At 59.0% G+C, this 115,343-nt stretch carries 92 protein-coding genes and 9 pseudogenes (1 of these 101 cut by a window edge); 44 read left to right on the forward strand and 57 right to left on the reverse strand.

Annotation, left to right across the window (positions count from 1 at the left end; all coding sequences use genetic code 11):
* Both ACN6KF_RS33580 and ACN6KF_RS33585 read left to right on the forward strand, forming a co-directional pair.
* Positions 1-612: the 3' portion of an ABC transporter permease gene (locus ACN6KF_RS33580; RefSeq protein WP_434961206.1), read on the forward strand. It extends 282 nt beyond the left edge of the window; only the last 612 of its 894 coding nucleotides appear in the window; the start codon falls outside the window, past its left edge; its stop codon occupies positions 610-612.
* Between the two features lie 3 nt (positions 613-615).
* A complete protein-coding gene (locus ACN6KF_RS33585; RefSeq protein ID WP_434961207.1) occupies positions 616-2,604 on the forward strand; it encodes a dipeptide ABC transporter ATP-binding protein in 1,989 nt (662 codons plus the stop codon).
* 159 nt (positions 2,605-2,763) lie between these two features.
* Here the strand turns inward: ACN6KF_RS33585 and ACN6KF_RS33590 are convergent, their stop codons facing one another.
* Entirely contained in the window at positions 2,764-3,561 is a 798-nt protein-coding gene (locus tag ACN6KF_RS33590) for an SDR family NAD(P)-dependent oxidoreductase (RefSeq protein ID WP_434961208.1), read from the reverse strand.
* Positions 3,562-3,889: 328 nt separating this feature from the next.
* Between ACN6KF_RS33590 and ACN6KF_RS33595 the strand changes: the two genes are divergently transcribed.
* The 3 genes from ACN6KF_RS33595 to ACN6KF_RS33605 all read left to right on the forward strand — a co-directional run bounded on the left by ACN6KF_RS33595 (position 3,890) and on the right by ACN6KF_RS33605 (position 6,942).
* Positions 3,890-4,804, forward strand: a complete 915-nt coding sequence (locus ACN6KF_RS33595; RefSeq protein ID WP_434961209.1) for a LysR family transcriptional regulator — start codon at positions 3,890-3,892, stop codon at positions 4,802-4,804.
* A gap of 167 nt (positions 4,805-4,971) precedes the next feature.
* Entirely contained in the window at positions 4,972-5,394 is a 423-nt protein-coding gene (locus ACN6KF_RS33600) for an organic hydroperoxide resistance protein (protein WP_434961210.1), read from the forward strand.
* Between the two features lie 213 nt (positions 5,395-5,607).
* Positions 5,608-6,942 (forward strand): epoxide hydrolase family protein, encoded by a 1,335-nt coding sequence (locus ACN6KF_RS33605; protein ID WP_434961211.1) that lies wholly within the window; start codon positions 5,608-5,610, stop codon positions 6,940-6,942.
* Between the two features lie 56 nt (positions 6,943-6,998).
* On the opposite strand, the gene ACN6KF_RS33610 is transcribed toward ACN6KF_RS33605, so the two are convergent.
* Positions 6,999-7,655, reverse strand: coding sequence for a TetR/AcrR family transcriptional regulator (locus tag ACN6KF_RS33610; RefSeq protein ID WP_434961212.1), 657 nt, complete (start codon positions 7,653-7,655; stop codon positions 6,999-7,001).
* A gap of 117 nt (positions 7,656-7,772) precedes the next feature.
* Here ACN6KF_RS33610 and ACN6KF_RS33615 point away from each other — a divergent pair, with 117 nt between their 5' ends.
* From ACN6KF_RS33615 to ACN6KF_RS33625, 3 genes are all read left to right on the forward strand, one after another.
* Complete coding sequence (locus ACN6KF_RS33615) at positions 7,773-8,963, forward strand: HlyD family secretion protein (protein ID WP_434961213.1); 1,191 nt, start codon at positions 7,773-7,775, stop codon at positions 8,961-8,963.
* 36 nt (positions 8,964-8,999) lie between these two features.
* Positions 9,000-10,616, forward strand: coding sequence for a DHA2 family efflux MFS transporter permease subunit (locus tag ACN6KF_RS33620; RefSeq protein ID WP_434961214.1), 1,617 nt, complete (start codon positions 9,000-9,002; stop codon positions 10,614-10,616).
* A 281-nt stretch (positions 10,617-10,897) separates the two neighbouring features.
* Positions 10,898-11,218: a hypothetical protein gene (locus ACN6KF_RS33625; protein ID WP_434961215.1), complete on the forward strand. Its 321-nt coding sequence runs from the start codon at positions 10,898-10,900 to the stop codon at positions 11,216-11,218.
* Between the two features lie 31 nt (positions 11,219-11,249).
* Here the strand turns inward: ACN6KF_RS33625 and ACN6KF_RS33630 are convergent, their stop codons facing one another.
* Positions 11,250-11,693 carry a MarR family winged helix-turn-helix transcriptional regulator gene (locus ACN6KF_RS33630; RefSeq protein ID WP_434961216.1) on the reverse strand — a complete coding sequence of 148 codons (444 nt, stop codon included), beginning with the start codon at positions 11,691-11,693 and terminating at the stop codon, positions 11,250-11,252.
* A 147-nt stretch (positions 11,694-11,840) separates the two neighbouring features.
* On the opposite strand from ACN6KF_RS33630, the gene ACN6KF_RS33635 reads away from it, so the two are divergent.
* Positions 11,841-12,599, forward strand: coding sequence for an alpha/beta fold hydrolase (locus ACN6KF_RS33635; protein WP_434961217.1), 759 nt, complete (start codon positions 11,841-11,843; stop codon positions 12,597-12,599).
* A 126-nt stretch (positions 12,600-12,725) separates the two neighbouring features.
* On the opposite strand, the gene ACN6KF_RS33640 is transcribed toward ACN6KF_RS33635, so the two are convergent.
* A complete protein-coding gene (locus ACN6KF_RS33640) occupies positions 12,726-12,911 on the reverse strand; it encodes a type 2 periplasmic-binding domain-containing protein (protein ID WP_434961218.1) in 186 nt (61 codons plus the stop codon).
* 1 nt (position 12,912) lies between these two features.
* On the opposite strand from ACN6KF_RS33640, the gene ACN6KF_RS33645 reads away from it, so the two are divergent.
* Complete coding sequence (locus ACN6KF_RS33645) at positions 12,913-13,182, forward strand: NmrA family NAD(P)-binding protein (protein ID WP_434961219.1); 270 nt, start codon at positions 12,913-12,915, stop codon at positions 13,180-13,182.
* Between the two features lie 160 nt (positions 13,183-13,342).
* Here ACN6KF_RS33645 and ACN6KF_RS33650 read toward each other — a convergent pair whose 3' ends face one another.
* From ACN6KF_RS33650 to ACN6KF_RS33660, 3 genes are all read right to left on the reverse strand, one after another.
* Complete coding sequence (locus ACN6KF_RS33650) at positions 13,343-14,473, reverse strand: NAD(P)/FAD-dependent oxidoreductase (protein ID WP_434961220.1); 1,131 nt, start codon at positions 14,471-14,473, stop codon at positions 13,343-13,345.
* Positions 14,474-14,632: 159 nt separating this feature from the next.
* A complete protein-coding gene (locus tag ACN6KF_RS33655; protein WP_434961221.1) occupies positions 14,633-16,144 on the reverse strand; it encodes an amino acid ABC transporter permease/ATP-binding protein in 1,512 nt (503 codons plus the stop codon).
* 60 nt (positions 16,145-16,204) lie between these two features.
* Positions 16,205-16,957 carry an ABC transporter substrate-binding protein gene (locus ACN6KF_RS33660; protein WP_434961373.1) on the reverse strand — a complete coding sequence of 251 codons (753 nt, stop codon included), beginning with the start codon at positions 16,955-16,957 and terminating at the stop codon, positions 16,205-16,207.
* Between the two features lie 313 nt (positions 16,958-17,270).
* Here ACN6KF_RS33660 and ACN6KF_RS33665 point away from each other — a divergent pair, with 313 nt between their 5' ends.
* A complete protein-coding gene (locus ACN6KF_RS33665; protein ID WP_434961222.1) occupies positions 17,271-18,341 on the forward strand; it encodes a LacI family DNA-binding transcriptional regulator in 1,071 nt (356 codons plus the stop codon).
* 1,408 nt (positions 18,342-19,749) lie between these two features.
* Positions 19,750-19,935 (forward strand): MFS transporter small subunit, encoded by a 186-nt coding sequence (locus tag ACN6KF_RS33670; RefSeq protein WP_434961223.1) that lies wholly within the window; start codon positions 19,750-19,752, stop codon positions 19,933-19,935.
* A gap of 389 nt (positions 19,936-20,324) precedes the next feature.
* Here the strand turns inward: ACN6KF_RS33670 and ACN6KF_RS33675 are convergent, their stop codons facing one another.
* The 5 genes from ACN6KF_RS33675 to ACN6KF_RS33695 all read right to left on the reverse strand — a co-directional run bounded on the left by ACN6KF_RS33675 (position 20,325) and on the right by ACN6KF_RS33695 (position 25,878).
* Positions 20,325-21,191 carry a D-psicose 3-epimerase gene (locus tag ACN6KF_RS33675; protein ID WP_434961224.1) on the reverse strand — a complete coding sequence of 289 codons (867 nt, stop codon included), beginning with the start codon at positions 21,189-21,191 and terminating at the stop codon, positions 20,325-20,327.
* 112 nt (positions 21,192-21,303) lie between these two features.
* Positions 21,304-22,308: an ABC transporter permease gene (locus ACN6KF_RS33680; RefSeq protein WP_434961225.1), complete on the reverse strand. Its 1,005-nt coding sequence runs from the start codon at positions 22,306-22,308 to the stop codon at positions 21,304-21,306.
* Complete coding sequence (locus tag ACN6KF_RS33685) at positions 22,305-23,309, reverse strand: ABC transporter permease (RefSeq protein ID WP_434961226.1); 1,005 nt, start codon at positions 23,307-23,309, stop codon at positions 22,305-22,307. The genes ACN6KF_RS33680 and ACN6KF_RS33685 overlap by 4 nt, the downstream gene beginning before the upstream one ends.
* Positions 23,302-24,837, reverse strand: coding sequence for a sugar ABC transporter ATP-binding protein (locus ACN6KF_RS33690; protein ID WP_434961374.1), 1,536 nt, complete (start codon positions 24,835-24,837; stop codon positions 23,302-23,304). The genes ACN6KF_RS33685 and ACN6KF_RS33690 overlap by 8 nt, the downstream gene beginning before the upstream one ends.
* Positions 24,838-24,924: 87 nt before the next feature.
* Positions 24,925-25,878, reverse strand: coding sequence for a substrate-binding domain-containing protein (locus tag ACN6KF_RS33695; protein WP_434961375.1), 954 nt, complete (start codon positions 25,876-25,878; stop codon positions 24,925-24,927).
* 192 nt (positions 25,879-26,070) lie between these two features.
* Between ACN6KF_RS33695 and ACN6KF_RS33700 the strand changes: the two genes are divergently transcribed.
* The gene (locus tag ACN6KF_RS33700) at positions 26,071-27,162 is read left to right on the forward strand and encodes a LacI family DNA-binding transcriptional regulator (protein WP_434961227.1); all 1,092 of its coding nucleotides are present in this window, start codon (positions 26,071-26,073) and stop codon (positions 27,160-27,162) included.
* A 67-nt stretch (positions 27,163-27,229) separates the two neighbouring features.
* Here ACN6KF_RS33700 and ACN6KF_RS33705 read toward each other — a convergent pair.
* Positions 27,230-27,481 (reverse strand): annotated as a pseudogene (locus ACN6KF_RS33705) (hypothetical protein); the annotation flags it as partial.
* Between the two features lie 51 nt (positions 27,482-27,532).
* Between ACN6KF_RS33705 and ACN6KF_RS33710 the strand changes: the two are divergent.
* Entirely contained in the window at positions 27,533-28,024 is a 492-nt protein-coding gene (locus tag ACN6KF_RS33710; RefSeq protein ID WP_434961376.1) for a hypothetical protein, read from the forward strand.
* Positions 28,025-28,172: 148 nt separating this feature from the next.
* On the opposite strand, the gene ACN6KF_RS33715 is transcribed toward ACN6KF_RS33710, so the two are convergent.
* Positions 28,173-29,588, reverse strand: a complete 1,416-nt coding sequence (locus tag ACN6KF_RS33715; protein ID WP_434961228.1) for an aldehyde dehydrogenase family protein — start codon at positions 29,586-29,588, stop codon at positions 28,173-28,175.
* Between the two features lie 104 nt (positions 29,589-29,692).
* Here ACN6KF_RS33715 and ACN6KF_RS33720 point away from each other — a divergent pair, with 104 nt between their 5' ends.
* Together ACN6KF_RS33720 and ACN6KF_RS33725 are read left to right on the forward strand one after the other, a co-directional pair.
* Positions 29,693-30,640, forward strand: coding sequence for a LysR family transcriptional regulator (locus ACN6KF_RS33720; RefSeq protein WP_434961229.1), 948 nt, complete (start codon positions 29,693-29,695; stop codon positions 30,638-30,640).
* Positions 30,641-31,134: 494 nt separating this feature from the next.
* A complete protein-coding gene (locus tag ACN6KF_RS33725; RefSeq protein ID WP_434961377.1) occupies positions 31,135-32,148 on the forward strand; it encodes a methyltransferase in 1,014 nt (337 codons plus the stop codon).
* A 262-nt stretch (positions 32,149-32,410) separates the two neighbouring features.
* Here ACN6KF_RS33725 and ACN6KF_RS33730 read toward each other — a convergent pair.
* The 7 genes and pseudogenes from ACN6KF_RS33730 to derI form a co-directional block, all read right to left on the reverse strand.
* Positions 32,411-33,096 (reverse strand): annotated as a pseudogene (locus ACN6KF_RS33730) (COG4280 domain-containing protein); the annotation flags it as partial.
* An 871-nt stretch (positions 33,097-33,967) separates the two neighbouring features.
* Entirely contained in the window at positions 33,968-34,912 is a 945-nt protein-coding gene (locus ACN6KF_RS33735; protein WP_434961230.1) for a carbohydrate kinase family protein, read from the reverse strand.
* Positions 34,913-34,961: 49 nt separating this feature from the next.
* The gene (locus ACN6KF_RS33740) at positions 34,962-35,993 is read right to left on the reverse strand and encodes an ABC transporter permease (RefSeq protein ID WP_434961231.1); all 1,032 of its coding nucleotides are present in this window, start codon (positions 35,991-35,993) and stop codon (positions 34,962-34,964) included.
* Complete coding sequence (locus tag ACN6KF_RS33745) at positions 35,990-37,558, reverse strand: sugar ABC transporter ATP-binding protein (RefSeq protein ID WP_434961232.1); 1,569 nt, start codon at positions 37,556-37,558, stop codon at positions 35,990-35,992. The genes ACN6KF_RS33740 and ACN6KF_RS33745 overlap by 4 nt, the downstream gene beginning before the upstream one ends.
* Before the next feature lie 84 nt (positions 37,559-37,642).
* Positions 37,643-38,641, reverse strand: coding sequence for an autoinducer 2 ABC transporter substrate-binding protein (locus tag ACN6KF_RS33750; RefSeq protein ID WP_434961233.1), 999 nt, complete (start codon positions 38,639-38,641; stop codon positions 37,643-37,645).
* Positions 38,642-38,732: 91 nt separating this feature from the next.
* The gene (locus ACN6KF_RS33755) at positions 38,733-39,722 is read right to left on the reverse strand and encodes an ABC transporter permease (RefSeq protein WP_434961234.1); all 990 of its coding nucleotides are present in this window, start codon (positions 39,720-39,722) and stop codon (positions 38,733-38,735) included.
* A gap of 161 nt (positions 39,723-39,883) precedes the next feature.
* A complete protein-coding gene (derI, locus tag ACN6KF_RS33760; RefSeq protein ID WP_434961235.1) occupies positions 39,884-40,339 on the reverse strand; it encodes a D-erythrulose-4-phosphate isomerase in 456 nt (151 codons plus the stop codon).
* A gap of 179 nt (positions 40,340-40,518) precedes the next feature.
* On the opposite strand from derI, the gene ACN6KF_RS33765 reads away from it, so the two are divergent.
* The 8 genes from ACN6KF_RS33765 (at position 40,519) to dhaL (ACN6KF_RS33800) (ending at position 49,564) form a co-directional block, all read left to right on the forward strand.
* Complete coding sequence (locus ACN6KF_RS33765; RefSeq protein ID WP_434961236.1) at positions 40,519-41,997, forward strand: sugar ABC transporter ATP-binding protein; 1,479 nt, start codon at positions 40,519-40,521, stop codon at positions 41,995-41,997.
* A gap of 44 nt (positions 41,998-42,041) precedes the next feature.
* Entirely contained in the window at positions 42,042-43,046 is a 1,005-nt protein-coding gene (locus tag ACN6KF_RS33770) for an ABC transporter permease (RefSeq protein ID WP_434961237.1), read from the forward strand.
* Between the two features lie 82 nt (positions 43,047-43,128).
* Complete coding sequence (locus ACN6KF_RS33775; RefSeq protein WP_434961238.1) at positions 43,129-44,121, forward strand: substrate-binding domain-containing protein; 993 nt, start codon at positions 43,129-43,131, stop codon at positions 44,119-44,121.
* A 57-nt stretch (positions 44,122-44,178) separates the two neighbouring features.
* On the forward strand, positions 44,179-44,952 hold the full coding sequence (locus ACN6KF_RS33780) for a GolD/DthD family dehydrogenase (protein WP_434961239.1): 774 nt from the start codon (positions 44,179-44,181) through the stop codon (positions 44,950-44,952).
* Between the two features lie 33 nt (positions 44,953-44,985).
* Complete coding sequence (locus ACN6KF_RS33785) at positions 44,986-45,978, forward strand: dihydroxyacetone kinase subunit DhaK (RefSeq protein WP_434961240.1); 993 nt, start codon at positions 44,986-44,988, stop codon at positions 45,976-45,978.
* A 12-nt stretch (positions 45,979-45,990) separates the two neighbouring features.
* Complete coding sequence (gene dhaL, locus ACN6KF_RS33790) at positions 45,991-46,632, forward strand: dihydroxyacetone kinase subunit DhaL (protein WP_434961241.1); 642 nt, start codon at positions 45,991-45,993, stop codon at positions 46,630-46,632.
* Between the two features lie 142 nt (positions 46,633-46,774).
* Positions 46,775-48,886, forward strand: coding sequence for a bifunctional sugar-binding transcriptional regulator/dihydroxyacetone kinase subunit DhaK (locus ACN6KF_RS33795; RefSeq protein WP_434961242.1), 2,112 nt, complete (start codon positions 46,775-46,777; stop codon positions 48,884-48,886).
* A 30-nt stretch (positions 48,887-48,916) separates the two neighbouring features.
* Positions 48,917-49,564: a dihydroxyacetone kinase subunit DhaL gene (dhaL, locus tag ACN6KF_RS33800; RefSeq protein WP_434961243.1), complete on the forward strand. Its 648-nt coding sequence runs from the start codon at positions 48,917-48,919 to the stop codon at positions 49,562-49,564.
* A gap of 543 nt (positions 49,565-50,107) precedes the next feature.
* On the opposite strand, the pseudogene ACN6KF_RS33805 reads toward dhaL (ACN6KF_RS33800), so the two are convergent.
* From ACN6KF_RS33805 to oiaX, 3 genes and pseudogenes are all read right to left on the reverse strand, one after another.
* Positions 50,108-50,428 (reverse strand): annotated as a pseudogene (locus ACN6KF_RS33805) (IS3 family transposase); the annotation flags it as partial.
* A gap of 203 nt (positions 50,429-50,631) precedes the next feature.
* On the reverse strand, positions 50,632-52,002 hold the full coding sequence (locus tag ACN6KF_RS33810) for a four-carbon acid sugar kinase family protein (RefSeq protein WP_434961244.1): 1,371 nt from the start codon (positions 52,000-52,002) through the stop codon (positions 50,632-50,634).
* 19 nt (positions 52,003-52,021) lie between these two features.
* Positions 52,022-53,290 carry a 3-oxo-isoapionate-4-phosphate decarboxylase OiaX gene (gene oiaX / locus ACN6KF_RS33815; protein WP_434961245.1) on the reverse strand — a complete coding sequence of 423 codons (1,269 nt, stop codon included), beginning with the start codon at positions 53,288-53,290 and terminating at the stop codon, positions 52,022-52,024.
* 206 nt (positions 53,291-53,496) lie between these two features.
* Between oiaX and ACN6KF_RS33820 the strand changes: the two genes are divergently transcribed.
* Positions 53,497-54,219, forward strand: coding sequence for a transcriptional regulator NanR (locus ACN6KF_RS33820; protein WP_434961246.1), 723 nt, complete (start codon positions 53,497-53,499; stop codon positions 54,217-54,219).
* A gap of 57 nt (positions 54,220-54,276) precedes the next feature.
* Here ACN6KF_RS33820 and ACN6KF_RS33825 read toward each other — a convergent pair whose 3' ends face one another.
* From ACN6KF_RS33825 to ACN6KF_RS33870, 10 genes and pseudogenes are all read right to left on the reverse strand, one after another.
* Complete coding sequence (locus ACN6KF_RS33825; RefSeq protein ID WP_434961247.1) at positions 54,277-55,305, reverse strand: Gfo/Idh/MocA family protein; 1,029 nt, start codon at positions 55,303-55,305, stop codon at positions 54,277-54,279.
* Entirely contained in the window at positions 55,305-56,369 is a 1,065-nt protein-coding gene (locus ACN6KF_RS33830; protein WP_434961248.1) for an ABC transporter permease, read from the reverse strand. Before ACN6KF_RS33830 ends, ACN6KF_RS33825 begins: the two co-directional genes overlap by 1 nt.
* Positions 56,366-57,946: a sugar ABC transporter ATP-binding protein gene (locus ACN6KF_RS33835; RefSeq protein ID WP_434961249.1), complete on the reverse strand. Its 1,581-nt coding sequence runs from the start codon at positions 57,944-57,946 to the stop codon at positions 56,366-56,368. The genes ACN6KF_RS33830 and ACN6KF_RS33835 overlap by 4 nt, the downstream gene beginning before the upstream one ends.
* The gene (locus ACN6KF_RS33840) at positions 57,943-58,602 is read right to left on the reverse strand and encodes a DUF2291 family protein (RefSeq protein WP_434961250.1); all 660 of its coding nucleotides are present in this window, start codon (positions 58,600-58,602) and stop codon (positions 57,943-57,945) included. The genes ACN6KF_RS33835 and ACN6KF_RS33840 overlap by 4 nt, the downstream gene beginning before the upstream one ends.
* Before the next feature lie 89 nt (positions 58,603-58,691).
* On the reverse strand, positions 58,692-59,633 hold the full coding sequence (locus ACN6KF_RS33845; protein WP_434961251.1) for a D-ribose ABC transporter substrate-binding protein: 942 nt from the start codon (positions 59,631-59,633) through the stop codon (positions 58,692-58,694).
* Between the two features lie 93 nt (positions 59,634-59,726).
* Complete coding sequence (locus ACN6KF_RS33850) at positions 59,727-61,076, reverse strand: MFS transporter (RefSeq protein WP_434961252.1); 1,350 nt, start codon at positions 61,074-61,076, stop codon at positions 59,727-59,729.
* Between the two features lie 143 nt (positions 61,077-61,219).
* Entirely contained in the window at positions 61,220-62,047 is an 828-nt protein-coding gene (locus ACN6KF_RS33855; RefSeq protein ID WP_434961253.1) for a phosphogluconate dehydrogenase C-terminal domain-containing protein, read from the reverse strand.
* Positions 62,048-62,421: 374 nt separating this feature from the next.
* Positions 62,422-63,179: pseudogene (locus ACN6KF_RS33860) on the reverse strand (SDR family oxidoreductase).
* Complete coding sequence (locus ACN6KF_RS33865) at positions 63,163-63,429, reverse strand: DDE-type integrase/transposase/recombinase (protein WP_434961254.1); 267 nt, start codon at positions 63,427-63,429, stop codon at positions 63,163-63,165. Before ACN6KF_RS33865 ends, ACN6KF_RS33860 begins: the two are co-directional and overlap by 17 nt.
* Entirely contained in the window at positions 63,386-63,706 is a 321-nt protein-coding gene (locus tag ACN6KF_RS33870) for a hypothetical protein (RefSeq protein WP_434961386.1), read from the reverse strand. Before ACN6KF_RS33870 ends, ACN6KF_RS33865 begins: the two co-directional genes overlap by 44 nt.
* Before the next feature lie 510 nt (positions 63,707-64,216).
* On the opposite strand from ACN6KF_RS33870, the gene ACN6KF_RS33875 reads away from it, so the two are divergent.
* From ACN6KF_RS33875 to ACN6KF_RS33890, 4 genes are all read left to right on the forward strand, one after another.
* Positions 64,217-64,636, forward strand: a complete 420-nt coding sequence (locus tag ACN6KF_RS33875) for a hypothetical protein (RefSeq protein WP_434961255.1) — start codon at positions 64,217-64,219, stop codon at positions 64,634-64,636.
* A gap of 126 nt (positions 64,637-64,762) precedes the next feature.
* On the forward strand, positions 64,763-65,041 hold the full coding sequence (locus tag ACN6KF_RS33880) for a PqqD family protein (RefSeq protein WP_434961256.1): 279 nt from the start codon (positions 64,763-64,765) through the stop codon (positions 65,039-65,041).
* A gap of 500 nt (positions 65,042-65,541) precedes the next feature.
* The gene (locus ACN6KF_RS33885; RefSeq protein WP_434961257.1) at positions 65,542-66,381 is read left to right on the forward strand and encodes a glycosyltransferase family protein; all 840 of its coding nucleotides are present in this window, start codon (positions 65,542-65,544) and stop codon (positions 66,379-66,381) included.
* 101 nt (positions 66,382-66,482) lie between these two features.
* Positions 66,483-67,253: a sulfotransferase family protein gene (locus ACN6KF_RS33890; RefSeq protein ID WP_434961258.1), complete on the forward strand. Its 771-nt coding sequence runs from the start codon at positions 66,483-66,485 to the stop codon at positions 67,251-67,253.
* An 83-nt stretch (positions 67,254-67,336) separates the two neighbouring features.
* On the opposite strand, the pseudogene ACN6KF_RS33895 reads toward ACN6KF_RS33890, so the two are convergent.
* Positions 67,337-67,491 (reverse strand): annotated as a pseudogene (locus ACN6KF_RS33895) (IS6 family transposase); the annotation flags it as partial.
* Between the two features lie 305 nt (positions 67,492-67,796).
* On the opposite strand from ACN6KF_RS33895, the gene ACN6KF_RS33900 reads away from it, so the two are divergent.
* From ACN6KF_RS33900 to ACN6KF_RS33910, 3 genes are all read left to right on the forward strand, one after another.
* Positions 67,797-68,204 (forward strand): hypothetical protein, encoded by a 408-nt coding sequence (locus ACN6KF_RS33900; RefSeq protein WP_434961259.1) that lies wholly within the window; start codon positions 67,797-67,799, stop codon positions 68,202-68,204.
* A 28-nt stretch (positions 68,205-68,232) separates the two neighbouring features.
* Complete coding sequence (locus ACN6KF_RS33905) at positions 68,233-70,035, forward strand: mechanosensitive ion channel family protein (protein ID WP_434961260.1); 1,803 nt, start codon at positions 68,233-68,235, stop codon at positions 70,033-70,035.
* 271 nt (positions 70,036-70,306) lie between these two features.
* Positions 70,307-71,005: a DDE-type integrase/transposase/recombinase gene (locus tag ACN6KF_RS33910; RefSeq protein WP_434961378.1), complete on the forward strand. Its 699-nt coding sequence runs from the start codon at positions 70,307-70,309 to the stop codon at positions 71,003-71,005.
* A 43-nt stretch (positions 71,006-71,048) separates the two neighbouring features.
* Here ACN6KF_RS33910 and ACN6KF_RS33915 read toward each other — a convergent pair whose 3' ends face one another.
* The 3 genes from ACN6KF_RS33915 to ACN6KF_RS33925 form a co-directional block, all read right to left on the reverse strand.
* Positions 71,049-71,696 (reverse strand): LuxR C-terminal-related transcriptional regulator, encoded by a 648-nt coding sequence (locus ACN6KF_RS33915; protein ID WP_434961261.1) that lies wholly within the window; start codon positions 71,694-71,696, stop codon positions 71,049-71,051.
* A 133-nt stretch (positions 71,697-71,829) separates the two neighbouring features.
* The gene (locus tag ACN6KF_RS33920) at positions 71,830-72,258 is read right to left on the reverse strand and encodes an SLOG family protein (protein ID WP_434961262.1); all 429 of its coding nucleotides are present in this window, start codon (positions 72,256-72,258) and stop codon (positions 71,830-71,832) included.
* A 371-nt stretch (positions 72,259-72,629) separates the two neighbouring features.
* Positions 72,630-73,346, reverse strand: a complete 717-nt coding sequence (locus tag ACN6KF_RS33925) for a response regulator transcription factor (RefSeq protein ID WP_434961263.1) — start codon at positions 73,344-73,346, stop codon at positions 72,630-72,632.
* 1,002 nt (positions 73,347-74,348) lie between these two features.
* Here ACN6KF_RS33925 and ACN6KF_RS33930 point away from each other — a divergent pair.
* A complete protein-coding gene (locus ACN6KF_RS33930; RefSeq protein WP_434961264.1) occupies positions 74,349-74,975 on the forward strand; it encodes a L,D-transpeptidase in 627 nt (208 codons plus the stop codon).
* A gap of 248 nt (positions 74,976-75,223) precedes the next feature.
* On the opposite strand, the gene ACN6KF_RS33935 is transcribed toward ACN6KF_RS33930, so the two are convergent.
* From ACN6KF_RS33935 to ACN6KF_RS33955, 5 genes are all read right to left on the reverse strand, one after another.
* On the reverse strand, positions 75,224-76,264 hold the full coding sequence (locus ACN6KF_RS33935) for a DUF6065 family protein (RefSeq protein WP_434961265.1): 1,041 nt from the start codon (positions 76,262-76,264) through the stop codon (positions 75,224-75,226).
* A 9-nt stretch (positions 76,265-76,273) separates the two neighbouring features.
* Positions 76,274-77,044, reverse strand: a complete 771-nt coding sequence (locus ACN6KF_RS33940; RefSeq protein WP_434961266.1) for a DUF6065 family protein — start codon at positions 77,042-77,044, stop codon at positions 76,274-76,276.
* A 493-nt stretch (positions 77,045-77,537) separates the two neighbouring features.
* Complete coding sequence (locus ACN6KF_RS33945; RefSeq protein ID WP_434961267.1) at positions 77,538-78,941, reverse strand: collagen-like domain-containing protein; 1,404 nt, start codon at positions 78,939-78,941, stop codon at positions 77,538-77,540.
* 580 nt (positions 78,942-79,521) lie between these two features.
* The gene (locus tag ACN6KF_RS33950) at positions 79,522-83,040 is read right to left on the reverse strand and encodes an autotransporter outer membrane beta-barrel domain-containing protein (RefSeq protein ID WP_434961268.1); all 3,519 of its coding nucleotides are present in this window, start codon (positions 83,038-83,040) and stop codon (positions 79,522-79,524) included.
* 181 nt (positions 83,041-83,221) lie between these two features.
* Positions 83,222-83,968 carry a response regulator transcription factor gene (locus ACN6KF_RS33955; protein WP_434961269.1) on the reverse strand — a complete coding sequence of 249 codons (747 nt, stop codon included), beginning with the start codon at positions 83,966-83,968 and terminating at the stop codon, positions 83,222-83,224.
* Here ACN6KF_RS33955 and ACN6KF_RS33960 point away from each other — a divergent pair.
* On the forward strand, positions 83,954-86,032 hold the full coding sequence (locus tag ACN6KF_RS33960; RefSeq protein WP_434961270.1) for a sensor histidine kinase: 2,079 nt from the start codon (positions 83,954-83,956) through the stop codon (positions 86,030-86,032). The genes ACN6KF_RS33955 and ACN6KF_RS33960 overlap by 15 nt on opposite strands.
* A gap of 9 nt (positions 86,033-86,041) precedes the next feature.
* On the opposite strand, the gene ACN6KF_RS33965 is transcribed toward ACN6KF_RS33960, so the two are convergent.
* A complete protein-coding gene (locus tag ACN6KF_RS33965; RefSeq protein WP_434961271.1) occupies positions 86,042-86,458 on the reverse strand; it encodes a hypothetical protein in 417 nt (138 codons plus the stop codon).
* Between the two features lie 457 nt (positions 86,459-86,915).
* Here ACN6KF_RS33965 and ACN6KF_RS33970 point away from each other — a divergent pair, with 457 nt between their 5' ends.
* The 4 genes from ACN6KF_RS33970 to ACN6KF_RS33985 all read left to right on the forward strand — a co-directional run bounded on the left by ACN6KF_RS33970 (position 86,916) and on the right by ACN6KF_RS33985 (position 91,725).
* Positions 86,916-87,689 carry an SDR family oxidoreductase gene (locus tag ACN6KF_RS33970; RefSeq protein ID WP_149252703.1) on the forward strand — a complete coding sequence of 258 codons (774 nt, stop codon included), beginning with the start codon at positions 86,916-86,918 and terminating at the stop codon, positions 87,687-87,689.
* 165 nt (positions 87,690-87,854) lie between these two features.
* The gene (locus tag ACN6KF_RS33975; protein ID WP_434961272.1) at positions 87,855-89,054 is read left to right on the forward strand and encodes a low temperature requirement protein A; all 1,200 of its coding nucleotides are present in this window, start codon (positions 87,855-87,857) and stop codon (positions 89,052-89,054) included.
* Between the two features lie 710 nt (positions 89,055-89,764).
* Positions 89,765-90,649 carry a hypothetical protein gene (locus tag ACN6KF_RS33980; RefSeq protein WP_434961273.1) on the forward strand — a complete coding sequence of 295 codons (885 nt, stop codon included), beginning with the start codon at positions 89,765-89,767 and terminating at the stop codon, positions 90,647-90,649.
* A 467-nt stretch (positions 90,650-91,116) separates the two neighbouring features.
* Entirely contained in the window at positions 91,117-91,725 is a 609-nt protein-coding gene (locus ACN6KF_RS33985) for a L,D-transpeptidase (protein WP_434961274.1), read from the forward strand.
* A gap of 208 nt (positions 91,726-91,933) precedes the next feature.
* On the opposite strand, the gene ACN6KF_RS33990 is transcribed toward ACN6KF_RS33985, so the two are convergent.
* From ACN6KF_RS33990 to ACN6KF_RS34005, 4 genes and pseudogenes are all read right to left on the reverse strand, one after another.
* Positions 91,934-95,482: an autotransporter outer membrane beta-barrel domain-containing protein gene (locus tag ACN6KF_RS33990; protein WP_434961275.1), complete on the reverse strand. Its 3,549-nt coding sequence runs from the start codon at positions 95,480-95,482 to the stop codon at positions 91,934-91,936.
* A gap of 926 nt (positions 95,483-96,408) precedes the next feature.
* Positions 96,409-96,629: pseudogene (locus tag ACN6KF_RS33995) on the reverse strand (IS5/IS1182 family transposase); the annotation flags it as partial.
* A 185-nt stretch (positions 96,630-96,814) separates the two neighbouring features.
* Complete coding sequence (locus ACN6KF_RS34000) at positions 96,815-97,768, reverse strand: outer membrane protein (protein WP_434961276.1); 954 nt, start codon at positions 97,766-97,768, stop codon at positions 96,815-96,817.
* A 448-nt stretch (positions 97,769-98,216) separates the two neighbouring features.
* A complete protein-coding gene (locus ACN6KF_RS34005; protein WP_434961277.1) occupies positions 98,217-98,933 on the reverse strand; it encodes a response regulator transcription factor in 717 nt (238 codons plus the stop codon).
* A gap of 249 nt (positions 98,934-99,182) precedes the next feature.
* On the opposite strand from ACN6KF_RS34005, the gene ACN6KF_RS34010 reads away from it, so the two are divergent.
* Complete coding sequence (locus tag ACN6KF_RS34010) at positions 99,183-100,370, forward strand: helix-turn-helix transcriptional regulator (protein ID WP_434961278.1); 1,188 nt, start codon at positions 99,183-99,185, stop codon at positions 100,368-100,370.
* Positions 100,371-100,409: 39 nt separating this feature from the next.
* Here the strand turns inward: ACN6KF_RS34010 and ACN6KF_RS34015 are convergent, their stop codons facing one another.
* On the reverse strand, positions 100,410-100,664 hold the full coding sequence (locus ACN6KF_RS34015) for a type II secretion system protein GspG (protein ID WP_434961279.1): 255 nt from the start codon (positions 100,662-100,664) through the stop codon (positions 100,410-100,412).
* Positions 100,665-100,923: 259 nt separating this feature from the next.
* Here ACN6KF_RS34015 and ACN6KF_RS34020 point away from each other — a divergent pair, with 259 nt between their 5' ends.
* On the forward strand, positions 100,924-101,196 hold the full coding sequence (locus ACN6KF_RS34020) for a hypothetical protein (protein ID WP_434961280.1): 273 nt from the start codon (positions 100,924-100,926) through the stop codon (positions 101,194-101,196).
* A gap of 805 nt (positions 101,197-102,001) precedes the next feature.
* Here the strand turns inward: ACN6KF_RS34020 and ACN6KF_RS34025 are convergent.
* A pseudogene (locus ACN6KF_RS34025) lies at positions 102,002-102,301 on the reverse strand (Ros/MucR family transcriptional regulator); the annotation flags it as partial.
* Here ACN6KF_RS34025 and ACN6KF_RS34030 point away from each other — a divergent pair.
* Positions 102,300-102,794, forward strand: a pseudogene (locus ACN6KF_RS34030) (IS3 family transposase); the annotation flags it as partial. The pseudogenes ACN6KF_RS34025 and ACN6KF_RS34030 overlap by 2 nt on opposite strands.
* A 36-nt stretch (positions 102,795-102,830) precedes the next feature.
* Here ACN6KF_RS34030 and ACN6KF_RS34035 read toward each other — a convergent pair.
* Positions 102,831-103,373 (reverse strand): class I SAM-dependent methyltransferase, encoded by a 543-nt coding sequence (locus tag ACN6KF_RS34035; RefSeq protein ID WP_475422029.1) that lies wholly within the window; start codon positions 103,371-103,373, stop codon positions 102,831-102,833.
* Between the two features lie 725 nt (positions 103,374-104,098).
* On the opposite strand from ACN6KF_RS34035, the gene ACN6KF_RS34040 reads away from it, so the two are divergent.
* Positions 104,099-105,364, forward strand: a complete 1,266-nt coding sequence (locus tag ACN6KF_RS34040) for an MFS transporter (protein WP_434961282.1) — start codon at positions 104,099-104,101, stop codon at positions 105,362-105,364.
* Here ACN6KF_RS34040 and ACN6KF_RS34045 read toward each other — a convergent pair.
* The 5 genes from ACN6KF_RS34045 to ACN6KF_RS34065 all read right to left on the reverse strand — a co-directional run bounded on the left by ACN6KF_RS34045 (position 105,361) and on the right by ACN6KF_RS34065 (position 111,886).
* The gene (locus ACN6KF_RS34045) at positions 105,361-106,254 is read right to left on the reverse strand and encodes a helix-turn-helix domain-containing protein (protein ID WP_434961283.1); all 894 of its coding nucleotides are present in this window, start codon (positions 106,252-106,254) and stop codon (positions 105,361-105,363) included. The genes ACN6KF_RS34040 and ACN6KF_RS34045 overlap by 4 nt on opposite strands.
* 506 nt (positions 106,255-106,760) lie before the next feature.
* The gene (locus ACN6KF_RS34050) at positions 106,761-107,759 is read right to left on the reverse strand and encodes a helix-turn-helix transcriptional regulator (RefSeq protein ID WP_434961284.1); all 999 of its coding nucleotides are present in this window, start codon (positions 107,757-107,759) and stop codon (positions 106,761-106,763) included.
* A 332-nt stretch (positions 107,760-108,091) separates the two neighbouring features.
* Positions 108,092-108,523, reverse strand: coding sequence for a hypothetical protein (locus ACN6KF_RS34055; protein ID WP_434961285.1), 432 nt, complete (start codon positions 108,521-108,523; stop codon positions 108,092-108,094).
* A gap of 293 nt (positions 108,524-108,816) precedes the next feature.
* Positions 108,817-109,998 (reverse strand): MFS transporter, encoded by a 1,182-nt coding sequence (locus ACN6KF_RS34060; protein WP_434961286.1) that lies wholly within the window; start codon positions 109,996-109,998, stop codon positions 108,817-108,819.
* A 46-nt stretch (positions 109,999-110,044) separates the two neighbouring features.
* The gene (locus ACN6KF_RS34065) at positions 110,045-111,886 is read right to left on the reverse strand and encodes a M60 family metallopeptidase (protein ID WP_434961379.1); all 1,842 of its coding nucleotides are present in this window, start codon (positions 111,884-111,886) and stop codon (positions 110,045-110,047) included.
* A gap of 960 nt (positions 111,887-112,846) precedes the next feature.
* Here ACN6KF_RS34065 and ACN6KF_RS34070 point away from each other — a divergent pair.
* Positions 112,847-114,139, forward strand: a complete 1,293-nt coding sequence (locus ACN6KF_RS34070) for an HdeD family acid-resistance protein (RefSeq protein WP_434961287.1) — start codon at positions 112,847-112,849, stop codon at positions 114,137-114,139.
* 133 nt (positions 114,140-114,272) lie between these two features.
* On the forward strand, positions 114,273-114,869 hold the full coding sequence (locus tag ACN6KF_RS34075) for a hypothetical protein (protein ID WP_434961288.1): 597 nt from the start codon (positions 114,273-114,275) through the stop codon (positions 114,867-114,869).
* A 185-nt stretch (positions 114,870-115,054) separates the two neighbouring features.
* Here the strand turns inward: ACN6KF_RS34075 and ACN6KF_RS34080 are convergent.
* Positions 115,055-115,327: pseudogene (locus ACN6KF_RS34080) on the reverse strand (DDE-type integrase/transposase/recombinase); the annotation flags it as partial.
* Between the last annotated feature and the right edge of the window lie 16 nt (positions 115,328-115,343).

Raw genomic sequence — 115,343 nt, forward strand, 5'->3', positions numbered from 1 at the left:
CTGGCCTGCGGCGGCACCATACTGGGCATGACGGCAGGAACGATCCTGGGGCTGATTTCGGGCTATGTCGGAGGCTGGTTCGACGAGATTTCCCAACGCCTGGTCGAGGCGATGATCAGCATCCCGTTCCTGGCCCTGGCCCTGGTCGTCATCATTGCGGCAGGCCCGGCACTGGCGGGAAATCCGCTGTTGATCGTCTTCGTGGTCGGCCTGGTCTACGCACCCCGCATTGCCCGTATCGCCAGGGCGGCGGCGATGGAAATCGCCACGCGCGAATATGTCGCCGTTGCTCAGCTTCGCGGCGAGGGACTGTGGTCGATCGTGCTGCGCGAAATCCTGCCCAACGCTGCCAACATCCTCCTGGTCGAGTTTTCGTTGCGCCTGAGCTATGCGCCCATCCTCATCGGCGCGCTGGGCTTTCTCGGCTTCGGCATCCGGCCGCCGACCCCGGAATGGGGCCTGATGATCAGCGAAAACCGCAATCTCCTGATTGCTTCGCCCGCGACAGTATTCGGCCCCGGGCTCGGCCTCGCCTCTCTGGTGATCGGCCTCAACCTGTTCACCGATGGCCTGTCGCGCATGCTCGGCCAGCGGCCGGCGATGGGAGCCTGAACCATGACGAAGCTGATTGCCGTCAACAATCTTTCCATCGCCTATGCGGGACCGGCCGGGTGGACGAATATCGTCGAAGGGGTCTCGTTCGACATCGCACGTGGAGAAGCCTTCGGCCTGGTCGGTGAATCGGGCTGCGGAAAATCGACGGTGGCCTATCGGCTGCTCGGCTACCAGGCGCCCAACAGCAGGGTCCAGACAGGCCAGGTCCTTTTCGAGGGAACCGACTTGCTGCAACTCGACGCGCCTTCGCTGGCCGCGCTGCGCGGGCGAAAGATTGCCTTCGTCCCCCAGAACCCGACGACGGCCTTGAGCCCGGGCATGCGCGTCGGGTCGCAGATCCGCGAGATGATCTCGACCCATCGAGCCCTTGCGGACAATGTCTCGATGGATGACAGGTTGCGGGAGCTGTTTGCGTTGGTGGGCCTTGGCGACGTCCGCCGGCGCTACCCGCACGAACTCTCCGGCGGGCAGCAGCAGCGCGTCACCATCGCGATGGCGGTTGCCTGCAATCCCGATCTTCTCGTCCTGGATGAACCGACGACCGGCCTCGACGTCACGACCCAGCGCCAGATCATCCGCCTGCTGTCGGAGCTCAGAAGCCGGATCGGCATGGCAATGCTCTATGTCACCCATGATCTTGCCCTGCTAGCCCAGATCGCCGACCGGGTCGGCGTCATGTATGCCGGCCAATTGGTCGAGACCGCCGACAGCGAAACCTTGCTGCCCCGGCCACTCCATCCCTATTCACGCGGTCTGATCGCCTCCATTCCGACAATCCAGCACGCCACCCTGGGGGCCAGGGGCCTGACGGGCGTCCTGAGGCGGGATCAAATGCCCGGCGGCTGCAAATTCCAGCCGCGCTGCGATGCCGCCAGTGAGGCTTGCCGCTCGACCCCACAATCCCTCGACAAGGTTGACGCCAGCCATGCCGTGGCCTGCATGCGCTGGAGAGAACTTGCGCCGCCCGCGACGCCGCCGGTGCTCGACAAGACACCCATCGGCAACACCGATGCCACTGGCAATTTGCTTTCACTGCAAAATCTGACGCTCTCCTACACTCAATCCGGCTGGCTGAGGACCTTGCTCGGCCAGGAGGGGAAGGTCACGGCACGCGAGATCGAGATCGAACTGAACGCCGGTGAGATCGTGGCGCTGGTCGGTGAATCCGGCAGTGGCAAGTCGACGATCGCGCGCGCCATCAGTGGCCGTCTGGCGCCCCGGTCGGGATCCATCAGCCTGGGCGGCGAACGGCTGGAACCGCGGCTTTCCCAGCGCTCACGCCAGCAATTGCGGCAGATCCAGTATATTTTCCAAAATCCGGATGCCTCCCTCAACCCGCGCCGCAAGGTCCGGGCCATTCTCGAACGCCCTTTAGATCATTTCGGCATCGAATTCGAGACGGCAACGCTTGAAAATATCCTGGAAAGCGTCGGCCTTCATGCCGACTACCTCGAGCGCTTTCCCGAGCAATTGTCCGGCGGCGAGCGCCAGCGCGTGGCGATCGCTCGGGCCCTGCTCGTCAAGCCGCAGCTTTTGATCTGCGACGAGATCCTGTCTGCCCTCGACGTCTCCGTTCAAGCCAAGATCGTCGAACTGCTGGCCTCCTTGAAGGCGCAGCATGCCGTGGCCATGCTGTTCATCTCGCATGACCTGGCCGTGGTACGCCAGTTGGCCGACCGGGTGGCTGTCCTCTATCTCGGCGAGCTCATGCAGGTCAGCCGGACCAAGGCCCTCTTTAGCTCGCCCCGGCACCCCTATACGGAAATGCTGCTGCGCGCCGCGCCCGACCTGCACAAGGACGATTATAAGCCGATGCCGCCGGCGATGCCGCAATCCGTCCCCGTACAAGGAGAAGGATGCCCATTGGCGGGCCGCTGCCCGCGCCAGATCGACTCTCGATGCGTGCAAAGCCGTCCGCCCCTTCAACGCACGGCTGATGGTTTCATACGTTGCCACATTCCCGTCGGGCAATTGGCGGTCCCCGCCTGAGCGGATGCGTTTCACTCAGGCAGACTGTGGCATGATGCAGGGGTCGTTTCGCCTTCGCTCTAGCCCCGAACATCAAAGAACAATTCGATGCGATCGCCGCCTGCACAAAGGCAGAGTTAGGTCGACATCCTCAGGCCACTGAAGATTTGCGACAAAGCCCTAACCCACGTCGCGGTAGCGGGGCGCCGGGGTAGCCGTGGAAAGCTTGCCGATCATCGCCCGTCGAGCGGCCTCGTAGGCGTCGAAGAGTTCACCATCCTGAAGAGAGGGGATGGTGGCAAACTCGCCCCGGTCAAGTCCGATGAGCGCCGCCTCGACGAGATCCTCGCTACGCATGACCATCGCGGCCGGCATCTGCTCAAGCGGGCGGCCGGCGATCGCCCAGAAGTCAGTCGCGGTAGCGCCCGGAAGCACAACCTGCACGGTGACGCCGGTGCCAGCGAGCTCGTGCTGAAGGTTCTGGCTGAAGGCGAGGACGAACGCCTTGCTGCCACCGTAGACGCCGTTCAGCGCCTCCGGATTGATGGCAACGATCGAAGCGATATTGATGATCGTACCGGTGCCGCGCGCGATGAATTGCGGGACGACCGCATAGGTCAAGCGGGTGAGCGCCGTGACGTTGAGCGAAATCAGCGAAGTCATCTGGTCGACGTCGGAGTTGACCAGCTTCAGCGCCCCGCCAAGACCCGCATTGTTGACGAGCAAGGTAATGTCCGGGGTATCCCTGAGAAAGGCCTCGACCTGAGCGAGGTCCGCGGCATCCGCAAGGTCGGCCGACATGACGTCCACTTTGCTGCTGGTCTTGGCACGGATCCGTTCGGCGACATGTGCGAGCTTGTCCGCGTTGCGCGCGATCAGGACGAGGTCGTACCCCCGTTCGGCAAGGCGGTCGGCATAGACCGCGCCGATTCCACTCGATGCGCCGGTGACGACGGCGGTCCCCATTGTCTCTGACATTCTCGTATCTCCTCAGCTATCCACGGGCATCAGCTCCTGCGATGCCTGGCGATCGAAGGAAAACTAGTGGTTCTGGATGTCGCGCGGCAGCTATCAAGAATGAAAACCAGCCTCTCGAAAAAGCGAAAGGCCCGGCATATCGTTCAACCGACCTCAACGGCAATGTGAGGCTTCTCGGCCTTGTCCTGTCCCGGATCGGGTATCTTTTAGCTCGCGTGATCGCTCGCCGCGCATCTACGCGCGATGCCGAACAAGCAATGTGTCTATACAATGCCCTATCAGCACTACGGATCAGAGCTGAATCCGGTAATGTGGGGGGTATGGCCTTATGGACCGTCTCGACGCAATGCAGGTTTTGCTGGCGGTCGTCGACGCCGGCAGTTTGTCGGCCGGAAGTCGCAAGCTGAATGCACCGCTGCCGAGCGTCAGCCGGAAGGTCGCGGACCTCGAACGCCATCTCGGCACGCGCCTTTTGGTTCGGACCAGCCGGAACGTCCAGCTCACCGATACGGGCCGCGACTATGTCGATGCAGCCCGCCAGATCATCGCGCAAATCGAGGATGCCGAACTGCGGGCATCAGGTGAGTATGAAACGCCCAGGGGCGTTTTGACGATCACCGTGCCGATCGCGTTCGGTCATGACCATGTGCTGCCCTTCGCCTATGACTTCATGTGCGAACACCCCGAGATCACGCTGAACATTCTCTCTCTCGATCGTGTCGTGAACCTTGTCGATGAGCATGTCGATGTTGGCGTTCGCCTGGGTGAACTTGCCGACAGTTCGTTCTATGCGGTCAAGGTCGGCGATTTCGACTTCGTGACCTGCGCCAGCCCGAAATATCTGGCGCGCAAGGGGCGCCCCTTGAGCCCGGAAGACCTCGCCGGCCACGAAGGCGCCGTCTTCGGCCACATCACCGAACCAGGTTGGCTCTATCAGCGCGAAGGCCGCAGGCTGGAAGGCAAGCCCAACGTCCGCATTCGCGCCAATACCGCGACGGCTACCCTGACCGCGGCCTTGCGTGGAGTCGGCATCGTCCGCCTCCCCCGCTACCAGGTCGCTGGCGATCTGCAATCGGGCGCATTGGTCGCGATACTCGACGACTATGAGAGCCCGTCATTTCCCGTGCACCTGGTTTATGTTCGCCAAGGGCTGCTGCCCTTGAAAGTACGAGTCTTCATCGATTGGATAGCGCCACGCCTGAAGCGTAAGCTGAAAGATCTCGGCGCGTTCAAACCAACCTGAGTTCAATCGAGAGGCGAGGTGGTGACGTCATGGCACGTCGCGACAATCGACCTGGGGTTTTCCATATCAGCGCCTGAGAGGCTGCCTATCGTTTTGGCCGTCTGCTGTCGGTCTTAAGTCTCCTCCAAGTATCGGTCATCACCGAATACAACGACAGGAGACTTCCCATGACTGCCAAGACTCTCTTCACCGCACATGTCCACACCGTCGGCGGCCGCGAAGGCTGGGCAAAAAGTTCGGACGGCCAGCTCGACGTCAAGCTGTCGGTGCCCGGCTCGAACCGTCCCGGCACCAATCCCGAACAGCTTTTCGCGGCAGGCTGGTCCGCCTGCTTCGAGGGCGCGCTCGGACACGCTGCCAGGGAACAGGGCATCAGGCTTCCGGCCGAGACTGCGGTCGACGCCGAGGTGAACCTGTCGTTTGATGAAGCGGAGGGGTATTTCCTGACCGCCCGCCTGAACGTCAGCATCCCCGGCATCGCCGATGATGTCGCACAGCGGCTGGTCGAGCGCGCTCACGCGACCTGCCCCTATTCGAAGATGACCCGTAGCGGCATCACCGCCAGCGTCGCGTTCGCCGTTTCTGCGTAGTCCAAACCCGCTGACTCTGGACTCACGGCTCCCACGCACGCGGAGCCAAGGACGCGGCGTGGCCTTCTCATCGATCCTGCCGCGTCTTCGCTCAAGCACCCCCGGGAAAAGTGCAAATTCCCCAAATCGCACTTTCCCTCTAACTCTTTGTTTTCACGCATTTTTCATCAAGAAGCCCATCGGCTTCCCAAGAACTTCTTCAGGAGAACTGCCATGCCTGCCTCCCACCCCTTGATTGGCCGCAGGAACTTCGTCGCATCGGCCGTCGCCGGAACGATCGGTGTGATGCTTCCTGCCTTGATATCCACCGCAACAGCATCCCCTTCGAGCACCGGCAACCCGTCGTCCGACGCTGCCGCTGTCGGCCATAAGACGATCGGCGACAGTTCGATCCAGCCGTTTCGCTACCATGCGACCGACGACGAACTTGCCGACCTGAAGCGTCGGATCAAGTCGACCAAATGGCCGGAACGCGAGAACGATCCGACACAGGGCGTTGGTCTCTCGACCATTCAGAAGCTCGCCGACTATTGGGCGAACCAGCATGATTGGCGCCGTGCCGAAGCGCGGATCAACAGCTATCCGAACTTCATCACTAATATCGACGGCGTTGACATTCACTTCATCCACGTGAAGTCGAGGCATCCCAACGCGCTGCCGATCATCGTCACGCATGGCTGGCCTGGGTCGATCATCGAGCAGTTGAAGATCATCGGCCCGCTCACCGATCCGATCGCTTATGGCGGCAGTGCGGCCGATGCGTTCGATGTGGTGATCCCGTCATTGCCGGGCTATGGCTTTTCCGGCAAGCCCACCGTCAATGGCTGGGACCCGCAGCATATCGCGCGTGCCTGGGCCGTGCTGATGCAGCGGCTGGGTTATGACCGCTACGTCGCGCAGGGCGGAGACTGGGGCAACGCGGTGACCGAGCAGATGGCGCTGCAGCGTCCGCCCGGCCTCGCGGCGATCCACACCAACATGCCCGCGACCATTCCTCCGCGGATCGCTCCGCTGATCCCGAACGGCCCGGAGCCCGCGGATTTGAATGGCGAGGAGAAGCACGCCTGGGATCAGCTCGTCGATTTCTATTCGACCGGGCTTGGCTATGCGCAGGAAATGGCAGGCCGGCCGCAGACGCTCTATGCGCTGGCGGATTCGCCAGTCGGCCTCGCGGCCTGGATCATCGACCACGACATCCGCAGCTATAACCTGATCGCGCGCGTCTTCGACGGCGCCAGGGAAGGCCTGACGAAAGACGATATCGTCGACAACATCACGCTTTACTGGCTGACGAACACGGCGGTCTCATCGGCGCGGCTGTATCGGGAAAGCAAGCTCGCCTTCTTCGCGCCCAAGGGCATCTCCTTGCCGACCGGCGTCAGCGCCTTTCGTGACGAGATCTACCAGGCGCCGGAAAGCTGGACCCGCAAGGCCTATCCCAACCTTGTTTTCTACAAGCGCCACGACGAGGGCACGCATTTTGCGGCCTGGGAACAGCCAGAGGCCCTATCGCAAGACCTGCGCGCGACATTCCGTTCAGTGCGTTGAGGCCCGGCAACCGTCGCCGGACTGATCGAAACCGCGACCGTCCGCAAAGATCGATTCTAGTCTCTGTGAGCCCGGCATCCGTTCAGAAAGAGACGGGCGCACCGACGCGCCCGGGCCGCGATCTCCTCGCGTCCGGGCGGGGAGCGCAGGCCGAGCATGATGGCGCGCTGCGGCTCCATGGTCATCATGCCGCGGAGCATGCCGACTGCAGCCTCGGGGTCTTCGATCTCGATTTCGCCGAGATCGTGCTGCCGCTTGAGCCATGCCACCATGGTCTGGCTGGTGGGACGCAAAGCCAGTTCATAGAAGGCGGTGGCAATCTCGGGAAAGCGGTCGCATTCGGCCATGACGAGACGAAGGCTCGAAACCGCCTCCTCGTCGAAGGTCAAGGCGCCATAGCCGACCAGAATATGCTCAAGGGCCACCTCGATCGGTAGCTTTTCGAGGCGCTCCTCGTCCAGGTCCAGAAAGAAGCGCGAAATCCGTGCCGCGACGACACTGCGGAACAAATCGGCCTTGGTCGGGATCAGGCGGTACATGGTCTTGGTTGAGACCCCCGCCCGTTCGGCAACACGCCCCATGCTGGCGCCGGCATAGCCATGGCCATGGAATTCACAACGGGCGGCTTCGACGATCAACTGCCTGGTTTCTGCATCCGGCCGGATCTGCGGTCGCCCACGCTGGCGCCTGGGAGTTTCCACATTTAGGATCATCACCATTTTCCAAATTCTATTGACAGCAAGAGCAACTGAGACTAATTAGGAAAATAACAATTTTCCTAAAAGAGAGCAAGCCCGATTCCGGCAGCTCCACCAGGAAAGGATCGGATCATGAGCAAGCATGAAGTCGTCTTCACCAATGAGAAGACCGTCCCGGCGGCCGAGGCACTGCCCGGCATAGAGCTGGTCAATGAGCCTACCCTCCCCGTTCCACAGCAATCGACAAGAAAAGCACGTCCAGCGCGCTGGCTGTTGCTTGCCGGCGTTGCCCTTGCCGCTTTTGCAGGTGCCGCGCATTATGGCTGGGACTATTGGACGGTCGGCCGCTTCCTGGTCGCCACGGACGACGCCTATGTCAAGGCCGACAGCACGACGATTTCCCCGAAGGTGTCCGGCTATGTCGCGACGGTGTTGGTCAACGACAATCAGCCGGTAAAGGCCGGCGAAGTCCTGGCCCGGATCGACGACCGCGACTTCAAGGTCGCCCTCGAACAGGCCCGGGCGCAGGTCGCGGCGGCCAGCGCCAATATCGCCAACAAGGAGGCAGCCCTGGTTGCCGAACAGGCTGAGATCGACGCGGCGCAGGCGACCGTCGCCGTCGACCTTGCTAACCAGACCTTCGCCGAGCAGGAAGACAAGCGCTATGCCGAGCTCGCGCAGAAAGGCTTCGGCAGCCTCCAGAACGCGCAGCAGGCCTCCTCCCGCATTGCCGCCGCCCGCGCCGCAGTCACGCGCGACACCGCCGTGCTCGCCAGGGCCACCAAGCAGCTCGACGTGAACCGGGCCGAGCTTACCCAGGCGCAGGCCGCGCTCGCCGGCGCCAAGGCAGCGCAGGACCAGGCCGAGTTGAATCTATCTTATACCAATCTCGTTGCCCCCATCGACGGCCTGGTCGGCAACCGCACCTTGCGGGTCGGCCAATATGTCCAGGCCGGCACACAGCTCATGGCTGTGGTGCCGAGCCGCGAGGCCTACATCATCGCCAACTACAAGGAGACCCAGCTCACCGATGTCCAGGCCGGGCAGCCGGTCGAAATTGAGGTCGATACCTTCCCCGGACAGATCTTCAAAGGCCATGTGGACAGCCTGTCGCCGGCAAGCGGCCAGGAATTTGCCTTGCTGCCGCCGGACAACGCCACCGGCAATTTCACCAAGATCGTACAGCGCATCCCGGTGAAGATCGTACTCGACCAGGCAGGCGCCCTTCCTGTCGTGCTTAGACCCGGCATGTCGGTCTACCCGTCCATCGACACCAAGCCGGAGGCGACGCGGATCGCCTCGGCGGCTGGCGCGATCAACTAAGGCGCACCCCTTTCACACAGCGGCCAGGAGGCTGCGATGTCTACCCAGACCCAGATCGTTGGGCTCGGCTCTTCTCAAGCCCAGCCTCTTGCGGCGAAGCCGGTCGAAAAGGCGAGTACAAACGCCTGGATCGCGGTGCTCGCCGCCATGATCGGCGCCTTCATGGCGATCCTCAATATTCAGATCACCAACGCCTCGTTGCTCAACATCGAAGGAGGCATCGGCACCGGCGTCGACAATGGTGCCTGGATCTCGACGTCCTATCTCATCGGCGAGATCGTGGTGATCCCCTTGACGGACTATCTCAGCCGCGTCTTTTCGTTCCGGCTCTACATGCTGGTGAATGTGGTGCTGTTCGCCCTGTTTTCGGCAGCCTGTGCCTTCGCCCATGATCTCGGCACGATGATCGCGTTGCGTGGTCTCCAGGGTTTCGCCGGCGGCGTGCTGATCCCCATGGCCTTCACCATGGTGCTGACCAGGCTGCCCAAGAGCCAGCAACCGATCGGGCTGGCCATGTTCGCCTTGTCGGTCACTTTCGCCCCCGCCATCGGCCCGACCATCGGCGGCTATCTCACCGAGAATTACGGCTGGCAGACCATCTTCTTCGTCAATGCGCCGCCGAGTCTGCTCATGTTCGTGGCGCTCTATTTCACGCTGGAAAAGAAGCCGATGCAGCTCTCTCTCCTCAGGGAGGGAGATTGGGCCGGTATCACCACCATGGCCATCGGGCTTGCGGCTCTGCAGACCGTGCTCGAGGAAGGCAACAAGGATGATTGGTTCCAGTCGACTTTCATCGTCAAGCTCGCCTTGATCGCAGGCCTGTTCCTGACCGCCTTCATCGTCATCGAGCTGACCGTCAAGAAGCCGCTGGTCCAGTTGCGCCTCCTGATACAGCGCAATTTCGGCATCGGCATCGTGGTCAACGTGCTGGTGGGCGTAGCACTCTTCGGCACTGTCTACATCTTGCCGCAATATCTGGGCCAGGTGCAGCGCTACAATGCCGAGCAGATCGGCCTGGTCCTGGCCTGGACCGGCCTGCCGCAACTCCTCATCATTCCGTTCGTGCCACTGCTGCTCAAGCATTTCGACGTGCGTTTCATCGCTTTCGTCGGCATCAGCATTTTCGCGGCAAGCGCCTTCATGAATGTCAACCTTTCGCTGGACAATGCCGGCGACCAGTTCTTCCTGCCCAATATCGTGCGCGCCATCGGCCAGGCCCTGGTGCTGACGCCGATCAGCGTGATCACCACCGCGGGCATCGCGCCCAGCGACGCCGGCGCGGCGTCGGGCCTTTCGAACATGCTGCGCAATCTGGGCGGCGCGGTCGGTACCGCCGCGCTAGGAACGGTGCTCACCAAGCGCGAGCAGTTTCACTCCAACATCATCGGCCAGTCCGTCACTTTGTTTCGAGACGAGGTGCGCGACAGGATCGATCACCTGACACAGTATTTCATGGCGCATGGCGTGACCGATGCCGCCCTTGCCCAGCACAAGGCGATCGGTGTGATCGGGGCGACCGTGCACCGCCAGGCGCTCATTCTGGGCTTTGGCGACACGTTCGCGGTGATTGGCACGGTGCTGGCACTCGCAGCGGTCGCGGTGCTCCTGACCCGGAAGATCCAGGCCGGCAATGGTGGCGGCGGCGCCCACTGAAACAAGCATGGGACTCAAGCATTGGCGCGGCACCGGCCGCGGGCTGAGTTCGCCAGGACCTTTCCATCGGTGCGGACACATCGTCTGGCCGTTTTAGCGGGCCTCGAACCCCTGTCAGGGGCGCGAGGTCCACTTTTGTGTGGCCGCTTGCCCACCGCGGATTGAGACCCGTGATCCAGCAATCCGCACAGGCTACATGACCAGAGGGAAGGCCAATCTTGTAGTATTCTATCAAATTGCCTGAGATTGGCTCACGACGCCGATAGTTCGGAGTAACGAAAATGGGGCAGACAAAGGACAAGATCTACGCAGCCTTGGTGAAGGGTGCGACGGACGGCCTTCGCGGTGATGCTCTCTACGACGGCGTGGCTGCCAAAGTGGCAAAGACCGACAATGGACGCGTTGTACGGGCATCCATGTTGGCACTCAGCGACCCGACGCTAACCGATCGCAATGTTCTTAATGTCATCTATGCACTCGCGATCGAGCGGCACCTGTTGGATCTGGGTGTGATGCCGTCTCGGCCCAAGCAGCGACGCAAGAAGGAAAATGCCGCGAAAGAGACGGCAGCAATCCAGGCTATTCTTTCATCGCACAGCTGATGCGCTCGACCTCATGACCGCATGGTCCTTCCTAGGCGAGCGCCTGGCGCATGCCATCGCGCAGCTTCTGGACCTTCTGATTGAGGTCGATCATCTCCGGCACGGTGAAGCCGGAATGCCTGAGCAAGGCATCGGTCAGGCAGCCTGTCCTGGTCCGTAGATTGCGACCTTTGGCGGCGAGGTGGACCTCCACCAGCCGCTCATCGGTGGTACTGCGCTTGCGCCCGAGAAAATCGGCCGCCTCCAGCCTCTTGACCGCCGGCGTAATCGTGCTCGGTTCCAGTGCCAGGCGCTCGGCGATCGCCGAGATCGTCAGGCCGTCCTTTTCCCACAACGTGCTCAGCACGAGATATTGGGTATAAGTCACGCCCAGCCCGTCCAGCATCGGCTTGTAGACCCGATTGATGGCGATCGAAGCCGAGTAGATCGAAAAGCAGAGCTGGCTGTCCAGCGGCAAAGTGGTGTCATCGGTCATGGCAGCCTCCACGAGAGCCTGGGGCAACGGCCCCGTTCCACGAAAATCATTATCGCGATAAAAAATATCTTTACAGGGAAATCGGGAGTGCGTATAGAATCATTATCGCGATAATGATTGTCGCAATATATCACAGGGAGACCGAACATGATCAAGATCCTCACCGCCGCCGCTGCCATCGCCCTTTCCGCCAGCGCCCTCACCCCGGCCCATGCCGCCCCCGCCACCAGGAACGTCGTGCTTGTCCATGGCGGCTTCGTCGACGGGTCTGGCTGGCAGGGGGTCTATGACATCCTCAAGAAGGACGGCTACAACGTCACCATCGTGCAAAATCCCACCACCTCGCTCAAGGACGACGTGGCGGTCACCAAGCGGGCGATTGCCCAGCAGGACGGCCCGGTCGTCCTCGTCGGCCACTCCTATGGCGGCGTGGTTGTGTCCGAAGCCGGAACCGACCAGAAGGTGAAGGCGCTCGTCTATATCGCCGCTTTCGCCCCGGACAAGGGCGAATCCGTTTCCAGCCTGATCGCCAACCCGCCGGCCGGCGCGCCCGTTCCGCCGATCCTGCCGCCGGTCGACGGTTTCCTGCTCCTCGACAAGGCCAAGTTCGCAGCTTCCTTCGCAGCCGACGTCGCCCCCAGGACCGCGGGCTTCATGGCCGACTCCCAGGTGCCATGGGGTGTCGAAGCACTCGCGGGCGCCGTCACCGTCCCGGCCTGGAAGGAAAAGCCCAGCTTCTATCTGGTCGCCACCGATGACCACATGATCCCCCCGCCTGCCCAGCGCCTGATGGCCAAGCGTGCCGGCGCCACCGTGGTCGAGACCAAGGGCAGCCACGCCGTCTATGTCTCGCAGCCCAGGGTCGTCGCCAAGCTCATCGAGCAGGCCGCCAACGGCACGAAATAACCGCAATCAGCCGAGCAAGACCCCCGACGCGCAAGCGGTCGGGGGTTTTTCCAGTACAGCGCGGATCGGGAGACGGCAAACCGCATGGCGAGCTTGCCCGTCGAAAGCCTCGGCCGCCGGCGCGGACTATGTCAATCCTTGTTCGCTGAGCAATTCGGCACGTATCCTGCCGACGACGGCATCGATGAAAGCCGAAACGGCCAATGGCAGGTGAGCCCGGTTGGGGTAGACGACGCTCATGGAGAGGTTGCGGCGCGTATATTGCGGCAGCACCGGCACCACTCGACCAGCCGCGAAATCGGCCGTCCCCACTATGGGAGCCGTCGCGGTTCGCCTCCTCGAGGACCCAGGTCGCTTTTCCGGCAAGCGCTTCGACCTCGCGGGCGACGAACTCACAGGCAACGGCGTCGTCGCCATTCTCTCGCGTGTCACCGGCCGCCCGTTCAGCTATTTCCAGGTGCCGCTGGACGTCATTCGTCAACACATGGGTGAGGAAGGCGCCAAGATGTACGAGTGGTTCGACCGTGTCGGCTATGCGCCGGCCTCACGTGGAGAGCTCACCAACACTGTCAAATGGAGATGAAAATGGGTGGTCTCAACGGCAAGGTGGCGCTCGTCACCGGCGCTGGACGCGGCATCGGTCGTGCCATATCGAAGCCCCATTCATCGCAGCGAATATTGCAGCGCGGCGGCGAGCATCCGAACTCGTCGAACGCGACGAGTTTGGATGCTTCCTCTTCTACCTACCGCGCCGCGAAGCGTTCAGGGCGAAAAGTGGCGAGCATGGGATGCTCGGCGCCTGTTGCCACCTCGTAAGCAAGCAGTTCACCGACGATGAGGCCCAAGGTTGCTCCGCTGTGGCTAAAGACAACATAATAGCCGGGGATGGCCTCGAGGGCGCCCACCACCGGCTCGCCATCGCCCGGGATCGGCTTGCCGCCCACGTCAATGGAGGCGGCTTCAAGCTTCGGATTGCCCTCCATCACCTTGGCTGCCTCGGCCAGCAGAGCATCAACCACCGACCCGTCGACGTCATATCCGCCATCTGGACGGAGTTTCGCCCCCTGGTCCGCCGCCCAGTCGGCGTCCAGCGAAAAGGTGCCGCCAGGCGCCGGTCTGACGGCGACTCGCGGCGTGTTGAGAACAGCGCGCAGCGGATGGACGAACGGCTTGGTCTGGACCAGTAATGCGACCGGGGTTCCGTCACCGATCGTCTGGCCGCTTTCCTCGACCATCCTCGGCACTGCAGGCCCGGTCGCGAGCACGACGGCGTCTGCCGGAAAGCGGTTGCCTGCGGCAGTTTGCGCACCGACCGCCCGGCCGTTCTCGACCAGGACGCGTGCCGCGCCCTCCTCCGTCACCAGCGCACCGCCTCGCGCAGCGAATTCCTCGAGGAGCACGCCGATCAAGGCTGGCAGATCGACCCAGCCTTCCCCCGGATTGAAGATCGCGCCTTGTGGCGTGATCGCGCTCGCATCGACGCCTGGCGTAACACGGGCGACCTCGCCAGCCGAAAGCCGCAGGGCGTCATAGCCGATGGAAACTTCATGGCAATATGCCGCCTCGATTTCGTTGCTCGTATCGTTGGCATCCCAGGTCAGGCCCCCTTCGAAGCGGAGCCAGTCCGCATTTGGAAACCTGACCGACAGCGTACGGTAACGGTCGATCCCGGCCATGCGCAGAAGGTGATAGGGTTCAGAGCGCATGCGGGCGGAATTCAGCCAGGAGAGCGAGCGGCCGGAGGCGCCGTTGGCCGGCGGACCATCATTGAGGATGGTGACGCGAATGCCACGCCGGGCGAGTTGCACCCCCGTGGAAACGCCAAAAATGCCGGCGCCAATGATGACGGCCGAGGTGATGGTGGTATCGGTCATAGTCGGGTCTTTCGATCAGCTAATCATGCGATGAAAATGACTGGGGCACCTTCCGGCGTCCGCAAGAGCCCCGCGTCGTCTGGGGGCCTTGAAGAACATCGGACTTTTCAAACGGCCCGGGTCATATGGCGATGTCATCGTGGGACTTTGGTCGAGCATTCACAGCACTTCGGCAAGGAAACGCTTGAGGCGCGGGCTTTGCGGGGTATCGAAAATGCTATCCGGAGGACCAGCCTCGACGATGCAGCCTTCGTCCATGAAGACGACCTGATCGGCAACACGCCGAGCAAAGCCCATTTCATGCGTGACGACCACCATGGTCATGCCACGCTTGCCGAGATCGGCCATCAGGTTGAGCACGCCCTTCACGAGTTCGGGATCGAGGGCGCTGGTCACTTCATCGAAGAGGATGACTTCTGGTTCCATGGCAAGTGCACGGGCAATGGCGACGCGCTGCTGCTGGCCTCCGGAAAGACCACCGGGCCGATGGTGTTGGCGGCTCGCAAGGCCGACATCCGCCAACCGCGCCTTGGCAATGCGCTCGGCCTCTTGCGCCGAAAGGCCCTTTATCCGGTTTGGCGACAACATGACGTTTTCCAGCGCCGTGTGATCCGGAAACAGGTTGAAATGCTGAAACACCATGCCGACGCGGCGGCGTAGTTTTTCCGGCTTCATGGCAAGGATGCTGCTGCCATCGAGCAGGATGTCGCCGCTCTTCGGCTCGACCAGACGGTTGAGACAGCGCAGCAGGGTCGACTTGCCCGACCCCGAGGGGCCAATGATGCAAGTGACACTGCCGGGCTTGACCGCAAGATCGACGCCCTTCAGCACCTCCAGTTCGCCATAAGCCATACCGAGGCCGCTCACGTCCAGGCTGCCTCCCTTGAAGACTGTGCTGATCTCGCCGCGCTTGACACCTTCCAACTCGCTGACTTCCTCCAGTCCACTGGAGACGGCCGTGGGCCGCTGTTTGCCAACGCGCAAGCGGTTGTCGATATAGTTGACCAGGTGGGTGAGCGGCACTGTTACGACGAGATAGAAAACTCCTGCAAGCAATAGGGGCGAGAGATTACCCGTAACCACCGCCTGGTCCTGGCCGACACGAAAAATCTCGCGTTCGGACGCAAGCAGGCCGAGAAAATAAACCAGGCTTGAGTCCTTCACATTACCTATGAACTGGTTGACCAGTGCCGGCAAAACGCGGCGCACGCCCTGCGGCACGACAATGAGCCGCATGCCTTCGCCGTAGCTCATCGACAAGGCCCGGCAGGCTTCCATCTGGCCGCGATCGACACTCTGGATCCCTGCGCGAAAAATCTCTCCGATATAGGCTCCAGCAATCAGGCTGAGCGCCAGAATACCGAGCGGATAAGGCGATGGGCCGAACAGATCGCGTCCGAGGCGGGCGAAACCCTGCCCAATCAGCAAGATGGTGACGATAGCCGGCAGACCACGAAAGACATCGGTGTAGACGCGGGCGGGAATGCGCAGCCAGGGTGAGCGCGAAATGCCCATGATCGCCAATACCATGCCGATCGCCACGCCCAGTACGGTGGAGGCTGCGGCCAGGATCAGCGTGTTCTTCAGGCCGACCGTGATCATGGTCGGCAGCACCTCGGCCATCGCATTCCAGTCAAGGAAGCTGCGACGAAGGTTTTCAAGCCAGTTCATAGGGAAGTCCCTTGAATGAAAGACCGGTCCGGCCGGCGCGTTCGGACCGGCAAAGTGGCATCATGGCTTGGGAAGATAGTCGGCCGGCATTGGCGTGTCGGGGAACCACTTTTCGTGCAGTTTCTTCCAGGTGCCATCCTGCATGGCCTCATGCAGTGCTTTGTTCAGCGCAGTGCGCAGCGCATCATTGCCCTTCCGGATGACAAAGCCGGCCGGGGCGTCAAAACTCGGGATGTTGACCGCAACCTTCAAGGCCGGATAACGGGCCGAATAGTCCTTGGCCGCCTCATAGTCGAGGAAATGGGCGTCGATGGTGCCATTGTTGAGCGCTGCTACAGCCGAATTGTTGTCGGGGAACTTCACCAAGTCGGTCCCGGCGAAATTCTTTTCGGCATAAATTTCCTGCAGCGTGCCCTGCACCACGCCGAGACGCTTGCCTTTGAGACCGCTCGCATCGGTGATGCCGGCATCTGACGCCAACACACTGAGGAAACCTGCAAGATAGCCATCGGAAAAGTCGACGGTTTGCTTGCGCTTGTCGGTCGTGCCGATCGCTGCGGCAGCAATGTCGAAGCGGCCATTGGCGACCGAAGGCATGAGCGCGGAGAATTCCTGGCCGGTGAAGACGACCTGATCTTTCTTGTAGCCCATGCGCTCGGCGACATTGAGAAAGAGTTCGATGTCGAAGCCTGTAAAGCCGCCGTCGGCGGTGGTGAAGGCGTAAGGTTTAGCGTCACCCATGGTGCCGACGCTGATCGTCTTGGCATCGATGAGACCGAGCGGGTTGTCGTCGGCCAGCGCGGCTGAGGCCATGCCACCGGTGATGGCAAGCGCCAGGACCAGGACTGCGGTCCGTATCCGGCCCAGAATCCCGGGGGTTGTAGTTGCATGGGTCATCGGTCTTGTTCTCCTGCTCTGATGGTCATTTGCCGGACGGACAGACGCATAATCGTGCACCGGACTATGGTGCTCGGCCGTGCGTCCGGCCCTCCATCGCTTACCGCGCGGATGAGATATATTTTTTATATGATACCGGTCTCTTTTTAATTGAGACCGGTCTCTTTTGATTTTTAGATTGTTATATCTGCATTGACCGGTCGTCAATATGTCTTGTAAAGCTGAGGCCATGGATCAGGATCATGGCAAGGTGCCCTCCGTGACCGTCGCCGACGTGGCGCGCGTCGCCAGCGTTTCGAAAGCAACTGCGGCGCGTGTTCTGGGCGGATATGGCACGGTGAGCGATAAGGTAAGGATCAAGGTCCTTGCTGCTGCCAAGATGCTCGACTACCGGCCGAATGAGCTGGCACGTAGCATGACCACGGGTCGCTCCGGCACGATCGGCGTCGTGGTCGGCGACATCGAAAACCCCTTCTTCAGCTCGGCGGTGCGCGGCATCACCGATGTCGCACGCCTTGCCGGCTTCGATGTCATTCTCACCAATTCCGGCGAGGAGATCGCGGCGGAAAAGGCGGCGGTGAAGACACTGGTCGCCAAGCGGGTAGACGGGCTGATCGTTTCGCCCGCGCGCGACAACGATATCGAGCACCTACGCGATATCGAGCGCTCAGGTCGTCCGCTCGTCCTGCTCGATCGCGCCGTTGAAGGCCTATCCGTCGACACGGTGACCACCGACGATCGGCACGCCGCCGAGAGCATCACGCGCCGGCTTATCGCGCTCGGCCATCGCCGCATCGCCTATCTTACAGCCTCCGACACGCCGAACCATCGCTTCAGCAACCCGTTCGACATCAGTACCGGTTCCGTACGCCAACGCATCGAGGGCTTTCTCGGCATCTGTCGCGAAGCAGGCCTGGAAGGCATGGAAAGCTGGGTGCATGTAGGGGCAACCACGCCGGAACAAACGCACCGCATCGCGACCGCGATGCTCAAATCTTCGCAGCGCCCGACGGCGATCATCGCCTCAGACAGCGTGATCGGCCTCGAGGTGTTCAAGGCCCGCCGCGAACTGGATCTTAGCATTCCCGATGATTTGTCGCTGGTGTCGTTCCACGATGCTGACTGGACGTCCGTGACGACGCCCCCCATCACTGTCGTCCGCCAACCGGTCTACCGCCTCGGCGAAGCGGCCGCCAAGTTGCTGGTCGAGCGGTTGAACGGAAGCGACGCTGAGGCGAGACGCATCATCCTGCCGACGGAGATCGTTGAGCGCGCCTCTGTTGCCGTCGCACCTTCATAGACATTCCATATGCACTTGCGATCAAGCGCGACGACAGACTGTTTTGTTCGACGGCATCCGTTCTGGAGCTTCGCGGCGGCCCCTCCCCAACGAATTCTTCGATGGGGCCCGTCACGCTACAGCGCAAAATAAGTCGCGCAATGCGCAAAACTGCCATTCGAGATCCCCACCGCATGAGAAGGAACGGGCAGTTCGGAATACTGTGCCTCCGCTTCCGGTTTGCAAGCGAGCTTTTGTTAGCAGCACCAACACGCCAGCCAATCCAGTATCGTATCGATCCAGCGTCAGAATAGGCGGTCAATTCCGACCACGCCCCCATCGCACGTATCATCTGGCTCGATCCCAAGAAATTCCATTCCCGTCGCATTGCCGATTTCGTCACGGCCTGTCGCCAGTCGAAGGCTGAAAGGCGGCGGCGCTTTCGGCAGGTTCAAAATGACCTTCCACCCTCCCGTTCGCATACACTCGTCATAGTCTGTCTGGCAGGTCTTTCCGGTGGCCGGGATCCTGAACCACTTGCCATAGGCGCCGCCATGCGCCGCGATCGCCAGGTCCAGTCTGCGGGCAAGGGCTTCGGCGGGTCATATGAGCGATCGATATCCGCATCCTGAATTATGAAATTGTCGTGGTTTGCTTTGTAGCCGCTGCAAATTCATCGTCGTTTCCCTGTTCAACAGAATGCATGTTGCGTTTGCTGGCGGATTTGTCGTTGCGTGCTATGAACCCTGCGCTCCACAGGGCGGCAGGACGTTAGTGGCCTGTTTCGCGCCCGAGCAGGCCGGAGCGGTCAACCGAGATCAACCATCCGTCCGAGGTTTCCTCCTTCAAGGACACAGCGATATCCCTGCCCGCCGAAAGACAGGCGTTGTTGCACTGCCAGTTGCAAAGCAACACGCGTGCCAAAGCGAAAACGGTCGGCAATTTCGCTTTGTTGCCGTGCCGTACCGACCAATATCGGACAGGTTGTCGTCTCCAGCTCGGACAAAACGTCCGAACATATCAAGGCGACGGCATTCGCGCGCCCGGCACGATTGGCACGCAGGGCGGCGGGTTCCGGAAGCGGTCTCGACCCTGTGGGGGCTCGAGGGGTTTACGCATCGGCCATAGCTTGGGTTCTCATATCGCTCGGTGACGCCTGGATTTGCGTTCGGATCATCGTGGCTTGCGGTCATGCACACCCCGGTTTGGCAGGACATTTTGTTCGTCGCCTCGGACAGATTGCCCGTAGCCACCATCCAACATTCCAGTAACTCTTTGATATTGCTTACCATGTTGAATGGCATGCGTCTTGCTGGCGTCTTGTCGATGGCCTTGAGCCAAGCATCGGCCCCACCAAACGATGGGCCGGATCAAATCGGCAAACGCAGCCGACAAGGTGCTGCGAAGACGGGGGGTGTCATGACAACCGATGCGGGCACACGAGAGGATATATTGTCTGCACCAAGAAGGGCCGGATTTCTCGATCGGCAAAGGATCGTCGCCAGGCCCGGCTTCAAGGCCCTGCTTCAAGGCCCTGCTTGCCTGGGCCGCCGTCGCCATCCCGCTTTTCTGGGGTCTGTGGATCACGCTCAAAAGCGTCGTTGCATTGTTCTGAAGCTCGGCAGCATATGCGGCCGCCTTCCTGGCGGCCGCAATCCAGCGGTGGGAAGATCATGGTTTCTTGGAAGTCATGATCGGCGGACACCGAGAGGCCGAGATGGAACAGGCCCATGGCAAAGCCGCGGACCTGAAGGCCCTCGCGGCCTCCCGCATAGACGCTCACATGCCTGGCGGATGTTATGTCCGGACGGCATTGTCGACGGCAGCCTCGTCGAGCTTGTTGAGCGGCCCTGCCACTTCGGCGATCGCCTGTTGATGCAAAGTCATCGGCATGTCCTTCTCATCGTCCGTTGCTTCCAACGGATGAATGTGAATCGCATCCTGCCGAATGCCGGCCCCACAAGGTCAGGCGCCGTCCCGAACGAAAGCCAGCGACATTGCCAGTCAGCCGAGCACGAACCGCGAGAATTCCAGCGACCGGCGCGCATCCTCGTCCAGCCTGGCTTCATCCGCATTATTGCTCAGATCGCGCCAAACCTTGATGTCGTTGCCGACCTGGCCGCCCATCTTGACGAAGGGCTCCATCACGACCGCACCGCTGTAACCGATCTCGCGCAGTGCCGTCCCGATCTCGTGCCAAGGCAGACGGCCCGTGCCGGGAACGCGGCGATTATTTTCGCCGGTATGGAAATGACCGAGCAACGGCCCCGCAGTTCGGATAGCCTGTGCGAAACTGTCCTCCTCGATGTTCATATGGAACGTGTCGAGCATCACCTTGACGTTGGGCTTGCCAACTTCGCGAACGAAAGCCACCCCTTCTTCGGCGGTGTTGAGAACGTGGTTCTCGAACCGATTGAGCACTTCGAGGCACAGATTGATGCCGAGATTGCCGGCGAAATCGGCCAGACCCGCAATACCCTCAACGCCTCTCGCCCAATCCCCTGCCTTGTCGACGGGCTTGGAATAGTCGATCGGCCAGTAGGAATGGAGAGCGCCACCGATGACGTGGATGTCGAGCTTGGCGAGGTTCGTCAGCGTCTCCTCGAAAAAGGCCCGGCCTGCCTTCCTGACCGCCGGATCGGGGGAGGACAGGTTCCTCTCGTGGGACGGACCTATTCCCGCGGTAAGCGTGATCCCGTTCTCTCGAGCAGCGCGGGCAACTTCCGCAATGTGAGCCGGGCTATAGCTGTTCAGATGATGCGCTGCGATCTCGATCACGTCGAAGCCGAGCCTGGCAACCTTCTCGACATATTTCAGGCAGTCCGCGCTCCACTCCTGTTCCCAGTACGAATAGTAAATGCCGAACTTCATTTGTATCTCCAATATGATGGGAAGCGCTGTTGGCACGGCGACGACTGGGGCAGTTCTCCGGCGAACGGCCCCTCGACAGCCGGGCGTGACGAGTGAGCATGGTCGGACGAGTTCATCGTCTCATGAACATGAATGGCGGGAAGCCGTTCGCCCAGATCGAGCGCACGACCATGACCAGTAGCAGGAAGCCGCCCCATAGCGCGGTCGCCAAGTGCTGGTTGGCACCCAGCGAGTTCAGGCCCGAGGCGATCACCTGCAGGATGACGAGCGAGATCGCGACCGGCAGTACACGACCGAAACCGCCGTTCGGAGAAACGCCGCCGAGGAAGCATCCGAGCACGGTGATGAGCAGGTAGGCCTCGCCGTGCCCAACGCGCACCGAGTTGAAGCGAGACAGCATGACGATGCCGGCAAGACCGCACATGAGGCCGGACAACGTATAGATCAGCGTGAGCGAGCGGTGCGTCGAGATGCCCGAATAGCGCGTCGCCTCGAGATTCGAGCCGATCATCCTGGTCGCGAAGCCGAGGCGGGTCCGCGACATCACGACATACCAGATCAGTACCGCTGCGACGAAGACGAACACCGGTGCCGGTATGCCGAGCAGGGTTCCCTGCCCTATCGCCTGGACGGCATCGGGCATGCCCGAGATGTCACCGCCGCGAGTCAGAAATTCACCGAGGCCCCGCGCGAAGATCATCATCGAGAGCGACACCAGGATCGGATGCGCCCCGGTGGTGGCGATGATCAGGCCCATAAGCCAGCCGATCGCCGCTCCCGTCGCCAGCGCCGCCAGGATGCCGAGCGCGATGGCAAACGGCCCGGCATCGACGCCGCCGAAGGCGTGCAGAACCGCCGCCATTGCGAGTCCCGACAGGTTGGCGGTGAAGGTGACGGAGAGGTTGAAGCCGTTGGAGATGATCGGCATCAGCATCGCCAGCGTCAGGAGCCCGAGTTCGGGTAGCTGGAAGGCGATCGAGGTGAAGGTCGTGCCGCTCAGGAAGCTCGGCGACGACACGCCGAAGACGAGACAGACGAAGACCAGCAGGGCAAGAAGCGCCCCGATTTCGGGATCGAAGAGCCGGTTCGTGCCGCTCGTCTTGTTTTGAGTGGTCACTGGGCCGTCCTCCGCGTGGGCGCAGCGCGCCAATTTCCGATGAGTTTGCTGACACCCTCACTCGAAAGCGTGATGGCGACGAGGATGATCACGCCGATGATCATCTTGAAGGCATAAGGGGAGATGCCGAGCAGGTTCAGGCCGTTCTGCGTCATCGCCACAAGGATGATGCCGAGGATGACGCCGAGGATCGAGCCGCGCCCGCCACCGAGCCGCGCGCCGCCGAGAACGACCGCGGCGAGCACATCGAGTTCGCGACCGTAGAGCGCGGTGGGGACGACCTCCTGCGCGTAGTGCGCTTGCATGAGCCCCCCGATGCCCGCCATGAGGCCGAGCCAGCCGAAGGCGAGATAGTGCATGGCGCCGAGGCTGACGCCGATGCGCCGCGCACCCTCGGTATTATCGCCCATCGCGTAGAGCTGCCGCCCGGTGCTGGTCCGCCTGAGAAGCAACCAGGTGGCAACGACACACGCGGCCATCACCGCCACCAGGATCGTGATTTCCGCGCGGCCGTCGGCGGTATCCAAGCTGATGATCGTGATCCGATCGGTCAGCCAGTCCGGAAGGTCGTAGAGCGACGAACCGCCGGTGAAGAACATCAGTAGGCCGAAGAAGAGATTATAGGTCGCAATCGTCACGACGATCGAAACGATGCGGAACCGATAGATCCAGAAAGCATTGAAGCAACCGAGCGCCGAGCCGATGGCGCCCGCCAGAATGAAGCCGAGCACCCAGTTTCCGTCGCCAACGGCCCCTAGGGCGAGCACCGTGAGATATTGGACGATCGACGCGGCGACGGCGAACGAAATATCGATGCCGCCTGCAATCAGCACCACCAGCAGGCCGACGCCGAAGATAATGTTGACCGAACTCGCGTTTAGGAGATCGAACAGATTGGACAGTGTCAGGAAAGTCGAGGTCGAGACACTGAGAAATGCGCCCATGACGAGAATCACGAGGATGAGCCAGCGCTCGGTAGAGCCGATGCCGAGGCTACGCATGAACGGCCTCCTCAATTGCGTCGATTTCGACGTCCTGCGGCCGATATTGGCCGACGATCTGGCCGTCACGCATGTGCAGCACCACGTCCGAGTTGAAATAGACTTCCGGAATTTCATCGGAGATGAGCAGGATCGCCATCCCCTCGTCGGCAAGCTGGCGCACGATGTTGAAGATGCCAGCGCGAGCACCGACATCGACGCCGACCGTCGGCGAGTCGAGGATTAGCAGGCGGGGCTTGGTCGATAGCCACTTGGCGAGGACAACCTTCTGCTGGTTGCCGCCGGAGAGGGTCGAAATGGCATTGCCCGGCTTGCCGATCTTGACGCCGAGATCCCTGATCCATTTGCTGACCAGCGTATCCCGTTTCCTGAAAGACAGAAGCGGCTTCGGATCGAGCAGGGTATCGAGGACCGAGATGACGGCGTTATCCTCGATCGATTGCGGCTGGATCAGTCCCAGCGTCAGCCGATCTTCCGAGACATAGGCGACGCCGGCATCGATAGCGTCTCGATTGCTGGCGAAGCGGATGGGCTTGCCGTCGAGACGTATGTCGCCTTGGTCCGGCTGTGTCATGCCGAACAGGCTCAGCGCGAATTCCGTGCGGCCCGACCCGAGCCGCCCGGTCAGCCCGACGATCTCACCTTCGCGGACCGTCAGCGACACGTCCTTGTATTCGCGGCCCTGTGACAGGCCCTTGACTTCGAGCACCGGCCTCTTGGCCGATAGATCGCGGCGGCTGACGGCATAGCCGAAGGTCTTGCCGGTCATGAGTTCGGTGAGCCGGGTCTGGGTCATGCCGGCGGTCGGAAATGTTCCGACGAGCTTGCCGTCCTTGATCACCGTGACGCGGCTGCAGACATCGAGCACCTCAGCGAGCCGATGGCTCACGAGCACGACCGATATGCCTTCGGCGGAAAGGCGCCGGATGATGTCGAGCAGCGCTTCGGTCTCGGCGTGGCTCAGCGATGCGGTCGGCTCGTCCATGAAGACGAGCGTGGCCTCGGTCACCAGCGCACGGGCAACGGCCACGATCTGGCGCTGGGCGATCGGCAGTGTGCGTAGCGGCGCGTCGAGATCGAGCGTGACGCCGAGGCGCTTGAGGATTCTCTCCGCGTCGGCGCGCATCGCACCGTAATTCACGAGGCGCGGACGGCCGCCGAGATTGCGCTCGAAACCGATGTTCTCCGCCACCGACATTTCGGCGAACAGCGCAAGATCCTGCCAAATGACTTGAATCCCGAGGCCGCGCGCACCGGCCGGGCTCAGGTCGGCAATCGGGCGCCCCATGAAGCTCATCACCGCCCCGGGCTCGGGCTGATACACGCCGGTAATGATCTTGATCAGTGTACTCTTTCCGCAGCCATTCTCGCCTGCGAGGCACAGAACCTCTCCCGGCATGATGTCGAAGCGGACGTCATCGAGCGCTTTGATACCACCAAACTGTTTGGAGACATGCTCGATTTTCAGCAAGGGAACAGCGGGCGCCGCCGCGGACTCTCCTGCCGCAGTTGCATGGACATTGGCCATTGTCTGAAAGCTCACGGAATGAGGGCTTCATCGGGAGCACACCCGGCGGCGACACCGGGTGTGTTTCCAGGCAAATACGTCGAGGGGTCAGAGGCCCATCTTCGCCAGATCGTCGATCGTGTCCTTGTTGAGCTCTACCAGCTCGTTCACAATAAGATTGTGGCCATCCGGATGCACGACACCGAGACCGGGAATATTGGTCCCGTCCTTGATCGGCTCGCCCTTGGCAACCATCTGGCCGAGGGTGACAAAAATCTCTCCCGCGAGCGCCGGATTCCACATGAAACCACCGGTCAAAACACCATCATGCACGAGCTTCCGGCCCTGGCCAGGCGAGAACGGGCCGAGCACCAGCACCTTGCCGTCGAGATGCTTCTCCTTCACCGCGCGCGCCGCCCCGATCGGGCCCTGGCTGCCAAAGGCGAGGAAAGCCTTGAGGTTCGGATTGGCGCGAATCAAGTCGAGAGCCGTGCTCCGCGATTGATCGACGTTCTCCGCCACACCGTACCGGTCGCCGACCACCTTCATGTCGGGTGCGTTCGCCTTGATATAAGCAATCGCCGCATCGGCCCAGGCGTTGTGCAGCGGCACTGTGAGCGATCCGACGAACACCGCATATTCGCCCTTGCCGCCCAGCGCGTCCACGAGACGCTTGCCGTAGGCCTCGCCGAAGCCTTTCGCGGACGCCAGCTCGAAGTCATAGTCGGCGTTCTTTTGCTTCGGTGACTCGTGGGTGATCACCTTGATGCCCGCCTTGCGGGCGCGGTCGAGCACGGGCTCGAGCACCTCGGCATCGTTAGGAACGACGCCGATAACGTCGACTTTCTTGGCAATTAGATCCTCGATCGCACGAACCTGCAGGGCCGGGTCGGCGCTGGTAGGGCCGACCATGAAAGCGTCGACGCCGAGCTCGGCCGCTTTCTTTTTGATACCGGCCTCCATGGCATTGAACCACGGAATACCACCGATCTTCACCACTACGCCGATGACCGGTTTGTCCGCCGATGCGCGGGCGCCACCGAGCACGCCCGGTATCAGCAAGCCGCCAACCCCGAGGGCCGAGCCAGAGAGAAAGGTGCGGCGGCTGATCTTCGACGCACGGATGGAATCAGAATGCGAAGTCACGAGAGTCCTCCCAATTTGTTTTGCCGGCGACGGCGTTAGCTGCTCCCGAAGCCTTTCTTAGCTAAATCCATTCAGCACAGATTGTCAAGATAGCTGAAAGGATTTAGCATGCATTTTAAGAAAGTACCGAACTCGATCCGTATAGCCAGCGAGGGGACGATGGCGCGCTCGCCAAGCACACGTAGATCCACCATCTATGACATCGCCAAGGCGACCCAGGCCTCCCCGTCCACGGTGAGCCTCGTGCTCAACGACAGTTGGAAGCGCTACCGCATCAAGGAAGAAACCGCCAAGCGCGTGCTGAAGGCAGCCCAGGAACTCGGCTACGCCGTCAACATGAAGGCCAGGGGTTTGCGCCTGTCGCGCTCCGGCCTTGCCGGCATGATCATCCCCCATTACCGCAACCGCTTCTTCGCCGGCCTTGCCGAGGCTTTCGAGGCGGATACGCGACAGCGCGGCCTGTGCCCCATTGTGGTGAGCACGCGGCGCGACGAGGAAATCGAGGCCAGCGTCACCAGTACCTTGCTGTCCCAACAGGTCGAGTTCCTGTTCATCGCCGGCGTGCGCAACACGAAGCCGCTCAATGCCCTGTGCCGGGCTGCGGGCATTCCTTGCGTCAATCTCGACTTACCCGGCAGCGATGCGCCCTCGGTGGTCACCGACAATTACGGCGGTGCGCGTGCCCTCACCGAAAAACTGATCGCCAAACTACGAAAGCGTCGGAAAGCACCGCGTGACCTGCTCTTTCTCGGCGGCGTCGCCGGAGAGCATGCCACCGACCGCCGTATCGACGGCTTTCGCGACGCCGTGGCAGCCAATGGGCAGGAAATGGTGCTTGAAGTCGCCTGCTGCGGCTATCGTCCTTCATCGGCTCGGGAAGCCCTCACTGCTCACTTCGAAGCGCTCGGCCGCATGCCGGACGGCCTCTTCATCAACTCCATCACCTCTTTCGAAGGGCTCGTGCAATTCTCCCTGCAGGTACCGCGCCAAGCCATGCGCGAGGTCAGCACGGTGTGTTCCGACTGGGATCCGTTCGCAGCCCACCTGCCCTTCGACGTGATTATGACACGTCAGAACGTCGAGACCATCATCGCCGAGGGCTACGCGCTGGTGGACAATTATGTTCCGGGCGAGAATCCGATGGTGGTGGTGCCACCGGAATTCGCACCGAGCTCGGAGCGGGAAAGCAATTGGCGCTGAGGAGAAAGGGCTAAGAGGCGGACGGCTAAGAAGTTCTCACCTACGCCAAGGGCAATCGGGGCGTTCGCTAGATCTTCAAGAAAGTCGCCCGTGAAGTAGTCGCGTTCAGGCGGGTGCAGTTGACTGCGCGTGCTCGTGAGCCGCCGAGCGCGGCCAGGAAAAGGGCGCAAAGCAGGCAGAGCCATTTAAGGAGCAGGCTGAAGTTGTAGCGTGCGGCGGCAAGAACGGCGTTGGGGGCATCGCCTGAGGAATGGGCGAGGAAGTTGCGCCCCATGCGGTGGTCACTCTTGCAGTGGCCGATGACGGGTTCGATCGCGGCGCTTAGCGTCGGAAGGCCCTTTGGTTCTGTTGCAGACGTTTCGGTAGTAGGCTGTCGGCCCAAGGGGTAGAGGCAGCAGCCGATACCGTCAACGTCGTCTCTCCCGAGACCTATATCGGCTATGAGCGTGCGGACAATTTCGTGTCGCCGTCAGGGATGATCGTCAACAAACCGCGGGTCTATGCCAAAGCCGGTAGTCTCGACATCAATCAGTGGACGCTCAGCGGAAATTGGACGGTCGAGAAAGAGAGCGCCTCTCTCAATGCCGCCAACGGTGGCATCACCTTTCGCTTCCATGCTCGTGACCTGCATCTGGTCCTCGGTCCTGGCGCCGACAGCAAGCTTGTACGTTTTCGGGTGCTGATCGACGGCAAGGCACCGGGTGCGGCTCACGGAGTAGATATCGATGCCGAGGGTAACGGCACAATCGTTGGCCAGCGCCTCTACCAACTGGTTCGACAAGATGAGCCGATTGGCGATCAAACGTTCCAGATCGAGTTTCTCGATCCGGGCGCCCAGGCCTTTGCGTTTACCTTTGGCTGAGGCACGCCCGAGCCTCATGCCGTTGTGGGGGCAGAAAGGCAGAAGCTCCCACAAGACAGCGTCTGCGCCGCCGGCCGACTCGACCAAGCCATCGCTTTGCATCAGTGACGGAAGGAGGACCGCACCTTCCCTCGAAAGTCGGTAGGCTTCAGGTGATGATCGCGCGGGGTTCGAGGAAGGCTTCCAATCCGAATGGCCCGAATTCGCGGCCAATGCCCGACTGCTTGAACCCACCGAAAGGCGCAAGCGGCTCGTGCGGGGCGCCATTGATCGCGACACGTCCGGCCTCCAGTTGTCCCGCGACCCGGCGTGCCCGTTCCGGATCGGAAGACTGGACATAGGCCGCCAACCCGTAATCGGTGTCGTTGGCGATCGCGATGGCCTCTGCCTCGTCCCGATAGGAGATCACGCAAAGCACCGGTCCAAATATCTCCTCGCGCGCGATCCGCATCTGGTTGGTGACGCCTGTGAAGATGGTCGGGCGGACGAACCAGCCCCGATCAAGATGATCGGGGCGCCCCTCACCGCCGATGAGCAATGTGGCTCCTTCTTCCTGCCCGAGCCGAATGTAAGACTGGACGCGTTCCCACTGTTTCAGGCTGACCATCGGGCCAATCTGGACGCCGGGATCATTGGCGGGGCCGACCTTCATCGCGGCGCCTGCCGCCTTCAGTCGCTCCAAAATCTCGTCGAGACGGCGTTCGGGCACGAGGATGCGCGTGCCGTCGATGCAGGCCTGTCCGCTGTTGCCGAAACCTGTCATCAGTACCTGCGGGATCGTGCGATCCAGATCGGCATCGTCGAGAATGATGGTCGGGCTTTTGCCGCCCAGTTCGAGTGTTACCCGCTTGATCGTCTGGGCCGCCGCAGCGAGGATCGCCCGGCCGCTGGCGGTGGAGCCGGTGAAGCTGATCTTTGCGATGTCCGGATGCGCGCTGAGGGCAGCGCCTGCCACTGAACCGATGCCATTGACAATGTTGAACACACCGCGCGGCAGCCCGGCCTCATGCAGGCATTGCAGGAGGAGTTGCGTCTGGAGCGCGCTCATCTCAGAAGGCTTGATGACGATCGTGGTGCCGGCCGCGATTGCGGTTGCGAGCTTGGAGCAGATGAAGCCGTAATTGCTGTTCCAGGGCGTGATCGCAGCGGCGATGCCGGATGCGCGCATCTCTACTTCCGCGCGACCGATGGTGCGGCGGAACTGATATCCCTCCAGTGTCTCCGCCATGTCGAGGAAAACGGACGCTGCATGCGGCACGGCAAAGCTTGTGAAAATGGCAGGTGCGCCATATTCCTCGGTCATCGTCGCGACGAGATCATCGCTGCGAGCGGCCACGACGGCGGAAAGCCGCTTGAGCATGGCGATGCGCTCGGCCTTCGACGTACGCGCCATGCCGGAAAAGGCGCGCTTGGCGGCAGCGACGGCCGTATCAACGTCACGCGCATCCGCGAGGCGGACGGTGCCGATCTGCTCCTCGGTGGCCGGATTGAACAAGGACGAGCGCTCCTCGCCCTGCGGCCTGATAAAGGCGCCATCGATATAGATCGTGTCGATATTGCGCATTGGAAAGGGCTCCACATTGAAGGCTGGTGAAGGCCTATATGTCCTACGACCACTGATCTGATAAGAAGGCCAAAGCGGGACAGTCTGATGAAGGATATCGCGCAATGGCAAAGGCCAGCCTGGTCGAACTGGAAGCGGTCGCTGCGGTCGCCCGCTCGGGCGGTTTCCGCGCTGCGGCGCGAGAACTCGGTATATCCTCTTCCGCGCTTAGCCACGCCATCGCGACACTGGAAGAAAGACTGGGCGTAAGGCTGTTCAACCGGACGACCCGTAGCGTTGCATTGTCACCGGCGGGGGAACAGTTCGTTGGGGAGATCACGCCGGCTCTGACGGCCATCGAAGACGCGATCGATCACGCCGGCGAACACAGTGCCGAGCCCACCGGCACGTTGCGCATCAACACCTCACTCGGTGCGGCAAGAATGTTCCTGACGCCATTGTTCCTCGAATATGCCAGCCTCTATCCCCGCGTGGAGGTGGAGATTGTCACAGAGGGCGCACTGGTCGACGTCACCGGGCAAGGCTTCGATGCCGGCATTCGCCTTGCCGAGGCAGTACCTCCCGACATGATTGCTGTCCCCATACTCCCGGAGATCCGCTCGCTGGTCGTCGGCACCCCCGATTATTTCAAGAGGCGGGGTGTGCCCAAGGTGCCGACCGACCTCAGCCGTCACCGCTGCATCCGTGCCCGTATGGCGAGCGGAAAGCTGTACCGCTGGGAGTTCGAGCGTCGGGGTGAAACCATGCTGATCGATGTGCCGGGTACGCTGACACTCGATGAAAGCAGCCTGATGCTGGAAGCGGCATTGGCGGGCGTTGGCCTGACTTATCTCGCCGAGCCGGTGGTCGCAGAATATATTGCCGCCCACCGACTGATGGTGGTTCTGGAAGACTGGACACCGCCCTATCCGGGGCCTTGCCTTTACTTCGCCGGACGCCGACATATTCCGGCCAGGCTCCGAGCCCTTATAGATCTCATTCGGGCGTGGCCATTGGCGAAGCGAACTGCTTCGACATCGCGAAGCCACGCGCCCCAGGAGCAATCGCTTTAGAGACGAACTTCCTCCAGCGCTGGACGCCATGCAACGTGATGGGATTGCCTTTCGATTCCGTAGTTACGTTTGGATTGCCGACCGCCTTCAATTGTTGCTGCCAGAAAACAAAAAGGTGAGAGTTTTATATCCAACCCTTACTTCTAGGTCACGCGCCATTCACACACCATAAATTTACTTTCTGTGAAAACAAACAATATATTCATTTATTCAAATAAAAAATCAAGTCATCGCACACAATATTGCTCGAAAAAAGAACTTTAGTACACGCCACCACGTCTCTATTTTTCTAATTTATTTTTATGTCACGCGTATACGGCTTTTAATTATTTCACAAAACTACAAAATACCTTATCATCTTTTCACAGCGCTAGGATGTCATCGGCAACCGCCGGCACCTGATCACGATCCGCATCCAAGGATGCTCGTTCCTATTCTTTCCGTCTCTACCACTCGACAGCAGTCCAACGACACAAACCATGGGGGGACAAATGATGGGCGCGACGACACCAGACAATATCATGCAGCTCGGCATGGGCTTCTGGGCCTCCAAGACATTGCTCAGTGCGGTCGAACTCGGTGTCTTCACCGAACTCGCTACGGGACCGGCCGATCTGCCGACGTTGCAGACCAAGTTGAAATTGCATCCCCGTGCGGTTCGCGATTTCCTCGATGCCCTGGTGGCTCTTGGGATGCTCGAGCGCGACGATGGCATCTATCGCAATTCCCCCGATACGGATCTCTTCCTCGACAAAGCGAAGCCGTCCTATATCGGCGGTATCCTCGAAATGGCCAATGCCCGGCTCTACGGTTTCTGGGGCTCGCTTACCGAGGCCCTGCACACAGGCGAAGCCCAAAACGAAGGCAAACACAGCGAAGACTTCTTTGCGGCCCTCTACGCGGAACCCGAGCGCCTGAGTGGCTTCCTCAAGGCCATGAGCGGTATCAGCGCCGGCGCGGCACATGCGATTGCAGCCAAGTTCGATTGGTCGAAATATGCGACTTTTGCCGACGTGGGTGCGGCGCAGGGCATGGTGCCCGTGGTGGTCGCGCGGAGCCATCCGCATCTGCGCGCGATCGGCTTCGATCTGCCCGCCGTACAGCCGATATTCGACGAATTCGTCGCGCAACAAGGACTCACCGAGCGCATACGCTTTCAGGCCGGCAGTTTTTTCGATGGACCCATCCCGAACGCGGATGTGATCGTGATGGGACATATCCTGCACGACTGGGACCTCGCCCAGAAGAAGCTGCTAATACAAAAAGCCTTCGCCGCCTTGCCGAAAGGTGGCGCCCTGATCGTCTACGACGCCGTCATCGATGACGAACGCCGCAAGAATGCCTTCGGCCTTCTGATGAGTTTGAACATGCTGATCGAAACTCGTGGAGGCTTCGACTATACTGGTGCGGACTGCCAGACTTGGATGCGAGAAGCAGGCTTCGTGTCCACACGCGTCGAGCCATTGCTGGGACCGGATTCGATGGTGGTCGGATTCAAGCCTGAATGAACCCCTCCAAATGGCGCGCGGGATCTGGATCAGCGCGGTGATGTGGCTCGAGTTGCCTGCCGCACTCACGATGTTCAGCAGATGTTTCGCTACGAAGCGGACATACGATCGGAACTATAAAAAAGCGCCTGCGCGACGAACGTGTCGAGGCTCCCATCTGGCTAGTTCGGAAAAGACCGGAGGAATTTGATCGGCAGGAGATTGGTGAGCGCGAGGAAGCGATCGGTCGTTCCATAAGACCGATATGCGAAAAAGGCGCCTGCAACAGGCCAAGCAATCGCAGGACCGAGCCCGGCCACGGTACCCCCATGCCCTCACCCGCCCAGAACACGCCGAATGCCGAAAGCATCACGCCGACACCAAACTTCAGGGTATTCTCCGGAACCTGGGCGAGAGGCTTTCGCAGCAGCAACCCGATTGCGAGTACCACCAAACACGCAGCGAGCGCTCCCAAGGCAGCGGGAAGCAGCAGGCCACGCCCAGCACCAACGGCTATGACGATAAAAACCACCTCAAGGCCTTCGAGAAGAACCGCCTTGAAGGCCGTCAACCCTGCGATCCACGAGAGGGACCCGCGCCCGGAAGCGGCCGCCAGCTGAGCTGATTCCGATTCAAAAATGGCGTCCTCATCATGCAACGGGATGATGTCGGCACTCCGCAGGATAGCCTTCCGCAGCCACCCCATGCCGAACAGCAAGAGGAGAATACCGATGACAAGCTGCAGGACCTGAAGCGGGATAAGACCTAGCAAAGGGCCGAAGACAGCGATCAGCAGGCCAAGGACGACAAGGGCGGCCATTGTACCGATTAAAGCCGGACGCCACCCCGCAAGGTGCCTACCGCCAAGACGATGGTGAACGCTTCGACCACCTCGACGACGGAGGCGAGGAACGCGGCACCTAGCGCGGGTGCCGCGACACCTAGGGAAACCAATTCCAATATTGCCATCGCTGAAAAGGAACTTTCTCGACCTGCCGTAGACACCGCCTCGCCGCGAGCCATGGTAGAAGGGGTTGCCTTAGCTGAGAATTAGAAGGACCGGCCGCGGGCCGGTGACAGCCGTGCCGAGCGACGCGGCGAGAAAGCGTCGCCTCCGGCAAGCCTGATCCTCAGATTCAAGCGATCGCCTGCCTGCAGTTGACAGTCGGCGGCGGTTTTTTCCGAGATGAGCACGCCATTTTGCACGCTCGTCAATTTCTCCAGCGTGCCCCTGGCATCGTGATTGGCGAGGAATGCATCCGAAATGGACGTTGCTTCGGTGAAAGTCCGCAAAAACAGAAGGGATCAGACAGGCTCACGGTGACCTGCTCCCCTGGAAAGTCCTCGCCTTGAGGTTAGCCTGCTCTCTGACAGAGGAGACGGGCCATGAAACGATCGAGGTTCTCGGACGAACACATCATCGGCATCAGGCGCCTCACGGCAGGGTGTCCGTGTTGACGGTCTTTGCGTTGCAGGATTTGGAGAAGGATCGCCCGGCTCTCAGCGGCCTAGCGGCGGCGTTTGACGTTGCCCTAAACGCGCTGGCATGCACGAAGCACCGGGCGACAGCCCTTGATCAGGTCGAACGCAGGATGGGTCGAGGCCGTTTCGATCATGCAGACCGCTGGCCAGAGCGGCGCGGAATTATATCGCCCCGCCTGCGCGGCAGGCGCGGGGTCGTCGTTCTGCAGATCTTCGCTGGCGGGGATCCAAGCCTCGCGGCTGCGCTTTCGGCAAAAGCCCCCCTGCTCGCCCGAACGAAGCGCATCCTTGACTGAGCCTGCCGCCGGCCTCCGGGATCATGAAGGGCCGGATTTCCGGCATGTTTCCTTTTCAGTTTTCAGTGTTTGATCGGCATGGTGTTCATGAAGGCCAATGTGTCCTCGAACGACCGAATGCCTGCATCGGAGCCGAGACCCGTCGCCACCAGTGCCGCCGATGCCTGGGCAAAGTTCAAAGCGGTCTTCAGGTCCATCCTGCGATGCAGGGCCGTGATGAAACCAGCATCAAACGCATCGCCGCACCCGGTCGTGTCCACGACCTCGATTTGGAAGGCCGGCTGGCGAACGATCTCGCCGTGAGCGTCCATGAAGCACACGCCATCACCGCCAAGCGTGAACACGCAATGTTTCACGCCGCGATCGAGGAAGAACCGGCCCGCACTCTCAATGCCGGACGCGCCGGAAATCTGCCGCGCTTCCTCGATGGAGGGCATGAAATAGTCGATATAGGGAAACAGGGGTGCGATAAGATCGAGCGTGCCGTCATTGGCACCGAGCAGGTCGAACGTTGTCGTCCGCCCACGCGCTTTTGCCTCGGCCAGCAATTTGCGGCTCGGCTCGCCGTCGAGCTTGGCCAATAATCCGGTACCGCCAAGGTGAATGATCGCCGGAGCCAGCACCGCATCAAGATCGCTCTCGGCAATCTCGAAATGATCGGAGGCGCCTCGCGCATGGAGCGCCGGCCGGTCGCCATTGCGCCGAATATTCAAAATGGTCGACGATGTCTGCACACCTGTCAGGCGCTGCATCTGAGCCGTATCGACGCCGAAGCGCTGAAGTGTTGCAAGAACGAAATCGGCTTTCTCGTCGTCGCCCACGGCACCGACTGCGAGGCAATGCAGCCCAAGCTTTGCAAGATCCACCACCGTCCCACCGGCGGTACCCGCAACCGTCAGCCTGATTTCGTCAATGAACTCCACATTGCCGCCAGGTGGAATGGCATCAACCGGCCGCCCGAGCACGTCGAGAATGTAAAGCCCAATGACTGACACATCATGAGACATGGAAACCTCTTGAAATAAGATACATGGGGGGCTGCGCTGCAGGCGCCTGCTAGCTGCGATTACGCAAGGCGAAAATGGTGCCTGCGATCAGGATGAAAATGCCGACGATGGCCAGTTGCAACGTGCTGGGAATACCCACGAAGATCAGTACGTTGCTGACCAGCGTTATCAACAGCACGCCGAGCAGGGTCCCAATCACCGATCCGGAGCCCCCCGTGATGCGTGCGCCGCCCAGAACGACGGCCGCGATGATTTCAAGCTCCATGCCGGCAAGATCGAATGGATTGGCGAGGCGATTGCTCGAAACGTGGATTACACCCGCAATGCCGGCGAGCAGCCCGGCATAGGCAAACACGAACACCCGCACGCGAAACAGATTGATACCCAGACGTTCGGCAATCGCGGAATTGCCACCGATGGCGAAAATGGCGCGGCCCATCAGCGTGCGTTCCAGGATGTACCACGTGATGAAAGCGGCAATGACCAGAACCAGAACCGTCGCCGGCAACACGGACACAACGCCATTCGAGGCGCGATGGGTGAACAGCGAAGCCTTGCCGAAAGCGTCCATCGCGGACGGGATGTTCATGAACAGAGCGGTCCCGATGAATGTCAGCAAGAAACTGCGGATGACATATTGGGTGCCGATCGTGACGATCAGCGAAGGTGCCTGGAGTTTTTGTACGAGCAGCCCGTTTACGATTCCAAAGGCCGCACCGCCGAGAGCCGCAAGGATCAAGATGACCGTCATCGGCATGCCCGGGAACCAGTTCGTCACGACCATGGTCAGGACATACATCACGAAAGCGGCAATCGCCGTGAACGATACGTCGATGCCCCCGGAAGCCAGCACGACCAGCACCCCCATCGCGAACAGCCCACGCACCACCGACGCGCGCAGTATGTCGACGATATTGCTCATCTGGAGGAAGTCGGGATTGGCGGCGATCACGACCAGGCAGGTCGCAATCGTCAGCACCAATGTGAAGAGTTCGGGCCGGCGCCCCATCAAATCCCACCAGCGGCGTGCGACGCCGCGGCGCTGGGGGGCGGCAGCGGTCGCGGATACAATCTCGGTCATTGCGCGATCTCCTTCGACGTGCCGGCCATGGACTGATAGATCGCGTCTTCAGTCAGCCCTTCGGCCTCGTGCGCGGCCACGATGCAGCCGTGGCGCATGACGAGAATGCGATCGCAATTCTGCAAAAGCTCCGGCAGGTCATCGCTGATGATGATGACGCCCATGCCCTCATCGGCCAGGCGCTGGATGATCCGGAAGATCGTGTCTTTCGATCCCACATCCACGCCAACGGTCGGCCCGTGCAGGATGAGCAGTTTCGGGTTGATGGTAAGCCACCGCCCGATGAGCACTCTTTGCTGGTTGCCGCCGGAAAGGGACTGCACCGGAACCGTTACATCCGGCGCGACGATCTGCAGGTCGGTAACGCTGGCTTCCGCAGTGCGACGGGCGCTGCGGGAACTGATGATGCCGAGCGCATTGCGCAGGCGATCCAGGATCGGCAGCGTTATGTTGTCCTGTATCGACTTTTCAAGAAACAGGCCCTCGGTAAGGCGATCCTCGGGCACATAGCCAATACCATTTTGTATGGCTTGCAGCGTCGATTGGGGCGCAATCGTCCTGCCGGCCAGGCGTATCTTGCCGCCAACCGCCGGCTTCACGCCGGCCAGCGCGAGAGCGAGCTCGTTGCGGCCGGAATCCAACAGCCCCGTGACGCCCAGTATCTCGCCCTTTCTCACGCTCAGCGAGATATTTCGAAAAGCGCGGCCATCCTCGAGCTTCTCGACTTGGAGCAGAACGTCGCCAAGGCTTGGATCGGTGCGATAGCGCGTCTCGCCGATCTTGCGGCCCGTCATCCACTGACTGAATTCAGCCTTGCTGTGATCGGCGACATCGAGTTCGGCGACCTTCAGCCCGTCGCGCATGATGATTGCGCGGCCCCCGAGTAGTTTGCACTCGTCGAGCTTATGCGTGACGAACAAAACCGCGACACCTTTGGCGAGTAGCCGCTCGACAACGCCCAGCAAATTCTCGACTTCCTGCCGCGTAAGCGACGTCGTTGGCTCGTCCATGATGACCAGGCGCGCTTCGGACGCGATAGCGCGGGCGATGGCAATCAGCTGGCGCGTTGCAAGCGGCAGCGTGTCCGTGCGACGCGTGAGAAAATCACTACCGGTCGGAAGATGCACTTCCGCCAAGGCCCGGCGCGCCGTTTCATGAAGCGCCGTGACGTTCAGTCTGCGAACCAGACGCCCCGACGCCTCGACGAGTTGCTCGGTAAACGCGACGTTTTCGGCAACCGAGAGGTTGGGCAGGAGCGACAGGTCCTGATAGACTGTCTCGATGCCGGCCCGTAGCGCCCCGATCGCGCCCAGATCTCCGGCTCTACTTCCGGTCGACTGGCCATCGATCAGAATTTGCCCCTCGTCGGCAAGCTGGGCGCCGGAAAGGATCTTGATCAGCGTACTCTTGCCGCAGCCATTCTCCCCCATCAGGTGATAGATCTGCCCCCCCTCGATCGTCAGGCTGACATCCTTCAGCGCCATAACGCCGCCAAAGGACTTCCTGACGTTTCTGACCTCGAGAAACGGCGGCAAAAGGCGCGGCGTAGGATCGGTCGCGTGCATGGCAAATTCCTAAAACTCCCCGATGCGCCTTCCAGGACGGGATCGACGCCCATCGGAAGACGCATCGGTGAGCGATGCTCGTTGTCAGAACGGGAACTGCTTGTAGTTGGACTTGTCGACATCCACCCAGGCCTGGCCCTGCATGATGATGCCCTTGCCCGGTCCCTTTATGACGGTCATCTTTTCATAGCCCGGCACGCCGAGATTGACCCCGTCCTTGATCTCTTCGCCCTTCAGGACCATCTCGGAGACCTTGTTCATGACGTAACCGGCGTCCTTGGGATCCCAGAAGAAGATTTGATTGACGGCGCCGCTTTCCAGATAAGGTCCGGTATCCTTGGGAAGGCCAAGGCCATAGACGCAGACCTTGCCCTGAAGGCCGGCTTCTTCCACAGCCCGGCCGATACCGATCACGTCAATGGCAGAGGAGCCCTGGAAACCCTTGATGTCCGGATATTTGCGCAAGATCTCCTTGGCCTTTTCATAGGCGCGATTGGCATCGTTGAAGGATTCGTTCTTGGCGGCAACCAGTTCCATGCCCGGATATTTCTTGGCGTTTTCCGCGCCGGCATCGACCCACTGATTATGCGTCAAGCTGCCCAACGAGCCGACGAACGACGTCCATTTGCCTGACTTGCCCATGCAGGCGGAGAGCTTTTCGTTGATACGCGCACCAAAGGCCTTGTTGTCGAAGGCTTCGATGTCGACATCGGTATTCTTGAGGCTATCCCCCTCATGGGTGATGACCTTGATCCCGCGCTGAGAGGCCCGGCGAAGCACGCCTTCGAGTGCGGACGGGTCCATCGGAACAACTGCGATCGCCGATACTTTCTTCGCGACGAGATCTTCGATGATGCGGGCCTGCTGAGCCGCATCCGCCTTGGCGGGGCCGATCTGGTTGGCGCTTAAGCCGGGATTGTCCTTCCCAAACGCATCCACGCCTTCATTCATGCGGATGAACCAGTTTTCGCCGGTAACCTTGACCACCGTCACGATGGATGGCTTGTCCTGAGCGAACGAAGCCCCGGCCATCAACACGCCTGCCAGCATCGCACAAGCTGCCAGTTTGGTAATTTTGCTCATAGTTTCCTCCATTTTAAGCAAAATCGTCTTCTAAGATCGGCATTGCCGGTTCTATGGGATCTTCACGGTGCCGAGCCGATCGCGAACCGAGCTATCGTCGCTTCGGCTTGAGCCAGACGCCCAGATGCACCCGTGAGAAGGCCAGGAGGGCCAACAGCAAGACGCCCCAGGCAAGGTCGCGGAAGAAATTCGAAATGTTCATGAAGTTGAACAGGCTTGAGAGAATTTGCAGCGCCGTCGCAGCCAGCAGCACGCAGCTCACCTTGCCGTATCCACCTTCGGGCCTAACGCCAGCCAGAACGGCAATCAGAATGGCGATCAACACATAAGAGCCGCCGTAATCCCATTTCACCGAGGAATTGCGGGCCGCGATAATGACGCCGGCAACGGAAGACAGCACGCCGCAGAGGGTATAGGTAACAAGCAGCATGCGCTTTTCGTTGATGCCGCCGTACCGTGCCGCCTTGGAATTACTTCCAAGCAACATGAGTTTCATGCCGAACGGCGTATACTTCAAGAGAAACGCCAGGCCGGCTGCAATTGCCAGAAACAACGCAAAGCACAGGGGAATGCCGAGTACCGGCATGTTGCCGAAATCATCCAGCGGCTCGATAAAGCCCATGGTGATCGCGGAGCCGTTGGTCAGGAACACCGCAATGCCGGTGAACAGCAGCTGCGTCCCCAGTGTGGCGATCAGGGGTGTGAGCCGCGCATAGGCGATCACGCTTCCATTGACGAAGCCGCCGACCAGGCCCACGAGAAGCGCCAGACCGATGAAGCCCCAGAAGAACAGCAGCGGTGCGTCATCGGCCACGATGAAATGGGTTGTCACCTGAAAGGCTGCGATGCCGGCAAGGTTCGCCAGGGCGATGCCCGACAGATCGATGCCGCCATTGCCCGAGATCATGGCCAGCATGACGCCCAGCGCCAGAAGGCCGAGTTCGGGAACCTGCGACGCCATGGATTGCAGATTGTAGCTGTCGATGAAACTGGAGCCCGCCAATAGAGCCCCGGCAGCGAGCACCGCGCAATTGATCAACAGCAGAAAGGGCGCCTGCCGGTTCAGGCTATATGACGACACTTTTTCCTCCCGTCTCCGAAGAGCATGTTTTACCGGCGAGGCCGGCCAAGTCCGCCGGCGGAGCAGCTTCTTTGTCGATTGCGCAATAGTCCATTGCCGCACTCCATCGTTCGCTATGACAAATGCGGATAGGTCAACTCACCCGCTGAGGTGCAGCAACCTCATGTATTGGATGCATTTCCCCTCCTCGCGTCCAAACGATCGATCGCCTTGACGTTGTCCGCCGATGGGCCGTTTGGATCGAAGCTGGATGCGAGGAAAACGTCGACGATGGCTTTAGCCAGTTCCGGGCCAATCACACGGGCGCCCATGGCAATAATCTGAGCATTGTTAGATCTTGCGGCTCGTTCCGCTGAATAGGTGTCATGGGTCAGGGCGGCGCGGATACCTGGCACTTTGTTCGCCGAAATCGACACGCCGATTCCGGTGCCGCAGAACAACAGTCCCCGATCGTATTCGCCGTTGACCACGCTTTCGGCGAGGACCTTTGAGATGTCGGCGTAGTAGCCCGGCCGGCTCAGATCCGTAACCGTAATGTCGCCCCTTCCGGCCAGATGATGCGCGATGACATCAAGCAGGGGCTTTCCCGCGCCATCCGCGCCGAGAGCAATCTTCATCGATGGTTCCCTCCCGAGACATGCCGGTGCCCGACGGCCACGGCTCTTGTTCGTTTTTGCAGTTATTGACATTTGTCGATCCTTATTTGACAATTGTCAATATCGACGCTCGAGCTTGGACCTCGTGACGTTGATGTGCCCCGCCGGCCAGGCGGCGTGCGCATATGAGGAGAGGAAGCGTGGATCTCTTGCTTGAGGTAGAGGGGCTCAAAAAGTCCTTCGGCGGCGTTGCTGCTTTGCGAAATGGCGCCTTCAAGCTCCATGCGGGTTCCGTCCATGCCCTGTGCGGCGGCAACGGCGCGGGCAAGTCCACCTTCCTGAAGATCCTGATGGGGCTGCATCGGAGAGACGCCGGCGCGATCCGCCGCCGCGGCAAGGCCGTGGAGTTCTCCGGTCCGGCCGAGGCGCTTGCCTCCGGCATTGCCATCATCGAACAGGAACTCAGCCCGGTTCCCCACATGACAGCGGCCGAGAACATCTTCCTCGGGCGCGAACCGTCGGCGCGCTTCGGCGGCATCGATTTCCGCAAGATGAACCGGGCGGCGCAGGCGCTGTTCGATCAGCTCGGCTTCAATATCCGTGCCGGCCAATACATGATGAATCTCTCGGTGGCGCAGATGCAACTCGTGGAGATCGCCAAGGCGCTCAGTCACGATGCCGAGGTCATCTTCATGGACGAGCCGACCTCCGCCATCGGCGAGAAGGAAGCTCAGCATCTGTTCTCGGCCATCGAGCAGCTCAAGGCCGCCGGCAAGGGTGTCGTCTATGTCTCCCACCGGCTGTCGGAAATCTTCCAGATCGCCGACTCCTACACCGTCTTCCGGGACGGCAGTTATGTCGGCAGCGGTGCCTTGGCCGATATCACCCGTCCCGAGCTGATCCGCATGATCGTCGGCCGGGAGCTCGGGGAAGAATACGTCAAGACCAACGTTCCCGACGACCACATCAGTTTCCAGGTTCGCGGCCTCACGGCTCCCGGTAAGATCGACGACATTTCATTTTCCGTGCGACGGGGCGAGATCTTCGGAATCTACGGTCTCATGGGATCAGGGCGTACGGAGATCTTCGACTGCCTGTTTGGCCTGAACAAGCCGACAGCCGGCAGCATCGCCCTGGACGGTCAGCCGCTCACCATTTCCCGTCCCGCCGATGCCATGCGCGCAGGCATCGCGCTCGTCACCGAGGATCGCAAGCTCACCGGCCTCAATCTCTCCGACAGCGTGCGCAACAACATCTGTCTGGCGAGCTTGCCGGAGTTGAGCCCGGGTTTCATCATGCAGCGCCGGCAGGAACGGGCCGCCTCGGCAGACATGATCGCGCGTTTCGGCATCAAAGCCGCGCGCGATACCATGCCGGTTTCCGGCCTGTCGGGTGGCAACCAGCAAAAAGTCGTGCTCGGCAAGTGGTTCTTGCGCCAGCCCAAGCTTCTCCTGCTGGACGAGCCCACGCGCGGCGTCGATGTCGGCGCCAAGCGCGAGATCTACCGCATCATCTGCGATTTCGCGGCGGCAGGCGGCACGGTCGTGATGATCTCATCCGAAATAGACGAAGTGCTCGGCATATCCGACCGCATCCTGGTGATGCGGCAGGGACGGTCCGCCGGGATCCACCGGCGTGAAGAAACGGACGCGCAGTCGCTCGTGCATTTGTCCACCTGAGATCGACGCCCCGGCGTATCGCCTGGCACAAAAAGGAAATCCACGTGTCCGCTAACGAGAATCCTTCGACCAGCATCTGGCCCGGCAGGGAGCATCGCCGGCTGATCGTCCAGGAATACGGCATCTTCATCGCCTTCCTGTTGCTTGCCCTGATCCTATCGGTCTCCAACCAGTACTTCCTCACCGCCGGCAACATCTCCAACGTGTTGTTGCAGACCGCCATCAACGGTGTGCTGGCGGTCGGCATGACTTTTGTCATCCTCACCCGAGGTATCGATCTGTCGGTCGGCTCGGTCGCGGCGCTCACTGGCATCATTGCCGCCAGCTTCGCCACCACCTCGGCAACGGCGGGCCTGCCGGGCGCGCCTTATCCGTTCTACCTCGCATTGGCTGCGGGCCTCCTCGTCGGTGTCGCCTGCGGCGCCGTGGCCGGTATCATCGTCTCGCGCTTTGCCGTCCCCGCCTTCGTGGCCACCCTCGGCATGCTTTCGGCAGCGCGTGGCCTGACGCTCATCTATGGCGGGGGCCGGCCCGTGCCTGCCCTCACGCCCGAATTCCGCTGGATCGGCACCGGCAACCTGTTCGGCATTCCTGCGCCGGTCGTCCTGCTCGCTCTGGTGTTCGCCCTCTCCTGGTGGGTACTGAACCGTACGCGCTTCGGCCGCTACATCTATGCGGTGGGCGGCAACCCGCATGCCGCCAAGACGTCAGGCATCAGCGTTGCCCGCATCCGTTTCAGCGTCTACGTCATCTCCGGCGGACTTTCGGGCCTGGCGGGCATGATGCTGGCGGCCCGCACCGGTTCCGCCTTGCCCCAGGCCGGCATCGCCTACGAACTCGATGCCATCGCGGCCGTGGTGATCGGCGGGACCAGCCTGTCGGGTGGTGTCGGTCGTATCACCGGCACACTGATCGGCGCCCTGATCATCGGCGTGATGAACAACGGCCTCGATCTGATGGGCATCCAATCCTACTACCAGCAGGTTCTCAAGGGCGCCCTGATCGTCGGTGCCGTGATGCTGGATCAGAAGAGAAACCAGGGCGAGTAAGCCCGTGCCATCCGGACGCTCGCGCCCGCGATCCAGAACCGCGTGCCGTCATGGCTGCGGCAATTTTCGGAGGAGAACGACCATGAGGAAACTGCTTGTCGCCCTGGCCGCGGCCACGGCGTTGCTGGTGACGCCTGCCCTGGCGCAGGACAAGAAAATCAAGATCGGTGCGGCCCCCTACGGCCTCAACGCCGAGTTCATGCAGATCTGGACGGCAGCGCTGAAGGAGCATCCTGCCGTCAAGAATGGGGAGGTGGAACTGACCGTATTCGATGGGCGCTATGATGCGCTCGTGCAGCAGGAACAGTTCAACACGATGATCACGCAGAAATTCGACGCGATCATCTTCGTGCCCATCGACATTGAGGCCGGTGCCACCGCCGTCCAGGCCGCGCATGATGCCGGCATTCCCGTCGTCGGCTCGAACACACGCGTCCATTCCGACCTGTTGTCGTCCTATGTCGGCTCCGACGACACGGTCTCGGGCTATCTGGAAGCCAAGAGCGTGCTCGACAAGATCGGCTGCAAGGGCAATGTCGTCATCATCGAAGGCCCGATCGGCCAGTCGGCGCAGATCTCCCGTCTCGAAGGCAACAAGAAGGCGCTGGCCGAGTGCCCCAATGTGAAGATCCTCGAGGACCAGACCGCCAACTGGTCGCGCGCCGAGGCGCAGACCCTGATGGAGAATTGGCTGACGGCGCATCCCGGCCAGATCAATGGCGTCATCGGCCAGAATGACGAGATGGCGCTCGGCGCGATCGAAGCCATCAAGGCAGCCAAGCTCAATGTTAAGGACTTTGCGATTGCCGGCATCGACGGCGTCACCGATGCGCTCAATGCTGTCAAGCAGGGCACGATGACCTCGATCCTGCAGGACGCCCGCGCCCAGGCGCAGGGAGCCCTGGACCTTGCCATCTTCCAGGCAAGGAAGGGCAACTACAAGCCGCAATCCGATATCTGGGCCCAGTATCCCAGCATGCCGTTCAAGGATGGCAGCGCCAAGGAATACAACGTGCCGTGGACGCCCGTCACCGCCGACAATGTCGACAAGCTGCTCGCTGCCCGCAGCAAGTGATTTTTACGCGTGGGGCATCGCCTTGCCCCGCGCCTTCCGCCGCCAGGACCCATCGACATGACCGATATCGCGCCTCAAATCGACCTGACCTTCCCGCTCTCCGGCAAGATCGCCCTCATCACCGGAGCCGCCTCCGGCATCGGTGCGGCCATTGCAGGGGCTTTCGCCACCAAGGGGGTCCGGGTCGCCGTTCTCGACATCAACGCCGAACTTGCCGCCGCGAAGGCGGCGGAGCTTGGGAATGGCGCGCAAGCATTCGTATGCGATGTCACCGATCCTGCGTCCGTCAACGCCGCGATCGCGGGTACGAAGGCGGCTTTTGGCGGCATCGACATCGCGGTCAACAGCGCCGGTGTCGTGTTCCTGGCTCCGGCCGAGGATCTGTCCCTGGACCACTGGACCAGGACGATCGACATCAATCTCAAAGGCAGCTTCCTGGTCACGCAGGCTGTCGGCCGGGAAATGATCAGCGCCGGCAAGGGCGGCAGGATCATTAATCTCGCTTCGCAGGCGGGCACTGTCGCCATCGAGGAGCATGTGGCCTATTGCGCCTCGAAATTCGGCGTCATCGGCATGTCCAAGACCTTTGCGGCCGAGTGGGGCAAATACGGCATCACCGTCAACACGCTTTCCCCCACCATCGTGCTCACCGAACTGGGCAAAAAGGCCTGGGCGGGAGAGAAGGGCGAGGCCGCCCGAAAACGCATTCCCACCGGTCGATTCGCCTTTCCCGAGGAAATCGCGGCTGCGGCCGTTTTCCTCGCTTCCGCCGGTGCGGATATGATCAACGGCGCCGATCTACTAATCGATGGCGGCTACACGATCCTTTGAGCCGAAGCGCTCCAGGAACCCATAGGAGAAATCATGCAGCGTTTCGTCAACAATCCCGACGAAGTCGTCGAAGACACGGTGAAGGGTTTCGTCAAGGCCCATTCCGATATTGTTCGCCTCGCCGACAATCCCCGTGTCATCGCCGCCAGGAATGCCCCCCAAGCCGGCAAGGTGGGTGTCATCACGGGCGGCGGCTCCGGCCACGAGCCGGCCTTCATCGGCTATACCGGCAAGAACATGCTCGATGCCGTCGCCGTTGGCGAGCTGTTCTCCTCGCCCACGGCCAAAAGCTTCCATGACGCCATCCGCGAAGCCGATGGTGGCAAAGGGGTCGTCGTGCTCTACGGCAATTATGCCGGCGACAACATGAACGTGAAGATGGCGATCCGGCTCGCAGCCAAGGATGGCATCGAAGTGGCGACCGTCGTCGCCAACGACGATGTCTGCTCGGCGTCCCGCGAAGAGCGCGAAAAACGCCGGGGCGTTGCTGGCGAAATCTTCATGTGGAAGGTTGGCGGCGCCAAGGCGGCAAAGGGGGCCTCGCTCGAAGCCGTCCGTGCCACCGCGCAAAGGGCGATCGACAATTGCCGCTCGATCGGCGTGGGGCTTGGTCCATGTACCTTGCCTGCCGTCGGCCATCCGAATTTCGAGATCGCCCCGGGCACAATGGAGGTCGGCATTGGCCATCACGGCGAGCCGGGCGTCCGCGTGGAGCCGCTGAAATCCGCGGCCGAGATCGCCCGCGACATGTGCGGAATCGTTCTCGACGACCACGATCTTCCCGAAGGCACCGAAGTCGCCGTACTGGTTTCCGGCCTCGGCGCGACACCGCTCAACGAACTCTATATCCTGAACGATACGATCGAATCCGAGATCGTCAAACGCGGCCTGAAAATCCATCGTACCTATATCGGCAATTACTTCACCTCTCTGGAAATGATCGGCGCAACCTTGACGGTCATGGCTCTTGACGACGAACTGAAGGAACTGCTCGATACGGACGTGCGCTGCACTGCAATCTTGTAAAGAGAACGCCTCATGCAAACCCTCAACAATGCAGAAGCCGGCCACATCGTTTTGGCCATGGCAGAACGCATTATCGAAAATCGGGCCTTTCTCAGCGAAATCGACGGCAAGATCGGCGATGGCGATCACGGCGTCAACATGGCGAAAGGCTTCAACCTGGCTGCCGAGCGGCTCAAGGGCAAGAACGCATCCCTTTCAGGCTCGCTCGACACGCTTGGCACCGTCCTGATGACCGAAATCGGTGGCTCGATGGGACCGCTCTATGGCGTCATGTTTACGGAATTCGCCGAAAAGATCGACGGTGTCGACGCCATCGATGCCACCGCCTTCAGCCGTATGCTGCATGCAGGCCTAGAAGGTATTCAATCCATCGGCGCAGCCAAGGTCGGCGACAAGACGCTTCTCGACACATTCGTTCCTGCCCTTGCCGCGTTCGATGACGCGAACATGGCCGGCAGATCCTTTGCCGAAGCGCTGGATGAGCTCGTCGAAGCCGCGGAAAAGGGGCGAGATTCCACAATAGATTTGGTGGCCAGGATCGGACGCGCCAGCCGTCTGGGCGAACGTTCCCGCGGCGTCCTGGACGCTGGGGCAACCTCCTGTGCCATCATTCTGAAGGAATTGTCACTTCGCGCCCGCGAGCAACTGCAATAAGGGACAGCCGATTTGCGCAACATGGCGGCCCCACTTTATGCTTGGAAAGTTGGGCCGCCCTTTGTTTCGAATTTTCTCAAAACGAGACAAAGGCATTGTCCTGCAAGCCTTCCCGACCGACGCAGGAGCGATGGCAAACAAGATGGCGCCGAGTAATAAAACCGCGATGGCCAAGCCTGGTCAGGCGGAATTGGCCGATGTCATACCGCTGCGATATGGCGACGATCCCTATGTGTGGGCATGCTGGCTTTATTACGAGGACGGGCGCACACAGGGCGATATCGCCGAGATAATGGGAATCTCACGCGCAACGGTCAACAGCTACCTTGCCGAAGCGCGCAGCCGTGGAATCGTCAGCATTTCCATCGAGCCTTCGCGGCTGAGTTCGCTGGTAATCGCGCAGGAGTTGAAACAGCATTTCGGATTGACCGACTGCCTCGTCGTGCCCAATGACGACGGATCGCGAACCTTGATCGACCGCCTGGGAGCCGCCGGCGCGCAAGCGGTTGCGAAGCTGCTGAAATCCGGCGATACGGTCGCCGTCGCATGGGGGCGCACAATCCTATCCATTGCCCAAAACCTGCATATCTCCAATCTGCAGGATGTGACGGTCGTCCAGGCAACCGGCGGCACGCGAGCCGGTTTCGCCTACACGCCGGAGCTGTGCGCGGCGGCGGTCGCCACAGCCACGAATGCTCATCTCATCAACATCACCGCGCCGGCTATCGTGTCGAATGCGCAGGTCAAATCGGCTTTTTTGGACGAACCGGTCATTGCCGAGCAATTTCAAGCACTGACCCGAGCCAACAAGGCACTTTTCGGCATTTCGTCCCTTCGGCCGAATTCGACGATCCATACCAGCGGATTCTTTGAGGACGTGTCGATCCAGGACTATCTGGCCAGAAATGCCGTCGGCGTGATTGCAGGCCGTTTCATCGACTCCCATGGCCAGCCCGTTTCGGGACCTCTAGACGACAGAACTATCGGCATTTCGCTCGATCGGCTGCGAGATAGCGACATGCGCATTGCGGTTGCCGGCGGTTTCGACAAGGTGCCGGCAATTCTGGCGGCGCTGAGAGGCGGCTATGTCAGCGTGCTGATCACCGATGCGGCGACCGGGCGTGGCATCCTCAACGCCGATGGCGTTGCGCAGATCCACAACAGGCCCGCCCAACGCTTGCGCCAGGAATCCGAGGCTGCCCCGCCCAGCCACAATCGCACCCACATCAAGAAATTTCTCAACAACCCGGACGATGTCGTCGATGAAATGCTCGACGGGGTGGTCAAGGCCCATGCCGCTCATATCGTGCCGATCAACGGCTCGAAGCGTGCCCTGGTTGCGCGCAATGGTCCACGTGCGGGCAAGGTCGGTCTGGTCATCGGCGGTGGCTCCGGCCACGAACCCTGCTTTCTCGGTTATGTCGGCAAGGGGCTGGCCGACGCAGTCGCGGTCGGCAACGTCTTCTCCTCGCCTCCCCCTGTTCCAATCCTCGAATGCGCAAAGGCTGCCTCAGGCGGAGCCGGCGTCCTTTTCGTCTACGGCAATTATGTCGGCGACGTGATGAACTTCGAAATGGCGGCCGAGCTGGCACAGGAGGCGAACATCCCCACACGGACAGTGCTGACGACCGACGATATCTCCTCCTCACCGGTAGAGGATCGCGACGGACGGCGCGGCGTGGCGGGCAATTTCTTTGTCTTCAAGATTGCCGGCGCCGCCTGCGATCGCGGGCTGTCGCTCGAGGAATGCGAGGCCATTGCGCGCAGAGCCAACAGGCGCACCTATACGATGGGGGTCGCGCTGGAACCGTGTTCCTTGCCGCAAACTCGCCGGCACAACTTCGAGATCGGCCCTGACGAGATGGAAATCGGCATGGGCATTCATGGCGAGCGGGGCGTTATCCGCGAGAAGATGATGCAAGCCGACGAAATCGTCGACCGCATCATGGACAAGGTCTTTTCCGAGATGACCGCCGGCCCGGGTGACCGGGTGGCGGTTCTCGTCAATTCGTTCGGCTCGACCCCCCTGATGGAGCTCTACATCCTGTTCAAGCGCGTGGAAGAGCGCCTCAGCGCCAAGCGGATCAGCATCGTAGCGAACTGGGTCGGCCATTATTGCACATCGCTCGACATGAACGGTGCGTCCATATCCATCCTGCATCTGGATCAGGAACTATCCGATCTCCTGTCGCATCCTTGCGATACGGCCTTTCTTCGGATCACCGAAAAAGGGCCGCTACCTGCGGCCCAATGAGAATTCCACGCTGTTCGGGAGATCAATACAATGTCGGAAACCGCAGCGCGCCGCCTCGGCTGGATGTTCCAGCTAATTGCCCTGTCGATAAAGGCGGAGAAGGAATATCTGTCCGATCTCGACGGCGCCATCGGCGACGCCGATCACGGGATCAGCATGGCTCTGGGCTTTTCGGCCGTCAACGGCGCCCTTGCAAAACTCGATCTCGATCAGGCATCACCCTCCGATGTCTTTGCGGCAGCGGCCTCCGCCTTTCTCGATGCCGTCGGCGCATCCACCGGCCCCCTTTATGCCGCGGCTTTTCAAAACGCATCCAAGGCCTTGAAAAACCAACTGTCCCTCGACCTGCCGGAACAGGCCGCTATCGTCGAAGCCATTACCAAAGGTATCCAATTACGTGGCAAAGGGCAGCGCGGGGACAAGACGATGCTCGACACGTGGATTCCGGCCATGGAAATCGCCGTTCATGCCAATGCAAATGGCCTGACCACTGGGCAGATGTGGCGCCATATTGTGGAGGCCGGCACAGAAGGCGCGCAATCAACAAGGTCCATGGTCGCAACCCGCGGCCGCGCCGCGCGGCTTGGGGAACGTTCCCTGGGCCATATGGATCCCGGCGCAGCTTCTGCCCTCATCATTCTGCGGGCAATGCAGGAAGCCTTTGCTGAAAAACTGTAGTCTTGGCATTAAACTGGTGATTTTAGATGGCTTCTGAATCGATGGGCTTCCATGATTCGGAGGTGATGGACGATGGCCTCATCGATCGAAATGACGCTTGAACTGTACTTGTCATCTCCTCGTGTCGGAACGTGAAGAGGCCTTGGCCGCCCAGATGCACCGTTCGGCATGGAAAAGATCGTGCCGCAGATCGTGGATACGCTTCGCGCGCAGCGGGGTCGCCCGGGCCTTCAGTACCGCTCCCCTGGTGAGTATCGCCTGGGGAGGCGAGGTTCGTCGAACGGAGAAAAAAGTCAGCGCTCTGTTCGTATGAGCCGAAACATGGGGAACATATAGTCCGGTCGACCATCTGAGCATGCCCTGCTTCCAGAGGGAGACTCGTAGCGCGTCACTTTGAAATACGCCGATAATCTAAAATCGGGCGCTGTTCGAACTTTTTGCCGCCAAACGCCGCCGTTTCCACGCTTTTCTCCCCCAGACTTTCTCCCGCTCATTGCACGGGACCTAGTTTCGGCGGCTATTGCGGACTAGGAGATCGAACGTCGTCAGGACGACATCTTCTCCCCGATAGCTGAAGCGGGGATCCACGGCCGGCGAGAACCGTGACCAGATGTCGACAATGGTGAGAATGCGTAGCTTCTTGCCGGTCGCCAATTGATCATGAACGAAATCCATCGCCCAGGTCTGGTTGCAACGCGTTGCCTCCGATCGGTCCTCTCTGAGCTTGGCCTTCACACGCCTCTTCGGGGTCTTGTTGTGCAACTGCAGGTCCAACTCGTTGTAAAGTCTGCGTGTTCGCTTAATGTTGATCGCCCAGCCGTCGCGCACGGGAAGGACGTGCACGCACCTATAGCCATAGCGCAGGCATAGCACGTCAGAGATCGGTCAAAATGGCGACCTTTGAACATGAGGGGGTCCCCAAATTGCGGAGGAGCGATCTCATGCCAGTGCAGCCTTGCCGAAAAGTCTGCGACACAACCCTCGGCACAAAAGTATACGCGGTCGCCCTCAGCTCACTCCTGCATTCGTAGGAGTGAGCGGGGACGCGAGGCGGCACGCAGCGCTGCTTAGCAGATGGGGGATGACCCTACTGTCGTGTAGTGGGATGAAACCGACGCGCGACCTTCGCGGATCATCGAGAAATAGTCGTCGCCACCCACCTGGCCACCCTTGAGGGCAATCTCAAGCCCGTCGAAGGCGGCGGCATCCGCATGAACGGTGCAGAGCGGAGACCCAGGGCAGGAGAGCAAGGGCAGCCTCGTCGTCAAGGCAAAGGCGCCCAGTTCGCGCAAAGCATGGCTCGAAGTGTCGCCACCCGCGATGACGGCACGGCGCAGGCCGGCGCGCTCGACCAGAGCCTTTTGAATCCGGCCCAAAGCGAGACCGATGCGGTTGCGGTCTCCCTCGGTCTCGAGCTCGTCGCCGACATCGGTACTCGGCCCCAGGGCGGTATAGAGGATCACGCTATGCCCCTGGGCCAATCCTTCGAGGCCGGCGGCAACGGCCTCTGCAATTGCAGCCTCGCCATGATGGATGAGCCCGCGCGGATCAAGGGCAATGCCGTCGAATCCGTGGGCGACGGCGTGGCGGATCTGCCGCTCCGTAGTGAGCGAGCAACTCCCCGACACAACGGCGATACGATCTGCCACGCCCGGCGCGGAAAAGGAGGCTCTCCCCCCGATCCGGCCGGCTTCCTGCCAGGCCTGCAGCAACGCATATTCCACTCCCGAGGAACCGGCCACGAAGGGCCCGAGCCGCGACTGCAGGCGCAGGAGCTGGCGCCCCGCCTGCAATTGGGTGGCATCGTCATTGACATCGAGAAGCACGATGTCCTCGCCCTTCGCCAGGACGGCATCGACGGTATCGTCGACATCGGCTGCCGCCAGCGCCGCAATGTCGACGAGGCCGATGCCGCTTTGCGTCTGCCGGGCAAGGTGCAGGCGCAGGTCCGCCTCATCCATTGGCGTCACCGGATGGCGGCTCATCACCGGGTGGCGATCGATGCGGTAGACCTGGCCCTGATAGGCGGCGAACAGGGTACCGAAGCTGGTGTAGCGCCTGAGCTGGGGTGCACCGATCACCAGCGGGACTTGCCGCTGCCCGAAGACTTTGCTGCCGATCTCGATGGCGCGGCCGATATTGCCGACAGCCGGGCTCGAATCGAAGGTGGAGCAGACCTTGTAGTGGCAGGTAGCGGCGCCGAGCTTCCTCAGCCATTCGAAAGCCGGCGTGAGCTCGGCATCCATCCAGGCCGGGCTCTGGCTGCGGCTGGTCCCGGCGAGGCCGATGGCATCGCATTCGCCGAAGCGCTCGCGCTGCGCCGGAGAAGGCGGCTGCAGGAACAGGGCGGTACGCACGCCATGCGAGGCCAGCGCTTCCATCACATCGGTGGACCCAGTGAAATCATCGCCATAATAGGAGAGCAGCAAGCCCGGCATCGTTCTTTCCTTGGAAGCTTCAGGACGCATCGGTGTCGGCGCCGAATTTCTGCAGGGACTGCGCGAGTTCGCGATGCTCGCGTGCATAGGTTTCGAGTGGCACGCCCTCCACGGTCGCCTGCCAGGCCTGGCGAACGGCGCGCACACCCGCTGCCGGGCCGCCGGGATGGCTGACGACCCCACCACCGCACAGATAGATCAGATCGAGCGTCCGGCCGGTGCGGGCATAGGTATCCGGGGCCTGACCGCCCCATTGGCCCGAACACACGACGGGCATGGGGCAGACCTCGCCCTCGAACAAGGGCGTCGTCACCGACTTGAAAGAGCGCACGAAGGATTCGTCCGATTCCCAATATTTGGCCCGGATGCCGTTGATCTGGAACTGGTCGATGCCGAGCAGTCGCCAGAATTGCTGGTAGACCTCGAAATCCATGCCGAGGCCGGGGTGCCGCGTGAGGATATCCCAGCCGTTGCGATGGGCATGCAAGGCAAGATGCGAGCGTTTGCGCAGGAAAGAGAGGCCGCCGAGGCCCACCGAGTTGATGTTGATCACAGCGGCATTGCCACCGGCCCGAACGACGATATCGTGGTTGCGCATCATCTCGTCGGGATCGCTGTGCGAGATGCCGAAGGCATACATCACCTTCTTGCCGGTCTTCTGCTCATGATCGAGGATGACTGGCATGATCGCCTTCACGCGATCCTCGAGGCTGGAATAGGCCGGGCTTGCCAGCTTCTCGTCATCCTTGATGAAGTCCACCTCGGCTTCGACGAGTTCGCGCACCTGGCCGGCCGATTCAGGCGGGCGCAGCCCCAGCGCTGGCTTGACGATGGAACCGATCACCGGCCGGTCGGCGATACCGGTCAGCCGGCGCGTGCCGGCCGTACCGAATTGCGGGCCGGGATAGGCAGCCGCGAAGGCCGCGGGCAATTGCATGCCTGTGACACGGATGCCGCTGAATCCCTTGATCGAATAGACGCCGCCGATGGCAATCGTCATCAACGCCGCCAGATCGGTGCCGATCGCCTCGATCGGAAAATCGATGTCGACATCGGCACGCTTGTACACGGCGCCGGCCTGCGCGGAGGGATCGGGGATCGACGGCACCTCAAGGGCCTCCAGCGGCCGGATCGCCACGACGCGCGCGGCGACACGCGCCTTGAGCTCCGGCGTCTCGCCCGGCAGGCTGACGAAGGTGCCGGTCGACTGATCGCTGGCAATCTTGGCGGCCAGCTTCTCGATGTCGCCGGCCGTCTCGATGCGATAGGTCATGCGGATGACGGACATGGCACCCATTCAGTCTGGGGCGCTCGCAGCGCCCGGCCTGGAATTGCTTAACAGGTATGATGAGTATATCATGACTTAAGTCGAAGCAACGGAAATTCGCCTTGTCTGTTTCCGGACAGCGGTGGCACTGTTGCAGCAGCGGCCTTGCCTCACGGAAGAACAGACGGCAAAGACCGCCGAACCTACTGCCTCAATCGGAATGCCTCATGCCCCTCCCCGATCAACGCATTGTCCGTCGCAAGCTCTCCGATGAGGTTTTCGACCGCCTCAAGGCGCTGATCACCAGCGGAGAGTTGCAGCCAGGAGACCCCTTCCCTTCCGAGCGCGAATTGATGGACCGCCTCGGTGTCGGCCGTCCCGCCATCCGCGAAGCCATGCAGCAGCTCAGCATCTTCGGCCTGCTCACCATCTCCCACGGCGAGCGGGCGCGCGTTCGCCAGCCCACCGCCAGGTCGATCTTCCAGCAGGTCGACGATGCTGCCAGCGTGCTCCTGTCGAGCTCCCCGACCTCGCTGGAGCATCTGAAGGACGCACGCCGCTTCTTCGAACTGGGCATGGTGCGCCAGGCAGCGCAGAAGGCCGATGCGCAGGCGGTTGCCGGCCTGCAGGAAGCCCTGGCCCGCCAGCGCGAGAGCCTTGGCGACGCGGATGCCTTCATCAATGCGGACATGCTGTTCCACACGCGTATCGCCGCCATCTCCGGCAACCCGCTGTTCGAGGCGATGAGCGAGGCCATGCTCGGCTGGCTGAAGCAGTACCACACCGATTTGCTGATCTGGACCGGCAAGGAGAACTACACCTTGTCCGAGCACGAGGACATCCTCAACCGCATCATCGCCCATGATCCGGACGGGGCGGAGCAGGCGATGGTCAGGCACCTCGATCGTTCCGCCTCGCTCTACGTTCACCAGACCACGGCGTCGGCCTGAACGACGCTGCGGGGCGTAGGCAGCACGGACAGGTCGCGCATCAATGGTTGCGCGGCGTCATATCGAGGCCATCTCGATCGTCTGGCCAGTGGACGCGCTGGCATAGGCCGCCTCGACCAGGGCCATCGTTGCGATATTGTCCCGCCCGCAGGTGGAAGGCTCCTTGCCGTTGCGCAGGCAATGCAGCCAGTGGCGCTGGATGGCGAGCACGCTCTCCTGAATATTGTGCCAGGGACGCGAGGCCCAGGGCAGCAGAGGCGGCGACAGATCGACCTTCTCCTGCCCGCCAGGCCCGTTCACGACGAGCCGATAGCCTGCGCCGAGCCGCAGCGTACCCGTCGAACCATCGATTTCGACGAGGGTTTCGGGAAAAGGATCGACCGGCAGCCTGGTGGCATAACTGCAATCGACCACCGAGGAGAGACCGCACTCATGGTCGAGCAGCATCGTCGCGACATCCTCGCCCCTGATGTCGGGATTGACGCGCCGGGTGCGTGCACTCAGCCGCGTCACCTCGCCAAACAGGAAGCGGGCGATGTCGAGGATGTGGATGCCGAGGTCCTCGATGATGAAACGCTTGCCTTCGGCAAGATAAGGCTGGCCGCTGAAAACATCGAAGCCGGAGCGGAAGGAGACGCGCGCCCAGAAGGGCTGGCCAATGACATTGGCGTCGAGGCGAGCCTTGACGGCCTGGATGGCACTTTGCCAGCGGAAATTCTCATGCACCATCAACGGCACGCCGGCGAGGCGGCAAGCCTCGACCATGGCACGCGCATCCGTGATCGAAAGCGCGAAGGGCTTCTGGCAGATGACGGGAATTCCCATCTTCGCCGCGAGCTCGACGAGCGGGCGATGGCTCGCCACGGTGGTGGCGATATCGACGAAGTCCGGCTTCTCAGCCCGAAGCATCTGCTCGGCATCGCCGTAGCGCCTGTCGATGCCGAAAAGCTCACCGGCCTGGGCAAGGCGCACCGGATCGCGATCGCAGAGTGCGACGATGTCGGCTCCTTCGGCGTCGCGCCAGGCATGAAGCTGGTTGATGGCGAAGAAGCCGCAACCGACCAGGGCACCGCGATAGGACGCCATCAGGCCAGCCTCGCCATCTGGCGCAAGGCAACGCGCTGCTGCAGCCGGCGCTGGGCCTGGTCCACCACTACGGCGATGACAATCACCAGGCCCTTGATCACCATCTGCCAGAATTCGCTGACGCCCATCATCACCAGCCCGTCCGAAAGAATGCCGATGACGAAGGCACCGATGATGGTGCCGCCGATGGTGCCGCGGCCACCGGACATCGAGGTGCCCCCGAGTACCGCTGCGGCAATGGCATTGAGTTCGAAGCTTTCACCCGTGGCGGGGTGCGAAGCCATCAATTCAGAGGAAACGACCAGGCCGACGACGGCGGCACAAAAGCCCGAGAACATATAGACGAAGAGCTTCACCCGGTTGACCCGGATGCCCGACAGACCCGCGGCTCGCTCATTGCCGCCAACCGCGAAGATGTGGCGGCCGAGCGGCGTGCAGCGCGCCATATAGGCGGCAGCCAGCGCCAACACGGCGAGGATCCAGACCGAGGCCGGCAAGCCGAGGAGACGCCCAGCCCCCAGGATGGCATAGCCCTGCGTGCCGAAATCGGGGCGCCCGACCAGATTGGGGAAGGTTGCGCCATCTGATGAAAGAAGCGCCAGGCCGCGGGCGATGTAGAGCGTTCCGAGCGTCGCAATGAAGGGCGCGACGTTGAGCCTGGTGATCAGCAGCCCATTGACGGCGCCGATCAGGATACCCACCAGCAGTGTGATCGCCATCACCTCATAGATGTTGAAGAAGATGGTGTAGCCGATGCGCAGGTCCAGGCCATTGAGGATCAGCCCGCCGGCGACCATGCCGCACAGGCCCACGATCGATCCGACCGACAGGTCGATGCCGCCGGTGACGATGACGAAGGTCATGCCCATCGCCAGGAACGCGTTCAGCGCCACATGCTTCGACATCAAGATGAGATTGGCGGTGCTCAGGAAGTTCGGCGCCGCCAGCGAAAAGAAGATCAGCACCGCGAAAAGGGCAATGAAGGTGCGCAGCTTCATCAGGTTCAGGGCAAGCGAGCCGTTTCCGGCGGACGGATGGTTCAAGGTGTCCTGCGCGACTGTCATGCCGGCGCTCCGTGATTTGTAGAAGAGGGGGAAGGAACAGGGCCATGGCCGAGCGCGGAGGCGGCCACCACCTTGGCGGCCGTGGCCTCGGCCCGCTCGAAGAGGGCGGTGAGCTTGCCGTTGCTCATCACGGCGATGCGATCGGACAGCGCCATCACCTCGTCGAGGTCGGAAGTCACGAACAGGATGCCGAGGCCGTCGGCGGCGAGCCGCCGCATGGTGCGGAAGACATCGGCCTTTGCGCCGACATCGATGCCGCGGCTAGGCTCGTCCATCAGCAACACTTTCGGGCCGGTCATCAGCGCCTTGCCGATCACCACCTTCTGCTGATTGCCGCCTGACAGGGAGCTCACCTCCAGTTCGGGATCGGCTACCTTGATCGACAGGTCCCTGACGGCAGCGCGAATGGCGTCCTGCTCGCGGGCGCGCCGGATATGGAAGCCGGCGAGGAAGCGACCGAGGGCCGCCATCGACAGGTTGGCGGCGATCGACAGGATGCTGACCAGCCCTTCGCGCTGGCGGTCTTCCGGGATCAGGGCAAGGCCCCGGCGGATGCGCCCCGTCACGTCCTTTTCCGCCACCGGTTTGCCGTCGACGAAGAGGCGGCCGGTGGCGTGGCGGTGGCGTCCCATCACGCATTCGAAGAATTCGCTGCGCCCGGCTCCCATCAATCCGTAGATACCCACGATCTCGCCTTGCCTGACCGACAGGGAGACATGGTCGACGGCGAATCCGCCGCTCACGCGTGGCAGGCAGATATCCTCCGCGCGAAAGACTTCCGGACCGAGCGGGTGATCCTCGGTCTTGGCGAAGTCCTTGGCATCGGAGCCGATCATCTGGTGCACGATCCAGGGCACATCGACATTGGCGATGCGCTCCTGTCCGGTGACGCGGCCATCGCGCAGCACAGTGATGTAGTCCCCGATGCGGATGAGCTCTTCCAGCCGGTGGGAAATGTAGACGATGGCGACGCCACGCGCCTTGAGGTCGGCAATCACACGGAACAGGATCTCGACCTCGGCGGAACTGAGGGCGGAGGTCGGCTCGTCCATGATCAGGATGCGGGCATCTTGCGCCACCGCCTTGGCGATCTCGACCAGCTGCTGCTGGCCGATGCGCAAATCCTCCACCGGCGTGCGGGCATCGATGCCTGCCTCGAGCCGCTCCAGGAATTCGGCGGCGCGGCGCTCCTGAGCGCGATGGTCGATGCCAAAGGGCAGCCGTACGATTTCGCGGGCGGCGAAGATGTTCTCGGCGACCGAGAGATTGCCGAACAGGTTGAGCTCCTGGAACACCATGCCGATGCCATGGGCCACTGCCTCGCCGGCATCCCGGAAGGTGACAGGCTTGCCATCGAGCAGGATGCGCCCGTCGGTGGGTTGCACGACCCCCGCTATGATCTTCATCAGCGTGGACTTGCCGGCGCCATTCTCGCCGACGAGCACGTTCACGGCGCCGCGCCGCACATCGAAATCGGCATGCCTGACGGCAACCGTCCCGGAATAGACCTTCGACACGCCCTCAAGGCGCAGCACCAGGTCGTCATCGGGCGTCGCAGGATGGCCTTCCCCCGTCATGACGCTGCCCCGAGGCTCAGTTCGGCGGGCGTTACCAGCGGCGGCTTGCCGCCCGGCTCGAACACATAGGCACCGAGCACCGTCACGGAGCGGCCGACCAGGTGCTCGCGCGGCAGGGCCTGCAGTACGTCCGCGTTGACCCTGGCGTTGAAGGCCTTGCCGAACTGGGCGTATTCGATCTGGTTCGTGAAGGCGTTGAAGGACACGAAATCCAGGCTATCGCGCAGCGTCGTGCCGCGCAGGGCCGGACCGATCTGCACCACCATGTCGGCCTTGCCGTCCCTGTCGACATCGACGTCGATGGTGGCGGCGCGCGAACCGGTGTTCGCCGCGACGATGCGGCCTTCGGCCTTGACCACATAGGCCCAGGGCACGGTGCCTTCCTTGGCACGATAGCCGTATTTCTGCCCGGCCTCGTCCGCGTTCCTCGCGACCAGGTCGCGGACGACGGCAAAGTTGCCCGCCTTCGCCGTGAGATAGGGCAACACCTTGGCTGACCAGATCGCATCGACAGCCTTGTCCGGGTCGAAGACGGGTCCTGCGCCCGAAGCGCCGGTCTGTCGGGCGGCCTCAACCTCGACGGTCGGCACGATCTTGCATGCTGCAAGGGCGAGCGCCATGGCGGCGATCATCAGCCTGTTGGCAAGCCTGGGCATGGATTTTGGCTCCGGCCTCGATTGTCGGGATCAGGAACAGGCCCGGGACGCCCCCAGCGAGGCAGCCCCGGGCATCTTTCATCGCAGCGTCAATTCGCCAGCGCGAAGGTTTCGAGCTTGCCGGCATTGTCGGGCGTGATCAGCACGCAATCCATCAGCTGCTTTTCCTGCGCGGGGCCCTTCTTGGTCTTGATGAAAGTGTCGGCCTGCTCGACGGCGGTCTGGGCCTGGAGATAGGCAGGCTGCAGGACCGTAGCCTTGATGCCGCCCTGCTTGATGGAGTCGCGCACATCGTTGGACCCATCGAAGCCGACCACAATCACATCCTTGCGGCCAGCGGCCTGCAGCGCAGCGATCGCCCCCATCGCCATGGTGTCGTTGCCGGAGATCACGCCCTTGATGTCGGGATTGGCCTGCAGAATGGTCTCCATCTTGCTGTAGGCCTCGGTCTGGCTCCAATTGGCGGACTGGCGCGCAACCATCTTGAGGTCGGGATAGTCGTCGATGACGTCGTGATAGCCCTTGGAGCGGATGCCGGCATTGGTGTCGGCCTCCCTGCCGACCAGTTCGACATAATTGCCCTTCTCGCCCATCAGCTTGACAAACTCCTGCGCGCCGGCCTGGGCGCCCTGATAGTTGTTCGAGACGATCTGGGCGACGGCGACGCCGGCCACATTGATCTCGCGGTCGATCAGGAAGGAGGGCACGCCGGCATCCTTGGCCTTCTGCACGGCGGCCACTGTGGCGGCGGCACCGGCATTGTCGAGGATGATGGCCTTGGCGCCGCGAGCGATGGCGGTGTCGATCAATTGCGACTGCTTGTTGGCGTCGTCGTCATGCACCAGCACCAGCGTGTCGTAGCCGGGCGCCTTCGCCTTGACCTCGGCGCCCTGCGCTTCCGCCTTGAAGAAGGGGTTGTCGTGCGAGGGCGTGATGATGGCGATGAGGTCAGCGGCCAGGGCCGTGCCCATCGCCGCCGATGCCATCACGCCGGCAAGCGCAGCGCCCAGTAAAAGTCGTTTCAAGCTCATGTCGTCCTCCCATTTGTCTGTCGACGGTTCAGTCCGCAATGGCCGCCGGTTGTGTCCGGCGGATCTTTCTTGGCTATCGGTGCGAATGCGCCCTCATGGCTTGAGGGGTGCGTAGGCCTGCGAGACCTCTCCGCCCTTCCTGATCTCCCGTCCGACGAGGAAGGCGAGGATGGCCGAGAGCAGCATGAAGGCTCCCACGATGATCATCGGGGCCTGGTAGAGGCCGGTGTAGTCCTTGACCGCGCCGGTGACATAGGGTGCGGCAAAGCCGGCCACATTGCCGATGGTATTGATGAGGGCGATGCCGGCGGCAGCCGCCGCGCCCGACAGGAAACGCCCTGGAAGGGACCAGAAATTCGGCAGGGCCGAGAAGATGGCGCAGGCCGTTACGGTGATGCAGGCAATCGTGGTCTCAGGCGATGGCATGTAGAGTGCCAACGGAATGCTGATCGCGCCGATCAGGGCCGGAATACCGATATGCCAGGCCCGAACCCCGCGCCTGGTCGCATCCCGGCTCCACAGATAGAGCGCGATGGCCGCGGGAAGGTAGGGAACGGCAATGACCAACCCGGCCTGAAAGACCGTGAATTTGGTGGCAAACTTCGCCTCGAAGCCGGAAACGATGGTGGGCAGGAAGAAGGCCAGCGCGTAGAGGCCATAGATCATGCCGAAATAGATGAACGCCAGCATCCAGACCCGGCCGCTCGACAGGGCCGCTGCGATCGAGCCATTGTGCGGCTCGCGCTTGGTGCTGTCCTCACGGGCGAGTTCGCCGGTGAGCCAGGCCTTCTCCTCCGGGCTGAGCCACTTCGCGTCCCTGGGTGAATCCGGCAGATAGAACCAGGTGACGATGCCGACCAGGACGGCCGGGATCGAGACGCCGAAGAACATGATGCGCCAGCCCTCGAGGCCGAAAAAGCCATGGGCCTGGATCAGGGAGGAAGCCAGCGGCGCGCCGATCACGGTCGTCATCGGCTGCGCGATGTAGAAAAGGGCGAGGATGTTGGCCCGGTGGCGGGCCGGCACCCAGGTGCTGAGATAGAGGATCGCGCCCGGGAAGAAGCCAGCTTCGGCAATGCCCAGCAGGAAGCGCAGGACATAGAGCTCGGTGACCCCGCTGACCCAGGTGAACAGCAGTGAAACGATGCCCCAGGTCACCATGATGCGGGCAAGCCAGCGGCGGCCGCCGAATTTGTGCAGGGCCAGGTTGCTGGGAATTTCGAGCAGGATATAGCCGATGAAGAAGATGCCGGCGGCGAACCCGAATTGAGTGGCTGTGAGCCCCAGATCCGTCGTCAGGCCGTGCGGACCGGCAAAGGAAATCGCGGTCCGATCGAGGAAATTGATGAAGAACATCAGCCCGAGGAACGGCGCCAGGCGCCAGGTGGCCTTACGGATGGCCGATGTTTCGATAGAGCTGATCGCGAGGGTATTCGGACTCATTTTTCCTCCCCATGAGGCCAGGCGTCCCCTCCTGCTTGTTCTTTTGTGGAGGACGCCGACGTTTGGCTGCTCGACTGCTCGTCGAAAAGCCCGGTCGAATGCAGCAGCCGTCACCAAAGGTGACGGCTGCTGCAGGGTCTTGTTCAGGTGATGCGGCGAATGCTGTCGGCGATCTCGTTCGGCTCGAAGACGCGCTTCCAGTCGTCCCGCATCAGGGCCGGCTTGCCGAAGGCGATGGCCTTGTTGCAGGCATCGGAGAACACGCCCTTGACCTCGTCGAAGATCACGGCGCCGAGCACGTTCATGTGGCCGAGCAGGAAGTCGCGAGCTGCCTCGTGCGGTACACCCCGGGCCACGACTTCGTCCATGGCCTCCCGCATCACCACCAGAAGGGTTGCGCAAACGGTCTCCGACAGGCCCGGCTCCAGCAACGCCATCTGCTCGACGGTGACACGATGGGAACGCATGACCGGCGCCCAGATCACCTTGGCGACCTCCTCGCCGATCGCATAGGCGCTCTCCGGGCCCTGCATCAGGGCGCTGACGATATGCTGCTTGGCAGCGATTCCGCCGAAATGATCTTTCTTGGCGGCCATCTCCGTCTCGTCGTTGAAGATCGGAGGATGACAGGGGTGGGTGACGAAATAGGTCAGGTCCGGGCGATCGGGCAGATGTCCGGCAAAAGGTGCGGCAGCGTCGAGCACCACCACCATGGTACCGGGCTCGAGCTTGTCGACGATGCCGCCGGCCACCTTGCCGATCAGCGTATCAGGCACGGCGAGGATGACGACATCGGCGCCTTCCAGAGCCGCATCCGGCGCTACGCTGTCAAGGCCGAGACCGGTCTTGAGGCGCTCCTGGCCTGCTGCGCTCACTTCGACATGCCGGACCTCGAAGCTCGACGCTTTGAGGTTGCTGGCCAGCCGGTAGCCCATTTTTCCGCCGGCGCCAAAGAGCGCGATCGTCGTCATGCAGATTTCCTCCCGAGTTCGGGTGGCTTATAGATCCACTGGTATGATGAGTCAATCATCACTTGTGGCATGACACGATATCAAAATTTCCTTTTCGGCCGAGATCCATGGACCTCGCCTCGGTGCTGCCGACATCGCGGCGGCTTCCCTGCATGCAGAGACGCCGCAAGAAAGTGTGTTTTCTACCGCATTATCAATATCTTAGGAGGAATTTCGTTATTTCGGGGGCAAGCGCCCGTGAACAGCCGAGTGCATGGCCTCCGGCAAAGCCGAAAGATTTTCGTTGTCATCGATGGAGCATATTTCGGACGTGGCAGGAGTGGTTGCATCGGCGCAAAGATCGCCGAGACTCTTGATCGTAGAGCGCCGGATACTCAGGGGTGTTGCTGGACGCAGAGGCCGCCGTCGACGGTCAGGCAGGCCGCGTTCATGAAAGGACATTCGTCGGAAATCATGAAGAGCGCGGCAAGCGCGATTTCCTTAGGCGTGGCGATGCGCCCGCCCGGGTGCAGCTTCAGCGTCTCCGCCTTGGCGGCCTCGGGATCGGGGAAGCTGTTCCAGTAGTCGATCACCTTCTGGGTCGAGACATAACCGGGCTCGCGCGCGTTCACCCGCACATTGCAGCCGGCATATTCCAGTGCCAGCGACTTGGTCATGCCGAGCAAGGCGTGCTTTGCCAGGGGATAGGGGAAGGTATGGGGAATGATGGTGAGGGCGTGTGTCGAGGCAATGTTGAGAATGACGCCACCGCCGCCGCGATCATTCCCGGCAGGACCGCCTCGCAGCAATTCCAGGCTCCCTTGAGATTGACGTCGAAGCATCGCTGCCACTCTTCGTTCGTGGTCTGCAATGGCTCGGCGAAAACGTTGATGCCGGCATTGTTGACGAGTGCGTTGATCTCGCCGATCGCCGACGCCGCCTGTGAAACGGCCGGTGCAATGCCTTGCTCGTCGGTGAAGTCGACGGCCCGGTAGGCGATGGGCGCCCCCTGCCCCGCCAGTTCGTCACCGACACCGGCAAGCAGCTTCTCGTCCCGATCAAGGAGGAAAACGCCAGCCCCTTCGCGCACGAAGGCGCGAACCATCGCCAGCCCAATGCCTTGGGCGGCCCCCTGTTCAATCCTGTTGTTCATATATTGGCTCTTGTGGATGCGGATCCCCTTCAATGCTCGGTGCGATCGATCCTGCAAACGGCTCTCGGCATCGCAAGAGATAATCGCTTCCCGGTTGGCCTAGCTCCCGTCGATTGCGATACGATCGGGTCGACCATGGCGCTGCACACGCCTTGCGCAGAAAGCGCTTTGCCGCCAGCAGATCACGGTGCTGGCTGAACCAGAATTCAACGGCGTCGCCGACGCTGTCGATGGCGCGGCAAAGGTACATCCACTGACTGCGGAGCTTGATATAGGTCTTGCTGCTCCGCGCTGCCCTTCGGCTCGTCCATGTGCCACTTGCTTCCGACCTGCCGTTTCCGATGGTTGAACCGCTGCAGCAACGCAGGCGAAAAATGAACGACCCAGCGGTGGATTGTTGAATGGTCGACGCTGATGCCGCGCTCGGCCATCATCTCCTTCAGATCCCGCAAGCTCAAGCCATAGGTCAGATACCACCGCACGCATAGCAGGATCCCAGAGCGACCGAAATGGCGGCCTTTGAACATGAAACACGCTCCGAAAAGGGAGTTGGCCTCATGGCATCAGAGGGTTTTCAGAAAGTTTGCAACACGACCAGCAGGTCACCACGTGCACCTGTGTCACTTCTCGAAATAGATGCGACCCGATCGAAACAGCCGCGACCCGATCCGAGCAAGGATTCGCGGCCTTTGCCTAGGGGCGGCGCGCCCACCGGCAACCTCGAAAGAGGGCTCAGGCAACAAAACATCATGCCAAGCAACTGAGCCCATTTTGGCGAATTGCCGTCCAGGCCCCAGCAGTTCAATCCTTTCAAGCGCGGCCGCGCTTAGGGCGCACGATCTGCGACTGGAATATCTCGAACTCGATCTGCGCTCGGATCTGCATGGCGCCGCCGCGCACGACCACGAAGTGTCCCCCAAGCACCACGATCCGTCATTTAGACGGGCCTCACGAGATATTGCAAAATCCAGGGATTTTAAGAAATATATGTCTTGTCATGCCTAGGTAAGAAAATTAGGCTTCCGTAGGGAGAATCGATGCCACGACTTCATTTTATCGCCTACCTGTTTGGATGCTTGTTGTGTTCTATTGGCACCGCTTCGGCCGAACCCCAGCTTAAGCGCTTCGTCTATACCGGTGTTTTTAGTTCCGGATCTGGTATGGCTGGCTCGGCCGTGGAAAAGGATGGACGGTCGATCTGCTTTCTTGAGGCTGACATCCCGGCCAAGGCGAGCGCTCAGAGACATTGCTCGCATAACGAAACCTGCGAAATCGTCGCGATGATCCGCGTAGACGGCGACGGGCGCGTGGTTGAACGGGTATTGTCCATCAACGGGCGTGCGGTGCCTAATGCTGAGGCCGGCCTGAATAAAGGCGATGCGTCCACGACAGATCAAGCCGACGAGCAAAGCTGTCCGGCCAGGGCTTTCAAAGCTTTTGCGGAAAAAAGTTCATAAGCCGCATTACTGGCTAGAGGAGCCGCCCATATAAGTTGGGTTCACCGATATCGTGACTGTGAATAACTGATTTTGAAGATCTGTACGTCGCCGACGAAGCTTGACGACCAATAATAGGAGGGTTGCGTGACACGAGAAAATTCAAGATTCTATAAGAAATCTTTGGGTTTCGAATGCAGGAATACGCCTGATGGGTATGTAATTTACGGCGAGGACGGCGAATATATCCATTTTTTAAATATTTCTGCTGCCATCGTATTTGAGCTTTGCGATGGGAAACACAGTGATGATGATATTGTTGAGTACTTTCAAAAATCGTTTGGCCTAAAAACCAAGCCGAGCGCAGATATCGAGGCCTGCCTCGTATCTCTAGCTCGTGAGGGTTTAATTATATCCTTTCCTTAAGGGCGGTGTGTTGCAGCCTCATGCGATGTGATTTACGGGTACGTGGGCCGTATTTACTCTCATCCAGTGCAGCGCCACTCTGTCGCAACCGGAGTCTATCGGCTTACGTTGCAATATATTGCCACCCCTTTAAGCCACTGCGCCTTCCGATCTAGTATTTTTAACGAAAGATCAGAGTGAAATTTGGTATAAAATATCAAAGAAACGATCTATCGTGAGTATAGACAATCGATGTGATAGCACAATATCAATGGAACAAGATTATATATTGTGATTATTTTCTTCGTCTGGAGAAATAATCACATGTTAACACTTTTGGATAGCCCAATATACGCGCGGGTCGACCGATCGACTTGATCTTGCAGGTCGGAATGAGCCATGGAGAGGAGCAAGTCGCCAGTCTCCTCTCCGAGACAGGACTTCCAAGGGCTACGCGCATTAGCCGGGCGCGCAAAGATCATCGCAGCATATTTCGTCTATCCTAGCATTGGTGCAAAAACGTGACATCGACCTTCGCAACGGCTACCGCAGAGGACGCAACGAGCCGTCCATCCGTCCTAACATTGACGCCGATCAAGAATGCCCGTGCTCATCTGGATGGGTATGTCCAACGTATCGAGCGATTGGATTGGCCCAAAGACAGTTTATCGATCGGCTTCCTCGAAAGTGATAGCTTGGATGGGACCTGGGAAGCTCTTCTTGGATTTGAATCTGTGTTTCAACTCCGCGCTGCCGCGGTGACGATGGTCAAGCGAGATTTCGGTTTCCGAATTCCGACAGGAGTGCCGAGATGGGCTCCTGAAATCCAGAAATTTAGACGCTGCATCCTGGCACGAGCTCGCAATCAACTGCTCTTTCGTGCACTCCGCAACGAGGAGTGGGTTTTGTGGCTCGATGCCGACGTCATAGATTTTCCTGAAGATATAATTCAACAATTGTTAGCTACGCAATTTGAGATCGTCCATCCGCATTGCGTGAAGAAGCGAGGGGGTCCGAGTTTCGATTTAAACGCCTGGTGCGACCACGGCACTAAAACGATGGATAGTCTGCGAGACCGGGACATCGTTCGCCTAGATGCAGTTGGAGGAACGATGCTTCTCGTCAAAGCAGACCTACATCGTGACGGATTGATCTTTCCACCGTTTCCTTACGGTGTCGCCAATCCGAGGATCCGACCCCGCCATCCCTATTGGGGCCGAGGAGAGATTGAAACTGAGGGCCTGGGGATAATGGCGCTGGACATGAATGCGCAGTGCTGGGGCTTCCGCAGGTTGAAATCATACATGCAAACGAATAACCGAAGTAGCCGCGACGTCGGGATGTGCCAAATTTGCCGCTAGCAAAGCTGTCGTATTCTCACAAAATTTACGGCCCCCTAAGTCTGCGGGCGCAATACACTGGGTAGTTGGGGCGGACTGAAAATCTAGGCGGATGAGAGACTGTGCGACGTATTGATAAAAAAATCGTTTTCATTGGAGGAGTACACAGAAGTGGAACAACTTTGCTCCATAGCATCCTGCGCTCTCATCCGATGATCAGCGGTTTTGAGAGCACCGGCGCATCGCACGATGAAGGGCAACATCTGCAAACTGTATATCCGATTGATCAGGAGCTCGGCGGTGTGGGAAATTTCGGATTTTACACGGGCTCGGCGATGGACGAAAGTCATTCTCTAGCAAATCCGGTTGATGCCGAACGGTTGTGGCAGCAATGGGGAATTCATTGGGATTCATCGAGGCCATTGTTCGTAGAGAAGTCGCCAGCAAATCTGATCCGGACGCGTTATCTGCAATATTGCTTTCCCAATTCGCGGTTCTTGATTATTTTACGCCATCCTATCGCGACTTCATATGCCCTTAGGCAGCGAGGTTGGAACACTAAACCTGTTCCTTGGCTTATCGAACACGCTTTGGTATGCTATGAGCGGTTTCTACGGGATCGATCTCATTTGCATCATTATTATGTTTTGCATTATGAAGATCTGGTTGGTAATCCAAAGTTACATCTAAATAGAATCTTTTCTTGGTTGGATGTGCCTTCTATTGATCTGAGGCAAAACGTTCATACCGGGATCAATAAACGCTATTTCGACGACTGGAAACGCGATATGTCAGGCTTGTCAATTGGCACCGAGCGGCTTCTAGAAGCGCGCTGCAATGTTTTTGGCTACTCTCTACGAGAACCTGAGTTGCGTCTCCCCTGTTCATTGTAGACTACGAAGGTGACTTAGACGGGGCGGTATTGGATTGTAGCGAAGACGGATGATAGTTCCTGCAGATAAAGAGCACTACAAATGTAATTGCTCGCCCAGCGGTGGATTGTTGAATGGTCGACGCTGATGCCGCGCTCGGCCATCATCTCCTTCAGATCCCGCAAGCTCAAGCCATAGGCAGATACCGCCGCACGCATAGCAGGATCCCAGAGCGATCGAAATGGCAGCCTTTGAACATGAAACACGCTCCGAAAAGGGAGTTGGCCTCAAGGCATCAGAGGGTTTCCAGAAAGTTTGCAACCCAACCTTTGCAACTCCTGGCGCTTGCTTCCAACCGCAAACGCTTTGGCGAATGGCGCGAAATGGCAAGACCGGCGACCGGCCAATGTCCGAAATGCCCCGGACAAGGTCCATCTGTCGGTCCGAAACGATCGGCCGGGCGCGGGTGTCAGCTTGCGCTAACGATCCGCCTCCCGGGGACGTCGGCCATGCCCCCCCTCGTGCAACGGCCCCTGCTCGCGGGAGCGTGTCGGCGACGGTGAAATGCCAAGGGAAAACAGTGCGCAATCTCGCCATCGGGTTGATTTCGGCATCATTGCTAACGCCAGCTTGGGCTTCCGATTTCTCTCAGCCTCCCCCGCCGCACCAGCCCCTCATCGCGTCGGGCCCAAACTTCTTCATCACGAGCTATATCTGGGCGACCGCGATCAACGGAAAGAGCGCAACCTTCCCGCCGCCGCCATCAACTTGAGCGTCCACGATGTGCTTAAAGAGCTCAACGGCGCGATGATAGCCTCCCTGGAGATGCATGTCGGCCGCTGGGGCTTTCTGGTCGACGGGCGGTTTTTCCAGGTTACCTCAACGAGCGCGCTGCCAGATCCCTTCTTTTCCTCGGTGAAGCTGCGTTCCCAGACCACGACCGTTCAGGGCTTGGTGCTTCATAGCGTCTAAGATCATCGGCTTGTGCACGAGAGAAATTATGGCTGCTGATTCCAAGATGGACGAGATCGAGGCTGCATCGGCAATACTCGGTCATTTCACCGCCCTCATTGAAAACGGACTGGCGGCAAGGTTCTCGGGGTGGCTCTCGGCCCCAGGCGGGTGGCGTGATTTCCTGCAAGGACTTGAAGTCGCGGGTTACAGTCCCGCGCTGCTGGCTGTCGGCGTGGTGGCAACCTGCTTGGCTGCCGTTCTTGCGACGGCTGCGATTGCCAGGCTGATCGTCGGCAAGCGGAAGGCCGGGCCAGTGCTGCGTGCAGTCGCTTTGCTCGCTGCCGGCATGATCGTGATGCTGACGTTCTGGGCCGTGCTGCTGAGTTTCGTCACCGAGCCAGTGCTCCGCGGCGCTTTACTGAATTGCACCGCGATCGCAGCGTTGGCGACCACGATCTGTTTGCCGTTGATGGCCGGGCGCAAGTCGGTTGGCTGGCCCTGGCGCCGTGACGTCGCGATCTCGATCGGTATCGCGGCCGCCGGCTTGGTGGTGTTGGCGTGTCTGCGTGCATGGAGTGCCGCCGATCCACTGCGAGACCTGTTTGCCACCTTCGCCGTGTCGTTGCCGTTCACCCTGATGGTCGCGGCGACGTATGTTCGCCATCGCGCATTGGTGGTGAGAGCTCTATCTTTCGGCAGCACAACAGGATCGCTGCGCCGGAAGCTCGCCGCGAGTTGGCCCTGGCTCGTGGTGGCGCTCGTCGTGCTCGCCTTTGTCTCCATCCAACTGGCCATGACACTCGGAAGGCCAATGCGGGGCGGGCCATTGGTGCTTTCGCTTCTTCTCGTACTCGCTGGTCCACATCTCGACATTGCCATGGAACGGCGCGGCTGGCGCGCGGCCCGATCGCAGGGAGGCGAACTGAGAGGCGTGCTGTGGCGCACGTTCCGCATCGTGGTCGCCGCATCGATTCTCGCAATCCTGGCGACGCTCTGGCTCCTGCCCATTCTGGATGTCGCCGGCGTTTCTCGAGGCACTGTCTTGCTGAAGGCCGCCGAAATGCTGATGCTCGTACTGGTCATCGCCTTCTGCTGGAACTGGGTGGCCATCATGGCCGCAGGCATCAGGCCTCACGCGCCCGGCCAGCCGCAGGCCGGTACAGCGGTGATCGGCACGCGGCTGACCACCGTCGGGCCTGTGCTCGTGGGCCTCGCCAAGGCCGCACTTCTGACGCTAGGTGCCCTGACGATCCTGGTCATGCTGGGCATCAACGTCTGGCCGCTCATCACGGGCCTGTCGATTTTCGGCCTGGCGGTCGGCCTTGGTTCGCAAACCTTGGTCAAGGATGTGGTGGCGGGTCTCTTCTTCGTTGTCGACGATGCCTTCCGCCACGGCGAATATATCGAGACCTCCGGAGCCAAGGGCACCGTCGAGAGAATTTCGTTGCGATCGGTTTCTCTGAGGCACCCGCGCGGTCCTGTTGCGACAATTCCCTTTGGGCAGATCGGAAAGATTCAGAACTTCAGCCGCGAATGGGTCATTGAGAAGATGCTTTTCCGGGTCGCCTTGGACACCGACGTCGAACTCGTGCGCAAACTGTTCAAGGAGATCGGGCAGGAGATCGCCACGGACCCGGCACTGAACGCCGACCTCATCGAGCCGTTCAAGAGCCAGGGCATTGGCGCTCTCGAAGAAGGGACGTTGGTGATCCGCGCGAAGTACAAGGCGAGAGCCGGGCATCAATTCCAGATCCGCAAGGCAATCCTTTCGAAGGTGCGGGCAAGGCTTCAGGAGAATAACATCAAGCTGGTGCCGAAGCCGCTTCAAGTGCCGCAGATGGGCGGATGAGCCTGGGTGTGTTGCAAAGGTTCTGTCAGAGCAAATTGTCAAGGCCGGCCTGGGAGGGTAGAGAAGAGCGAGGGTGGCGCGCCCCAAACCCAATCCTTTTCGCTATTTCAACTCGTCGCCAGAGGTGATCCGCCTGGCAGTGATGATATATGTGCGTTACCCCTTGTCATTGCGGAAAGTGGAGGACCTGCTGGATGAGCGCGGCATCGACATTTGCCATGAGACGGTGAGATTTTGATGGAACCGCTTTGGCCCGCTGTTTGCGGGCGATATCCGCAAGAGGCGGCTAAGGGCTCGAGATTTCAGCCGATGGCGCTGGCACCTCGACGAGGTTTTCGTGAAGGTCAACGGCGAGCTCCATTATCTTTGGCGGGCCGTCGACCATGAGGGAGAGGGGCTGGAGTTCTTCGTGAGCAAAACGCGAGACAAGGCTGGCGCCTTAAGATTCCTCAAGAAAGCCGTGAGGCGCTACGACCGTCCTGAGATTATCGTCACCGACGGGTTGCGCTCCTATAGCGCGGCCATCAGGGAAATCGGGAACCTCAAACGCCGAGAAGTCGGCCAATGGAAGAACAACCGGGCGGAGAATTCACACCAACCGTTTCGACGACGAGAAGCGGCGATGCTCAAATTCCGAAGGACGAAGACGCCCCGGAAATTCGTCGCCGTCCACAGCCGAATCTACAATCACTTTAATTCGGAGCGCCACCTCGTCAGCCGAAAAATCGATGAGCAGAGACGCTCAGCGCCTTGGCCGAGTGGCGGGCCATCGCGGCCTAAACCGAGCTCCGGTAGGCCCTCATACAGCTGGCCGAGACAAGTTAGTGTTAGTCTGACAACACCATTGGCGCCAATGAGATCCTGCGCCAGACCGGAAAATCGAAGACCTGCGCCTGCCGAATGGCGAGGGCCACAATCGATTTTCCAAACAGCCTCTGACTCCGAACATAAACATCAAACACGCAACTAGTAAAGTACGCACTCATGCACATACCTAATTCCCTGATTAATACTCAAGATAATGGCATTTCTTTTGATTTGAAAGCAATAGCGGTTCTTGTGTTTACATTCATCTTTTTCATAATATTCCTGACGTGAACTTTAATTGTTGCTTCCGCTATATTTAAATCTCGAGCTATCGCTGCGTTAGATTTACCGCGACTAATACCTCCAATAACCTCGAATTCTCTCCGAGAAAGTCGAAAACAGCTTCTCGATTGTGTACGGACCAGAGCGGGCCTGCACGTCGATTTATCCATAAGAAATGAGGAAAAAGGCAAAAACACGCCCCCGGCCACTGCCAATCGTATTGCTTTAATTGCAATCTCAAGGGTTTGGTCACTAGGAATATAGGCCTTTACTCCAAGATTTATCGCTTCAAATATTCTAGAAGAACTACCATTATCAGAGATAATAATAATATCTGCTACCAACTTACGTGCAATTATTTCACGAAGGTCGTCAAAATTTATACTATTTCCAATTTCGAATATAACCAGCAATGGAAGACGGCCGTGCCAATCCCTAACAGCGCACCACCCGAGCAGGTCGGAGAAAGTCAGGACTGGAACATCAGAAAACTCAGTAGCGAGAACTCGGCCAACACAGTCGCGCCAAAGGGCCAGTGGACACACGACAACAATTGTATCGATAGCAGACATCCCCATGCCCTCATTAGATTAGACTACCCTTTATACGACCGCCGACCTCTTTAGATATATTTTCCTATACGAGATCAACAACCAATGCGTTGACTATAAGAGAAAATCACTAAATATTTTTACAAATTTAATATTAAGGAAAATAGAATTTTATTACGTTTACATAATTTTTTATTGATCTTTTGTATAAATCTGGATATTTATTCAAACTAATAAAGCAAACTACTAATATTGGTGAATATTTATTTAGTATATGCTCATCTCGCATTGCTCTTGCAACGCCGCCATGCTTAAACCAAGAAATCCGCTCCGTGATATTTTTAATGCCGTTTTGCTGAGACCATTTATCAGTTATTTTTCCGACACGATCCTCTTTGCCTCGCACCAGACGAAATATGCCAAACTTGTATTTTATTTCGTCCATTATCCTGAATATACGCGCTTCATCATAAAAAAAAGCGCTCCCACAGAGCGCTACATTCTGTATATCTTGCGCATCAGCATGATAAGGTGGCAGGAAATTATCATCGTTCTGCGTAGATACAAGCAACGTATGAGACATGTTATTCAAAACCTATTTCCACCTATACCAAAACATTCTGTATCTACATTTAATTTTTAGGTAATAATTGAATTTGCGTCTTATTATCAAGACATCCGCTAAAATTTATCCATATCATTGCAACCATCGCAACACATTAAAATTCGAGCCACGGATACAAGCCGACTTCTGCTGTAGACCAATTTATTGCGCAAGAATTGCTCTTGTAGGCCGATATATACTAAATCATAATTTACATTGTTGTTATTCACAATCTCATAAACTGGCAGATTCAGACACTCCTTGTCTTGGAGGCATATCCCAAAGCGCCCCATGTCCAACTCGCTTCCATAAAAGCCTATTCGTTCTTTGAACGGAAAGGCACGCATCCTCTATTCAGCAAACGTAAAGCCCAGTCCGCGGATGGCATGCAAAGGTAGAAGCATGCCGGATTTTTTTGCCCTCCGGCGCAGGCGACTGACGATGGTATCAAGGTGGGCATAGTTGAAGTCATAGACGTCCGCTCCCATGGCTTCGACGAGTACGCTCCTCTCGACAGTGTTGCCGCGCTCCCTGAACAGGCATCCCAGGAGGCGCTGCTCGGAGACGGTCAGGCGCAGGCGGTGGCCCAGCCCGTCAACGAGTGTCCACCCCCCTTCCACCAGGGCCCATTGCGGGACCTGAGGAGACGCCGGCAGCTTGCGATCCCTGTTAATGCGATTGTGGAGCGCCACCACGGTGGCGGCCAGTTCCCGAACGTCGATCGGCTTGACGAGATAGGCATCCGCGCCCTTCTCAAGGCCGGCAACGCGGTCGTCGATAGAACCCCGCGCCGTGGCGATGATGATGCCGATTGGTTGCGATGCTCGCAAATGCGCCGCTACGGACAGGCCGTCTTCATCGCCCAGGTTGAGGTCAAGGATCACGATCTGGGATGGCAGGGCAGCATAGGCCCGGTACAGGCCCGCAGCGCTGCCAAACCCATGTACGTTCAAGCCCAATCTGGACAGGCCAGACACCATTTCATCGCGAAAATCCTCATCGTCGTCAACAAGATAAACGAGAGGAGAGATCGCGACGTCACCCTGTTTAGCCTCTCTTGCGATCATCGAATTCCTTTCCAAGCGGGAACTTCACAGTTCCCCTCTAGTATACATTCCACCTATCGTTCATGTAGACTATTAGATGATTCGCCCATGATTCATTTTTGCTTCGTTTAAACGGGATATTTCTGAAGGTAATAGTGGTACTTTCAGCGCTAAAATGGCATTGATGCTGGAATTAACGACGCTAGTGCGCAGGCAGAAATCCAAGCAAGCAATTTTCACTGATACAAAGTCACCGCCACTATTAGGACAAGAAGCTGCGAGCTCGCGCTTCCAGCCGGATCGATTACCACCCTCTCGGGCGCAGCAACCGCTTAATCACGGCCACGCCAAACGCGACACGTAGAGCAGCCGCTAGGCAACCAAACGAATACGCTACGGCACCGGCGATGTCTGACGTGACCTCGAGCGCACAACAGCAACATCTGCACAATCTTCTAAAGAAAATTGGTAATTCATGGCAGTTATTCTAAATTTAAAGTTGTACTTTGAATTTATTCTAGGATTTTTATACATATATATTGATCCAAAAAACACATGATTCCGAACGTCCGATGGACACTATAGATTATATTCCACCAAAATTCTTCACAATATCACTAAATGGCACATTCTGACATATAGTGTATCTTCATTACACAATTCGAACGTGCATTCGACCACCAGAGATACACCTAGGGTACTTTGTTCAAATCCCCTCCGTGATGACTAAGGAAGCTCATCGATGATGATCAGCTTCCTGCCACAGCCATAGAGTTGGTTTATTTTTGCGTTGAATGGTGAAACCGCGCGCGGGCATTTAGTGACGAAAGCCGGAAAGCCGAGGCACCGCAGCAACAGGTGCGGAGTGGGCGCCAACTATCGGATCGCAAAAGCACTTGAAATCCAACTTCCAATAATAATTTTGATTCTGTGGCTTTACTTTCAATTTTATATAGAATATTTTTCTAGATACCTTACGTCCACCTCGAAAAAAGAACGAAGCTATTTTGGAAGCGAGAAAATATGATGGTTTTTTTGATGCGTCTTCTCGTTTCGGCTGCTGCTGGCGCTGTATTGGTGAGCTGCGCTCCCAATATGACCACAACGGCTTCGCAATCAGCGTCCGGACAGTTGATAGCGGGCGGGTTGTCGCAACGCGATGCCCGTTTCCTGGCTTTGCTGCCTAATGTAAGAACAAACCCGGCTTACGCACGAACGGTCGTTGACAGTCCAACCAAGGCACCACCGGGCACAATCGTCATCGATGCACAAAGGCACCTTCTGTATTTAACCCTCTCCAACGGCAAGGCAATTCGTTATGTTGTGTCGACCGGGCGTAACGGATTTGCCTGGAGGGGAGCGGTCTATGTCAATCATCAGGCCGAATGGCCGGATTGGAACCCACCAAGTGACATGCGTGGCAGGGATCCTCGCGTGAAGAAAACCGTTGGTGGGCCCGAAAATCCCCTTGGCGCCCGGGCGCTCTATCTCTACGCCAATGGAGCCGACACTCTTTATCGCATACACGGCACCAATGATCCCTTCAGTATCGGCATGCCGGTTTCTTCGGGATGCATTCGCATGAGCAATGCCGACATCATCGATCTTGCAAGCCGCGTTCCCAATGGAACGCGTGTCATGGTGTATTGAGTGGCATAGCGAAGTTATATTTCCGCTTGGACATTTGGTTGCCGCATCTCATACGGCAAGAATCGCGCCTGATACCAAGTCGCGAAGATGCTGACGCATGCGAGCCTTGAGCGCCTCGCGATTTTCGATACCAAATCAATGACTTGGCGGAAACCGCGAGACGGAACCGAGAGTCATTTTCAATGGCTCTCGGTATGAATGGACATCGGTGGACTATGTAAAACGTTCATCTTTCAAGTTTTGCGAGCTTACTTCTTGGATCTGGGTGCCTTCCCAGTCCTACCTGTTTTAGAACCATTTCCGGAAGGAGCCTTTTTGCTGCGTGGCGGCTTTGCCGGTTTTTCCAATCGAGCATGCGAAGGCTCGGCAATCTTTGGCAGTTGCGTTGGCTCGTGCGGAGGCATGCCGAAGGCGGACTGGAAACTAGGGAAGGCCTGGCGCATCACGATAGCCGGGACGGGTTTCTCTCTCTCCAACGCCGGCGTCACCTGGGCAGGCATCTCCGCGATCTCGCTCCTTTCGAGCTTGTCGGCAGAAGCCGGCGGCTTGAGACTGCGTTTGATGCGGTGATCCTGGTCGGCAACCGTCCGTCCGCTCGGGGACTTACCGATGAGATAGTTCTTCTGCCATTTCTGCTCCAAGGTTATCGGATCCCCCTGGGCAAGGCCGATGTTGAACTTGGTGCGCTCGCTTAGCCAGATGTTGTACTCCCTTTCGAGCTTGGGGTCGTCCGCTAGCGGGCGAATTACCGGCTGAACACTTTCGATCGGCAGGCTCGGCACCAGCGTAATAAAGCAGAACGGCTCGTCCTTGGCGAAATAGACCGTGCCCGGTTCCGTGAATTTCCAGTTCATCGTGAAGGTGAAGGGTACCCAGCTGGTTTCCACCAAGCCGTCGAGCGCTTGGATGCCATGTTTGAGGCGATTAGGCGCACCGCGCGCCCACGTCATCCATCCCGGCGCCGTGCGGAAAAGATAGCCCGGGTGAAATGTGATGATGCCATGGCCGAAACCGAGGGACACATGGTGCATGGGAGCCCGGGGATCGTCCGGACGCAGGATCACCTCGTCCTTGCCGTTGAGCCCCGTCCAGCTTGCCCAGAAGCCGGTCGGATTCAAAAGCTCCCAGCCGGTGGTGTTGGCCATGGTCAAGGGCGTGCAACGATAGGCAAAACGCTGGTTGGTGAAATCCATCCAGTCGCGCTCGGCGGTACCCGGCACGAGACGAGGCGGATTTGATATCACGGAAAAGCACTGCAGTTGCGGTGCGCTGATCGCCAGATCACTCATGCGGCGCTCTCACTTCGGGCCATGGTTCACGGGGCAGCCGAAGACGGGCTGGTTGAGCCCCCGCTTGACGCGATGATCGGCGTCGGCGACGCTTTTTCCCGACGGTGACTTGCCGGTCAAATAGTTCTTCTGCCATTTCTGCTCGCCCGCGAGAGGATCACCGGCGTCCTTGGCCGCGCTGAATTTGCTGCGTTCGCTGGCCCACATGAGATATTCCCTGTGCAAATCGGGCTCTTCTTCAAGCGGGCGGATGACCGGCTGGACATCCTCGATCGTCACGCTGGGCATCAGGGTCAGGAAGCAGAAGGGCTCGTCCTTCTCGAAATGCACCGTACAGGGCCGCGTGAACCGCCAATTCATGGTGAAGGTGAAGGGCAGCCAATTCGTTTCCACCACCCCATCGAGCGGGTGGATGCCGTCCTTGAAACGATTCGGCGAGCCACGAACCCAGACGACCCACCCCGGATCGGTGCGGAACAGATAGCCGGGGTGAAAACTGATGATGCCGTGGCCGAAGAAGAAACCAGTCTGATGCAATTTCTCGCCGGGGACGTGTGGGCGTAAAATGATGTCGTTGCGGCCGTTGCCACCGGTCCAAGTCGCCGAGAAGCCCGATGGATTCAGCAGTTCCCAGCCTGTCGCATTGGCGATGGCCAAAGGCGTGCAGCGATAGGCATAGTGATCGCTTGTCCGATCCATCCACTCGCGCTCGCTGCGGGCGGCGACCAGTCGCGCAGGATTGGGATGGATGGAAAAGCCTTCGAGCTTCGGCGCCTGCATGGTGAAGATTCCGGTTGAATATGTCGTCTCGCCCGAAATTACGGATCGGATCGAGAATTGGAGCGGGGCTCAACAACCTTGGAGCGCCCAATAAGTATGCTACCCGCGCATTCCGGACATCATTCAACGAGAAGCAATGCCTTTACGCCGGACAAGTGGCTCGCGACGATCGATCTCCCGGCCAGTTCAAGATCTCGCGTCTAGAGCACATCCGGTCATGCGCATCAATCTCAGTGGCCGCCCGGCAACTTCAACGCCGCCGCGGCGCGTAAGAGGGACCGAAATGGGAAAGCCGCACAGTGCCACCGACTCGCCTCTACACCAGCAGGGCCTCCCGAACACCTGTTCGGAATTTGTGCGATCTTGTACCGATCCGCCCTTCGAAAGGCCTCCGGAATAGCGCCCGCTATCCCGAAGCCTCCTCCGGTTACGGGCGGCTCTTTTGCGAGCCACCCGATCATTGATATTGATCGATCTGCTTGGATCAGCCCTCTTATGCACCCGAGGGGCCGGGTGGGCCAGGTTCTCCAGGTGGGCCAACTGGGCCAGTCTGGCCAGGAGCGCCATCTGCACCAGGCGCGCCATCTGCCCCAGATGGACCAGTCGGACCGATCGGACCCTCGGGGCCAGTAGCACCGGGCGCGCCGGGCTGACCCGGAAGTCCGTCTTTCCCGGGCTCGCCCGGAGCTCCATCCGATCCAGGAACTCCATCCGATCCAGGCGTACCGGGCGGGCCTTCAGCACCAGGAGCGCCAGGTTCGCCATTCTGACCAGGGGCGCCAGGCTGACCAGGGGCGCCAGGTTCACCATTCTGACCAGGCGTACCTGGTGCCCCCGGCGGACCGACGACCACGATCGGAGGCGGCCGCCTGGTTCCCCTCGGCATCTCGGCGGCGTCTCGACCGATGTAACTCGGCAGATAGTCCTCGCGGTCACGCTGCTTGAGGGTACGTTCGGTCGGCGCATCCGGCGCGGTGAAGACACCGCCCCGCTTCTCGCCGAAACCATCGCCGCCATAGGAGACTGCCGGCACGCTGGTGTTGCTGCCCGTGCCGAGGAAGAAGCGCAGGCCGGCCTGGACGGTCAGGTCGTTGCCCTTCTTGCTGCCGAAGGAGCTGTCGAAACCGCTGCCCTTCTTGCCATAGGCCACATCCGCGAAGATGGAGGCGGCCGTATTGGTGTTGAAGTTCACGAGATATTCGGCGCCGCCGACGACCTGGTTGCGGCCGCCGGTGTAGCGATGACCGACGTTCAGCTTGAGATTATCCGTCGCATACCAGGCGACGCGAACATCATCGAAGAACCGCATCTTGCTGTTGAGATTCTCGTATTCGAGGCCGGCCACGCCCTGCAGGGTGAAGGGGCCCCAATAGAGCTGGCCCTCGAGGCCGCCCTTGGCATTCTGATAGCCATAGACCGAGTTGCCCTGGCGCGACGCGAAATAGCCGGTGCCATACAGGAAACTGCCATAGCCGCCGATCGCACCGATGGTGGGATCGCGCCAGAAGACATGACCAGCCGCGCCATAGAAGCCGGTATTGCTCGCGACGCCCCCGACGACGTCGGCCTGTGCGCCAAATGACTGGCCGAGCGGCACCGCCAGCGAGCCGCCGGCATAGCCATAGCCCGAGCCGCCAAAGCTGTTGCCGCCGCCCAGTTCCAGCTTGCCGTTGACCGCGGCCACAGCCTGCGTACCGGGCGGCGCCTGCACGGATCCGGCCACGGGCGTGGCAACCGGGGCCATTTCGACATAATCGCGCCCGGCTCCGGCCGGCGCCACATGCGCGGTCTTCCGCCCCAGCCGCCGCAACTCGGCCTTCGCCTTGGAAGCCTCCGACGTCGCGACCTTCAACTGGCTTTCCAGCGCCTTCTGGCGGCTCTGGAGATCCACGATCATTTTGAAGAGCTGTTCGTTGGTCGCGGATTGCGCCCAACCCGTGGCGGGTGCCCAGAAGCACGCAATCGCCAGGACAGAACAACTTAGACTAAACTTTCCATGTGCGGCCATGATTGACCCTTCTAAACAGAGGTTAGCCTAGGTCATGCACCGAAAGTTTGAGAATCATAATCTTCCCCCAACATCGACGATCACCAAACGGGCGAATCAATACCGCAAATCCGGCATTTTTTCAAGAGTCGCTGGGATTTTTGCTTAAAAAATAACAAATATATCAAAAAAAATATTAAATTACCTTTGCGTAATGTAGCGTATTTTTCAAAACAGTATTTGGGAAATTGCTTATTGCGCCCGGCTACCACAAGGAGCGAAAAATATCGTTAGATATAGCGGCGATCACGAAACCGAAGATCCACGTAGATTCAAGACTATAGAGGACATGCGAAGGCAGAGAAGCATTTATTCGAACGTCTTCTCCGCACTAAATTTCGTTTCGATAGATTGCAGGCGGTTCTCATTCTCTGTCGCCGCCTTGAAGGCGGCGACAGAAGTGCTGGTAAGTATGGGCAGGTCTTTCGACTTACCACTTGTAGCGGAAGCCGACCGTTCCCTTGGCGCTATAGTTGTCGCCCGAGGCGAGGGCGTGGCCGTAGCTGGCCTCGGCATAAAGGCTGGACTTGTCGTTCCAGGCATAGGTCGCGCCCGTCCCGATTTCACCCCACAGCCGCTTGTCCTGCTGTTCGACGGTGGCGCCGGCGATCTTGACCGAGGTGTCGCCCATGAACTCATAGCTCAGATTGGCGATGCCGTAGAACTGCAGGCGGCGGGTCTCGCCATCCTCGCCCTTCCAGCTGGCCAGGTTCTCAACCCGCACACCCACACGTCCGAGCACGCTGTCACCATCGCCGATGCTTACCCGGTTGCCCAGCGTATCGGTGAAGGAGGAGAAGTCCACATGGGTCCAGGACAGTTGGGCCTGCGGCACCACGGACCAGCCCGATCCCACATCGAAGCGCTTGCCGACCTCGAGGCTCAGCGCGCTCGCCCAGCCCTGGCTGCTGCCGTTCTTGTTGGACAGATTGGTATCATACCAGGTGAACTGGCCGATCGCATCGGCATAGAGCCCATCATTGCCCAGCCAGGTCGCATTGACGCCCACGCCGTAGCCGTTGCTGGTGATCTTGCCCTTCGAGCGTGCCGCACCGGTGACGGGATCGCGCGTGGTGTCGACCTTAACCCAGGAGCGGCCCACCGTGGCATAGGCGCCCAGGGTCACTTCGCCGTTCGTCGTCTCATAAGCCGTGCCTTCATAGCCGGCCTGCAGGAAGCCGATGCCCTGGGTGTAGGAACCGCCCTTCTTCGGATCGTAGGAGGCATAAAGTCCTCCGACGCGTCCCCAGGCGCCTTGCCCGTAGATCACCGGTCCGCCGGGAGCGTATTTCATGACCTGATCCGACGGCAGGTCAGCCGCGACCTGCGATTTGCCATTGGGCCAGATCCGGCCGCCGGTGCGCTGCTGCAGCGTACCCAGCGTCGCCTGCGCGAAATGCGAGAGGGCGCCGGCATAGACCACCGAGGTCTGCGCCTCGGAATTCAGTTCATTCGTCGAACGCAGGAACCAGTCGTTCGCGCCGCTCGCGCCGCCCATATACAGGCCGTAGTCATAGGCGCCCGCCGCCACGGCCGAAGTGAGCCGGAAAGCGTTCGCGTCCGAGGTGCCGCCCACCTCGATCACTCTGATGCCGTCCGTGGTCTGCGCGCCCAGGCCGCCGACATTGTGGACCGTCAGCTTCGTGGAGCCCGTGGCATCGCCCTCGATCACCAGCTTATCGGTCTTCGAAGAGTCGCCGCCCAGCTCCGTGTCGATCTCGACCGTACCGCCATCGCCGACATAGTCACCCCTGATGATGGTGGTGTCGCCCGCCCCTTCGTCAGCCATGGTCAGCACGCCGCCATTCTTGAAGGTGCCGACATTGTTGAAGACGGTGCTGGCGGCGGTCGTGCCGTCCTTGGCGGCGATGATCGTGCCGGTATTGTTGACACCGTTGTTGGCGGTTCCCGCACCGAACTCGTTGGTGGCGCCCGCCGTATCCCAGGTGCCGGCGTTGTTGACGGTGTTGCCGGCGGCGCTGGTCAGATTCACGTTGCCGATGATCGTGCCGGTATTGGTGACCGTCGCGGGACCATTGGTAAAGATCGCCCCGTCGGTGGCGAGACCAGACTTGTTGCGGACGGTGCCGGAGTTGTTGATCTCGATCGCCTGCCCTGTGGACAAGGCATGGATACCGTGGACTCCACCCTCGGTAAGACCGGTCGTGGTGATAGTGGTCGTCCCCTTACCGTAATACTCGGTATAGATGCCGTCGTCGCCACCCGATGCATTGTTGGAGGTAATGTTCAAGTTGCCGCTATTGACACTCCCGATGACGCGGATACCGGAGACCGCGGTACCGGTCGCCGTCCCGGCCACCTTGATATCGGTTGTACCAGTGCCGGTCCCCGCGACAAGAACACCGACATTGCCGCCGGTAGCATCATTGACGTCGATGGTCATATTGTTCGCATTGGCGTTTCCGTCGACGCGAATGCCGTCCCAAGCCGTGCCGGTCAGGCTGCCAGTCGACTTGATCGTGACATCCCCAGTACCGGCGTTGTTAAGATAGATGCCCCGTAGGCCACCCACAACATCGCCGCCGCCAGCGTCAATATTCACGCCGCTTGTATTGGCGCCATTATCGACATAGATGCCGGTTTCTCTACCGGTCAGCGTTCCTGTGGCGGTGACAGCCGTCGTACCGCTGCCGCCATTCAGCGCAGTGATGGCGTTGCCACCCTCGGCATCCACGGCCTTGATGTCGATGCCCGTCGTCGAAGCACCATTGTTGACATAGATGCCCGCATATGCCGACCCCATGCCACCAGCGGCTTTTCCGGTCGAGGTTACGTTGGTCACGCCCTTGCCGGTATTGAACACCGCAATGGCGGAGAAAGGACCACTCGTATCCTTGGCGTTCACCGTTACGTCGGTGCCAGCGCTATCCACCCTGATGCCATCGATGCCGGCGCCGCTCACCGTGCCGGTCGCTGTAACGTTCACCGCTCCCGTGCCGTTGTTGACAGCATAAATGCCTCGAGCACCTCCAGCGGTTACATTATTGGCTGTGATGGTAAGGTCTGTCGTATTCGCATTCGTGTTAACCAAGATACCATTGCCAACATTGGCCGTGATGTCGCCGACATTGACCTTCGTGTACCCCGCGCCGGGACTGGCGTCGACAACGAGGTTCACACCATCTCCACCGGCAGTGGTGATGGAGCCTACTGTGATATCAGTATTACCATCGCCGCTGGAGTAGCCAGAGATACCGCTGCCGCCGCCGGCGGTGATCGTTCCGACATTGACGGTGAAGTCGTGGGTGTTCGGACCGTTGTCGAAGATGATGCCGGTGCCGATGCCGCCGTGGTCGGTGTCCGCGTTGATCGTGTTGGCGGTGACCGAAATATCGCCGGTGCCGTTGTTGCCATTCAAATTGATGCCGTGATCGCCAGCATTAACCTCATTGACATTGATCGTCAGACCCGTGGAATTGCCCCCCATGGTACCGATGATGCCATCACCGCCCCCCGCGGTGATGACGCCGTTGGAGGTAACGTTGATGGTGCCGGTATTACCCCCGGAAATAACGATGCCATTGCCGGCTCCCGTGATCGACGACTGGTTAGCGTCGTTGAAGGAGACATCGCCGGTGCCGCTGCCATTGATGGTGATAGCCGTGCCGCCAGCATTGATGCCGAAGCCCTGCTGAGTCGTCACGGCGGTTGCGCCGGGGTTATTGATAACAATTGGCGTGTCCGTACCAGGAGCTCCCGCCGCACCCGAGCACACGAAGGTCGCCGGGTCGCAACTGCCCGCAAACGCTTGATCTGGAGCCACTATCATACCGCCGATGGAAAGCGCGGCGGCGATGGCGATAGTGGACGTCACCGCCCTCAAATCGCCCAAACCGCGCCGCTCCCTCAGGGAGGAACCCGCAATAACCAACCGCCCCCTCGAAGTGGAGAAGGTCTTCTCATATCTATTGTTTGATTGATAGAACATAAATCGCTTCCGTTACTGGACGTAGTTTTGACCATATTTCCTCCCTAGATTCTTCACAATTGCAGGAAAAATCACTTCCTGACACATCATTTCACTCGCTATCGCTTTCGCAATACATTCTGGCCTCGCCGCTCTCAGACATAATTCTAAAATTTCCCTGGACAGGGGCGGAAAAACTACACTATTCAGCAAAGGTAAAGCCCAGTCCGCGAATGGCATGCAAAGGTAGAAGCATGCCGGACTTTTTCGCTCTCCGGCGCAGGCGACTGATGATGGTATCAAGGTGGGCATAGTTGAAGTCATAGACGTCCGCGCCCATGGCTTCGATGAGTGCGCTCCTTTCGACAGTGTTACCGCGCTCGCTGAACAGGCATCCCAGGAGGCGCTGCTCGGAGACGGTCAGGCGCAGGCGGTGATCCAGGCCGTCGGTGAGCGTCCACCCCCCTTCCACCAGGGCCCATTGCAGGACCTGAGGGGGAGCCGGCACCGTGCGATCCCTCTTGGCGCGACTGTGGAGTGCCGCCACCGTGGCGGCCAGTTCCCGAACGTCGATGGGCTTGACGAGATAGGCATCTGCGCCCTTCTCGAGGCCGGCAACTCGGTCGTCGATAGATCCCCTGGCCGTGGCCATGACGATCCCGACCGATTGCGATGCTCGCAAATGCGCCGCTATGGACAGGCCGTCCTCGCCCCCCAGGTTGATATCGAGGATCACGATTTCGGATGGCAGGGCAGCATAGGCCCGGTAGAGGGCCGCGGCGCTGCCAAACCCATGTACGTTCAAGCCCAATCTGGATAGCCCCGACACCATTTCATCGCGGAAATCCTCATCGTCATCAACAAGATAAACGAGAGGAGCGATCGCGACATCACCCTGCTTAGTCTCTTCTCTTGCGAACATCAGCCCCCCTCCATGTCGCAGTTCCACAGCATCCGATCCCATCTAATCGTTGCATTGTCTATCTTGTTTAGTTGTTTTGTGGTGCAAGCCTCATGGGGTCTTTCATTAAAGTCGACGGACGGCATCAAAGGTGCGGTTTCCCTGAGTGGCCATCTCGCCGTCCTCGATGATCCGAGTGGCGCACTCACCATCGAGGATATCGTTTCAGGGCAGTTCAATATTCAGTTCGTTCCCGTTCCTTCGATGCTCACTCAGGGATATCGAAAAGGTGCGATCTGGGTTCGGTTCTCCCTCTCTGCTCCGGAAGCATCCAGTCAGTGGCTGTTGCAGATCGAAAGGCCCCTGATCGAGCACGTCACTCTCTACGCCCCGAATGGAACCGGACGCCTGGCAGCCGTACCGCCCAGCCCCTTTCGCCTGGAAGCGGGAGACGGAATCGACGCGTATCCCGCAGTTTTTCGAATTGCCGCCCCCCCTGCCCCGACCGATTATTACATTCGATTGCAGTCATCGACCTCGATCACGACCTCGCTGAACATCTGGCAGAAAGCAGGATATGAAAATTATATAAAGTTTAATGATTGGATTATTGGAGTCGTAATAGGCTCAATCCTTGCGATGATATTCGCAAATTTGTTATATTATTTTTGGCTTAGAGAGAATTTGTTTATAATTTATGCTGCACTGCTTTTAGTTTCAGGACTAATTAGTGTATACCATATGGGGTATTCATCCGAGGTATTAATTTTTCTAAACTCTGAATTTATACGTATTTTTTGGGGAATTGTCGTCTGTTCGTACAGCATATTCCTGATGTTATTTTTAGAAAATCTTTTCGAATTTCGACGCCATTCACTTCTTGTGTGCCGCATTTCCCACGGCATTGTCCTTCTCAATGTCGCCGCTTTGATATTCGCTTTTGCAGGACGATATGGCGACGTTGGTTTCTTTGTCTCACGATTGCAACAGATATATCTCATCCCTGCTGCATTTTTTGTATTGTACTTACTTATCGTTCGGCGAAGTTTTCGATATATATTACCGGCATTTGCCTTTTTGAGTGTAGTACTTCTAGCATCCATCATGCAATTACAATATACCGGGTTCAATCCACTGAATATTGACAGTTCTTTGTCAAGATTTTTGGCGGTTGGTACTTTAATTCACCTCACGCTATTAAGCGCTGCTGTCGCCAAACGGGCTCAGCTTGCCGAGCGCAATCTAAGTAAGGAAAAGGATCGCGTCATTGCCATGGCGCGGTTTGCCGAACAGGAACTGACGATCAAGGTGCAAGAGAGAACCGTGGAACTTGCGGAAAGTAACGCGTCGCTCAAGGAGGAGATGGATCGGCGGCGCCTGCTTGAAATGAAACTCAGGCAGTCACTTGCTTCCGTCAATGATGCCCTGGCTCAGCAACGGGGCTTTGTTGCTCTGGTATCGCACGAATTTCGCAATCCCCTGGCGGTGATCTTGGCCGCCGCCAATAATCTGTCGTTCTCTGCCGCAGGAGACGTCGACAGTATCAGGATGCGGGCCGCCAAGATCCGGCAGGCCGTTGAGAGAATGTCGATGCTGATTGAAAACGTTCTGGCTGAAGAGCGGCTCGATACCGGGCAAGCATGGTCGTTCCCGATACTCGAGGTGTGCGATCTGAACGAGATTCTGGACACCGCCGAGGCAGGATTGGATGACACCGCGGCCACGCGTGTACGCTTTATTCGGGGCGGCGAAGCGATGGTGAAAGGCGACCCCAATTTGCTGGAAATTGCGGTATTAAACCTAATCCAGAATGCCTTGAAGTATTCGGCTGAGAGTATGATCGTGACGGTACAGCTACTGTCGGACGAAGATACTGTATTCATCGACGTTGTAGATAATGGTATTGGCGTTTCCGAAAGTGATCGCGAACGCATATTCCAAAAATACTACCGCGCGGCAGGGCAACGAATAAATGGCTCCGGCTTGGGGCTTTATATTTCAAGGGAAATTGCTCGCCAGCATGGCGGCGACCTCATACTGGCCGCCGGTGGCCGAAGCGGCTCCACATTCTGTCTCTCGCTGCCCCTCGTGAAAGGAACCTCTCGAGCGTGAGGCACCTGATCATTTCAGATCGAATCCAGAAAGTAAGAAAATCATATCTGGATTTCCTCCTCGTTGGGATTGCAATTTATCTATCCGGTCATCCATAAACACCCAAGATATTGCCCAAAGCATTTCTTTTGTCATTTCCGCGCTGTATTGAGCCGAGCGCCCCCGGCGATAGTCGAATCGATTGCGACCAACCGGAATATTCCGAGCCGATACGCCAATCCCACCGTGGAGGCTGATGACGAAAGCACTGGACTGGTGGAACTTCGATGCCTGCACCTCGAGATTGCCGAAGTGGGCGCCGGTGCGACAGGCCGCGCAATCGCGGTCTCGGAGGATCGAGTGTAACGCACTGGATTGCAGGAGGAGAAGTTGGCGGTTTTCCGTCCAGGCGGCCGGCTCGAGGTCGCTCTCCCGGAACAAACTCATGAGAACGGCATCGAACTGATCTGAGGAGCAAGGCGGAACTGCAGGGCCGCCGCCGACACCGAATTGGCACGGCTGCGTTGCAGGGTGCCGACCGGTAGGTTCTTCCCTCTTTTCCGTTCGAAAGCGGCAACTCCTTCCAACTACCGCAGTTCGCCACTTATCGCGAAAAAGCTCCAGGCTCGTCGATGATCAGTGCAGGTACAATTCCACCTTCAACATTGGGTATCTGACCTTTGCCGTGGAGTTGCATGCACCTGTAGATACAAAGTTCAGTATTGGGTGATTAAGAGACAGAAAGTGACAGGAATAATACGAGAAGAGATTGGTGTAGCCAGAACCTAATACCAGATTGGTATTGGGACATAGGCTATCATGTTCCAATGGGTAACTTTATATCGAAACTCAAGACGATAAGCTGACCTTCAGCAAAGATTCACTCGTGAAAAGGAGGTCCAGCATGGCCGATCACAGCATCAAGGGAAAAGTGGCGTTGATTGCCGGAGGCGCCAAGAATCTGGGCGGCCTTCTGGCGCGCGATCTGGCGGCGCAGGGCGCCAAGGCGGTCGCCATCCACTACAACAGCGCTGCCACCAAGGCGGCGGCCGATGAAACCGTTGCTGCCATCAACGCGGCCGGTGCCAAGGGCGTCGCCTTCCAGGGCGACCTCACCTCGGCCGGCGCGGTCGAGAAGCTGTTTGCCGACACCATCGCGGCCGTCGGCCGTCCCGACATTGCCGTCAACACCGTCGGCAAGGTGCTCAAGAAGCCCTTCGTCGAGATCAGCGAGGCCGAATATGACGAGATGACCGCGGTCAACTCGAAAACCGCCTTCTTCTTCCTCAAGGAGGCCGGCAAGCACCTCAACGACAACGGCAAGATCTGCACGCTCGTCACCTCGCTGCTCGGCGCCTTCACGCCGTTCTATGCCGCCTATGCCGGCACCAAGGCCCCGGTGGAGCACTTCACCCGCGCTGCCTCCAAGGAGTTCGGCGAGCGCGGCATCTCGGTGACCGCGATCGGCCCCGGCCCGATGGACACGTCCTTCTTCTATCCCGCTGAGGGCGCCGATGCCGTCGCCTACCACAAGAGCGCCGGCGCCCTGTCGAAATTCTCCAAGACCGGCCTCACCGACATCGAGGACATCGTGCCCTATATCCGCTTCCTCGTCTCCGACGGCTGGTGGATGACCGGCCAGACCATTCTCGTCAATGGCGGCTACACCACCAAGTAAAGCGAACCCAGCGGCGGGTCAGTGGCCCGCCGCTGCCGGGTTCGATGCCCTCAGCAGCACCAAGGCCATGCTGATCGGCAATCCCGATGTGCTTCTCGATGTCTTTCCGCCCCATGCGGGCAAGGATATCGCGAAGGCGATGAGCGTGTTTTCGTGATGGTGGCGATGAGCCCTTCCGCCGGTGAAACATTGCATCCTCTGCTGCGCCAGCGCGACGGCCAGCATGCGCGCGTGACCGCGGTGGAATTGTTCTTCGACCTCGTCTACGCCTTCGCGGTGACCCAGCTCAGCCACAAGCTGCTGGGGCATCTCGATGCGCAGGGGGTCGCCGAGACCCTGATTTTGTGGTTCGCCGTTTGGCTTGGGTGGCAATATACCTGCTGGGTGACGAACTGGTTCGACCCGGAGAGGCCAGCCATCCGCTCGCTGATCTTCGCGGTGACCTTGCTCGGCCTCGTCATGGCCGCCGCCCTTCCCGGGGCCTTCGGTGAACGCGCCTCTCTGTTTGCCGTTGCCTATGTGGCGATCCAGGTCGGCCGTACCGCCTACATCGTCTCGCGGCTGCCGGCGGATCATCCCCTGGCGCCCAATTATCGGCGCATGCTGGGCTGGTTGGCGATCGCGGCCGTCTTCTGGATCGCCGGTGCCTTCGTCTTCCCGCAATGGCGCATGACGCTGTGGCTCATCGCGATCGCCTGCGAATATCTTGCGCCGATGTTCGGTTTCCCGCTGCCCGGCCTGGGGCGTTCCTCCACGCGAGACTGGACCATCGAAGGCGGCCACCTGGCGGAGCGCTGCCAGGCCTTCGTCATCGTGGCGCTCGGCGAAGCACTGGTCTCGACCGGGGCTACCCTGTCCGACGCCCAGGACTGGGACGGGACAGTGCTGCTGGCCCTGCTCGCCGCCTTTCTCACCACTGTCGCGATGTGGTGGCTGTATTTTGGCACCTCAAGCGAGGATGCCACCCGCACCATCGAGCGATCCGACGATCCCGGCCGGATCGGCGCCTATTTCCACTACATCCACGCCATCCTGATCGCGGGAATCGTCGTCGGCGCGGTCGGCAACGATCTGGTGCTTGCCCACCCCCGCGAAGCGCCACCCTGGGCCCATGCGGTCGCCTTGATCGCCGGACCGGCCATCTATCTGTTCGGCAGCGCGATCTACAAGAAGGTGGTCTACGGCCGTGTTCCCCGCTCGCATCTGATCGGCGCCATCCTGTTGCTGGCCGTGATTGGTCTCGCACCGGTGGTGGACACGCTGTCTATGGCCTGGATGGCCTGCGTCACCTTGCTGGCGCTCGGATTTTGGGAAGGCCGATTGATACTCAAGCGACGCAACCAACGGCGTCGCGAGACAGCATAGAAGATCTTGGTTTCTTGAGCGTCTTCGATACTTAATGATTGTTGCACAAAAAGTAGACTGCACGTGAATCGGCTCGAAAAGCCCTTGCTTTCCTAGTAAATTCCCTCAACGTCAGCAAACGAGAATGTCGCGGATTGGGAAGCGCCATCGAAGTCGCTGAGCAAGGCCCGTGGAAGCGGACGACTGCGTTAGCTGCGCGGGACGGCAAGCGTAAGTCGGTTAAGGCCTTCGGCCCTTGCGGATGCGGCAAACCGCATAGCGGTTCAGGTGCGGCAGGAAGAATAAGTATAAAAATCAATATTTCCAGTAAAAAATCTCAATCAACACGAATAGTATAATATTCATTAAGTATTATATAAAAATATTCGGTGAATTCTACATAATTTTCTAATTAATACTAAAACTTAAGCTAAGCATTTCCTAATCTTGATAAAATCATAAATCTATTTATTTTAAAAAATATCTAAATTTTTTATGTAAAAATACAAAATCTGCCATCATGTGACATATACTGACATTATCTGTCATTGCAAACTGGCAAAAATATATTCAAAAAGATAGCAGCGTTGGAAGCTCCGCACAATTTGGAAACGTGCGTAAGGCATGCCCCTCACTTCTCGAATTAACATAAATGCCCACAGCAGAAGTGCAATATCTCTAATTGAGTTTGGCAGATTCATAATGTGTGTATCCACATCTTACAATAATACATGAACATTTCATCGCCAAACTACCAATCAACCATCCTGGCAGACGCCCGAACCATACGGACACATTCAGACTTCGGGGTAGCGAGAACTGTTTTTGCTCGCCGCTATGTATCTTTCCTCGAGGCGAATTTACCCCTGGTTCACATGGCGACGGATGAGATCCGTTTCATGGTCGGAGCTTACGTGCTGAGCCGCCATTTTGCCGCGTCGCCGAACGATCTGTCGGCGGGCATCACGGTGGCGGACATCCAGACCTTTTGCAGCGCGCACGGCTTGGCCGGACGCAACCGCATCAGTGCCTTGCTGATGACAATGTGTAAAGCTGGTTATCTGCGCCAAATCAAGGATGCGTGCGACAAGCGTATCAAACACTTGGAAGTGACGCGCGCTGGTATCACGATCTGCAAGCAGATAATTTCACCCTATCTGCAGGCGCTTACGCAATTGCAAGGACCCCGCGGTGCCACTCGCCACATCGACATCGACAATGCCTTTCTTGTTACGCTTGCTCGTTATTGTAGCAATTATTTCGAGCTCCACGGCACGCTGGTCGATCTCGTGCCGGAGATTCGTCCGTTTATGGCGCGTGATGCCGGCTTCGAGATCCTGCTCAAATTAGTCTCAAAGGAAATGAAAGGGGGGATTCCGAAGGATCGCACCGTTCATTTCCATTATGGCGCCGTCGCCGATTGCTTCGGCGTCTCACGCGTTCACGTGTATCGCGTGATCGAGAATGCCGCCAAAGCAGGGTATGTAACGCTGCATGGTTCGGGGGGGCGCGCGATCGAGATTCATGCAAGCTTGTTCGAACTCACCGATAACTTCATCGCCCTGCAGATGGCATTGTTACGCCAGGGCATGATCGATGCCGGCAGTAAGGCCTAACGCCCGCGAGACATGGGAGCGCGTGGAGACACAGCTGGACATCTCCAAAAGCCACTGGGCAAATCGGAAAATAGTCGATTCAACAAGCGGAGTTGGGGGGGTATTGCCGCATGTGTTTGTGAGAGGATTCCCCCGACGCGAATTGTCTAATTCAGTGCTGCAATCGACATCGCGTCGCTCGGTTTCTGAATTTTTCTCAAGCAGAGCGGCGTCAACATCCGCCGACGAAATTCCCTCCCCTGTCGAGCGCCTCTGCCAGAAGGTCGACGGGACCTTATGCGGCGAGCTTTGGATTCAGATGACTCGAACCGCAGAAGCGCGACGCAAATGATTACTATCGTGAAAACAATACTTCGAACAATTCCAAATATACCGTATAATTTCTGTAATTTTAGAAAATACCTGGAGTCATGATACCGTGCAAAGTAAATTAATCTCTTTCTAGATTTTTCCTGCAAGGTATTATTATGAAAATCACTCCAATAACCTGGCTCGTTCTGTTCAGCCTCCTGCCAGGCGGCCTAGGCGGTTGCGCGAACACCGGCCATCCCGCATCCGCGGACACGTCGCACTTTTCGGGTGAACGCTATCCGGTGCGCCTCATCAACCGCGCCCGCTTTCCGGCCGATTTCGTCGCCGCAGATGTGAACTATCCTTCCGGCGAAGCCCGCGGTACCATCATTGTCGATACCGGGGCCAGCAAGCTCTTTCTGATCGAAGGCGATGGCAAGGCGCGACGCTATGCCATTGCTGTTGGCAAGGCGGGCTATGCCTGGAAGGGCGCGGCCGATCTTCAGCGCAAAACTGAATGGCCATGCTGGTATCCCACCGACGAAATGCTCGCTCAGACACCCGGGATGCCCGACACCATTCCGCCAGGCCCCGACAATCCGCTCGGCGCTCGAGCCATGTATCTCTATGTCAATGGCAAGGATACGCTCTACCGCATCCACGGCACCAGCGAGCCCTGGACCATCGGCACCAAGGCCTCCTCCGGCTGCATTCGCATGTTCAATGAGGATGTCATCGATCTCTACGCCCGTACCCGTATCGGCGCCAAGGTGATCGTGGAATAGAGCAAAGGCAGGTCGGGTTGAAATGTTTCCAGGCCAACTCGTTGAGATGGCGCCACACATGTTGCCTCGCTCTGGTGAACACCTCTGCCAGGGAACGCGAGAAAACCTGCGCATGGATGTGCATATGGATCGATGCGGATGAGGCGCGCGTGAAGCAATTCACGCGCGCCTCTGAACTTATCCTTTCCGAGGCAGGTAGAAGGCCTGCCTACCAGTTATAACGTATGCCAAGCGTGCCCTTGACAGTATAGTTGTCGCCGGCGCCCGAGGAGAGTGCGGCGGCGTAGTCGGCCTCACCATAAGCGCTCCAGGCATCGTTCCACGCATAGGTGCCGCCCAGCCCGACCTCGCCCCACAATCTCTTGTTCTGCTGCTGCACCGAGACATTGGCTACGTCGATCTTGGTGCCCTTCACAAACTGATAGGAGAGGTTGCCGATGCCATAAACCTGCAGGCGGTCGGTCTTGTTGTTGGCGTTCTGCCAGCTCGACAGGTTCTCGATCCTGACGCCGATACGACCCTGCAGCGAATTGCCCTCGCCCAATTTTTGCCTAGCACCGTTGACATCGGTGAATTGGTCGAAATTGACGCGCGAATAGGCAAGCTGCGCCTGCGGTACCAGCGCCCAGCCAGAACCGAGATCCATGCGCTTGCCGACCTCGACGCTGCCGGCACCAGACCATCCCTGGTTATTTCCACCGCGCTTGTTGGACAGGCTCGAATCGTACCAGGTGAACTGGGCAATGGCATCGGCATAGAAGCCATTATTGCCGAGCCAGGTCAGATTGGCGCCGAGGCCGTAGCCCGTCGTCGTGATCTTGCCCTTGGCTCGCGCCGCGCGCGTTGCGGGATCACGGGTGATGTCGATATCGGCGCGCGAGGTGCCGATGGTGCCATAGGCACCGAGCGTCATCATTCCCGTGGCGGTCTCGTAAACGGAGCCCTCATAGCCGGCTTGCATGAAGCCAAGGCTTTGCGTGTAGGATGAGCCGATCTTCGGATCAAAAGACGAATATTGCCCGCCGATCCGCCCCCAGGCGCCCTGGCCATAGATCACCGGCCCGCCATTGGCATAAACGCTGGCCTGCTCGCCGCTGACCCTGCATTTGAAGTTCTGAGCCGGGTCCTTGCACCAGATTGTTTCCGGAGGAGCGCCGTTCGGCCAGACCCGGTTTCCGGTGCGCTGCTGCAGCGTACCCAGCGTCGCGAAGCTGTAATCGCTCAGGATCTGCGCATAGGGCAAAACAGTCTGCGTCGACTCGTTCAGGCCGGCATTGCGCAGGAACCAGTTCTCATCCGTGGGCGTACCCGTATCTGGATCAAGGCCTCCCCTGAACAGATTGTAATCGTAGGCGCCCGCGGCAACGGCTCTGGTGAGATGAAAGGCGTCGGTACTCGTCGTTCCGCCATTTATCACGTGCACGACCTCGATGCCGTCATGGATGGTCGCCGCGCCGGGGCCGCCATTGTTGACAATGGTCAGGGCCGTCGAGCCCGTCGCCGTGCCGCCATCGATCACGATCTGGTCTGACGGCGAGCCATCGCTGCCCAGATAGGTATTCAGGACAACCGTGCCGACTGCGCCCCCTGTACCTCCGACGAAATTCGAAGTCGTCAACGTCTTGTAGGCGCCGCCCGAAGGCGGCGTGAAGACGATCAACCCAGTATTGTTGGTGGTGCTGGTCGCGGTGCTGTTGACCGTGGAACTGGCCGTCATGTTCCAGGTGCTGTTGGCATCGACAGTCATGTTGTCGGCATTGATGGCAACACCAGTCAGTACGCTGGACTTCAGCGTTGCATTGGCCCTGGCGCCGACTTCTCCCACGACGTTGCCGGTCAGCGCCATGTTGGTAAAGATACCGCTGGTGGTACCGCCCAGGGCGTGCACCACGATACCGCTGCCCGTCGTAGGGGCGACGCCCGTCAGATCGGCGACGACGTTTCCGGCGGTACCGCTGATCAGATCGCCCGTGGCGCTCAGGGAGCCACCGGTCATCGTCACCCTGCCATCGCCGGTGCCCAGAATGCCCGACGAGTTGTTCCCCCCTGCCGTCACAGCCGTATTGGTCGTGGTTATCTGGCCATTTCCGGCGACGGAAAGGCCAGCGGATGCATCCGTGGTGACGGTGGAAGAAACAATCTTGACGATGCCTCCGTTATTCCCCGCTCCTCCCGCGTCGGCCAGGGCACCGAACGCCCCCGCGCCGTGGGTCGCGATCGTGGCATTCGTGGCGTCGATTTCGCCCAGCTCTCCCGCGTGCAGGCCTGAGGCGACCGCGCCGGAGGTGTCTACAACCGTACCCCCGGTAAGAGTGACCTTGCCATTGTGCGCTGCCCAGACGCCATCGGCAGCCCTGTCGGTCTGGTTGCCGCTTGTCGTAATCCTGCCGCCGGAGATGATGGCGATAGCCGATTGGTCGGCCGCGATACCGATGGCACCGTCACCGGTCGTGATGATCCTGTTGTTCGTGGCCGTCAGCGTGCTGCCGACCCCGATTACGTTCGCGCCATTGGAATTCTTGCCAACATCAGCCTGCGGATAGTGACCGCCTGACGTCTCAAAACCGTCTTCATAGCCGGTGGAGACCTCAGAGCCAGTTACGACGATGTTGCCGCCGCCAGTGACATTCAGGCCAGCGGCGGAAGGCCCCGTCGTGCGGACGACGGTATTGGTCAGGGTAACGTTGCTGGCCGTACCATTGCCGTCGGTCCCGTCCGCTACCGCGCCGGCCGAACCGGTCTCATAGGTAAAAATACCGTAGCCCTTGAAGTCGATCTTGCCCCCAGCCTGAGCTACGGTGCCGGCACTGTTCGCGCCGTAAGTGGTCACGCTGCTATCATCGTTGACGTGGATCGTACTGCCGGGCCCCTGGGCGACGAGAGCGGCGGAGTTGTCGATGAGTTTGCCTTGATAATTGCCAGTTACGACGGCGCTTATACCGTTGAGTGTCGCCGTTCCCTCGGCGGAAACGATCATTCCGGCGCTGTTGTTGCCATAAGTACTTATAAAGCTGTCGGTCAGTATCAGGCTGCTATCGGCATCGGAAACTTTGGCGCCCGCTGTATCGTCGGCGGAGACGAATGCGCTCATACCGTCTACGGTGAGCGAGCCCTTTGAATCGACGACGAAAGCAGAAGCACCGACACCGCTGGTGATAATACTGGTGCTTTCCTGGCCAGCGACGCCGGCCATCGTGACCGTCCCACCATTGGTCGCATAAACGCCATAGGCATTGGCACCCTCCGTGACCACCGCCTGGACCCCATCGCCCGCGTGCGGGGTCACCCCGGTATAGTTCAAATCCACCTTGCTGCCGGCCCCGGTTGCATAGATACCGTGGCTATCGTCGCCTGATGTAATGATTTGTGCACCATTTGCAGCGATCTGACCGCCGCTATCGGCATAGAGTCCATGGCTGCCTGCGCCGGTCGTAGTGACGTGGGCAAAATTGCCACTAGTTTGGTATATTCCATCGGATTCCGGCCTGCCGTTCAGGACAATGGTTCCACCGTCGGTCGCATGGGCGCCGGAGCCAGGACCACTCGCTTCCAGATTGACCTGGATGCCGGTGTACTGGCTCCCCGTGCCGGAGACATTGACGACGTCCGCGGTGTCGCTCGACCGATCGAAAGTACCGGTTACATTCGAATCGACGCAGTTGTTGCCGGAGGAGATGTTGAGCGGCCCCGACGCCGGGACGCATTGTGCCTGGGCCTGGGACGGCATTGCGGTTGCCGCCAATACCGTCGCGAACAACACGCTCTCTATGGACAGTGCTCGGGGACTACACCCTTGAAGCAAGTGGCGAAACACCGATGTGCGTCCCACCACCCGCGCCGATCCGCCCCCCTGCGTCCCGCATGTCATGTTTATACGTGCCCCTGGATTTCCTGAACGTTAGACAGAAAACAACACTCGAATAATCGCTTACGCGGCTATCATTGGTAGCATCATGCCTAACTATAATGTACAATTTGTGAAATGAATTTCCATATTGTTTGTGATTTTTTCTGAAATGATGCAATCATGCAACAATTTCTCTATGTAAAATCAAATTTAAGTGTCATTTAGTGATAGGATGTGTCACTCAACGATTGATTAATACCTAAATCACTGGAACTTAGACGATAATTCTTGTACTATCGGCAATTTTCGAATGAAAACTCACGAATAAAATATATAATCTCAATAACTTCAGAATTTACTTAAAAATATCGATATATAAAATACTATTTTTTTAATTTATGGTGCAATAACATGAAGATATACTAACAATATCAAACTAAAACAAACTATCACAGGAATGATTCGTCACTTAATCTACGCATTAGGAGAGACTAATCATATCGAGGACAATATTCTACCCACGCCGCCTCCAGTGAACCTGGCTGCACTCGATGAGCCGACATCGAGGAAAGGGAACCGGCCTCCTCGTTTGCGTGAACTGCGACAAGGTCCCGGCCATCAGGTGCCTGCTTCGGCACAGCGGAATAGGCAGGATACCCTTCGGGATCCCGGCAGCGTTGCCCGCTTGATCTCCCTCTGCACGAGTCGGAACTCGTAGCTCTGAATTCCAGCCCATCCATTGGATGGGAGAGCAGGCGACGACCGGCCTGTCCAGCGCCGCAGCGGCGCCGGTCTGAGCGGAATATTGGCCATCGCGCCCCTCTCGCAAAGGGACCACCTGATGCGACTCGCGTGGATTTCTTCGTGAGATCGCCCCGGGACCGACCGAGACAATGATCTCGATTCCCCTTTTTCCGTCGCGCCCTGCCGGTGGACGCAGACGGATATGCTGCCGATCATCTGGATACCATCGTCATAGGTAGCGGCAACGGCACCCATGATCCGATCTCAAACACCCGCCTTCCGCCTCGTACGAAGCGTTGTAGCAGGTGGAGCGCGAAGAAGACCCGTGGGATGTCACGACACCGAAGGATTGACCCCAACCCGAGAGAACATCACCGGCACAGAGAAGCGGTTGCACGCCTTGACGCAAATGCATCAAGGCCGAGCAGATGGCTGGAGTTTCCTGCGCGTCTGATCCGTTTAGGAACTCGCTGCCTAATTTCGACACAGAGCAAGAAATTAGAATTTATAGCTGATGCCGAGAGTCGCGGTGGCCTGATCCCATCCAGACTTCACAGATCCCAGCGGCGTATCATATGCTTTCTTACCGAAATCAGTGTAGCGGACTTCTCCACGACCGATCCAATTCTCGGTAAATGCGTATTCGATACCCACACCGGCAGTCCAACCGATATGAATCTCGCTTGAGCTTCCGCGAATGCGCCGCAAATACCAATTATTGTCAATGATAAGCAGTTTATAGCCGGTTGTCGAAAGTTCGGCAGAACCGGTGGCGATGCCACCTGTCGCATAAATAAGCAGATTATCGATTGCGTACCCCGCACGAAGGCGGGCCGAGGCCTGCCACTTGCTGTCGAGTGAGAGGCTTCCCGTCCCCACCGATCCGTTGAATATGTGGCGCCCCTTGATATCGGAATAATCAACGTCTCCCTCGATGCCGAGGACAAATTGGTTGATCTGATAGTTGTAACCGGCATGAGCGCCGCCCACGAAGCCGTCAACGTTAAATTTGTCGGCCATAATCGACCCAACGTTGGTCACATTGACGCCGCCGACTATTATGATGCCGCCGCCGATGGTCCCCCCATCGCCGATGGGGCCCCCACCGCCGAAATAACGGCTTTGATTGTCGTTCTCGCTGCCCCAGCCATAGCCGGCATGAGTACCAACGTAAGGACCGGACCAATCGTAGGCGACAACAGGGGGACTGGGAGACGGCTGGGAGGGCGAAAGATCCGCAGCGAAAACGGAAGTGGCTGTCGACGCCAACAAGACGGCAAAGATTGCACTGGTATGATACACGGAACGCATGGAAATCCCCCCAAGAATTTGACTTCTTACTCTTATAGATTTATTCGAAATTTTGCTGTGATATATAAGCAACATCAGAGTAAAATTTAATGGAATTCGAAATAAACTCGCCTTGATTTCAATATTTACTTTCACAGCCATTCACACAATGTCACTATATGACATAGCGTTTTGCCTTAGACGGCATAACGAAATTGGTCAAAATGGAGGCGGCCGCGAGGGCAATGATGACTTGGAAGTCTCGCCCTATTCCGGCTGCCAGCTCCGCGCTGTTGAAGAGAGCCCCCAAACAGGGCGGCTAATATCGCTCGCATGCCAGATAAGAGGTTTTTTGAGATGATACAGAATGGATTGCTGGGAAGGAGTGTTCGATTACACGCCACTTGGTGAAACCGGCGATCCCAGATGCGCTCGCAGCTAGCGAGTCTGGAAAAAAATTGGCGTCACACAGCATCATCGGAGGGAATGACTTCTGACAGACAGGCAAAGTTGGGAATGAAGCCGCAGGTGACTATCAGGGCTCTCCTATCATCAACTTTCCCGCAATCCGGAGGTGCTTTTTAATTGCAGAAAGTAAGCTCGTTTTTTCCTATTCGGCGAAAGTGAAACCCAGTCCGCGAATTGCATGCAAAGGTAGAAGCATGCCGGATTTTTTTGCCCTCCGGCGCAGGCGACTGACGATGGTATCAAGGTGGGCATAGTTGAAGTCATAGACGTCCGCTCCCATGGCTTCGACGAGCACGCTCCTCTCGACAGTGTTGCCGCGCTCCCTGAACAGGCATCCCAGGAGGCGCTGCTCGGAGACGGTCAGGCGCAGGCGGTGGCCCAGGCCGTCGGTGAGCGTCCACCCCCCTTCCACCAGGGCCCACTGCAGGACCTGAGGGGGGGCGGGCACCGTGCGATCCCTGTTGAGCCGATTGTGGACCGCCCCCACCGTGGCAGCCAGTTCCCGAACGTCGATGGGCTTGACGAGGTAGGCATCCGCGCCCTTCTCAAGGCCGGCAACGCGGTCGTCGATAGACCCCCGCGCCGTGGCCATGATGATGCCGATCCGTTGCGATGCTCGCAAATGCGCCGCTATGGACAGGCCGTCTTCATCGCCCAGGTTGAGGTCGAGGATCACGATCTCGGATGGCAGGGCAGCATAGGCCCGGTACAGGCCCGCAGCGCTGCCAAACCCATGTACGTTCAAGCCCAATCTGGATAGCCCCGACACCATTTCCTCGCGAAAATCCTCATCGTCATCAACAAGATAAACGAGTGGAGTGATCGCGCCATCACCTCGCCTAGTCTCCTTCGCGGACATCTATCCACCTTCTATCCGGCACTTTACGCCCTCTCGCAAAAATCAGCGCGGCGCGGGGTGGACTCAATTCCACGTTCCGTATTTATGCTCAGGGGCGGAGCGCCGATGCATCGGATGTTTATCCGATAGACCCTATTTTTGGTTGCGAATCCGCCGCACCGTTGTAATGATGCAACAGTTAGTCTAGCTAGCGGCAGCCAACAACGATTCTCATCTCTCATATTGCTCCACTATGCTATGCTGAACTCGATGGATTCCTTTGAAGATCGAGCCTCGAAAGTAGAGGATCTTCCCTCCATCGAAGAACTATCGGCGCTCATCGGCACGATTTATGATTGCGCTCTTGACCCTGGTCTGTGGGAGTCGATGCTGATTGGCATCAAAGAAATGCTGCGCGCCCACAATGCCTCGCTGACCATGATCGATCTTGTCGGTGGCAGGGCCTCGCTCATCAAGACCATTGGGATCGATCCCTATTGGCTGGAGCGTTTTCCGCTCTATGGGGAAGAGATGGCATCCTGGGAGCAGTTGCCGGCCCTCCGCGACATGCCCCTCGACGAACCGCAGGTATTCTCGCGGCACCTACCCCCGGAGATCCAGTCTCAATCACCAATGCTCAAGGAATGGGGCGAGCCGCAAGGCATCGTCGATTCGATTGGGTTGACATTGATCAATAGCCTGACCCGGCAAGCGCATATCGGCCTCAACCGCCACAGGGATACCGGCGTCTATACCGACCGCGAGGTAGTAATCGGGCGAATATTGGTCCCGCATATCAGGCGCGCTGTGACGATCAGCGATCTTCTGGATATGAAAACCTTGGAGCAGCAGGCTCTCGGAGCAACCCTCGACAGCGTGACAGCCGGTGTCGTCATCGTTACGGGCAAGGGGCGAATTATGCACGCCAATGAAATGGCGCGCCGCATGCTCGATGCGAGATCGCCGATCCTGGCTTCCGACGGATGTCTGGCCACCCTCGACTCTCGTGTATCTGACGAACTGCGCAAGGCCATTGCGATGGCCCAGGAAGACGAAACGCAACTCCCGGAGGCAGGGTTGGGGGTGCCTCTCAGCAAGGCCGATGGGGTCGCAGCCATCGCTCATATTCTGCCGCTTGCACGCGGCCAGCGCAGAACGCGGCTCGTGCCCCAGGCAACGGCCGCCGTCTTCATCGCACTCGACGCTACCCCGTTGCCGACCGATCTAGGGGCTGTCGCCCGCACGTTCGGTTTGACCCCCGCTGAGATACGTCAGCTTGAGCAATTGATGATGGGAGCGACACTCCGTAAGGCGGCGGCGGCGCTGCAAGTCAGCGAGGCGACAGCCCGGACACATCGCGAACACATCTTTGCCAAGATGGGTGTATCGCGGCAGAGTGATCTCGTTGCGCTTGTCAGGCGCCTCGTCCCACCGGTCCGCCGACCTAACGGCCGATAGCATCAAGGGCAAAAGTGGCGAGCCCGCTTAAGGGCCGCTCTACATCGTCTTGATCACCGGCTTCTGCACCAAGGCCTGCAGGCCCTCGGTCGCAGCAGGATAGTGGCCCGTGTCGAGATAATAGAGGTCGACCGCATTGGAAAACGCCTTGACCTGGAGATGGGCAGCCTTCTCCTTGGAGCTGGAGAGGTCGTTCAGCACGCGCAGTGCCGCCCGACCCATGATCAGGCCGATGATGACGAGAACGACAAGAGCTTCGATCAGGGTGAAGGCGGATTCTCTATTTCTAGTCACAATGAAATTTCACACTCTACCAACAGTACTTTCTTACGCCTCTGATAAACAGAGACTATTCATGAAGCGCGAGAAAATCGAAGGCAAAGTAACCTGAACGCAACCACTTCGCAGGCGACAATTCAAGCCTCTTCGAATTCACGCAACCTTTGGTGGCAGCACTGATCCTGAGCTTCTACCCCCGCCGGCGCGAACCAGTTCGGCATTTCCCAGCCATTCAGAACACCCCAGGCGGCGCCACGCCCGGTGAGAATGTCCCATGCACATCAACAAGGTCCATCATGTCACGACCATCAAGCGCGTCGCCGAGGACCTGGTGGAAGACGAAGACTGGGTGTACGACGTCGACAATGGAATGGAAATCGAGGACGGCGTTATCTGGGTCTGCGGCGTCGGCGAAGATGGCGTCATGGCCTTCACCGACTTTGGAATCGAGAACCTGATCGAGCTCATCAAAATGCACAAAGCCGACCCGACACTTCTCACGCGATGGAACCGGACTGAGCAGCATGCGGCCTGCGCCGGATGCTGACGTCGAAGGAAACGGTGTGGCGCTTACGGCTGTTTCGCCACTTCGCCACGTGAACAGGAATAGAACGAATTCGGTCGTAACATGTGCCGGCCATGTGACACGGAAGATATGCGGACGGTTGGGAATCCGTGGCGGAATGCAGGTAACGTATTGGGAACGCTTGGATTTTGGCTGGAACGGTCTGCGAGGCATGTCGACACACAAAAAAGCCCGCCAAAGACGATCTAATCATTTGATATCGTTATAGATTTTTTGTTTCTAGGGTAGGATTTAATCATTACCTGCGATCATTAAAGGCACGGCGCGACCTGCTAGAAAGTCTGCTTACCGATGATCCAAGCGGATTATTTCGCACTGCTGTGTAGCTTCCTCGTTTGCTAGGAATAAACGTGCCGATATCCCACCCTTCCCGGTTGCTTCACTTATGCGACGGGGTTGACGTATGAAACGCCGACGCGCTGCCCATAGTCAGGAGGCAGCGTATCTCATCATCGAAGCGAATGGACGCTCCAGCGATGTGGGCGTCGGCCCGACAGCCTTCGGACATTGCGCGGCACCGCGAGGTTTGGCCTGACAAACTCGAGACGCGTCAGAGGCTCCTTGTAAGTTGAATACCCCTAAGAAGACCCGGCTGTCCGATGAACGAAGGAAGGCACGAAGTTCGTGGCGTAGGGCCATGGCGCACAATGATTTGCAAATGGCGGTTTTGCCTTACGTCTCAGACCTGCCGGATAGAGGCCAAATAGACCCGACCTCAATCCGTGTCCGCATTCGCCGATCGGCCGTGTGGTATTCACCGAGGCGTCTATGCCGCCTTTTTCTTCCTGCCCTTGCTTGGGGCGGGAGGCGGCGGCGGTGGCTCGGCCTTGGCCTTCTGACGCACCTGACCAAGGCCGAGTTCCTTCGCCAGGCGAGAGCGTTGAGCCGAATAGCTCGGCGCCACCATGGGGTAATCCCCGAGCAGGTTCCATTTCTCCCGGTATTGCTCGGGCGACAAGGCATAGGCCGTTCGCAAATGTCGGGTCAGCGACTTGAATTGACGGCCGTCTTCGAGGCAGATCAGATAATCCGCGGTGATGGATTTCTTGATCGGGACGGCGCACTTCACCTACGTCTTGACCTGGTCGGGCTTCGTCTACGTCGCCTTCGTGATCGATGCCTATGCTCGGCGGATCGTCGGTTGGAGGGTGTCGCGGACAGCCCATGCGAGCTTCGTGCTCGACGCGTTGGAGCAGGCTGTGCACGAGCGCCGCCCTGTGCCCCGGGGTGGCCTCGTGCATCATTCCGACAGAGGTTCTCAATACGTCAGCATTCGATACACCGAGCGCCTCGCCGAGGCCGGTATCGAGCCCTCCGTCGGTAGTGTGGGCGACAGCTACGACAACGCTCTCGCCGAGACGATCAACGGCCTCTACAAAGCAGAGCTCATCCATCGGCGCGGACCATGGCGAAGCTTCGAGGCTGTGGAGTTCGCGACGCTGACCTGGGTCGACTGGTTCAACAACCGCCGCCTGCTGGAGCCTATCGGCAACGTCCCGCCGGCCGAAGCCGAAGAACGCTACTACGCGATGCTGGATGACCCAGCCATCGCAGCCTGACTCAAACCAAACGGCCTCCGGCGAACCTGGGACGGTTCATTCCCGCCATTCGGCGAATTCCACGGCGACGATCTCGCACAAGGGTGCGACGCCGCGCCATTGATCGCGGTAGATGCCGGTGTCGATGCCGATGCCACAGTCCATGAACAGGCCCGTTCGTTGCTCGAAGTCGACACCTGGCCCTGAGGCCAGACGCTCGAAGCAGGGGCGGCCCGAATAACGAAACGACGTCGAGCCTTGCGGCAGGATGAATACGCCATTGGCTGCAATCTCCGAGGCGATATCGATCACGGCGAATTCGAACGACTTGAAGCCGTGAGGCCTGCCTGATGTCGCCACCTTGCCGAAAGGCGGATTGGCAATCGCCCAGTCGAACATGGCTCCTTCAAGCTCGTTCTTCCACCATTGCCGCCAATTGAGCACATCGGCGCAGATCCAGCGCGCTTCCGGCAAGAGCTTGCGGCCGATCTCGACGAAACGGGGATTGATCTCGACGCAGGTCAGTTCCACCCCGCCCTGCCATTTGGAGCGCTGTTGAACCCAGTAGGCGAGGCCGCCGATGCCGGCGCACAAGTCAATCGCTCGGCTGCGCCCTAGTCGAGGGCAAAATCAGCCGCGAGGTCCGTGGGCGTGAAGAACGCGCCTGCGGCTGCGATATTGTTCTCCGCGCCTGGGTGCCAGCTCTCCAGGACAAAAATCTCTCTCGTCCTCGCTCAGCACATCCTTCCTCAACAAGGCTTCCGCCTCTGCGTGCGCCTTCATCTCGGTTTTGCTCAACTTGCCCATCTTGCTGCTCTTCCGTTGGATCGGCGAAGCAGGTCTCCGCCTGCTTTCCGAGCTCGTGCGGAACAGCGTGTGGGTGGGGGCAAGCTTGAACTGGGGAGGGGTATCTCCCGCCCGCAGGGCGCCGCCCCTATCGGCGGCGAGATTGTCTGAGCGCAGCGAAGAGAATTTCGGGGAGACCGCAGTTCATGCTTGCTGGGGAGGGAGAGCAGCGTTCTCCCTTCCCGCGCACTTACGTGAGATCAAGAAACTCCTCGCGTCTCTGCCGCTGCGGTGGATTAAATTACGCATAACCTCGCGCGCCCCGGTAAATCCTCGCGGTTGCGATCGCGACTATCTTGCGTTTAGTCGGGTTTTGCCTCGATAGTGAATTTTCATTGAGAAAATTAAAACCAGTTTATAAAATGGAAAACAACACACATTACCGGGACAGAAAACATAGGTTATATAAAAATATTAGACAAGATCTTGAAATATTATCAAATATAATCTCTAAACTAGACTTGGTAATTGGAGTTTTAATGTCGAAATATAGACGAAACCGGATCGTTTTTTACGGGTGCGCGCTCGGGTTGTCATTAGATTTAGCGGAATATGCCATCGGTAGCGTCTTGGCAGCATTTTTCATTCTTTCCAGCGATCCGGGCGATAAGGCTGCACTTACTTGGCTTCTTTCCAGTGTCTATGCCGGGGGTATTCTTGGAGCCAGTATTTCGGGCCTGCTGGCCGATATTTATGGTCGGCGCCGAATATTCATAATAATCATGCTCCTGATATTCGTGACCTCTGTTGGCGGATGCCTCGCGCCTGATGCCACGTCGCTCACCGCCATACGCTTCGTCTCAGGCATGTTTCTCGGCGCTTACCCTCCCTTAATGTCGACGTATCTTGCCGAAACCACCACCGCCACGAAGCGCGGTCGATTGTACATGAATGTCGTGGCACTAGGAGCCTGTGGGCCGGTGTTGATCACGTTTCTTGTCCATTATCTATCCCAGTCGAACCCCTTCGGTATGGCCGCATGGCGCTGGGCCTTTTTGGTGTGCGGGTTCGTAGCGCTTCTTTGCTCGTTTATCTTCATGAGAATGCCCGAATCACCAAAATGGCTACGCCTTAGGGGACTGATCCAGGAAGCGGAAGACGTCGAACAGTGCTTGAATATCGATGAAAGGCACTGGGCTGGCCCGACCACGGCCGACCTGAAAATCCTGCCGGACAAATTTCTACTAGTTGTAGTCTATCTCCTGTCCATATCGTTCATCATAACATGCTCTACGATCGGTTTCCCTCTTCTAATTGGATCAATGTTTATTGCAAAGGGCGTCTCTCTTCAGTCGACATTGCTATTTACCGGTTTAGCGAGTTTGGGATACGTTGCTGGAGCTTTCGTGGCCGGCACGGTCATTGACAAATTCGAACGGAAGTCCACACTTCTTGCAATGGGAGTTCTCACTGCCGGTGTGATGCTCGTCTTCAATGCGGCATCTTCGCCTATCGTATTGATAATATGCTCTATAATATTCAAGATGTTGGTAGCGATCATCCTACCTTTGCTGACCGTTTATATATCGGAACTCGTCCCCACTCTGGTTCGAGGGAGAGTTACCTCGCTGGCGTCGGCCGCACGTGGGGCCGGCGCCGCCCTTGTTCCATTTTTGCTGCTACCGGTTCTGGAAAGGTTCGGTGTCGTTGGCATGTCCATTGTCATCACTAGCAGTCTCGTGCTGTTCTTGGCGATCGTGACGATTTTCGGGCCACGGGGTAACGCCAATCGCGCGATCATCTAGATTGCTTGCCTGGAAAGTGAAGCGGTGCCTGGCTTGGCAGGGTTACCGCGCTCTCTGCGATATTCGGCGGGCGTCGTGCCCCACAGATCCTTCATGCGCATCGTCATATGGGAGTGGTTGGCAAAGCCCACACTTCCTGCGATCTGGCTCAAGGGAGTGTCCGTGTTGATGATCAACTCACGAGCACGGGATAGCCGGGAGGCCACTACGTATCCGTGCGGCGCCTGCCCTACTGTCTGCTTGAAGGCGCGGGCGAAATGACTCGGTGACAAATTCGCGATTGAGGCAAGCCTTTCCAAAGACAGAGTCTCGCCCAGATGGGCCTGGATGAAATCGTTCACTTTACGCCAGGCGGCCGGCGGCAGCCCCCCGTTCAAGGATGGGGAGGAGCGCGGCTTCAAGGAAGAATGGTTGCGCAGGAGGTGGATGGCGAACAGTGTGATAAGAGCATCAAGGCATTCTTCGAAGTTCGGAGCCAGGTTCTCAAGTTCGTATCGCATCGATTGCGCGAGGGCATGGGCGTGACGATCGATTACTCCCAATTGTGGGGGATGGAATTCGAAGCACTCCTTGTCGAACTCCGCCCCGGCCAATCGGGCTAGACGACCGGGATCAATGGCGACAAGTAGACTTTGCTTTTCGACCTTCCAGCGAGCGAATATCTCAGCCGAAGCGGGAATGATCTCAAGCGAGCCGGCGGGCGCTACACCCACGGTTCGTCGATCGCTGTTGAGGGCGACTTCCCTGTCCGGCTGGGGCGTGAGAAGCACTAGGGCCATATGGACGGACGCCGTGTATTTGATCGTGTCTGGCTCGGCGTGGGACCGGGTCACCGCCCCGTCATCCGCCTGGTACTTTGGACCCCATTTATCCGGTACGCCTCTGAGCATGCCCCTTCAACACCTTTCCTAGGGGCTGTAGAGCGACATGACTATCGCAAGAGGCAGCGCAATGTGGTACCGGCAAAACTCGATCAGGCGCTATCTTTGGCGCTCTTTGGGATCTTGCGTTCGGGGCAAGCCATCGCAGAAAAATGCTTCCCTCGCTGCCCGATCGATACAAGAAAAATAGCGCCCGATACTGCATGACCGGCTGCTGTGCAGCCGCGCCCCTCAATCGAAGTTAGACCATACCCATCGGCACAGACCTCATAATAATACCCCCATTCGAGAGCTAGCCCTAGGGAGCACGGCGGTTCAAGATGGACTTAACTTATTGATATAACAAGGCTTCACGAAAACGCGCCTTTTCTTCACACGGCCTCTCCGAGGGCTTTCTCGGACGACGTTGTGGTGCTGTCCCGATTGAGCTCAGATTGCCTTTGCAACGGCGCAAACGCTATAGGCAGGCAGATTGGGCGATTACCTTCGCCAGCACAAGCGCTTGCCGGATCCGGCTATTCTAGCGGGTTGGTTGCCGCTGACCGGATCTCGGAAGGAGCTCGCCCAAAGTGCTGGCGGAAGGCGCGCCCGAATGCGGCCGCGCTGTCATAGCCAACTTCCGCTGCGACACGCCTGACATCCAACCCTTCGGAAAGGCGCCGTTCAGCCCGTTCAAGGCGAAGCCTCCGTGAATACTCTGCCGGCGTCATTCCGAAAGCCGAGTGGAAGCCGCTGGTGAGCTTGTTCCGATTGATGCCGATGCGCCGGCTTAACGCGTCGATCGATGGAGGATTGCTCAGTTCGCGACGATAGATGAGAGCGGCGATGTCGATCAGGCGCTGATCCCTTGCCACCGGGGCTAGGCGCGTGGTGCCACCGGGAAGGTCGAAATTGTTAAATTGCACGACGGACAATGCCAGCAACTCGGTCGCCTTGGCTCTCAGGTAAATGTTGCGAACTGGCGCATCGAACTGACAATCGATCATGGCGTCGATGATCATCCACATCTCGGGCGTGAGCGGTGTTGCGATCGAAAGAGCAGATGTTTCAGTGTTGAAGAAAGCGTCACGATATTCGTCTCGCCATAAATCAGGCCGCAGTCCGAATGTCCCGACCAAATGGTCACGCGCGATATGAATGGCGACGGCTCTGGTGGCCCGCGTGGACGATGCCGGGCGGAGCTGGCGAATTTCAGTCGTCGACGCTGCTGCCGCCGTCAATGAGAGCGACCCGGAACGCACCTGCTGCGTCTGCCCGTTGTAGTGATGATAGTAATTGCCACTGAATTGTAGATATTGGAGCGTTATGTAGTCGCCACGTATGATGAGGCTGCTAAAAGGTCGCAATACTCGCAATTCCTGGATGCACAGCACACAGGCATCGTCCACCCGAACATAGGAATCGCCGGTCAACGTCGTCCGAAGCGGGTCCCAGATACCCTGTTCGCAAATAATGGGCGACGATCCCAAAGCGACCGCAAGGGCCCGAACATCCAGTTCCAGCTTGCTCAACATGCTCTCATTCCCCCGGCGCAGCAAACGCTGGTACAATATTGCTTCTATGGCAAATCGCGACTCCATTGATCCGCCTCACCTGCCGCTGTTCCCAAGCCGGGCGAGATTGTCCAGTCGATTTGATAGATATAGGACTCCCACACGATTCAAATACGCAAGAGTATATGACAAAATTACACGAAATATATCTCAAGTTTATTACAAAATATACACATATTAAAATAATATCGTTTTATCGAAAACCTCTCATAAATTCCCTCTTTGCCTGACGTAACACTGGAAATCTAGCATGAAGATTGCTTTGACTATTTAGTCTCGAAAGAGATTGCGACTTAACTAAGATTTGGAGTGATCATACAATGATCAAGAAAACCCTCGCCGCCCTTGCAGTCACGAGCATGCTCGCCATGAGCGCAGCGGTCGTGAGTGCTCCGGCCTTTGCTCAACAGCAAACTGCCCCGGTTGCCGGCGACCATCATCAGACGGCTGTCCAGCATCATCATCAGGCAGTTCATCATCACCAGCAGGCCAGCCACCACCATCAGCAGGCGAGCCACCATCACCAGCAGGCCATCCATCATCATCAGCAGGCAGCCCACCACCTGCAGCAGGCGGCGCATCACCACCAGAACAACCGTCCGAAGGAAGCGGCGCATCACCACGCTCAGGCCGCCCATCACCAGGCCCAGGCTGCCCATCATCATCAGCAGGCTGCTCATCACCACCAGCAGGTACAGCATCACCTGCAGCAGGCCGAGCATCATACCAAGGCCTCCGAGGAAGCCCGCAAGCTCGCTGAAGAGAGCACCAAGGCAAAGTGAGGTCGTTGATCACCTGCAATCGCCAGTGCGGTTACAGCTGAAGTCCGGAGGCCCCGTCAGCGTGAAGCTGCGGGGCCTTTCGTATTGTCGATTGGGCGTTGCCTCGATGAGGCGAGGGGCTCGCGGCAAAAATGCAGCTACAGAGCATTGGATCCGATCATGATAACGCAATCCGACGCTGTAAGTTTTTGTTGTCGTATCGTCTTTTTAAAAAGCCGGCGCACTGGCATGGTTCGCTAAGTAGCGCGTTTCGAAATGACGGTGACGTTGCCCATCCGTGGGCCGCGATGCCTCGGTCCATCGAAGCAGGCCGCCGCCGCGAACAGAGCACAGGCAAGCGCAGCAAAGATCGGCAGACCATGCTGGGCGAGAGCCATCGCTCCCCCTCCCAGAAGAGGTCCACCCAGCGCCCCAATGCCCCAGAAAACGGATAGCAGCGTATAGACGCTGACCAGTTCGTCATCTTTGTAGCGCTCGCCGAGAATGGCAATCGTGGTCGTATAGATACCGACGAACGCGCCTCCCCAGACAAACAGCAGGCAATAGGCAAGCCAGGCCTGGGTGAAGGCGATCGGCCAGGCCAAAGCCCCTGCCGCCGCAATCGTAGCGAGGCCCACGACGAGGCGCTGACGGCTTATCCGATCACCCAGCCATCCAATCGGCACCTGGCAGATGATCGCGCCCAGCAAGAGAACGGTGAGCAGCATGGTCGCCGATTGCTCCGGCCATCCCATGCTGAGGGCATAAAGCGGCAGAAAGCTCAAACCAGCCGACTCCAGGGCGGCATTGAGAGCAGCCGAGGCGACGGCGATAGGAACGATGGTGATATAGCTGAAAGGGTTCCTCGCTTCCGAATGTTCGGGTGGGGCTTCACGAGGCCGGCCCAGAATGAGGACGAGACAGGCCATTAGGGCCAGGCATGCGCCAATCAGAAAAGCCAGCGATTGCGAGCGACCGGCAAAAGTCAGGATGGCCGGGCCGAGGGCGATACCGCTGGATAGGGCCGTTACATAGATGGCGATCGTCCGCCCGCGTGTCGCCTCGCGAACCATGCGGTTGAGCCAGGCCTCGGAAACGACGAACAACGCCTCTGAAGCCGCACCCAAGCCTGCTCGAAGTGGGAACCATAGCCATATCAAAGGTATGGCCGCAAAAGCGGTAAAGAGGCCAGCTGCCGCCAGCAAGGCCGCTTTCGCGAGCCTGGTGTAACCCAGCTTGCGCATGAGGCGAGGCAAGGCCGGGGCCGCCGCTAGGACACCCAGCGCATACATGGCACCGTTGGCGCCGATCATCGTCTCCGAATAACCGGCTTCCGCCATTTCGAGGGCGATCAACGGCGCGCACAAACCATAGGTCAAGCCAAAGGTTGCGGCCACCAGGATCACGATTGCAGTGGTTCTGACCGGCTCGTTCAGCATTTCGACCCCAAAGCCCGGACCTTGAGAAAAAGTAACATCAGTTCACTCATTCGGGACGCCGCACGAAAGGATGGTCGCCGACAGGCGGCAGGTCGACGCGGCGAAGCTCGGCCTGCGTTGTTGCTGCGACAGGAAGATCCCAATCACGGAAGAAGCGGGAAAGATCGCGACCCGCAACGATGCTGGTCCGCAGCACAAAGGCCTGCAGGCGACGATCATCGTCCACCGTATCCGCAGCCACTAGCGGATGGGCCCGGTAATATTGATGGAGCCGCGGATAGAACTGTGGCCCTAATCGCTGGCGCAATTGCTCATAAATGCCTGCCCTGGACAACGTTCCACATTCGTGGATGTCTTGAGAGTCTTCGTTCCGATCCGGCAGCCCATCAGTCCCTGGCGTGAAATAATGCACGACCGAGCGCCAGGAGGTTTTCCCGGCCTTGCTGTCAGTCATCAACCATTCAGGCGCGACACCAAGCCTCTCTGCAGCATGGAGGGCGTAAATTCCTGCAAATTCCTCACCCATGATTTCTCTGGGCCAATGGGACTGTTCATAAGATTGCCCGGTCACGCACCATATCGACCACGCCGAGCGCATGCTCTTCCTTGTGCGCAACAGGTCAGCCATGCTTGCTTCAGACACGTGGATCACGCCGTCGTCCGCAACGATGGCGCGGCGTCTGCGTGGTCGAGCGACCGCGTCTTCCTCCTGCCGGTAATGAAGCCGCAACGGCGAGGGTTCGTGCAAGGCGGAGGATCCGTCGAGTCCGGAAACCTCATTGTATAAAGCGACCAAGCGTTCGATGAACCCAAGAATAGCGGCAGGATCCTGGTCTTCGAACCGCTTGTGAACCGCGCGCGTTGCCGTAATGATCGCATGCTCGCTGACGAACTCCACGACAGGTGCCGAGGCGGCCTGGGACAGCATGGTCAGCCAATCTGGAAAGCGGGTCTTGCCAAGAACATAGAGCGGAATTGGCGTGCCCCCGGCCACCTCGACCTGCAGCGGAGGCGGCGCAAACGCGCTGAAACCGGTGTCGAGATAGCGAAAATAGACCAGCCCATCGCGCTCGATCGCAAGGTCCGTGCGGCCGGGCGCGGCATCAACCTCCTGCAGGAGCGAGATTGATCCGCTTCTCTCCTGGCCATTGGCGGGTGCCACGAGGATCGCTAGGCCATCGGGAGGAGTGACCTGTCCCCGCACGATGACCGAAAGGGTCTCGCCAGCATATACATAAAGGCCGCTGGGCTGGTAGTCCGATAGGCGCAGACGGTCGAGACGCGCTTCCTCGCTCCGCGCCGACGGTAGGGCTGTAATGTAATATCGCCGGCTGAGATTGTCGTAGGCTGAGGCAATTTTGACTTCGGATGGCCTCGAGCGCTCGACGGCCGGATAGAGAAGCCACTGGCCGCCCGGCTGCCCAGCAATTGGCTCAAGAATGACCTTTGCCTGATTGTGTTCTTGGGCTCCGGCAATGGTCATCCTCCTGGCTCCACCGCAAGCCTCGATCCGATGCCCCCTTCCTTCCGGCTCGACGGTCCAGCCCCGGTCGAATGAACCGGCATCCGGTAGGAGTTTGACCTCAACATCACTCTCTCTGTCGCAGTTTGCGGCCAATAGTGACCTGCCATTGTATTTGGACCGAATCTGATAGAGGCTTTTGCCGCCCTCCCCTTCGATGGCCATGAGGGTCCAGAGCTGTGCGGCATCAAGCCCCGGCTGACGCGGCGCCTGGCCAAGCGTTGCGCCCTCGCCGCTCTCATTAGTGACGGTGAGCGCTTCCAGCGTGGGCATTGCAACCAAGAAGTAATCCCCTTCCAGACGCTCCTCCGCACCGCAGGCTTGCCAGGGCACCACGGACAGCAATACCAGGGCGAGCAGGCGCATCACGCTTAACCCCGGCGCACGCCTAACTTTGTTACTGCTTGGCGAGACCTCGGCGATTATCATCGTAGAACGGCCGGTCTCAGACGCAGGCTTGGTGCAATGTCATGTCCTCGATCCGATATGGACGCCGGGCCGCCGGAGATGCTTCCCGCGCCTCCAAACGCGCTCAGCGCAAGTAGTTGCGGCAGCACCTGCGCAGGCCGACTCGATAGCCTGCAGAGCCATGCTGGCCGCATGTGCCGACTGGAAGATAAATGACCACCCCATACCATGCCGCCTCTTACCTCTGTCCCATCACCAGGGACGACTATGCGAACAGCCCCACTTGGATCCGACCAAGAACGTAGCGAAATTCTATGGTAATTCAGAAATATATATTATTAACTGCAAGAATAACTTCCATTTTTTGACATGAAATTATCAGAAAGATCAGAATTTGTTATACCGAAGAAGACGCTGAAGCGCTTGGAAACTTCTACCAGCACAAACGGACCTCGGAAGTGCGGAGAGTGACATATTCCTCGTATGCACCTGAAATCGCAATGAAATTTTACTTCTACTGTGGTGAAAAAAGTCACGAACCGCCCAAATGTCTTGTAATCTCAGCTGGCCATACCTGTAGGGGCATAGTGAAGGATGCCCACGAACTATCAAAAAATGACCGAATTACCATGAATCTTACAAAATCCACATGATCCCACAACCCGGATATGGCCATTGCCGATCAATGCTGATCATGTTCGCTGCTCTTGAGAAACAGGACTAAGCCCAATTCATGCAGCAGCAGGTGGCATCGAGCGAGGAACAGCCCCCAATTGTGGCGCCCCATCAGCCGGCGCATCGCCAACTGCTCACCGCATATTCCCGCGCAAGTAGGAGAAGAGGCGGCAGACCCGTAAGGCTGCCTAAGACTGGCATCATCAGATTCGAACGAATTATAGTATAGTTACGGCGCGTCGTATGTTTCAGATCATCACTCTTCTTCTTGGCCGCGATATCATCCAGCGCCGCGGACTGATTGTCGCTGTTGTTGGGTGGGCATGGCTGATGCTCGGCACAGTCATCATGATCGATGCCCTGGACGGGCATACGTGGGTTCGCCCGCATTTGTTCGGTTACCTCATTATTCCGGAGGGCGTTGTGAGTATCATCGCCGCCTTTGGCCGACGCGGTACCGCCCGAAAGTTGCGTATAATCAAGGGTATTGCCCTCCTGATCGGGGCAGCGCTTATCCTCAGCCACTATCCCGGACACAACTTCATTCTAGCCATCGCATTGGGACTTGCATTCCTAGTCGACGGAGCCATGCGCATCGCCAGTGCCTATGTCGTCCGCTTCCCCGGTTGGCGGAAATCACTCGTCGCGGGCGTCCTGGAAATCCTGATCGCGATCATTACCCTTGAACCCTGGCCGACCTGGTACGAGGCGACCATCGGCTTCAACGTCAGCATCATCCTGATCATTTCAGGGCTGGCCCTAATTCGGATCGCCAAACGGATCCGTGAACTCCGGCCAGACGCGCCGATAAGCGCCCTTTTCACCGACGATCCCGTCCTGCCGGCATTTGATCTCGGGCCCTCCGATCCGCAGGCGAACCGAGGGGATCTGGTAGTTCATGTTTGGACACCCACCGGATCGGCATCGACGCCCCTGCATCGGGCCCCGGTCGACCGCTACATCGCCGCGGTCGATCAGAACGGCGTCATTTCGACCGGGCATGCCGCGCTGGAAATGGCGAACATCTATGTCAGCCACTATCCAGCGGCAGAGATCGAGAGATCGCCTGACGATTTCCGTCGCGCCCTGCGCGCAACCAGCGACAATGACGTACCGGGGCGCTTCCTGCCCAGCTACCAGGAAGAAGCGGCCGGATGGTGTCCTTCAACGGTGCAGGTCATCTTCAAGAATTTCAGGGCTGATCGCCTGCGCGCCTTCTGGTCCGCCTATAATCAAGACACTACCTACAATCTGACGCACCGAAATTGCTCCAGCACGGTCGCGAATGCCCTGGACGCTGCGCTCGAGGGCATTTTGGCCCAGCATCCGGGGAAGGCCGTATCTGTGCTGAAAATGATCACCAGCCCGGAGCTTTGGGCAGCATCACTCATCCGCGAGCGCGCGGAAAGCATGGCGTGGACACCGGGCCTCGTGCTTGACTATGCTCGGGCCCTCAATGCTCTCGTGCACCCCGAACCGTTCAACTGGAGCCTATTTGGCCTTTTCAGGCGCAGTTCACCTGTGTCTGGAGGCTGATGCCGCCAGACTGACCGTCTGGGATCTTCTAGCAAAATGTATTGCAGCGATACGTGCTGAGCTCGACACGTTGTAACCCCGCTTTTGGCGAAGTCAGTTTGACGCCGGCTCGTTTGAAGGACACTCAGCCAAAATGACCAGCGCATCCGACTTGCTCCCAACTGAGGCTTTTTCTCATATCAGGATTGTAGTTGGCATGATCGTCGGACTGTGCATCTCACGGCTACTGACCGGGATCGCACGCCTCGTCCAGCATCCAAGGAAGAGTGAGCTTTATTTAGTGCATCTGATGTGGATCACATTTACGCTGCTGACGGTGGTCCACTTCTGGTGGTTTGAGTTCAGTTTGCGCATGAGCAGCATCTGGAGCTTCGGGGTTTACGTATTCGTTCTATTTTATGCCTCGTTACATTTCATTCTGAGCACATTCCTCGTGCCGGATAACGGCCGCGAATATACAGAGTATCGCGATTATTTCATTTCTGCACGGAAGTACTTTTTTGGATTCTTAGCAGCATTCTACGTGGCTGACCTGCTGGATACCCTCCTCAAGGGTTGGCAGCATTTCCGCAATCTTGGCCTGGAGTATCCGCTGCAGATCGCGATTTTCGTTCTGCTAAGCCTTTACGCCAGCCATACTGAACGACGCTCATTTCACGCCATCTTCGCTGCAGGTGCACTGCTGTATCAAGTATCGTTCGTTGCCCGAAAATTCGCCGTTCTGGCTTGATTGGCGCAGTACGAACAGCCGGAGACTGGAGTCAGCAGATCACTCCATTCGTGCATTCGAACCTGGACTTCGGTGACTTCGGTCGTGTCCCAATGCGCGGTGTAGCTGAGGGTTGTCATCGGCGATTGCCGGTTCTGTTGCAAAATGGAAGAAGAGACGCCGAACTCCAATCCATTAACTCCGTGTTACGCAGCGAGAATCTCGAATTGTTCGGCGAGCGACGGAGCCGGATTATAGGCGTCCCTTGCTTGTCGTTTTCGCATCATGTGGATCATCTCAATCCCATCCAGGATGTTCGCGGCGCAAGTCGTTGATTTGAAACCAAGCATGGAATGCACACGGCGCTTGATGCGCCGGTGATCCTGCTCGATCCGGTCGTTGAGATACTGGCTCTGCAGTATGCGGATCGACTTCAGCGCTCTCCGTGATCGATCCCGTAGCCGCTCCTCGCCGTCACAGACTCTTCAATGAGAA

Source organism: Labrys methylaminiphilus subsp. lupini, from assembly GCF_051161885.1.
Taxonomy (GTDB): domain Bacteria; phylum Pseudomonadota; class Alphaproteobacteria; order Rhizobiales; family Labraceae; genus Labrys.

What these genes read in the sequence shown, in the direction of transcription:
- ACN6KF_RS33720 (WP_434961229.1), top strand. Translation starts at nt 29,693, where the DNA reads ATGGCAAAGGCCAGCCTGGTCGAACTGGAAGCGGTCGCTGCGGTCGCC.
- ACN6KF_RS33665 (WP_434961222.1), top strand. Translation starts at nt 17,271, where the DNA reads ATGGATCAGGATCATGGCAAGGTGCCCTCCGTGACCGTCGCCGACGTG.
- ACN6KF_RS33905 (WP_434961260.1), top strand. Translation starts at nt 68,233, where the DNA reads ATGGCTGCTGATTCCAAGATGGACGAGATCGAGGCTGCATCGGCAATA.
- ACN6KF_RS33620 (WP_434961214.1), top strand. Translation starts at nt 9,000, where the DNA reads ATGTCTACCCAGACCCAGATCGTTGGGCTCGGCTCTTCTCAAGCCCAG.
- ACN6KF_RS34065 (WP_434961379.1), bottom strand. Translation starts at nt 111,886, where the DNA reads ATGCGCCTGCTCGCCCTGGTATTGCTGTCCGTGGTGCCCTGGCAAGCC.
- ACN6KF_RS33650 (WP_434961220.1), bottom strand. Translation starts at nt 14,473, where the DNA reads ATGACCGATACCACCATCACCTCGGCCGTCATCATTGGCGCCGGCATT.
- ACN6KF_RS33645 (WP_434961219.1), top strand. Translation starts at nt 12,913, where the DNA reads ATGGGAGCCGTCGCGGTTCGCCTCCTCGAGGACCCAGGTCGCTTTTCC.
- ACN6KF_RS33835 (WP_434961249.1), bottom strand. Translation starts at nt 57,946, where the DNA reads ATGACGGGGGAAGGCCATCCTGCGACGCCCGATGACGACCTGGTGCTG.
- ACN6KF_RS34075 (WP_434961288.1), top strand. Translation starts at nt 114,273, where the DNA reads ATGACCAGCGCATCCGACTTGCTCCCAACTGAGGCTTTTTCTCATATC.
- ACN6KF_RS33840 (WP_434961250.1), bottom strand. Translation starts at nt 58,602, where the DNA reads ATGCCCAGGCTTGCCAACAGGCTGATGATCGCCGCCATGGCGCTCGCC.
- ACN6KF_RS33685 (WP_434961226.1), bottom strand. Translation starts at nt 23,309, where the DNA reads ATGCGTAGCCTCGGCATCGGCTCTACCGAGCGCTGGCTCATCCTCGTG.
- ACN6KF_RS33595 (WP_434961209.1), top strand. Translation starts at nt 3,890, where the DNA reads ATGGACCGTCTCGACGCAATGCAGGTTTTGCTGGCGGTCGTCGACGCC.
- ACN6KF_RS33660 (WP_434961373.1), bottom strand. Translation starts at nt 16,957, where the DNA reads ATGGCCTCAGCCGCGCTGGCCGACGACAACCCGCTCGGTCTCATCGAT.
- derI (WP_434961235.1), bottom strand. Translation starts at nt 40,339, where the DNA reads ATGAAGATTGCTCTCGGCGCGGATGGCGCGGGAAAGCCCCTGCTTGAT.
- ACN6KF_RS33865 (WP_434961254.1), bottom strand. Translation starts at nt 63,429, where the DNA reads ATGTACCTTTGCCGCGCCATCGACAGCGTCGGCGACGCCGTTGAATTC.
- ACN6KF_RS34070 (WP_434961287.1), top strand. Translation starts at nt 112,847, where the DNA reads ATGTTTCAGATCATCACTCTTCTTCTTGGCCGCGATATCATCCAGCGC.
- ACN6KF_RS33850 (WP_434961252.1), bottom strand. Translation starts at nt 61,076, where the DNA reads ATGAGTCCGAATACCCTCGCGATCAGCTCTATCGAAACATCGGCCATC.
- ACN6KF_RS34005 (WP_434961277.1), bottom strand. Translation starts at nt 98,933, where the DNA reads ATGTCCGCGAAGGAGACTAGGCGAGGTGATGGCGCGATCACTCCACTC.
- ACN6KF_RS33965 (WP_434961271.1), bottom strand. Translation starts at nt 86,458, where the DNA reads ATGAGTTTGTTCCGGGAGAGCGACCTCGAGCCGGCCGCCTGGACGGAA.
- ACN6KF_RS33780 (WP_434961239.1), top strand. Translation starts at nt 44,179, where the DNA reads ATGACCGATATCGCGCCTCAAATCGACCTGACCTTCCCGCTCTCCGGC.
- ACN6KF_RS33625 (WP_434961215.1), top strand. Translation starts at nt 10,898, where the DNA reads ATGGGGCAGACAAAGGACAAGATCTACGCAGCCTTGGTGAAGGGTGCG.
- ACN6KF_RS33970 (WP_149252703.1), top strand. Translation starts at nt 86,916, where the DNA reads ATGGCCGATCACAGCATCAAGGGAAAAGTGGCGTTGATTGCCGGAGGC.
- ACN6KF_RS33875 (WP_434961255.1), top strand. Translation starts at nt 64,217, where the DNA reads ATGCCACGACTTCATTTTATCGCCTACCTGTTTGGATGCTTGTTGTGT.
- ACN6KF_RS33825 (WP_434961247.1), bottom strand. Translation starts at nt 55,305, where the DNA reads ATGGCGTCCTATCGCGGTGCCCTGGTCGGTTGCGGCTTCTTCGCCATC.
- ACN6KF_RS33930 (WP_434961264.1), top strand. Translation starts at nt 74,349, where the DNA reads ATGATGGTTTTTTTGATGCGTCTTCTCGTTTCGGCTGCTGCTGGCGCT.
- ACN6KF_RS34060 (WP_434961286.1), bottom strand. Translation starts at nt 109,998, where the DNA reads ATGCTGAACGAGCCGGTCAGAACCACTGCAATCGTGATCCTGGTGGCC.
- ACN6KF_RS33935 (WP_434961265.1), bottom strand. Translation starts at nt 76,264, where the DNA reads ATGAGTGATCTGGCGATCAGCGCACCGCAACTGCAGTGCTTTTCCGTG.
- ACN6KF_RS33690 (WP_434961374.1), bottom strand. Translation starts at nt 24,837, where the DNA reads ATGGCCAATGTCCATGCAACTGCGGCAGGAGAGTCCGCGGCGGCGCCC.
- ACN6KF_RS33725 (WP_434961377.1), top strand. Translation starts at nt 31,135, where the DNA reads ATGGGCGCGACGACACCAGACAATATCATGCAGCTCGGCATGGGCTTC.
- ACN6KF_RS34055 (WP_434961285.1), bottom strand. Translation starts at nt 108,523, where the DNA reads ATGATGCTCGGCCTGCTGCAGGTGATGCTGTACCTGCTGGTGGTGATG.
- ACN6KF_RS34000 (WP_434961276.1), bottom strand. Translation starts at nt 97,768, where the DNA reads ATGGCTGTGAAAGTAAATATTGAAATCAAGGCGAGTTTATTTCGAATT.
- ACN6KF_RS33980 (WP_434961273.1), top strand. Translation starts at nt 89,765, where the DNA reads ATGAACATTTCATCGCCAAACTACCAATCAACCATCCTGGCAGACGCC.
- dhaL (WP_434961243.1), top strand. Translation starts at nt 48,917, where the DNA reads ATGTCGGAAACCGCAGCGCGCCGCCTCGGCTGGATGTTCCAGCTAATT.
- ACN6KF_RS33900 (WP_434961259.1), top strand. Translation starts at nt 67,797, where the DNA reads ATGCCAAGGGAAAACAGTGCGCAATCTCGCCATCGGGTTGATTTCGGC.
- ACN6KF_RS33740 (WP_434961231.1), bottom strand. Translation starts at nt 35,993, where the DNA reads ATGACCGAGATTGTATCCGCGACCGCTGCCGCCCCCCAGCGCCGCGGC.
- ACN6KF_RS33915 (WP_434961261.1), bottom strand. Translation starts at nt 71,696, where the DNA reads ATGTCTGCTATCGATACAATTGTTGTCGTGTGTCCACTGGCCCTTTGG.
- ACN6KF_RS34050 (WP_434961284.1), bottom strand. Translation starts at nt 107,759, where the DNA reads ATGTTGAGCAAGCTGGAACTGGATGTTCGGGCCCTTGCGGTCGCTTTG.
- ACN6KF_RS33940 (WP_434961266.1), bottom strand. Translation starts at nt 77,044, where the DNA reads ATGCAGGCGCCGAAGCTCGAAGGCTTTTCCATCCATCCCAATCCTGCG.
- ACN6KF_RS33845 (WP_434961251.1), bottom strand. Translation starts at nt 59,633, where the DNA reads ATGAGCTTGAAACGACTTTTACTGGGCGCTGCGCTTGCCGGCGTGATG.
- ACN6KF_RS33585 (WP_434961207.1), top strand. Translation starts at nt 616, where the DNA reads ATGACGAAGCTGATTGCCGTCAACAATCTTTCCATCGCCTATGCGGGA.
- ACN6KF_RS33635 (WP_434961217.1), top strand. Translation starts at nt 11,841, where the DNA reads ATGATCAAGATCCTCACCGCCGCCGCTGCCATCGCCCTTTCCGCCAGC.
- ACN6KF_RS34010 (WP_434961278.1), top strand. Translation starts at nt 99,183, where the DNA reads ATGGATTCCTTTGAAGATCGAGCCTCGAAAGTAGAGGATCTTCCCTCC.
- ACN6KF_RS33750 (WP_434961233.1), bottom strand. Translation starts at nt 38,641, where the DNA reads ATGAGCAAAATTACCAAACTGGCAGCTTGTGCGATGCTGGCAGGCGTG.
- ACN6KF_RS33630 (WP_434961216.1), bottom strand. Translation starts at nt 11,693, where the DNA reads ATGACCGATGACACCACTTTGCCGCTGGACAGCCAGCTCTGCTTTTCG.
- ACN6KF_RS33615 (WP_434961213.1), top strand. Translation starts at nt 7,773, where the DNA reads ATGAGCAAGCATGAAGTCGTCTTCACCAATGAGAAGACCGTCCCGGCG.
- ACN6KF_RS33600 (WP_434961210.1), top strand. Translation starts at nt 4,972, where the DNA reads ATGACTGCCAAGACTCTCTTCACCGCACATGTCCACACCGTCGGCGGC.
- ACN6KF_RS34045 (WP_434961283.1), bottom strand. Translation starts at nt 106,254, where the DNA reads ATGCTCAGAGGCGTACCGGATAAATGGGGTCCAAAGTACCAGGCGGAT.
- ACN6KF_RS33795 (WP_434961242.1), top strand. Translation starts at nt 46,775, where the DNA reads ATGGCGCCGAGTAATAAAACCGCGATGGCCAAGCCTGGTCAGGCGGAA.
- ACN6KF_RS33920 (WP_434961262.1), bottom strand. Translation starts at nt 72,258, where the DNA reads ATGTCTCATACGTTGCTTGTATCTACGCAGAACGATGATAATTTCCTG.
- ACN6KF_RS33870 (WP_434961386.1), bottom strand. Translation starts at nt 63,706, where the DNA reads ATGTTCAAAGGCCGCCATTTCGGTCGCTCTGGGATCCTGCTATGCGTG.
- ACN6KF_RS33605 (WP_434961211.1), top strand. Translation starts at nt 5,608, where the DNA reads ATGCCTGCCTCCCACCCCTTGATTGGCCGCAGGAACTTCGTCGCATCG.
- ACN6KF_RS33855 (WP_434961253.1), bottom strand. Translation starts at nt 62,047, where the DNA reads ATGACGACGATCGCGCTCTTTGGCGCCGGCGGAAAAATGGGCTACCGG.
- ACN6KF_RS33610 (WP_434961212.1), bottom strand. Translation starts at nt 7,655, where the DNA reads ATGATCCTAAATGTGGAAACTCCCAGGCGCCAGCGTGGGCGACCGCAG.
- ACN6KF_RS33655 (WP_434961221.1), bottom strand. Translation starts at nt 16,144, where the DNA reads ATGAACTGGCTTGAAAACCTTCGTCGCAGCTTCCTTGACTGGAATGCG.
- ACN6KF_RS33830 (WP_434961248.1), bottom strand. Translation starts at nt 56,369, where the DNA reads ATGACAGTCGCGCAGGACACCTTGAACCATCCGTCCGCCGGAAACGGC.
- oiaX (WP_434961245.1), bottom strand. Translation starts at nt 53,290, where the DNA reads ATGTCCGTCATCCGCATGACCTATCGCATCGAGACGGCCGGCGACATC.
- ACN6KF_RS33925 (WP_434961263.1), bottom strand. Translation starts at nt 73,346, where the DNA reads ATGATCGCAAGAGAGGCTAAACAGGGTGACGTCGCGATCTCTCCTCTC.
- ACN6KF_RS33745 (WP_434961232.1), bottom strand. Translation starts at nt 37,558, where the DNA reads ATGCACGCGACCGATCCTACGCCGCGCCTTTTGCCGCCGTTTCTCGAG.
- ACN6KF_RS33960 (WP_434961270.1), top strand. Translation starts at nt 83,954, where the DNA reads ATGTCGCAGTTCCACAGCATCCGATCCCATCTAATCGTTGCATTGTCT.
- dhaL (WP_434961241.1), top strand. Translation starts at nt 45,991, where the DNA reads ATGCAAACCCTCAACAATGCAGAAGCCGGCCACATCGTTTTGGCCATG.
- ACN6KF_RS33820 (WP_434961246.1), top strand. Translation starts at nt 53,497, where the DNA reads ATGCCCCTCCCCGATCAACGCATTGTCCGTCGCAAGCTCTCCGATGAG.
- ACN6KF_RS33785 (WP_434961240.1), top strand. Translation starts at nt 44,986, where the DNA reads ATGCAGCGTTTCGTCAACAATCCCGACGAAGTCGTCGAAGACACGGTG.
- ACN6KF_RS33675 (WP_434961224.1), bottom strand. Translation starts at nt 21,191, where the DNA reads ATGAAGTTCGGCATTTACTATTCGTACTGGGAACAGGAGTGGAGCGCG.
- ACN6KF_RS33950 (WP_434961268.1), bottom strand. Translation starts at nt 83,040, where the DNA reads ATGTTCTATCAATCAAACAATAGATATGAGAAGACCTTCTCCACTTCG.
- ACN6KF_RS33590 (WP_434961208.1), bottom strand. Translation starts at nt 3,561, where the DNA reads ATGTCAGAGACAATGGGGACCGCCGTCGTCACCGGCGCATCGAGTGGA.
- ACN6KF_RS33985 (WP_434961274.1), top strand. Translation starts at nt 91,117, where the DNA reads ATGAAAATCACTCCAATAACCTGGCTCGTTCTGTTCAGCCTCCTGCCA.
- ACN6KF_RS33735 (WP_434961230.1), bottom strand. Translation starts at nt 34,912, where the DNA reads ATGTCTCATGATGTGTCAGTCATTGGGCTTTACATTCTCGACGTGCTC.
- ACN6KF_RS34040 (WP_434961282.1), top strand. Translation starts at nt 104,099, where the DNA reads ATGTCGAAATATAGACGAAACCGGATCGTTTTTTACGGGTGCGCGCTC.
- ACN6KF_RS33945 (WP_434961267.1), bottom strand. Translation starts at nt 78,941, where the DNA reads ATGATCGTGGATCTCCAGAGCCGCCAGAAGGCGCTGGAAAGCCAGTTG.
- ACN6KF_RS33975 (WP_434961272.1), top strand. Translation starts at nt 87,855, where the DNA reads ATGAGCCCTTCCGCCGGTGAAACATTGCATCCTCTGCTGCGCCAGCGC.
- ACN6KF_RS33700 (WP_434961227.1), top strand. Translation starts at nt 26,071, where the DNA reads ATGCATTTTAAGAAAGTACCGAACTCGATCCGTATAGCCAGCGAGGGG.
- ACN6KF_RS33670 (WP_434961223.1), top strand. Translation starts at nt 19,750, where the DNA reads ATGCGGGCACACGAGAGGATATATTGTCTGCACCAAGAAGGGCCGGAT.
- ACN6KF_RS33810 (WP_434961244.1), bottom strand. Translation starts at nt 52,002, where the DNA reads ATGCCGGGCTTGCTGCTCTCCTATTATGGCGATGATTTCACTGGGTCC.
- ACN6KF_RS34020 (WP_434961280.1), top strand. Translation starts at nt 100,924, where the DNA reads ATGCACATCAACAAGGTCCATCATGTCACGACCATCAAGCGCGTCGCC.
- ACN6KF_RS33715 (WP_434961228.1), bottom strand. Translation starts at nt 29,588, where the DNA reads ATGCGCAATATCGACACGATCTATATCGATGGCGCCTTTATCAGGCCG.
- ACN6KF_RS33775 (WP_434961238.1), top strand. Translation starts at nt 43,129, where the DNA reads ATGAGGAAACTGCTTGTCGCCCTGGCCGCGGCCACGGCGTTGCTGGTG.